This window comes from Pseudomonas sp. Soil_N_39 (genome assembly GCF_057655955.1).
In genome coordinates this window covers 57672-173014 of record NZ_JBDGLI010000009.1, presented here as the reverse complement: position 1 = coordinate 173014, position 115343 = coordinate 57672, and the positions used below count along the sequence as shown (strand labels likewise).

The following is a 115343-nucleotide window of genomic DNA, read 5'->3' as shown; positions in this document are numbered from 1 at the left end:
GGAACAGCAGTGACGGCGTGTACGTGGCGATGTATTCGCTGGATTTGCCCAGCGGCGAATGTTCGGCTGCGGGATGCATGACGGAAACCTGACTGAATAATCAGCGGATTCTACCAGCCTTTGCCGCAGCCTTTGAGTGCTTACTGACTGACTGTCAGGTCGCCCTTCATCCCGGCCTGGTAGTGGCCGGGAATATTGCAGGCAAACTCCAGGCGCGTGGCCTGGCTGAAGGTCCAGGTCAGCTCGGCGGTCTTGCCCGGCTCCACCAACACGCTGTTGGGATCATCGTGGCGCATGCTCGCCTGGTCGTGGCCCATGGCGGCATGATCCATACCCGGCTTCATCGCGGTTGGCAGCAACTGGCCGCTCTGCTGCATCTTGAGCATTTCCTGTTGATGGTCGGCGTGCATGGCCGCGTTGCCCAGGTTGAATTCGTGGAGCAACCGGCCCTTGTTGATCAGCACGAACCGAACCGTCTCGCCGGCCTTGATATCAAGGGCTCCGGGAGCGAACGTCATGTCACCCATTACCACCTCAATGCTACGACTGGCCTTGGCCGCCAGCGCTGGCTGACCAAAATCGAAATGTCCCGGCGACGCCCACAACGGCGCACTGAAAGCCAGCGCGCAAGCAGCCAGGATCAGGCGGTTCCCCATCAACATGTCCATACTCCAATCAGATTCAACGTGTGGGAAACTCTATCGTTGCAGGCCTGCCAGTCGGCTGACAGCTCGATTACAACTTTGTCAGGTTGTGCCACGAGCCCGCCTGCCACGGTATAACGCCCTCGTCCCAACCCTGCCTTGAGCCGCCCATGAAATTGCTGATCGTCGAAGACCAAACCAAAACCGGCCAATACCTGCGCCAAGGCCTGGGCGAAGCCGGGTTCAACGCCGACCTGGTGGCCGACGGCGTCACCGGCCAGCAACTGGCCTTGAGCGGTGAATACGCCTTGCTGATCCTCGACGTGATGTTGCCCGGACGCGATGGCTGGCAGATCCTGCAAGCCGTCCGCGGGGCCGGGCTGGATACTCCGGTGCTGTTCCTCACCGCGCGGGACGCGGTACAGGATCGGGTCCACGGTCTGGAGCTGGGCGCCGATGATTATCTGGTCAAGCCCTTTGCCTTTTCCGAGTTGCTGGCGCGGGTGCGCAGCCTGTTGCGCCGAGGCAGTTCGACGCACCAGGAAACCAGTCTGCAACTGGCCGACTTGCGCCTGGACCTGATCCGCCGCCGTGTCGAACGCAGCGGTCGGCGCATCGACCTCACCGCCAAGGAGTTCGCCTTGCTGGAAATGCTCTTGCGCCGCCAGGGTGAAGTGCTGCCCAAGTCGCTGATCGCCTCCCAGGTCTGGGACATGAACTTCGACAGCGACACCAACGTCATCGAAGTCGCCATCCGGCGATTGCGCATCAAGATCGACGATGAGTTCCCCAATAAGCTCATCCACACCGTGCGGGGCATGGGCTACGTGCTTGAAGAGCACAGCCTGTGAGGGGCCGGTGGTCGCTGAGCAGCCGCCTGGCGCTGCTGTTCGCCGCCTGCACCGCGGTGGTGTCCTTGTTCGCCGGGGTCTTGTTCAGCCGTGGCAGCGAAGCGCATTTCATCGAGCTGGACCAGCAACTGCTCGAAGGCAAGCTGATCGGCCTGCGCCGAGCCCTGCAAGACCTCGACGCCGAGCAGACCCAGCGCCGACTGGAAGATGAACTGAGCCGTCAGGCCGACCTGGCGTTGCGCATCAAGGGCAGCGACGGCGTGCGTTGGTACGACAGTTCGATCCGGATTCCGCCTCAATTGCCGGAGCGTCCTGGCCTGTCGACCCTCAGCGATGCCGACAACGACTACCGAGTGTTGAATGCGCCGCTGTACCCAGGCCGAGCCAATTCGCCGCAGCTGACCCTGTTGCTGGACATCACCCATCACCAGCACTTCCTGCAACGGATGCAACGGCTGATCTGGCTGACCGTCGGCCTCTCGGCCCTGGCCACCGCGCTACTGGGTGCCTGGGCCGCCCGGCGGGCCTTGCGGCCGTTGCGACGCATGGGCGCCATCGCCGGCAACGTCTCAGCCCGCTCCCTCAACGCCCGGCTGCCTGAAGAGCAAATGCCCGCCGAACTGGCGGAATTGGCCCACAGCATCAACGCCATGCTCGGACGCCTCGACGATGCCTTTCAGCGGCTCTCGGCGTTCTCTGCCGACATCGCCCATGAGTTGCGCACGCCGCTGTCGAACCTGCTGACCCACACCCAGGTCACCCTCACCCGCGAACGCTCCCTGGAGGATTACCGCGAGGCGTTGCACAGCAACCTCGAAGAACTGCAATGGATGGCGCAACTGGTCAACGACATGCTGTACCTGGCCAAGGCCGACCATGGCCTGCTGGCGCTCAATCGCGAACCGCTGCAATTGGCCGAGGAAGTGGACGTGCTGCTGGATTTTTTCGCCCCCCTGGCCGAAGACGCCAATGTGCGCCTGAGCCGCGAGGGCGAAAGCCGTATCGAGGGTGACCGCAACATGTTGCGCCGGGCCCTTTCCAACCTGCTGGACAACGCCCTGCGCTTCACCCCCATTGGCGGCGAAGTTCGGGTGCGAATGGTCGATGGGGCTCAAGGGGTGAGCGTAAGTGTGGAAAACAGTGGCGAAGGGATTCCAGCGGACTTGCTGCCGCGCCTGTTCGACCGTTTCTACCGCGCCGACCCGGCCCGCCAGGAAGGCAGCAGCGAACACGCGGGGCTTGGACTGGCCATCACCCGCTCGATCATCCGCGCCCATGGCGGGCAGATTCGTTGCGAGTCGGCCGATGGCTGGACGCGGTTCCTGATCGAATTGCCGAAGGCTAATTAAACCCGACGCAAATCCCTGTGACGAAGAGGCTTATCTGTGGGAGCAAGGCTTGCCCGCGATACAGGCGCCTTGTTTTCCCCGCAGACCGCGTCGTCTGCATCGCGGGCAAGCCTTGCTCCCACAGACATTTCGCTAAATCCCCTCGCCACAAGCAGTCTTCAGCAAGCCCCCTCTGCCACAGAGGTCTGTGCCGTATCAGGAATACCGCAACGCCTGCGCCGGCTCGATCTTCGCCGCACGCCACGCCGGGTACACGGTGGCGAGGAAGCTCAGGATGAACCCGGCCGAGCAGATCAGCACCACGTCGCCACGCTGCAGCTCCGACGGCAGGTTGCTGACGAAGTACACATCGGAACTGAAGATGTGCTGGCCGCTGACCCGTTCCAGCCAGCCCACCAGCGCACTGACGTTCAACGCCGCGATCACCCCTAGCACGCCGCCAATGAGCGTGCCGACGACACCGATCACCGTTCCCTGAACCATGAAGATCGCCATGATCTGCCGTGGCGTGGCGCCGATGGTGCGCAGGATCGCGATGTCCGCGCCCTTGTCGTTCACCACCATGATCAGCGTGGCGATAATGTTGAACGCCGCCACCGCGACGATCATCAGCAACAGCAAGCCAATCATGGTTTTTTCCATTTTCATGGCGCTGAACAGGCTGCCCTGGGTATGGGTCCAGTCGTCAGCCTTGTAATCCGCGCCAAGACCGATGGCGATGTCACCGGAGACCTTCGGCGCCGCGTACAAGTCCTTCACCGCCAGGCGCACGCTTTGCACCTGGTTCGGCTGCCAATGCTGCATCTGCGCAGCGTCGGCCAAGTGGATCAGGGCCATGGAGCCGTCCAGCTCGGCACCGACCTTGAACACACCCACGACGTTCAAGCGCTGCATCCGCGGGGTGATGCCGCCCGGCGCGGTGCTGACTTCCGGCACGATCAACGTCAGTTTGTCACCGACATTCAAACGGAAACGCCGGGCAGTGATTTCGCCGATGACCACGCCAAACTCGCCCGGTTTCAAGGCGTCGAGGCGCCCCTGGACGATATGCTGGGCAACGATGGACACCTTGCCTTCCTGGGCCGGATCGATGCCGCTGATCTGGATCGGCTGCATCGAACCTTTATGGCTCAGCATGCCTTCCATCTCAGTAAACGGCACCGCAGCGGTGACTTCGGGATTCTTCAGCGCCGCGGCGGCCACCGGCTGCCAGTCATCGATCGGGTTGACGCCGACGATGGTGGCGTGGGGCACCATGCCGAGGATGCGCGAGCTCATTTCGCGCTGGAAGCCGTTCATCACCGACAACACCACGATCATCGCCAGCACACCCAGGGCGAGGCCGATCATCGAGGTCATGGAGATGAACGAAACAAAGCGATTGCGGCGCTTGGCGCGGGTATAGCGCGTGCCGATAAAGATCGATAACGGTCTGAACATTCGCGGGGCACCGTATAAAAATAAAAGACCCGGCACGGGTTTCAAGTGCCGGGTTTCGGTCGGTCAGATGGGCGTCAGGCAACCTTCCTGCAAATGCAGGACGCGGTCCATCTGCCGGGCCAGGTTCATGTCGTGAGTCACCACCAGGAACGCCGTGCGCATCGAAGTGCTGAGCTCCAGCATCAAGTCCTGGATACCTTGGGCGGTGTGGGAATCAAGGTTGCCGGTCGGCTCATCGAGCATCACCAGGCCAGGCTTGTTGACCAGGGCCCGGGCAATCGCTACGCGCTGGCGTTCGCCACCGGACAGTTCGGCCGGCTTGTGTTCCAGGCGATGGCCCAGCCCTACCCGCTCCAGCAATGCCGTGGCGCGCTGACGGGCTTCAGGAATCGCCGTGCGACCGATCAACAGCGGCATGCAGACGTTTTCCAGCGCGGTGAACTCGGGCAGCAAATGGTGGAACTGGTAGACGAAGCCCAGGGAACGGTTACGCAGCAGGCCACGGGCCTTTTCGTTCAGTGCCGACAGTTCTTCGCCGGCCAGCCAGACACTGCCGGCGGTCGGCGTATCCAGGCCACCCAGCAGGTTGAGCAAGGTGCTCTTGCCCGACCCGGAGGTGCCGACAATCGCCACGCGCTCGCCAGGGTGCAATTCCAGTTGCAGGCCCGACAACACCACCACCGACTCCGGGCCTTCCTCGTAGGATTTGCCCAGGTTGCGGCAGCTCAAGATTGCTTTTTCACTCATGCCCGACTCACTCATAACGTAACGCCTCCGCAGGCTGGGTGCGCGCGGCACGCCAGGCAGGATACAGGGTGGCGAGGAAACTCAGGACCAACGCAGCGCCGCAGACCATCAACACGTCATCGGCCTGCAACTGCGATGGCAGGTAGTCGATGAAGTACACGTCGGCGTTGAGAAACTTGTGCCCGATCAGGCCTTCGAGGGCGGCGATCGCGGCGCTGACATTCAGTGCGGCGAACATCCCGACCAGGGCCCCCACGAACGTGCCGATCACGCCAATGACCGTGCCCTGGACCATGAAGATCCGCATGATCTGCCCCGGCGTGGCACCGAGGGTGCGCAGGATAGCGATGTCGCCCTTCTTGTCGTTCACCACCATCACCAGCGTGGAAATGATGTTGAACGCCGCCACGGCGACGATCAGTAACAGCAGCAGGCCGATCATGGCTTTTTCCATGCGGATCGCCTGGTAGAGGTTGCCGTGGGTGCGGGTCCAGTCCCGGGCGTAGTAACGGTCTTCGCCGAGCTGCTGGGCGATGGTCCAGGCCACACGCGGAGCCTGGAACAGGTCGTCGAACTTCAGGCGCAGGCCCTGGACCTGATCCGGTTTCCAGCGGTGCAGGCGAGCCAGGTCCTGGAGGTTGGTGACACCCAGGTAGCCGTCCAGCTCGCCAGCGCCGACATGGAAAATGCCGACCACGGTAAAGCGTTTCATGCGCGGGAACATGCCGCCCGGGGTCACGGTGACCTCCGGGGCGACGAAGGTCAGCTTGTCGCCGATGGCAACGCCGAGCTTGGCCGCGGCCTTGTCGCCGATAACGATGCCGAAGCTGCCGGGCGCCAAGTCGTCGAGTTTGCCCTGCTGCATGAAGTTATCGATGATCGATACCTGCCGCTCGAGCCCGGGGTCGATGCCATTGAGCAGCACCTTGGACACCTTGCCGTCGTTGGTCAGCAAGCCCTGCATCTGGATGAATGGCGCCACGGCCAGCACCTGCGGGTTCTGCTTGACCTTGGCGGCCAGGCTCGGCCAATCGCTGATGGCTTCGCCGGTTTCGAGGGTCGCGTGGGGCACCATGCCCAGCACACGGGTGCGCATCTCATGGTCGAAGCCGTTCATCACCGAGAGCACGACGATCATCACGACCACACCAAGGGCCAGTCCGATGATGGACGTCAGGGAAATGAACGATACGAAATGATTGCGACGCTTTGCACGGGTATAACGCGTGCCGATAAATACGAAGAGAGGTCTGAACATGTCGGGGCTTGTTCGGAGGGAAAAGGAACGTCCTTGTGGCGGGGGTCACAAACCAGCTTTACACTCAGACCACCGCCGCTACCATGGGTTCGCCATGTCGACATTAGATGAAGAAGATCGCCGCGAATACTACCGTATCGAGGACACGATCGCACTGGAAATTCGGCCCCTGTCCATTCCTGAAGCTGCTGGCCAGGAAGTGTTGCAGGATGCTTCTCCATTGTTCAATCTGCTCAGCGAACTGCACCTGAGCGAATTCGAGTCACAGCACCTGTTGCGCCAGATCAGTGAGCGCGAACGCAGCATCGCGGCGTACCTCAAGGCGATGAACAAACGCATCGACCTGCTCAGCCAGGTCATTGCCCTGACGGTGCTCGGCGAAATCGGCGAACCGCAGCCGGTGATCATTTCCGAAGGCGGCATCGACTTCCAATACCCCACGCCGATCGCCGTCGGCACCCACTTGTCGATCAAGCTGGTGCTGATGCCCCAGGCCCTCGGCTTGTTGCTGCGGGCGCGGGTGACCCACTGCGACCCCAAGGGCGACGGCTACGACGTGGGCACCGAGTTCGAACGCCCGACCGACGCCCAGCGCCAGTTGCTGGCCCGCTACATCCTGCAGAAACAGGCGCAAGAACGGCGCCTGGCCCGGGAACTGAACGAATCAGGTATCAATAAGGAAGAACCGTGACCCTCATTTATGGCCACCGCGGCGCCAAGGGCGAAGCGCCGGAAAACACCCTGACCGGTTTTCAGGAGTGCCTCAAGCACGGCGTACGCCGTTGCGAGCTGGACCTGCATCTTTCGATGGATGGCGAGTTGATGGTGATCCACGATCCGACCCTCAAGCGCACCACGGACCGTCGCGGCAAGGTGGTGGAACATTCCGCCGCCGAGCTGGTGACCTACGATGCGCGCAAGGGTGGCCCGGGTTGGATCAAGCCGTGCCCGATCCCGCGCTTGGAGGAGCTGTTCGAGAAGTGTGACTTCGAGCATTGGCAACTGGAGGTCAAGAGCGCCTCGCGCACCCGCGCCGCGGCCACGGTGCTGGGCATCCGTGAAATGGCCCAGCGTTTCGGGCTGCTGGACAAGATCACCATCACGTCCAGTTCCCGGGAAGTGCTCAAGGCGGCCCTGGACCTGACCCCGGACATCTCCCGCGGACTGGTGGCCGAATACGCCTGGCTCGACCCGTTGAAGGTCGCCCAGAGTTACGGCTGCGAGATTCTGGCGCTGAACTGGACCCTGTGCACGCCGGAACGTTTGGTCAAGGCCCAGCGCCAGGGGTTGCATGTGTCGGTGTGGACCGTCAACGAGCCCGCGCTGATGCGCAGGCTCGCCGACTTTGGCGCTGACAGCCTGATTACAGACTTTCCCGGTTTGGCCACTGCCACGCTCGAGAACTGCTGAAATCGGTCTCCCCGGCCGGCTCAGGCCACCGGCCGGAGCCGCTCAAAAAAGCCGGTTGAGGCCATCGTAGGCGGCTACCCGATAGGCTTCGGCCATGGTCGGGTAGTTGAACGTGGTGTTGACGAAGTACTTCAACGTGTTCAGTTCGCCCGGCTGGTTCATGATCGCCTGGCCGATGTGCACGATCTCCGACGCCTGGTAGCCGAAGCAGTGCACGCCCAGCACTTCCAGGGTCTCGCGGTGGAACAGGATCTTCAGCATGCCTTGCGGCTCGCCGGCGATCTGCGCCCGCGCCATGCTCTTGAAGAAGGCCTTGCCCACTTCGTACGGCACCTTGGCCTGGGTCAGCTCCTGCTCGTTCTTGCCGATCGAGCTGATCTCCGGAATGGTGTAGATACCGGTCGGCACGTCGTTGACGAAGCGCCAGCTGCCGTTGTCGACAATGCTGCCGGCGGCCGAACGGCCCTGGTCGTGGGCGGCACTGGCCAGGCTCGGCCAGCCGATCACGTCACCGGCACCGTAGATGTTCGGCACGCAGGTGCGGTAGTTCTCGTCGACTTCGATCTGGCCGCGGCTGTTGACCTTCACGCCGATGTTTTCCAGGCCCAGGGTGTCAGTGTTGCCGGTACGGCCGTTGCACCAGAGCAAGGCGTCGGCCTTGATCTTCTTGCCGGATTTGAGGTGCAGGATCACGCCATTGTCGACACCTTCGACGCGGTCGTAGTCTTCGTTGTGGCGCACGGTGATGTTGTTGTTGCTGAAGTGATAGCTCAGGGCCTGGGAGATTTCCGAGTCCAGGAAGCTCAGCAACTGGCCGCGGTTGTCCACCAGTTCCACCAGCACACCCAGGCCGCTGAAGATCGAGGCATATTCGCAACCGATCACCCCAGCGCCGTAGACGATGAGCTTACGCGGGGTGTGACCCAGGCTCAGGATGGTGTCGCTATCGTAGATGCGCGCATGGTTGAAATCGATGTCGGCCGGGCGATACGGGCGCGAACCGGTGGCGATGATGATGTGCTTGGCCACCAGCTTCTCGACCACGCCATTGCCGCAGACCACTTCGACCGTCTGCTCGTCGGCAAAGCTGCCCGTACCGAAGAACACGTCCACACGGTTGCGGGCGTAGTAGCCGGTGCGCGAGGCCACTTGCTTGGAGATGACCTTCTCGGCGCTCTTGAGCACGTCCGGGAAGGAGAACCAGCGCGGCTCGCCGATGGCCCGGAACATCGGGTTGGTGTTGAACTGCATGATCTGCCGGACCGAGTGACGCAAGGCCTTGGACGGGATGGTACCCAAGTGGGTGCAGTTGCCGCCGACCTGCCGACGGCTGTCGACCATCGCCACCTTGCGCCCTGCCTTGGCCGCGTTCATTGCCGCGCCTTCACCCGCCGGGCCGGAACCCAGTACCACCACGTCGTAGTTGTAGACAGCCATGCGTACTCCTCAGAACAGGCCGTGGCGCCTCACTTGGCACCAACGGCTAAATCATGCCGGCCTGCGGCATGAAGGAACAATTTGGGGCCGGTTCACGAGCCCGGCCACAGTCTATAGAAGCGTCAACGCCGCGCACATTACCCCTTGGTCGCGTCGTAGGCTAGTTTTGCCTGCGCTATTTCGCCACAGGTAACCTTTCAGAGCGCTATCATCATTGGGTTTTTCCACCACTGATCCGTTCAAACGCATCGTTGGTACGGGAGACAAAACGATTGCCATCGCGCAACACGAAAAATACCCCGATGCCCTGTTTCTGGGCATAGTCCCAACCCCGTTCAGGCCCGAGAATCAGCAACAGCGTCGACAGTCCATCGGCCATCAACGCCGAAGGATGAATCACCGTGACTGACGCCAGGTTGTGTAGGACCGGCGCACCGGTGCGCGCATCGAAGGCGTGGGAATAACGCACGCCGTCCTGCTCGAAATAACGACGGTAATCACCGGACGTCGAAACCCCGTAGCCATTGACCTCGATGACACGCTCGGCCACTTGCCGGTCATCCCGTGGCTCCTCCAGGGCAATGCGCCAGGCCGAACCATCGGGTTTGCGCCCGACGGCCTTGAGTTCGCCGGTGGCTTCGGCCAGGTAACTGTCGATGCCCAGGGCCTGGAGCCGGGCGGCGATCCGATCAACGGCGTAACCCGCGGCAATACTGTTGAAGTCGACCTCCACTGCGGCATCCTTGCACAACCGGTCGTCGTCGATACGCAGATGACCATGCCCGACGCGCTGGCGCACCAGGGTCAGAGCTTCTGCAGTCGGTACTTTCTCGGCTCGGGACTGGGGACCGAAGCCCCACAGGTTCAGCAGCGGCTCCACCGTCAGGTCAAAGGAGCCATCGCTTTGGGCCGACAACTGCTCGCCCACCCGAATCAATTCCAGGACCGGGCCAGGCATGGGCTGACAGCTGTTGGCCGGCGACGCATTGAAACGCTCAATGTCCGAGTCACTGCGATAGGTCGAGAATTGCCGATCCACTTCGGCAAGGATGTTTTCCACCTCGGCCTGCACCGTTTTCGGATCGGGCCCGGCGGTATGCCTGACGTACTGAATGGAATAATGACTGCCCATGGTCGGACCGTCGAAACGTTCCAGGCTGTCGCCGCTGCCACAACCGGATAACACACCGGCCAGCATCACAAGCCCAACCCATCGTCCAGTTAACAAATCTTCATCTCCCCTCAAAACCGCGCCGGCCATTATGAGCGCCAGCGCACGCAAAAAAACCTGTGGGAGCCAATGGAGTCCTGTGGGGCCATGGAGGTACTGGGAGAGCCATGGGAGTCTGTGGGAGCAAAGCTTGCCGCGATGCAGGCGACACGGTTTAGCTGCAAGACCGCGTCATCGTTAATCGCGAGCAAGCTTTGCTCCCACAGATTCCCAGATTCCCAGATTCCAAGGTTCCAAGGTTCCAAGGTTTCTACAAGGCTCCCACAGGAGTGCAGCGCACTTCATACAAGATTTGCCAGAGTGAGTACCTATCCATGTCTTCCAATACGAGCAACGGCAAGGCGATTTTTCGCGTTGTCAGCGGCAACTTCCTGGAGATGTTCGACTTCATGGTCTATGGCTTCTACGCCACGGCCATCGCCAAGACGTTCTTCCCCGCCGACAGCGCGTTCGCCTCGCTGATGCTGTCCCTGGCCACGTTCGGTGCCGGGTTCCTGATGCGTCCCTTGGGGGCGATTTTTCTCGGTGCCTACATCGACCGCCACGGCCGCCGCAAAGGCTTGATCATCACCCTGGCGCTGATGGCCATGGGCACCATACTGATCGCCTGCGTGCCAGGCTACGCCGTCCTCGGCGTGGCGGCACCCTTGCTGGTACTGCTGGGTCGATTGCTGCAAGGCTTCTCCGCTGGCGTGGAACTGGGCGGCGTGTCGGTTTACCTGGCGGAAATTTCCACGCCGGGGCGCAAGGGTTTCTTTGTCAGTTGGCAATCCGCCAGCCAACAAGCGGCCGTGGTGTTTGCCGGCCTGCTGGGGGTCGGTCTCAATCACTGGCTGAGCCCCCAGGAGATGGGCGACTGGGGCTGGCGCGTACCGTTCCTGGTGGGCTGCATGATTGTCCCGGCCATCTTCATGATCCGTCGCTCGCTGGAAGAAACACCTGAGTTCCAAGCGCGAAAACATCGTCCCAGTCTGTCGGAAATTGTCCGTTCCATCGGTCAGAACTTCGGAATTGTCCTGGCCGGTATGGCGCTGGTGGTGATGACCACCGTGTCGTTCTACCTGATCACCGCCTACACACCGACCTTCGGCAAGGCCGAGTTGAACCTGTCGGACCTGGATGCGCTGCTGGTCACGGTGTGCATCGGCTTGTCGAATTTTTTCTGGCTGCCTGTGATGGGGGCGTTTTCCGACAAGATCGGCCGCAAGCCCCTGCTGCTCGGTGCGACGATCCTGGCGATCCTGACCGCTTATCCGGCGCTGTCCTGGCTGGTGGCGAACCCCAGCTTCAGCCATTTGCTGATCGTTGAGCTGTGGTTGTCGTTCCTGTATGGATCGTACAACGGTGCAATGGTTGTCGCCTTGACGGAAATCATGCCGGTCGAGGTGCGCACCACCGGTTTTTCCCTGGCCTACAGTCTGGCGACAGCGACGTTCGGCGGGTTCACCCCGGCGGCCTGTACTTATCTGATTCATGTGCTGGATAACAAGGCAGCGCCAGGGATCTGGCTCAGTGGTGCGGCGGTGCTGGGGTTGATTGCGACCCTGGTGTTGTTCAAGGGCAATCGGCATGAACTGCGGACGGCGCAGGCCTCGGTGGTCGGCGGCGCCTGATCGATCGCTATCGCGAGCAAGCTCGCTCCCACATTGGACCGCATACATCAGCAGCAACTCGGTCAACTGTGGGAGCGAGCTTGCTCGCGATGAGGCCAGACCAAGCAACACAAAACCCAGACAAAAAAAACGCCCCGACAAGTCGGGGCGTTTTCATCTGCGGCTAAAGCTTAGCGCGGGAACGCAGGCGGGTTTACACCGGCCATGTCTTCCATCACGCGAACCACCTGGCAGCTGTAACCGAATTCGTTGTCGTACCAGACGTACAGGACAACGCGGTTGTCTTGGCTGATGGTGGCTTCAGCATCCACGACACCGGCGTGGCGCGAGCCCACGAAGTCGGTGGACACCACTTCCTGGGAATTGACGAAGTCGATCTGCTTATGCAGCTCGGAGTGCAGCGCCATGTAGCGCAGGTACTCGTTCATCTCTTCACGGGTGGCGGCTTTCTCAAGGTTCAGGTTGAGAATGGCCATCGACACGTTCGGCGTTGGCACGCGGATCGCGTTGCCGGTCAGCTTGCCGGCCAGTTCAGGCAGAGCCTTGGCGGCGGCGGTGGCGGCACCGGTCTCGGTGATGACCATGTTCAGCGCGGCGCTGCGGCCACGGCGATCGCCCTTGTGGAAGTTGTCGATCAGGTTCTGGTCGTTGGTGTACGAGTGAACTGTCTCAACGTGCCCGTTGACGATGCCGAACTTGTCGTTCACAGCCTTGAGCACCGGCACGATGGCGTTGGTGGTGCAAGAGGCGGCGGAGACGATCTTGTCGTCAGCGGTGATTTCGCCGTGGTTGATGCCGTGAACGATGTTCTTCAGCTTGCCCTTGCCAGGCGCGGTCAGGACAACGCGGTCGACACCCGGGCAGGCCAGGTGCTGGCCCAGGCCGTCGGCGTCACGCCATACACCAGTGTTGTCCACCAGCAGCGCATCCTTGATCCCGTACTGGGTGTAGTCCACCTCGGTCGGGTTCTTCGCGTAGATCACCTGGATCAGGTTGCCGTTGGCGGTGATGGTGTTGTTTTCTTCGTCGATGGTGATGGTGCCGTTGAACGAACCATGGACCGAATCGCGACGCAGCAGGCTGGCACGCTTGGTCAGGTCGTTCTCGGCGCCCTTGCGCACCACGATGGCCCGCAGGCGCAGGCCGTCGCCGCCACCGGTTTTTTCGATCAGGATGCGCGCCAGCAGACGGCCGATACGACCGAAGCCGTACAGGACCACGTCAGTGCCTTTGCGAGCCGAAACGTTCTGCTGGCCAACCACATCAGCCATCTCTTCACGCACGAACTGCTCGGCGCTGCGGCCATTGCCTTCGTTGCGGAATTTGAACGCCAACTTGCCCAGGTCCACCGAAGCCGCGCCGAGCTTGAGCTCGCTCATGGCCTTGAGCAGAGGGAATGTTTCGTGGACGGAGAGTTCGCTGTCGTCGGAAGAACGGTGGCGAGCAAAGCGGTGGGCTTTGAGGATCGCGATGACAGACTGGTTGATCAGGCTGCGGCCATAGATCGAGCTCACCACGTTGTTATTGCGGTAGAGCTGACCGATGAGAGGGATCATCGCTTCGGCGAGCGCTTCACGATCAATCCATTCACCAAGACACTGGTCGGGCTTCTGAGTCACGGTAACCTTCCACATGTAGGGGCTGAAAAAAGGGGCTACATTATGCCGCCGAGTCCTCGGCGGAGCAATGCGCGCCCGTCGCGCCGTGGTTTTCCTGCCTGCCAGGGTAGTCTGCGACTGACAGCAGCCCCCTTCCCCCGCTACAATTGTCGACTTTGTCGCAATGCTGGAGCTCAATCTTCCGTGCCCGTTCTGCGTCTTCCGCTTCTCCCTGCCGCGGCAGGTAAACAGCACTGGGGCAACCTGCCCGGTGCCGCCCTGAGCCTGGCCATCGCCGAGGCTGCCAGCGCTGCAAAGCGTTTTACCCTGCTGCTGACCGCCGACAGCCAAAGTGCCGAACGGTTGGAACAGGAACTGAGTTTCTTCGCTCCGGATTTGCCGGTCTTGCATTTCCCGGACTGGGAAACCCTGCCCTACGATCTGTTTTCGCCGCATCAGGACATCATTTCCCAGCGAATTGCCAGCCTTTATCGGCTGCCGGAGCTCAGTCATGGCGTTTTGGTAGTGCCGATCACCACGGCCCTACATCGCCTGGCACCGACCCAATTCCTGCTCGGCAGCAGCCTGGTGCTGGACATCGGCCAGAAGCTCGATGTCGAGCAAATGCGCACCCGCCTCGAGGCCAGTGGCTATCGTTGCGTCGACACGGTGTACGAGCACGGCGAGTTCGCGGTGCGGGGCGCCTTGATCGACCTGTTCCCGATGGGCAGCAAACTGCCGTATCGCATCGACCTGTTCGATGACGAAATCGAGACCCTGCGCACCTTCGACCCGGAAAACCAGCGCTCCATCGACAAAGTGCAGTCGATCCGCCTGTTGCCGGCCAAGGAGTTCCCGCTGCAAAAAGACGCCGTGACCCGCTTCAAGGCACGCTTTCGCGAGCGCTTCGATGTGGATTTCCGGCGCTGCCCGATCTTCCAGGACCTGAGCAGCGGGATCACCCCCGCCGGTATCGAGTACTACCTGCCGCTGTTTTTCGAAGAAACCTCGACCCTGTTCGATTACCTGCCCCAGGACACCCAGGTGTTTTCCCTGCCGGGCATCGAGCAAGCAGCAGAAAATTTCTGGAACGACGTGCGCAACCGCTACGAAGAGCGTCGCGTCGATCCTTCCCGGCCTTTATTGCCGCCGGCCGAACTGTTCCTGCCGGTGGAAGACTGCTTTGCCCGCCTCAAGAGCTGGCCGCGGGTGGTAGCAAGCCAGCAGGACGTGGAAACCGGCGTCGGCCGTGAACGTTTCCCGGCCAAGGCGTTGCCGGACCTGGCCATCGAAGCCAAGGCCACGCAGCCATTGGCGGCACTGGCGGGCTTTCTCGATGCTTTCCCCGGCCGCGTCTTGTTCACCGCCGAATCCGCCGGGCGTCGCGAAGTGCTGCTGGAACTGCTCGAACGCCTGAAGCTGCGACCGAAGACCGTCGACAGCTGGCCGGACTTCGTCGCCGGCAAGGATCGCCTTGCGATCACCATCGCGCCGTTGAACGACGGCCTGGTCCTGGACGACCCGGCCCTGGCACTGGTAGCGGAAAGTCCTTTGTTCGGCCAACGCGTCATGCAGCGTCGCCGTCGCGAGAAACGCGCCGACGCCACCAACGACGCCGTCATCAAGAACCTCACCGAGCTGCGCGAAGGCGCGCCCGTGGTGCACATCGACCACGGTGTAGGCCGCTACCTGGGCCTGGCGACACTGGAAATCGACAACCAGGCCGCCGAGTTCCTGACCCTGGAATACGCCGAGGGCGCCAAGCTCTACGTGCCGGTGGCGAACCTGCACCTGATCGCCCGCTACACCGGCAGCGATGACGCCCTCGCCCCGCTGCATCGCCTGGGCTCGGAAACCTGGCAGAAAGCCAAGCGCAAGGCGGCCGAACAGGTGCGCGACGTGGCCGCCGAACTGCTCGATATCTACGCCCGTCGAGCGGCCCGCGAGGGCTATGCCTTCGCCGATCCGAAAGCCGATTACGAAACCTTCAGCGCCGGCTTCCCGTTCGAAGAAACCGTCGACCAGCAGACCACCATCGAAGCCGTGCGCGCCGACATGCTCGCGCCCAAGCCCATGGATCGGCTGGTGTGTGGCGACGTGGGCTTCGGCAAGACCGAAGTGGCGATGCGCGCCGCGTTCATTGCCGTGCACGGCGGCAAGCAGGTGGCGATCCTGGTTCCGACCACCCTGCTCGCCCAGCAGCACTACAACAGTTTCCGCGACCGCTTCGCTGACTGGCCGGTGACCGTGGAAGTGATGAGCCGCTTCAAATCCACCAAGGAAGTGAACGCCGCCGTAGCCGAGCTGGCCGAGGGCAAGATCGACATCGTCATCGGCACGCACAAGCTGCTGCAGGACGACGTGAAGATCAAGAACCTGGGGCTGGTGATCATCGATGAAGAGCACCGTTTTGGCGTGCGCCAGAAAGAACAGCTCAAGGCCCTGCGCAGCGAGGTCGACATCCTGACCCTGACCGCCACGCCGATTCCGCGCACGCTGAACATGGCGGTGTCAGGCATGCGTGACCTGTCGATCATCGCCACGCCGCCGGCCCGGCGCCTGTCGGTGCGCACCTTTGTCATGGAGCAGAATAAAAGCACGGTCAAGGAAGCCCTGCTGCGTGAGTTGCTGCGTGGCGGCCAGGTCTATTACCTGCACAACGACGTGAAGACCATCGAGAAGTGCGCCGCCGACCTGGCCGAACTGGTGCCGGAAGCGCGCATCGGTATCGGCCACGGGCAGATGCGCGAACGTGAACTCGAACAAGTGATGAGCGACTTCTACCACAAGCGCTTCAACGTGCTGATTGCCTCGACCATCATCGAGACCGGCATCGACGTGCCGAGCGCCAACACCATCATCATCGAGCGCGCCGACAAATTTGGCCTGGCCCAGTTGCACCAGTTGCGCGGCAGGGTCGGTCGTAGCCATCACCAGGCCTATGCCTACCTGTTGACGCCACCGCGCCAGCAGATCACCCCGGATGCGGAAAAACGCCTGGAAGCCATCGCCAATACCCAGGACCTCGGCGCCGGCTTCGTGCTGGCCACCAACGACCTGGAAATCCGTGGCGCCGGCGAGTTGCTCGGCGACGGCCAGAGCGGCCAGATCCAGGCCGTCGGCTTCACCTTGTACATGGAAATGCTCGAACGGGCGGTCAAGTCGATCCGCAAGGGCGAACAGCCGAACCTCGATCAACCCCTGGGCGGCGGGCCGGAAATCAACCTGCGAGTGCCGGCATTGATCCCGGAAGACTACCTGCCGGATGTCCACGCACGGCTGATTCTCTACAAACGCATCGCCTCGGCCAGCGACGAGGAAGGCCTCAAGGACCTGCAAGTGGAAATGATCGACCGCTTCGGCCTGCTGCCGGAACCGACCAAGAACCTGGTGCGCACCACGTTGCTCAAGCTCAAGGCCGAGCAACTGGGCATCAAGAAAGTCGATGGCGGCCCCAACGGCGGTCGGATCGAGTTCGAGGCCCAGACCCCGGTCGACCCGTTGGTGCTGATCAAGTTGATCCAGGGCCAGCCCAAACGCTACAAGTTCGAAGGTGCCACGATGTTCAAATTCATGGTGCCCATGGAACGCGCGGAAGAGCGTTTCAATACCGTAGAAGCGCTGTTCGAGCGCCTCACTCCGACCACTGCTTGAAGGACGCCCCATGCGCCTGTTTCGCTCACTGACCTTGTTGTTGACTCTGGTCGCTCCCTTGGCGTTTGCCGATGACCTGTATCAGGTTGAAATGATTCTGGTGCGCCAGAACGCCGAGCCGGCGATTGTCAGCCGCGCCGCGCCGGAAGACTGGGACGCCGGCGCGCAACGCCTGGGCGCGGACAGCCAGCGCACGCCGGCCCTGGGCAACATCGTCGAGAAACTCACCGCCAGCGGCCAATACACGGTATTGATGCACAAGGCCTGGCAACAGACCCTCGGTGAACAGGGCCGCAAAGTCGCCATCAGCGACGGCGCCGAACAGTTCGGGCAATTCCCCATCGAGGGCACCCTGGAGCTGAAACTGGGCCGTTTCACCGACGTGGATGCCGATTTCTGGATCAACCAGATCGACACCAATGGCCTGGTCACCGCCAGCGAGCGCCTCAAACAGCAGAGCCATACCAAGAATGGCCAACTGAACTTCCTCGACAACGGTCACCTCGGCCTGCTGATCAAGATCACTTCGCTGACTGCGCCCGCACCCCGGCAGGCACCTGAAGTCATTCCGGACTGATTGGCGCGCCTATGCCCTCGCCCCTGAGCAAACCCCTGGCACCTTCCTGGGTCAATCGATTCAAGGAACAGAGCCTGGAGCGCGGGCGCCGTTACGCGCTGGAAAACCGCGTCAGGATCGTCGAGACCGGCGACAGCACCATCACCGCCAGTTGCGAAGGCTCTGGCGGTAACGTCTACCGTCAAACCATTCGCCTTAAAGAGTCAGCCAAGGGCACGCTGATTCTGCTCGAAGCCGCGTGCTCGTGTCCGGTGCGCATCAACTGCAAACACTGCGCGGCGGTATTGCTGCAAGTCCAGGAAACCCTGGCCTACCCGGCCGCCGAAAAAGACGCCCACTTGCTGGAGAAACTCCAGTCGGTGCTGGACAACCGCAGCCCCAAGGCCCCGCCCCAAGTGCTGGTGGACAACGTGCAGCCGGTGCCGCGCCTGTGGCTGGCCAGTATCGAGTTCAGTGCCTTCGAGCCACGCAACGGCAAGATGCAGCGCTACATCCAACACCGCGCCGCCCTGTCCTTCAGCTATCTGGACGAGTACGTCAGCGGCCAGCGCAACACCGACGTGTTGATTCGCCAGGAAACCCAGACGTTGCGGATAAAACGCCACACCGATGTGGAACAGTCCTACCGCGAACAACTACGAATCCTCGGCTTCAAGGTCGCGACCCGACAAAGCAAGGCCCTGCCGGAAAGCGCCGGTGAACTGTACGAAATGGTCAACGACAGTGCCTGGCTGACGTTCACCCTCAACGACCTGCCGAAACTGCGCACCCAGGGCTGGGAATTGCAGATCGACGAGGATTTCGGCTTCGACCTGACGGCGGTGGACGAGTGGTACGCCACGGTCGAGGAAACGCCGGAACGGGACTGGTTCGACCTGGAACTGGGGATCATCGTCAACGGCGAGCGTCTGAGCCTGCTGCCGATCCTGTTGAACCTGATGCGCTCGCACATCGAATTGTTCAACCCGGAACGCCTGGCCAGACGCCGGGACGATGAACTGATTCTGGTCAACCTGCCCAACCGCCCGAACTCGGAGTTCGGCCCGCAGCAAGTGGCCCTGCCCTACGGCCGGCTGAAACCGGTGCTGGCGACCCTGGGCGAGTTCTACCTGCAAGAACCCGGCACCACCAAACTGCGCCTCAACAGCGCGGACGCCTTGCGCCTGAACCCGCTGCAGGACATGCCGCTGACCTGGGAAGGCGGCGAACACATTCGCGGCCTGGCCCAGCGCCTGCGGGACATCAAGGATTACACCACCACCGCGCCGGAAGGCCTGAACGCGACGCTGCGGCCTTATCAACTCGAAGGCTTGAGCTGGATGCAATCGCTCAGGCAGCTGGAAGTCGGCGGCATCCTCGCGGATGACATGGGGCTGGGCAAAACCCTACAGACCCTGGCGCATATTCTCAGCGAAAAAAACGCCGGACGCCTGGACCGACCGTGCATGGTGGTGATGCCCACCAGCCTGATTCCCAACTGGCTCGACGAGGCAGCTCACTTCACGCCGCAACTCAAGGTACTGGCCCTGTATGGCGCCGGGCGCAAAAAGCATTTCGAACGGCTGGGCGAATACGACCTGGTCCTCACCACCTATGCCCTGCTACCCAAGGATGTCGAGCGCCTGGCCGCACAGCCATTGCACGTGCTGATCCTCGACGAAGCCCAGTACATCAAGAATCCCACCAGCAAAGCCGCCCAGGCCGCCCGGGAACTGAACGCCCGCCAGCGGCTGTGCCTGTCCGGCACGCCCCTGGAAAATCACCTGGGCGAGCTGTGGTCATTGTTTCACTTCCTGTTGCCGGGCTGGCTCGGGGACGTCAAGAGCTTCAACCGCGATTACCGCGTACCGATCGAAAAGCGCGGCAGCGATGTACGACTGCAGCACCTCAACGGTCGGATAAAACCTTTCCTGCTGCGCCGGACCAAGGAGCAAGTGGCGACGGAGTTGCCGCCCAAGACCGAAATCATCCATTGGGTCGAGCTCAGCGATGCCCAGCGGGACGTCTACGAAACCATGCGCCTGGCGATGGACAAGAAGGTCCGCGACGAGATCACCCGCAAAGGCGTGGCCCGCAGCCAGATCATCATTCTCGAGGCGCTGCTCAAGCTGCGCCAGGTGTGCTGCGATCTACGTCTGCTCAACGACGCCGCCTTGCCCGCCCGAGGCAGCACGTCGGGCAAGCTCGACAGCCTGATGGAAATGCTCGACGAGCTGTTTGAAGAAGGCCGTCGGGTGCTGCTGTTTTCCCAGTTCACCTCCATGTTGGCGCTGATTGAAGATGAGCTGAAGAAGCGCGGCGTCGAGTACGCGATCCTGACCGGCCAGACCCGGGACCGACGCACGCCCGTCAAGGAATTCCAGAGTGGCAAGCGTCAGATCTTTCTGATCAGCCTGAAGGCCGGGGGTGTAGGCCTGAACCTCACCGAGGCCGACACGGTGATTCACTACGACCCGTGGTGGAACCCGGCCACCGAAAACCAGGCCACCGACCGCGCCTATCGCATCGGCCAGGAAAAACCGGTGTTCGTCTACAAGCTGATTGCCCGAGGCACGGTGGAAGAGAAGATCCAGCTGCTGCAGAAGGAAAAGTCCGACCTCGCAGCCGGCGTGCTGGACGGACGCGTGGCCGGAGATTGGAAATTGCAGAACGACGATATCGAGGCACTGTTCGCGCCGCTGCCGGAAAAGCTGGAAAAGCGCTGACGCTCCTCAATTCTTGTGGGAGCCGAGCTTGCTCGCGATAGCGGTGGTTCAGTTGGCGCAGATGTTGGCTGTACCGCCGTCATCGCGAGCAAGCTCGGCTCCCACAGGGGAGTTGCGGCGCTCACAAAACCTGATGTCCACCACACTTCCACTGTGGGAGCGAGCTTGCTCGCGATAGCGGTGGGCCAGTTGCTGCAAATGTTGACTGTACCGCCGTCATCGCGAGCAAGCTCGCTCCCACAGGGGAGTTGCGGCCACACTGCTCAGCGCTAATCAATCAGTTGGGCAGCCCGCAGCGCGCCGAGCGCCGCCAGCCAGCGAGGGTCCTGGCGGTATTCCGTGCACGCGTAGGCCTGGCCGCGCATGCGAGCGATCCGCGCCGAAGGCTTGACCTTCAGGCGCTGGGCGGCGCTCAAGGCCAACTCCGCGGCGGCGCGGTCGTTGCACACCAGGCCCATGTCACAACCCGCCGTCAAAGCGGCCTCGATACGGCTGGCGGCATCCCCCACCACATGGGCGCCGGCCATCGACAGATCATCACTGAAGATCACGCCATCGAATTGCAACTCACCGCGCAGGATGTCCTGCAACCAGCGTCGGGAAAAGCCGGCTGGATTGGCGTCAACCTGGGGATAAATGACATGGGCCGGCATGACCGCCGCGAGCTGCTTGCTCAGTTTGGCGAACGGCACCAGATCGTTTGCACGAATCTGTTCGAGGCTGCGTTCATCGGTCGGAATCGCTACATGGGAATCGGCTTCGGCCCAGCCATGCCCCGGGAAGTGCTTGCCGGTGGCAGCCATCCCGGCAGCGTTCATGCCGCGGATAAAGGAACCGGCCAGCAACGCCGCGCGCTCGGGGTCGCCCTCGAAGGAACGACTGCCGACGACGGCGCTGCGCTGGTAGTCGAGGTCCAGCACCGGGGCAAAACTCAAGTCGAGACCGACCGCCAACACCTCAGTGGCCATGATCCAGCCGCACTGCTCGGCCAGGTATTCGGCATTCGGGTTGTCGGCGATCGCCCGCATCGCCGGCAACCGTACAAACCCCTGGCGCAGCCGCTGAACACGGCCACCTTCCTGGTCCACGGCCAATAGAAGGTCGGGGCGGATGGCGCGAATCGACGCGCTCAACTCTCGCACTTGCCGCGGATGCTCGATATTGCGGGCAAAGATGATCAGGCCGCCTACCTCAGGCTGGCGCAACAGGTGGCGATCTTCGGCCGTCAGCCAGGTACCGGCGACGTCCACCATCAACGAGCCTTGCAGGCCAGCAGTCATAGCATTTCCTTAATAACGATGAACCCGCGCGGTGGCACAGGCATGACCACACCGCCAGGCCCAAAGCCCGGCAGGTCGCGGTCATGCACTAAAGAATGGAACGGGTTCGAAACGAGAGTCGGCATGGGCGGCTAGCTTAGCGGATGTGGGCAGCCGCGCCCACCCGTGCACTCAAGCCTTGGCCAGCGCCGGCGTCGATTTGCTGCGTGGACGCAGTTGCGCGGCCGCCATGGCCTCATCGGTGACGCCGCTTTCGGCACGCATGCCGGCCGCCAGGAACGGCACCATCAAGCGCATCACCTGCTCAATTGACGTGTTCACGCCAAAATCGGTTTCAGCGATGGCCCGCAACGCCTTGATCCCGGACATGCTGAACGCCGCGGCACCGAGCATGAAGTGCACTCGCCAGAACAACTCGATGGGTGGGATGCGCGGTGCGGCTTCGTTGACCAGCAGCATGTAGCGACGGAAAACCTTGCCGTACATGTCTTCCAGGTAACGCCGCAGGTGACCCTGGCTCTGGCTGAAGGCCAGGCCCAGCAGGCGCATGAAAATGGACAGGTCGTTACCGCTACGGGGCTGCACGACGAGGGCTTGCTCGACCAGGATTTCCAGCAGCTCTTCCAGGGTCGGCTTGACGTCAGGCTTGGCCTGGCGCCGCTCCAGCTCGCGATCGAGACTGAGGCAGAAGGGCCCGAGGAACCGCGAGAAAACCGCCTGGATCAGGGCTTTTTTCGAGCCGAAGTGATAGTTCACCGCCGCCAGGTTCACCCCGGCCTTGCTGGTGATCAGACGCAACGAGGTTTCGGCGAAACCTTTTTCCGCGAACAACTGCTCGGCAGCATCGAGAATGCGTTCAACGGTTTCCGACTGGGCCATGGTTACTCCGCCTGACAAACACTTGTTTGAAACATACGTTTCAGCCTAGGGGTTGTCAAGCCTGCCGGGGCGTTTTGCGAACGCTCGGTCACGTATTTAACCACACCTTTTCACAGGGGGTAGCCCTGCCCTATCCAACAACCCGACCGACCGTCCAGCGGCCTGCGTAAAAAGGAGGATTGCCAAGCGGCGGCCACTGTATATAATCCCAGTCACTGTATAAAAAGACAGAGCGATCAATATGCTAAAGCTGACGCCACGCCAAGCAGAGATTCTGGCCTTCATCAAACGCTGCCTCGAAGACAACGGCTACCCGCCGACCCGTGCGGAAATCGCCCAGGAACTGGGTTTCAAGTCGCCCAACGCGGCTGAAGAACACCTCAAGGCGCTGGCGCGCAAGGGTGCGATCGAAATGACCCCGGGCGCATCCCGCGGCATTCGTATCCCCGGCTTCGAAGCCAAGGCCGACGAAACCACCCTGCCGATCATCGGCCGGGTCGCCGCTGGCGCACCGATCCTCGCCCAGCAGCATGTCGAGGAGTCCTGCAACATCAACCCTTCGTTCTTTCATCCCAGGGCCGATTACCTGCTTCGGGTACACGGCATGAGCATGAAGGACATCGGTATCTTCGACGGTGACCTCCTGGCCGTCCACACCACCCGCGAAGCCCGCAATGGCCAGATCGTGGTGGCGCGAATCGGCGACGAGGTGACCGTCAAGCGTTTCAAGCGCGACGGCAGCAAGGTCTGGCTCATTGCTGAGAACCCGGAGTTCGCCCCCATCGAAGTGAACCTGAAAGATCAGGACCTGGTCATCGAAGGCTTGAGCGTTGGCGTCATTCGCCGCTAAAGGAGGCTTTATGCAGTTCCCACACACACCACAACACACACAACTTCCGCTGTTCGAGGCATTCATGGCCCAACCGCTGGTTCCAGTCCTGAAAGAGGTCATCGAGTCGCCCTGGGGCGTCGAACCCGAGGCTTTCAGCGAACTGTCGTTACGTGGTGCGGCCGGAAACTGCCTGAACCTGCTGGCGCCGATTCTGCGAGAACTCAGCCAGGACCAGGATGCCCGCTGGTTGACGCTGATCGCCCCACCGGCCAGTGTCACCCAGGCCTGGCTGCGGGACGCCGGCCTGAATCGTGAACGCATCCTGTTGCTGCAACCGCGGGGCACCCAAAGCGCCCAACAGTTGACCTGCGAAGCCTTACGCCTGGGCCGTAGCCACACCGTGGTCAGTTGGCTCAATCCGCTGACCGCGACGGCACGGCAACAGTTGATCAGCGCCGCCCGCATCGGGGACGCACAAAGCCTGAATATTCGATTGGGCTAAGACAAACGCGGGGCTTCTCCATGATAGAGAAGCCGGACAGTCACACTATCCAAAAAGCCGACAGACGGGATCAGTGAAGAACCCGCGGCCCCTCTTCCTTGCTGAATTCGCCTTCAACCAGGCGACCTGCCATTTGGACGCCCACGCTCAACATCGCCTTGGCGACTTCGACGTGTTGGCCCTGGAGGAATACCTTGGCATCTTCGGAGAAGTTCAAGGTAACCAGAGAACCCTCGTCCTCGGCCCTGCGCAGCTCGATGCGGCCATCAGGAAGTTCGACAATTTCTAGAAAGGACGTAGGCATAAAAGTCTGTTCTCCACGAAAGGCGAGGATTATATAGTCATCGGCCAGGCTCCGCTCGGGATCTTGACCAAGCGTTATCAACGAACGTAACGGGCCGAGGGGAAACTCAGCACTCGTTCAACCCTTCACGAAAGCGTATCGCCAAGCTCTTGAGGTTCTGGCGCCAGCTCTCCAGCTCCTCCCGACTCAACTCTTGCTCGGGGTCTTGCTCATCCAGATTGACCGCAACGATTAACGGCTGGGTCACGTCCCCCTTGGGCTTGCGAGGGGCCCGTGGCGGCTCGAACAGCGCCGCATGAGCCGCCAAGAGCTTCGCCAGCCAGGTTTCCGGGTTATGCGCCAGTTCGACCATTTCGGCCAACTCTGGAATAGCGATGGTTTCCAGCACTTCGCGGGTCAACAGCAGCTCGGCCCGCGCGGCATTCGCTTGTGGCAGGCGATAAAAACCGGCGATTTCATGGCACAACCCCAACAACGCACCGTACAGGTGAAACAGTGCGGACTCGCGTCCTGCCTGGAGCAGCGCCGGGGAATTCATCGCACGCCCGTCTTCGGCCCTGGTGAGCGCTTCGAGCGACAGACCGGCGAAATATATTTTCTGATTGGTGCGGGTATAGAGTTCGTGGGCCATGGTGGCATCTCCCCAACGAAATGAAAGCTTCACGCAAGTGCGACAGTGTCGTGGATCAACCGAGGCCACTGCAAGCCAAAAACAAAAGGCCACATGAAAACCTATGGGTTGTCATGCGGCCTTTTGTTCAGTCGGGCCCTGTTGGGGACGGCTGCGCCGCCCAGCGGGAGCAAGCTCTCTCGCCACAGGGAAGCTCGCTTGGCCCCGTATTTTCAAACAGACGCCACAATCAGCGCTTGTCTTCGACCGTCCACTTACCGCCGTCGTAGTAGGCTTTCCAACCCGTCGGCTTGCCGTCGACTTCGGTCTGCACGTATTGCTCCTTGGTCTTGCGGCTGTAGCGAATGACCGCCGGGCGCCCTTCCGGATCCTTCTGCGGTGCTTCACAGAGGAAATGGTACTTCGGATCGATTTCGTCCTTGTGCGGCACGATCTCCATCACCAATGGCGCACGGGTCTCACGGTTTTTCGGGAACTGGCTGGCCGCCAGGAACAGGCCGGAGGCACCGTCGCGCAGGATGTAGGTGTCGTTGACCTTCTCGCATTTGAGCTCAGGCATCTTCACCGGGTCCATCTTCGGCGGCGCCGCGTCACCGCTCTTGAGCAGTTTGCGGGTGTTCTTGCAGGTCGGGTTGGTGCAGCCGAAGAACTTGCCGAAACGGCCGGTCTTGAGCTGCATCTCGCTGCCACACTTGTCGCATTCCAGGCTCGGGCCTTCGTAGCCCTTGATGCGATAAGTGCCCTCTTCAATCTCGTAGCCGGCACAGTCCGGGTTGTTACCGCAGATGTGCAGCTTGCGCTTCTCGTCCAGCAGGTAGGCATCCATCGCCGTGCTGCAGATCGGGCAGCGATGCTTGCCACGCAACACCAGGGATTCCGATTCACCCTCGTCGTCCGCGGCGATTTCGTCGCCCGGCACCAGGTTGACCGTCGCCTTGCAGCGCTCCTTGGGTGGCAGGCTGTAGCCCGAGCAACCGAGGAAGACGCCGGTCGAGGCGGTACGGATTTGCATCGGCCGCCCGCAGGTCAGGCACGGAATGTCGGTCATGACCGGCTGGTTGGCGCGCATGCCGCTGTCAGGGCTTTCAGCCACTTCGAGTTTTTTCTTGAAGTCGCCGTAGAACTCGTCGAGAACGTTTTTCCAGTCCCGCTCGCCCTGGGCCACATCGTCGAGGTTCTCTTCCATGCCGGCGGTGAAGCCGTAGTCCATCAGGTTCGAGAAGCTCTCGGACAAACGCTCGGTGACGATATCGCCCATCTTTTCCGAATAGAAACGACGATTGTGCAGCGCCACATAGCCGCGGTCCTGGATGGTGGAAATGATGGCTGCGTAGGTCGAAGGACGACCGATGCCGCGCTTTTCCATTTCCTTGACCAGGCTGGCTTCGGAGTAACGTGCCGGCGGCTTGGTGAAATGCTGGGTCGGATCGAGCTTGATCAGCTTCATCACGTCGCCCTGGGCCATGTCCGGCAGGACGTCGTCATCCCCAGGCTTGGTGATTTGCGGCATGACGCGGGTGTAGCCGTCGAACTTCAGGATGCGGCCCTTGGCGCGCAACTCAAAGTCGCCGGCACCAACGCTGACGGTGGTCGACAGGTATTGCGCCGGCAGCATCTGGCAGGCCAGGAACTGGCGCCAGATCAGCTCGTAGAGACGCTCGGCATCGCGCTCCATGCCCGACAGCTTGCTTGGCTCGGTGTTGGCATCGGACGGACGAATCGCTTCGTGCGCCTCCTGTGCGCCTTCCTTGCTGCTGTAGACGTTCGGCGTGTCCGGCAGGTATTTCTTGCCGAACTCGCTTTCTATATAAGTGCGCGCCATTGCCACGGCATCGACCGAAAGGTTGGTCGAGTCGGTACGCATATAGGTGATGTAGCCGGCTTCGTACAGACGCTGGGCCATCATCATGGTTTTCTTCACGCCAAAGCCCAGACGATTGCTCGCAGCCTGTTGCAGCGTGGAGGTGATGAACGGTGCCGACGGTTTGCTGCTGGTCGGTTTGTCTTCGCGCTTGACGATGCTGTAGCTGGACGCCTTGAGCTTCTCCAGCGCCGCCATGGCCTGGGCTTCGTTGAGCGGCTTGAAGGCTTCGCCCTTCTCGCGGGCCACGTCAAAACGCACGGTCGCGCCCTTGGCAGTGCCGAGGTCCGCGTGGACTTCCCAGTACTCTTCAGGGATGAACGCGCGGATCTCGCGCTCGCGCTCCACCACCAGCTTCACGGCAACCGATTGCACACGCCCGGCCGACAGACCACGGGCGATCTTGGCCCACAGCAGCGGCGAGACCATGTAGCCCACCACGCGGTCGAGGAAGCGACGCGCCTGTTGGGCGTTGACCCGATCGATATCCAGCTCGCCCGGCTGGGAGAAGGCCTCCTGGATGGCCTTCTTGGTGATTTCGTTGAACACCACGCGCTTGTAACGGCTGTCATCCCCACCAATGGCTTCGCGCAGGTGCCAGGCAATGGCTTCCCCTTCGCGGTCCAAGTCCGTCGCGAGATAGATGGTGTCGGCATCCTTGGCGAGCCGACGCAGCTCTTCGATGACCTTTTCCTTGCCCGGGAGGATCTCGTACTTGGCTTTCCAGCCGTGTTCCGGATCGACCCCCATGCGTGAGACCAGCTGCTTGCGCGCCTTTTCTTTCGGCGACAGCGCCGGCGCTTCACCGGCAGCAGCCTTGCCGCGCTTGGCGGCAGGCTCCTTGCTGGCGCTAGCCGAACCGCTGGTGGGCAGGTCTCGGATATGGCCGATACTCGACTTCACCACGTATTGGTTACCCAGATACTTGTTGATGGTCTTGGCCTTAGCCGGGGATTCCACAATGACCAGCGATTTGCCCATGGATCAGAAAATTCCTGAATTCTAAAAAGTGAAAGGCGGTTGGCGCCTGACGCGGCACCGCTATATATAGTGGCTGCAAGGTGAGGTCAAGCGCAGGGTTGCCCGCATGCCGGCCTCAAGGCTTGGAAAAAATGCTCTCCTCGGCCTGCACCAAAGCAAAGCGTGGCACCTGTTCGCCGTCAACCTCGACGGACTCCTGGAACATGCTCAAAGGACGCACCCAAAAGCCGTAATCGCCATACAGGGCTTGATAGAAGACCACTTCTTCTTCGGTCTCGGAATGCCGCGCGATGCTGAATACGCGGTACTGCGGACCTTTGTAATGCTGGTAGAGCCCAGGTTGTATCGGCATGCGTGGCACTCACTCAAATTTTTTCAAAATAAAAACAAAATCTTTTTTTTACTAAACCCGAAAAAACAAAAACCGGGGCACTTGGCCCCGGCTTCCATCAACGCAACGCTTAGACGCGTTCGAAGACAGTGGCGATGCCTTGGCCGAGGCCAATGCACATGGTCGACACACCGAAGGTGCCGCCATTCTGCTTCATGACGTTGAGCAGCGTGCCGGAGATACGCGCACCGGAGCAACCGAACGGGTGACCCAAGGCGATGGCGCCGCCGTGCAGGTTAACCTTCTCGTTCATCTTGTCGAGCACTTTCAAATCTTTCAGCACGGGCAGGGCCTGTGCAGCGAAAGCTTCGTTGAGTTCGAAGAAGTCGATATCGGCAATACCCAGGCCTGCGCGCTTCAAGGCTTTCTGCGTGGCCGGTACTGGACCATAGCCCATGATCGCCGGGTCCACACCCGCCACGGCCATCGAACGAATCACCGCCATCGGCTGGATACCCAGGTCCTGGGCACGCTGGGCCGACATCACGATCATGCACGAGGCACCGTCGGTGATCTGCGACGAAGTACCGGCTGTCACGGTGCCGCCCTTCGGATTAAAGGCCGGCTTGAGGGCCGCCAGACTTTCCAGGGTGGTTTCCGGACGAATGGTTTCGTCGTAGTCGAACAGCTTCAGGAAGCCGTTCTCATCGTAGCCCTGCATCGGGATGATCTCATCCTTGAACTTGCCTTCCACAGTCGCCTTGTGAGCGAGCTGGTGGGAGCGCACGCCAAAGGCGTCCTGCTGTTCGCGGGTGATGCCGTGCATTTTGCCGAGCATTTCCGCGGTCAGGCCCATCATGCCCGAGGCTTTCGCCGCGTACAGCGACATGTGCGGGTTCGGATCGACACCATGCATCATGCTCACGTGGCCCATGTGCTCGACACCACCGACGACGAACACGTCACCGTTGCCAGTCATGATCGCCTGGGCGGCGGTGTGCAGCGCGCTCATGGACGAACCGCACAGGCGGCTGACGGTCTGGCCGGCCGCGGTGTGAGGGATTTGGGTCATCAGCGAGGCCATGCGGGCGATGTTCCAACCCTGCTCCAGGGTCTGGTTCACACAGCCCCAGATCACGTCTTCGACTTCGTTGGGGTCGACCTTGACGTTTCGTTCCAGCAGTTTGCTGATCAGGTGCGCCGACATGTCTTCGGCGCGGGTATTGCGGTGCATGCCGCCCTTGGAGCGGCCCATCGGCGTACGACCGAAGTCGACAATCACGACGTCTCTAGGATTCAAGCTCATAAATGTTCTCTCGCTCTAGTCGTTGGGCGCTTAACCGAAGAAACGCTGGCCGTTCTTGGCCATTTCACGCAGCTTCGCGGTCGGGTGGTACAGCGCGCCCAGATCAGCGTACTGGTCAGCCAGGGCAACGAACTCGGCCACACCGATCGAATCGATGTAGCGCAGCGCACCGCCACGGAATGGAGGGAAACCGATACCGTAGACCAGGCCCATGTCGGCTTCGGCGGCGGTTTCGACAATGCCATCTTCCAGGCAACGCACGGTTTCGAGGCACAGCGGGATCATCATCCAGTTGATGATGTCCTCGTCGGTGACGTCGCGCTGCTCATAGACGATCGGCTTGAGCACTTCCAGCACCGACGAATCGGCGACTTTCTTCTGCTTGCCGCGCTTGTCGGTCTCGTAGGCGTAGAAGCCCTTGCCGTTCTTCTGGCCCAGGCGCTTGGCTTCGTAGAGCACGTCGACAGCTGAACGACGGTCGTCCTTCATGCGGTCCGGGAAGCCTTCAGCCATGACGTCGCGACCGTGGTGGCCGGTGTCGATGCCGACCACGTCCATCAGGTACGCCGGGCCCATCGGCCAGCCGAATTTTTCCATGATCTTGTCGATGCGCACGAAGTCCACACCGGCGCTGACCAGCTTGGCGAAACCGCCGAAGTACGGGAACAGCACGCGGTTGACCAAAAAGCCCGGGCAATCGTTGACGACAATCGGGTTCTTGCCCATTTTCTTGGCGTAGGCGACGGTGGTGGCAACGGCCAGTTCACTGGACTTCTCGCCACGGATCACTTCCACCAGCGGCATCATGTGCACCGGGTTGAAGAAGTGCATGCCGACGAAGTTTTCCGGACGCTTGAGGGCCTTGGCCAGCAGCGAAATGGAGATGGTCGAGGTGTTCGAGGCGAGGATGGTGTCCTCTTTGACCTTGTCTTCGACTTCGGCCAGTACCGCCTGCTTGACCTTCGGGTTCTCGACAACCGCTTCGACCACCAGGTCGACATGGCCGAAATCGCCATAGGACAGGGTCGGACGAATGCCATTGAGCACTTCGGCCATCTTCGCGGCGGTCATGCGACCTTTGTCGACACGACCCACCAGCAGCTTGGCGGCTTCGGCCAGGCCCTGCTCGATCCCGTGCTCGTTGATGTCTTTCATCAGGATCGGCGTGCCTTTGGACGCCGACTGGTAGGCGATGCCGCCGCCCATGATGCCGGCGCCGAGCACGGCGGCCTGCTTCACGTCACGGGCGATTTCGTCGTAGGCCTTGGCCTTTTTCTTCAGTTCCTGGTCGTTGAGGAACAGACCGATCAGGCTTTGCGCGGCCGAGGTCTTCGCCAGTTTGACGAAGCCAGCGGCCTCGACTTCCAAGGCCTTGTCGCGACCGAAGTTCGCGGCTTTCTGGATGGTCTTGATCGCTTCGACCGGCGCCGGGTAGTTCGGGCCTGCTTGACCTGCCACGAAACCCTTGGCGGTTTCGAAGGCCATCATTTGTTCAATAGCGTTGAGCTTGAGCTTTTCCAGCTTCGGCTGGCGCTTGGCCTTGTAGTCGAACTCGCCGCTGATGGCGCGCTTGAGGGTTTCAAGGGCCGCTTCCTGGAGCTTGCCAGGTTCGACCACGGCATCCACGGCACCGACTTTCAGCGCGTCTTCGGCACGGTTTTCCTTGCCAGCGGCAATCCACTCGATGGCGTTGTCCGCACCGATCAGGCGCGGCAGGCGCACGGTGCCACCGAAGCCCGGGTAGATGCCCAGCTTGACTTCCGGCAGGCCGATCTTGGCCGTGGTGGCCATGACGCGGTAATCCGCCGCCAGGCACATTTCCAGGCCGCCACCCAGGGCGATGCCGTTGATGGCCGCGACGGTCGGTACGTTGAGGTCTTCGAAGTCGCTGAAAATACGGTTGGCTTCGAGGTTGCCAGCGATCAGTTCGGCATCGGGCAGCTTGAAGTTATCGACGAATTCGGTGATGTCGGCACCGACGATGAACACGTCCTTGCCGCTGCTGACGATCACACCCTTGATCGAAGCATCTGCCTTGATAGTGTCTACGGCCTGACGCAATTCATTCAGGGTTAGACGGTTGAACTTGTTGACGGACTCACCCTTGAGGTCGAATTTCAGTTCGACGATGCCACTTTCAAGAGCCTTAACCGTGATGGCTTTACCTTCGTAAATCATCAACTGATCTCCACGATATGGAAGCTGAACAGTACACGTTGGACGCTGACCGCAGGTGTGGCACTGACGTTATCGTCGATGCTACGCCAATCCGCCAGGCACACCCGTCAACGCGATAGTCGGGGTCTGTAGGAGCCGTCTGAAAATACAAACGCTCAATTCATACGCCCGTTTGATTTGGGTACGTCACCTTCACGGAATTTCCGACAATTGTCAATCGCCCTAAACACAGGCGTGAACGCGACTTCACGGTCATTTCCGTACCCTACGGATCCGCAACACGGCGCCGCATGAGCAGCCATTCATAGAATCAATCATTAGAAAAATCGCCCTAATTCCAGACAGACCGGATCCAGCCGGCTACGCTGTCGGGAGTGCGATTGAGATTTGCGGAACGAAGGGCGTTGCGAACGCACGCCCTGACACGAGATGGATTACCGGCCTGCCTGGCCAACCCGCCCGATGAGACTGTCGGGCTTTTTTATGCCTGTAGGAGCTGCCGAAGGCTGCGATCTTTTGATCTTTCGCTTGAGATTCAAGTGTCTGGGGAAAGATCGCAGCCTCGCTTCGCTCGACAGCTCCTACGTGGCTAAAGTCGCTCAGGCGAGTGCCTTGAGCGTGCTGGCAATGTCCTGCAAAACAGTGGCTTCGCCCTTTTCACCCCAATACAAGGCGATCATTTGCCCGTCGGCTTCAACTTTGTAGACGTTGGCCGGCAATTTTTCGAAATGATTGAGCAGGGACTCATCCAGACAAACTTCCCGCCACTGATTGACCCAAACGCCCGGCGCAGTTTGCCAGTAGCTCCAACAGGCTGGCTGACTGCCGCGCCGAGGCCGATAGTACTGGGCGCAGGGGTTTGGCGGCTGTTGGCCGAGCCAGTGCGGCCACTCCTGCGGCGCCAGTTGCATGGCCAGGCCCAGGCGTCGCGCTTCCATGCGCAGGGCCATGCGACCACTCTGTACACGGGACGGACGCAACCATGCCAATGGACTTAACACCACCAACAGGATTGACAGCACTATCCAGACCGTCATATTCGTACTCCCCGATTCTGATGAGCCCATTGACCCAGGTCGCCGTCAATGCGCTTGAAACCAGCCATACTTACCGTATCGCAATTCTCTGGAGTGCTCTTCCATGTACTACAAACACGTTCTGGTCGCCGTTGACCTCACTGAAGAATGCGATCCGGTCGTCAAGCGCGCCCTCGCCCTTTGCGAAGGCCGAGACACCCAGCTGTCGCTGGTGCATATCGTCGAACCGATGGCCATGGCCTTCGGCGGCGACGTGCCGATGGACCTTTCCCAGTTGCAGCAGCAGCAATTCGACCAGGCCAAGGAACGCCTTGACCGACTGATCGTGAAATACCCGGCCCTGAAGAAGGAGTTCAGCCACCTGACCTACGGCCAGCCGCGCCAGGAGATCCATCACCTGGCCAAGGAACAGGGTTGCGACCTGATTGTCGTCGGCAGCCATGGTCGCCACGGCCTGGCGCTGCTGCTGGGCTCGACCGCCAACGATGTGCTGCATGGCGCCCCTTGCGATGTGCTGGCGGTGCATCTGGTCAAGCGCGCATAACCCCATTCCCCTGTGGGAGCGAGTCTGTGGGAGTAAAGCTTGCTCGCGATGAAGGCCTCCCGGTCTGTCGAATGACCGCGTTATCGTTCATCGCGAGCAAGCTTTACTCCCACAGGCTGCCCACTACAGGGGAATAGCGTTTCAAGTAAAAATCCCGGCGTTCATTGCTGAAATCCGGGATTTTTCTCAACAGCGGATCAAGCGTCCAGTTCAGCCCAACGCTCGACCAGCGCGTCCAGCTCGGCCTGCAACTGCTCCAGGTGCGCGATGACCTTGGCGGTTTCGGCCGCTGGTCGCTGGTAGAACCCGGTGTCGGCCATTTCGGCCTCGACCGCTGCGATCTGCTGCTCCTTCGCGTCGATATCACCCGGCAACGCTTCCAGCTCGCGCTGCAGCTTGTAGCTGAGTTTCTTCTTCGCCGGGGCCGGGGCTGCTGCGGCGGCAACCGGGGCTGGCTCGGCTTTGACCACCGCCGAGTTCAGGTCAGCCTTGCCGGACTTGCTCTCGGTTACGCCCAGAAGACGCGGCGAGCCTCCCTGGCGCAACCAGTCCTGATAACCACCAACGTATTCACGAACCAGGCCTTCGCCTTCGAACACCAGGGTGCTGGTGACCACGTTGTCAAGGAATGCCCGGTCGTGACTGACCATCAGCACGGTGCCATTGAAGGTCAGCAGCACCTCTTCCAGCAATTCCAGGGTTTCCACGTCCAGGTCGTTGGTCGGTTCGTCGAGCACCAGCAGGTTCGCCGGCTTGCTGAACAACTTGGCCAGCAACAGACGGGCGCGCTCACCACCCGACAGCGCCTTGACCGGCGTACGGGCACGCTGAGGACTGAACAGGAAGTCACCGAGGTAGCTCAACACATGGCGGCTCTGACCATCGATGTCGATGAAATCGCGACCCTCGGCCACGTTGTCGATCACCGTCTTTTCCAAGTCCAACTGATGGCGCAACTGGTCGAAGTAGGCGACATCGATCTTCGTGCCCTCCTCCACCTTGCCATTGGTCGGTACCAGGCCGCCGAGCATCAGCTTGAGCAAGGTGGTCTTGCCGGTGCCGTTGGCGCCCAGCAGGCCGATGCGATCGCCGCGCTGCAGCACCATGGAAAAGTCCTTGATCAGGAACGGACCGCCCGGGTGCGCGAAACTCACGTTCTCAAGCACCATTACCTGCTTACCGGACTTATCAGCGGTATCCAACTGAATGTTGGCCTTGCCAGTGCGCTCGCGACGTTCGCTGCGCTCCATGCGCAAGGCCTTGAGCGCGCGCACACGGCCTTCATTGCGGGTCCGACGCGCCTTGATACCCTGGCGAATCCAGACCTCTTCCTGGGCCAGCTTCTTGTCGAACAACGCGTTGGCGGTTTCTTCCGCCGCCAGCGCCGCTTCCTTGTGCACCAGGAAGCTGGCGTAGTCGCCGTTCCAGTCGATCAGGCCGCCGCGGTCCAGTTCAAGGATGCGCGTCGCCAGGTTTTGCAGGAAGGAACGGTCGTGGGTGATGAACAGCACCGCCCCCTGGAAGTCTTTCAGGGCTTCTTCAAGCCAGGCGATGGCGCCGATGTCCAGGTGGTTGGTTGGCTCGTCGAGCAGCAGCAAGTCCGGCTCGGACACCAGGGCCTGGGCCAGCAGGACGCGGCGACGCCAACCGCCGGACAACTCGGCGAGGGTCTTGTCGGCCGGCAGTTGCAGGCGGCTCAGAGTGCTGTCGACCAGTTGCTGAAGGCGCCAGCCGTCACGGGCCTCAAGGTCGTGCTGCACATGCATCAACTTGTCCAGGTCGGCATCGGTGACGATGTTCTGGCTCAAATGGTGATACTCGGCCAACAGCGCGCCGACACCGTCCAGGCCTTCGGCAACCACGTCGAACACGGTCCGCTCGTCGGCCACCGGCAGTTCCTGGGGCAATTCGCCGATTTTCAGGCCTGGCGCACGCCAGACCGAGCCGTCGTCGGGCTTTTGATCGCCCTTGACCAGCTTCATCATGCTGGACTTGCCAGTGCCGTTGCGGCCGATGATGCACACCCGCTCACCACGGGCGATCTGCCAGGACACCTTGTCCAACAACGGCATAGCGCCGAAAGCAAGGGACACATCGCTGAATTTGAGCAGGGTCATGAGCTTCTCCAAAAACCGGGGGCGCATTCTACCTGAGATGAGGCTTCAAGGGTCCGCCAATTTCGCCACTGAAGCACTCTGCCCAACAAATGTTGCGAACTTGCACCGACAGCCCTGCAAAGCTTTCGCCGGCTGCTGGCAAAAGGCTAAGCTACAGACAGTTACCCTGGGTTAACCCTTGGGCTTGTCATGTTTTTTCTGCCCGGATGTCTCATGCGCAGTCGCCTTTTCAGTGTTTTATCGTGTCTTTTTGTATGTGCCACTGCCGTTCAATCTGCTCAGGCGGTGGATATTTCCACTCAGCGCCAGTATTACAACGAGGCCAAGCGTGCCTTGGCCAAGGGTGATTCCGGCCCTTACTTTCGCTACAGCCAGGCCCTGCGCGATTACCCGCTGGAGCCGTACCTGGCCTACGACGAATTGACCGCTCGCCTCAAGAGCGCCAGCAACGCCGAAATCGAGAAATTCCTCGCCGAGCACGGTGACCTACCCCAGGCCAACTGGATGAAGCTGCGCTGGCTGCGTTGGCTGACCGAGCGCGGCGATTGGGCGACCTTCGTCAAGTATTACGACCCCAAACTCAATTTCACCGAACTGGACTGCCTCAACGCTCAGTACCAGCTTAGCCACGGCCTGAAGGCCGAAGGATACGCCAACACCGAAAAGCTGTGGCTCACCGGCAAGTCCCAGCCCCAGGCGTGCGACGCGTTGTTCGGCCTGTGGGCATCCCAGGGCCAGTTGACCGAGCAGAAACGTTGGGAGCGCGCCAAACTGGCCGCCCAGGCGCGTAATTACCCGCTGGCCAACAGCCTGGTCAGCGGCCTGACCACCCTCGCTCCCCGTGGCCAGTTGCTGGTGGACGTGGCGCAAAAGCCCGAATTGCTCAACCAGCCCTCGCGCTTCAGTCCGGCCGATGAACCGATGTCCGATATCGTCAGCCTCGGCCTGCGTCGCCTGGCCCGCCAGGACCCGGAAAAAGCCATGGCATTGCTGGATGGCTACGCCAGCACCATGCATTTTTCCCGGGATGAAAAAGTCGCGATCGCCCGAGAGATCGGTCTGACCCTGGCCAAGCGCTTCGACAGCCGCGCCCTGGACGTGATGACGAAATACGACCCGGAGTTGCGCGATGACACTGTTTCGGAATGGCGCTTGCGCCTGCTCCTGCGCCTCGCTCGTTGGGACGATGCCTACCAACTGACCCGCCGCCTGCCCGAGTCATTGGCCAGCACCAACCGCTGGCGGTACTGGCAAGCCCGCACGCTGGAGCTGGCGCAGCCGCAGAACCCCGAAGCCCTGACGCTCTACAAGCACCTGGCCCGTGAGCGGGACTTCTATGGCTTCCTGGCCGCCGACCGTTCCCAGTCGCCGTACTCGCTCGTCAACAAGCCGTTGGTGATGAGCCAGGCGCTGATCAATAAGGTTCGCAACACGCCCGGAATACGCCGGGCACTGGAATTTCATGCCCGAGGGGACATCGTCGACGGACGCCGCGAGTGGTATCACGTCAGCCGTCATTTCAACCGGGACGAAATGGTCGCCCAGGCCAAACTGGCCTACGACCTGAAATGGTATTTCCCGGCCATTCGCACCATCAGCCAGGCCAAATACTGGGACGACCTGGACATCCGCTTCCCGATGGCTCACCGCGACACCCTGGTGCGCGAAGCCAAGGTCCGTGGCCTGCATTCAAGCTGGGTGTTCGCCATTACCCGCCAGGAAAGCGCCTTCATGGATGACGCCCGCTCCAGCGTCGGCGCCGCCGGCCTGATGCAACTGATGCCTGGCACCGCCAAGGAAACCGCGCGCAAGTTCAGCATTCCCCTGGCCTCCCCCCAACAAGTGTTGAACCCGGACAAGAACATCCAGTTGGGCGCGGCCTACCTGAGCCAGGTTCATAGTCAGTTCAACGGCAACCGCGTCCTCGCCTCGGCGGCCTACAACGCCGGCCCCGGTCGCGTGCGCCAGTGGCTGCGCGGCGCCGACCACCTGAGTTTCGACGTCTGGGTCGAGAGCATCCCGTTCGACGAAACCCGCCAATACGTGCAGAACGTGTTGTCATACTCGGTGATCTACGGCCAGAAACTCAACTCGCCGCAACCGCTGGTGGATTGGCATGAGCGCTATTTCGATGATCAGTGAGTGAAAAATGCCTATGTGGGAGCAATAACTCCCACTTTTTTTGTGTGCCAAAAAGTCTCAGCGAGGATGCACCAGTGCTTGCTTACCCTGCGAGGTGAGACGATACCGCTGTACGGGACTATCGGGCGATTGGGTTGGTCATTTCGATCAATCCGGCCACCAATGCCGGCTTGAGGTAATTAGCCCGGAAGGTAGCTCTATGAGCCAATCCCAGCTGAACCATCAGCTCGTTGACCTTTAGTGAATTGCCGTTGTGTAGCGCCTGAAGCAGTCTTGCTACTTGGTCGATTACTTGGTCGGTTACTTGGTCGGTAGCCGGCTCGTTACGGATCGCCTCTCCGAGCGCCACACTCAGCGACTGCAACATGAACTCAACAAAAGGTGTCGCCTCAGCCAGCCGGTCGGCAGCCGATAACGCAGCGTAATAAGCATCCTGCTGATCCCGTATGACGGCCTCGACTGGCAGGTAGGCCAGTACAGGTCGCCATCGACTAAGAATCAAGGTTTGCCAAAGACGCCCCATTCGCCCATTACCGTCTGCAAAGGGATGGATGAACTCGAACTCGTAGTGAAAAACACAGCTAATGATTAAAGGATGCCAGTCGCACGTTCCGGCCCACTCCAACAAATCGTCAATCAAATCCCTCACCCGACTGGGCGGCGGCGCCATTTGCACCAGCTGATCACCTCGATAGATGCCCACGCCGGCACGGCGTAACTGCCCAGCATCGTCAATCAAACCGTGCATCAGTAGTTCATGTCCGTTGAGCAGATCGATCCGGCTATCAGGCCGCCAGCCAGGCATGGCTTCGTAGGCGGCAAAGGCATTGCGCACCTCCTGGATTTCACGGGGTAATCCCAGCACTCGTTGCCCGGCCAGAACCGCGGTTACCTGCTCGACACTCAGAGTATTGTTTTCGATCGCCAGGGAAGCATGGATTGTGCGAATCCGATTTCCTCGGCGCAGTTGCGGGGTCTGCTGATTATCACTTACAGCCGAAAGCTGGCCGATCTGCTCGCTGATGTCAGCGATCAATCCCAGCATTCGGGTTGTCAGGGTTAACGGTGGCGTATAACGACTCATACCCTCATCCATGCCAGAGGCTGGCCGACATAATGCCCCAACATGCTGGCATCAGCACTCATCGAACATCCTCAGCCTGCTGATTGAACTGCAACGCCGCCAACCGCGCATACAGGGCATTGCTGGCGACAAGCTCCTGGTGAGTGCCCACGGCAACCACCTTGCCCTGGTCCATCACCGCGATCCGATCGGCGTTTTTCACCGTGGCCAGGCGATGGGCGATCACCAACGTCGTACGGTTTTTCATCAGGCTCGGCAAGGCTTGCTGGATCAGGTGTTCGCTTTGCGCATCGAGGGCGCTGGTGGCTTCGTCGAGCAACAGGATCGGGGCATCCACGAGCAAGGCCCGGGCGATGGCCAGGCGTTGGCGCTGGCCGCCGGATAACCCCAGGCCGCCGTCGCCCAAGTGAGTCTGGTAGCCGTCGGGCATTTTTTCGATGAAGTCATGGGCATAGGCGATCTGCGCGGCCTCGCGCACCTGCTCCGAGGTCGCCTGCGGATTGCCATAGCGAATGTTCTCTTCGACCGTGCCGAAAAACAGCGCCGGGCTTTGTGAAACCAGGGCGAAATGGCGGCGCAGGTCCAGTGGATCGAGCCGGGTCAACGGCACATCGTCGATCAGGATCTGCCCTTGCACGGGATCATAGAAACGCAGCAGCAGGTCGTAGACCGTTGACTTGCCCGCACCGGAAGGTCCGACGAGGGCCAAGGTCTCACCGGCCTTGATACTCAGGTCGAGGCCGTCGACCGCATAACTGTCCGGCCGGGACGGATAGGAAAACCGCACGCCTTCCAGACGCAAATCTCCGCGGACCCGGGCCGGCAAGGTCACGAGACCAGAAGCCGGCGCCTGGATGATGTTTTCCGAACGCAACAGCTCGGCAATGCGCTCCGCCGCGCCGGCCGCTCGTTGCAACTCGCCGATCACTTCGCTCAGGGTGCCGAAGGCACTGCCGACGATCAGGCTGTAGAACACGAACGCCGCCAGCTCGCCACCGGAAATCCGCCCGGCGATCACATCCATGCCACCGACCCAGAGCATCACCCCCACCGCCCCCAGCACCAGCACGATCACCAGGGTGATCAACCAGGCCCGCTGGGCGATGCGCTTGCGAGCGGTGTCGAAGGCCTGCTCCACCGTCACGGAAAAACGGTGTTCGTCCTGGACTTGGTGGTTGTAGGCCTGCACGGTCTTGATCTGGCCGAGGGTTTCGGAGACGTAGCTGCCGACGTCGGCAACGCGGTCCTGGCTCTCGCGCGACAAGCTGCGCACTCGACGACCAAAGATCAGGATCGGCGCCAACACCAGCGGCAGGGCAATCACCACGATGCTGGTCAGTTTGGGATTGGTGATGAACAGCAGCACGATGCCGCCCACCACCATCAAGGCGTTGCGCAAAAACAACGACAGCGACGAACCAATCACCGATTGCAGCAAAGTCGTGTCAGTGGTCAACCGTGACTGGATTTCCGAACTGCGGTTGTTTTCGTAGAAACCCGGGTGCAGATACACCAGATGGTTGAAGACCTGCCGCCGGATATCCGCTACCACCCGCTCGCCGATCCAGGACACCAGGTAAAAACGCGCAAACGTACCGATCGCCAACCCCACCACCAGCACCATGAACAGGCCGATGGACTGATTGAGCAAGTGCGGCGAGCGAGTCATGAAGCCCTGGTCCACCAACAAGCGGATGCCTTGGCCCATGGACAAGGTAATGCCGGCGGTGACAATCAAGGCCAGCAAAGCGCCGGCGACCTGTTTGCGATAAGGGGCGATGAAGCCGCTGGCCAGGCGTATGGCACGGCGATGTCGGGAAGAAAGCATCAAAGGCGTCCGATAATGCAGCAGGAAAAAGGCCAGCTCGCGACGCCGAAACGCAGCGCAACCAAGTTTGAATCGCAATGAGTCAGGTTAAATATGACCACTACGACTAGCGGCTAGATGTTATCGGTCTAAAGTCTGGCTGGAAACGCGACTGTGTTTCTGATTGAGTGGAGGTGTCGCCATGAACCTACAAGGAGTGTCATGGCTCGGTCACCTGGCGACATTAAAGTAGACATACAACCTGATGAGGAGACAGGCCATGTCCTTGCAACACAGCAGCGACGACAAGATTCAAGTAATCCGCACGCAACCGGACCAGTCTCTGGGCTGCTCGTTCATCGATGAACAAGGGCGCGAAGTACCGATCACCGAAGACATGATCCGCAAAGCCTGCAGCGAGCTGGAAAAACGACTGGTCAAGCCTGCCGAACAACAGTGACACAGCCCGTCTCGATTGAACCCGACCTTGATGTCGGGTTTTTTATGCCGGCTGATTTTGCAGGCCCACATGGCCTGGCTATTGTGACAAGAGCTCTTATGCCAAGGCTCTTGTGGCGAGGGAGCTTGCTCCCGCTGGACTGCGCAGCAGGCCCAAAAAGCTGGCGGCTGCTTCGCAGCCGAGCGGGAGCAAGCTCCCTCGCCACAACAGCGCTCCACAATTAAAGGGTGGTGGCGCCCAACGCCGTGACAATCTGTTGCAAGACCGCCGACTGCCCTTCGATACGCACCTTCAAACTGTCGATTTCCCGCCGTGGCGGGTAATGCTTGCGCAAGGCATCGAACGCGCGGCGTTGCTCGTCGACGGTGCCCACCAGGCTACGACGCAAATTCGCGTCGTCGCCACGGGGGTCGTACACGCTCCGGCACAGCGCCGCCAAGGCCCAAGCCGGGTCGGTTTCGGCGTCCAGGGTGATGCCACCCAGCCAGGGCCGAGGCAACAGGTCGCTGAGGCTGACTTCAACCGGCCGCTCCAGGAACGCGCACAAGGCCTGGTAGATCTGGGCCGTGCCACGCTGGCGGCCATCGAGGCTGTAACCGGCAATGTGCGGGGTGGCGATCACGCACAAATCGGCCAGGTCCACATCCACGGTAGGCTCCTGCTCCCAGACATCCAGCACCGCTTGCAGGTCTTCGCGCTCCAGCAACACCTCGCGCAGCGCGGCGTTATCGATCACCGGCCCTCGGGCCGCATTGATCAGCCAAGTCCCGGGCTTGAGCTGGTTCAGGCGCGCTTCGTCGAACAAGTGCCAGGTCGGTTGTTCACCGTCGCGGGTCAACGGGGTGTGCAGGCTGATCACATCGCACTGCTCGATGATCTGCTCCAGGCTCACATAGTCGCCGCCCTCGGCAGCCTGACGCGGCGGGTCGCAGACCTTCACGGTCCAGCCCAGCCCCTTGAGCACCTCGATCAACCGCCCGCCCACCTGGCCCGCGCCAACCACGCCGAAGGTCCGCTGCGCCAGCGCCGCACCTTCTATTTCTGCCAGGGTCATCAGGCTGCCCAGCACATAGTCCACCACGCCGCGGGCATTACAGCCGGGTGCGCTGGCCCAGCGGATCCCCGCCTCGGCAAGATAATCCAGGTCCAGGTGGTCGGTACCGATGGTGCAAGTGCCGACGAAGCGCACCTGGCTGCCTTCCAGCAGGGCCCGATTGACCTGACTGACCGAACGCACCAGCAACACATCGGCGCGCTCGACCATCGTCCGGTCAATCCCTCGGCCCGGTACCCGGCGGATTTCGCCAAATCCTTGGAAAAACGCATCAAGCAAGGGGATGTTTTCGTCGGCGACGATCAGCATGGCAGAGCTCCTTTGGCGGGAGGGGCAGTGTAGGCGTTCCGTTGGGCCTGTGCATTACCCGGAGCGAATGATGTTGTGGCGAGGGATTTATGTGGGAGCAAAGCTTGCTCGCGATGCAGGCGCCTCGGTTCCTCGGGAGACCACATCAGCTTTATCGCGGGCAAGCCTTGCTCCCACAAGTGCTCGAAAACTGAGAAAGCGATTACAAATCCACAACACAGGTTTTTTCCTGACCACTGCGTCAAAGCGTAGAATTCGCCGCCTTGCGCTTAACCTTTTCGGACGCTTGCCCTGTGAATCCTGTCATCGACACCTCCACCGCCCTCTCCCGCCCGGCCCGGGTTCGTCTGGAACTCAAAAACTTGCTGGCCCTGGCCCTACCGATCATGGTCGCGCAACTGGCAACCACCGCCATGGGCTTTGTCGACGCGGTGATGGCCGGTCGGGTCGGCCCACGGGACTTGGCGGCCGTGGCCCTGGGCAACTCGATCTGGGTACCGGTGTTCCTGTTGATGACCGGCACGTTGCTGGCGACCACGCCAAAAGTTGCCCAGCGCTTCGGTGCCGGCACGTTCGACGAGATCGGGCCGCTGGTGCGCCAGGCGCTGTGGCTGGCGCTGGTTGTGGGGTTGATCGCGACACTGGCACTGTTCAGCGCCGAGCCGATCCTGCACATCATGAAAGTCGATCCCGAATTGATCGGCCCGTGCATGGAGTACCTGCGGGGCATCGGCACAGGCCTGCCGGCCGTGGCGCTGTATCACGTGCTGCGCTGCTTCAGCGACGGCCTGGGTCGCACGCGACCGGCGATGGTGCTGGGGTTGTGCGGGCTGGCGCTGAACATTCCGCTCAATTACATCTTCATCTACGGACACTTGGGCGTGCCCGCCATGGGCGGCGTCGGTTGCGGCTGGGCCACGGCGATCGTGATGTGGGTCATGGCCCTGGGCATGGCCGGTTGGGCGCTGTGGGCACCGGTCTATCAATCGAGTCGGTTGTTCAGCCGTTTCGACTGGCCGCAATGGGCGGTCATCAAGCGCCTGCTGGGCATCGGCTTGCCGATTGGCATCGCGGTGTTCGCCGAGTCGAGTATTTTCGCGGTGATCGCCCTGTTGATCGGCAGCCTCGGTGCCACGGTGGTGGCCGGGCACCAGATCGCGCTGAACTTCAGCTCCCTGGTGTTCATGATCCCCTATTCCCTGGGCATGGCCGTCACGGTACGGGTCGGCCAGGCCCTGGGCCGTCGTCAGCCTCGCGAAGCGCGCTTCGCCGCTGGCGTGGGCATGGGCACGGCCCTGGCCTACGCCTGCCTCTCGGCAAGCCTGATGTTCGCGCTGCGCGGGCCTATCGCGGCGATCTATACCGCCGATCCGGTGGTGATCGAAGTGGCGTCGATGCTGATCGTCTACGCGGCATTGTTCCAGTTTTCCGATGCGATCCAGGTCACGGCGGCAGGCGCATTGCGCGGCTACCAGGACACCCGGGTGACGATGATCCTGACCCTGTTCGCCTACTGGGGGATCGGCCTGCCGGTGGGTTACGCCCTGGGCCTGACCGACTGGCTCGGCGCGGCCAGCGGCCCGAGCGGATTGTGGCAAGGCTTGATCGTGGGCTTGAGCTGCGCGGCGCTGATGTTGTCGATCCGTCTGACACGCAGCGCGCGCAAGCAGATCCGCCTCAGCCGCTCGATGGATTAAGCGAGCTTCTTGCGAATCCAGTAGAGGTAGGTGCCCGCCTCTTCCTGCTGGGCCACCAGTTCGTGATCCAGGAACACGCAAAACTTGGGGATATCGCGGCGAGTCGAGGGGTCGGTGGCGATGACTTTCAGCAGGCCGCCGGGGGCCAGGTCACGGATGTGCTGGTGCAGCATCATCACCGGTTCCGGGCAATTGAGGCCCGTGGCATCCAGCGTGCCGTCGACCGGCGTGTCGTTCATTTCACTCATGTTCTACTCCTGAAACTGGCCGGCATTGTCGCGCAATGTCGGGTGAGAGCAAAGCCTGTGGAATCGCAAACATGTGAAAGCCAAACTGTGGAATAGCAGACATGTAAGAGCAAAACTGTGGGAGCAAGGCTTGCCCGCGATGCAGGCACCTCAGTCCCCAGACCGTGTCACCGTTCATCGCGAGCAAGCTTTGCTCCCACGGGGCTTTTTGGTATCGAGCCGCCGCAGGTGGCACGTCACTTCCTCGCGGTCGTGGTACAGCTGCTTGCAACCGATCTCGACCTTGATGCCCCGGGCCTTGAACCCCTCGGCGATGCGTTCGAGCAGGCGTTTGACCTCGGCATAACGCTGTTTCATCGGCAGCTTGAGGTTGACCACGGCTTCGCGGCAATGGCCCTCGCCAATCCACTCTTCCAGCATCGCCGCGTTGCGCGCGGGCTTTTCGACGATGTCGCAGACCATCCAGTCCACCGGCTGCTTGGGCTTGAACGTGAAGCCGTCCGCCATCAGGTGCTGCACCAGACCAGTGTCCATCAGGCTTTCGGCCATCGGGCCGTTGTCGATGGCCGTCACCAACATGCCCCGGTTGACCAGTTGCCAGGTCCAGCCGCCTGGCGCGGCACCGAGGTCCACGCCGGTCATGTCGCTGTGCAGGCGCTCGTCCCACTGGTCCCGGGGGATGAAATGGTGCCAGGCTTCTTCGAGCTTGAGTGTGGAGCGACTCGGCGCTTCCCGGGGAAACTTCAGACGCGGGATGCCCATCGGCCACATCGCCGAATTATCCGCGTCCGCCAGGCCCAGGAACACTTCACGGCCACTCTTGAACGTCAGCAGCAGACGCGGCTTGCGCGGATCGTCCACCAGCTTGCCGGCCCCGCTCAGCGCCTTGCGCAGCGGGCCTTCGAATTTCTTGCAGAAGTTCGACAGTTCCTTGCCGTCGTTGGTATCGACCACTTCCAGCCACAGGCTGCCGCAAGCTGGGAATGCCGTCATGTGAGCCAGGATGACGCTGATACGGTCGGTTTCCGGTAACTCGATGAACGTGCCACGGGCCCACTGGCGCGGAAAAATCAGCTCGGCAAAACGCTGCCCACGCATCAGCCGCTCGGCGCCATCCTCTTCAGTACAGACAAATTCGGCGCAGGCACTGGCCGGTTTGGCCTTGGCGTAGCCGGCCACGTTGAGGCGTGCGGCGTGTTCGGCGATCTCGGAACAGACCTCGCCTTCGAAGCCCGGCCGGCAGTGCATAAAAAGCGTGTTCATTGAAACTCCGTAGCAAAGCCTGTCACGAAAACCGCCGCATGATAGCGGAGTTCGGAACCGCGAACCTTGCAATAGAGTCCAGTGATTAGTCATACGCTCAAAACAGGGCTAGGTTAAAGGCTCTGTCCGTCCCCTCAGTCCGTAGCCGTGCGGACTCAAAGGAGTGATTTCAATGCCGTCCCTCGATAGCCTGAAAACCCTTAAAACACTGCAAGTCGACGCCAGGACCTACCACTACTTCAGCCTGCCGGATGCCGCCCGAAGCCTGGGTGACCTCGACAAACTGCCCATGTCCTTGAAGGTGCTGCTGGAAAACCTGCTGCGCTGGGAAGATGAAAAAACCGTCACCGGCGCCGACCTCAAGGCCCTCGCCGGGTGGCTCAAGGAGCGCCGCTCCGACCGCGAGATTCAATACCGCCCGGCACGGGTGCTGATGCAGGATTTCACCGGCGTCCCCGCCGTGGTCGATCTGGCCGCCATGCGCGCCGCCGTGGAAAAGGCCGGCGGCGATCCCCAGCGGATCAACCCGTTGTCGCCGGTGGACCTGGTAATCGACCATTCGGTGATGGTGGACAAGTTCGCCAGCAGCCAGGCGTTCGAGCAGAACGTGGACATCGAAATGCAGCGCAACGGCGAACGCTATGCCTTCCTGCGTTGGGGCCAGAGCGCCTTCGCCAATTTCAGCGTGGTGCCGCCGGGCACCGGCATCTGCCACCAGGTCAACCTTGAATACCTGGGCCGCACCGTGTGGACCAAAGAAGAGGACGGCCGCACCTACGCCTTCCCTGACACCCTGGTGGGCACCGACTCCCACACCACCATGATCAACGGCCTCGGCGTACTGGGCTGGGGTGTTGGCGGGATCGAAGCGGAAGCGGCGATGCTCGGCCAGCCGGTGTCGATGCTGATTCCCGAGGTCATCGGTTTCAAACTCATCGGCAAGCTGCGCGAAGGCATCACCGCCACCGACCTGGTGCTGACCGTCACGCAGATGCTGCGCAAGAAAGGGGTGGTGGGCAAATTCGTCGAGTTCTATGGCGACGGTCTGGCCGACCTGCCCCTGGCCGACCGCGCCACCATCGCCAACATGGCCCCGGAATACGGCGCCACCTGCGGGTTCTTCCCGGTGGACGACGTGACCTTGGATTACCTGCGCCTGTCCGGGCGTCCGGCAGAAACCGTGAAACTGGTGGAGGCCTATTGCAAGGCCCAGGGCCTGTGGCGCCTGCCCGGCCAGGAACCGGTGTTCACCGATACGCTGGAATTGGACATGGGCAGCGTCGAGGCCAGCCTTGCCGGGCCCAAGCGCCCTCAGGACCGGGTCTCGCTGCCGAATGTCGGCCAGGCTTTCAGCGACTTCCTGGGGTTGCAGGTCAAACCCACCAGCAAAGAAGAAGGTCGCCTGGAAAGTGAAGGCGGCGGTGGCGTCGCGGTGGGCAATGCCGACCAGGTGGGCGAAGCCGAGTACGAATACGAAGGCCACACCCATCGCCTGAAAAACGGCGCGGTGGTGATTGCCGCCATCACCTCGTGCACCAACACCTCCAACCCCAGCGTGATGATGGCCGCCGGGCTGCTGGCGAAAAAAGCCGTGGAAAAAGGCCTGCTCCGCAAGCCTTGGGTCAAGAGTTCCCTGGCGCCTGGCTCCAAGGTGGTCACCGACTACTACAACGCGGCCGGCCTGACCGAGTACCTGGATAAACTCGGTTTCGACTTGGTGGGCTATGGCTGCACCACCTGCATCGGCAACTCCGGGCCGTTGCCGGACCCCATCGAAAAAGCCATCCAGAAAGCCGACCTGACCGTGGCCTCGGTATTGTCGGGCAACCGCAACTTCGAAGGCCGGGTGCATCCACTGGTGAAGACCAACTGGCTGGCCTCGCCGCCGCTGGTGGTTGCCTATGCCCTGGCCGGCACGGTGCGCATCGACATTAGCAGCGAGCCGCTGGGCAACGACCGGGACGGCAAGCCGGTGTACCTGCGGGACATCTGGCCCAGCAGCCAGGAAGTGGCCGCCGCCGTGGCTCAGGTCAACACCAGCATGTTCCACAAGGAATACGCCGCCGTGTTTGCCGGTGACGAGCAATGGCAGGCCATCGAAGTGCCGCAAGCGGCGACTTACGTCTGGCAGGATGACTCGACCTACATCCAGCACCCGCCGTTCTTCGACGACATCGGCGGGCCGCCACCGGCCGTCAGGAACGTCGAGGGCGCCCGGGTCCTGGCCCTGCTGGGAGACTCGGTGACCACCGACCACATCTCCCCGGCCGGCAACATCAAGGCCGACAGCCCGGCCGGTCGCTACCTGCGCGAACAAGGCGTGGAGCCACGGGACTTCAACTCCTATGGCTCCAGACGTGGTAACCACCAGGTGATGATGCGCGGCACCTTCGCCAATATCCGCATTCGCAACGAAATGCTCGACGGCGAGGAAGGCGGCAACACGATCTACATCCCCAGCGGCGAACGCATGCCGATATACGATGCCGCCATGCTGTACCAGGCCACGGGCACGCCCCTGGTGGTGATCGCCGGCCAGGAGTATGGCACCGGGTCGAGCCGGGACTGGGCGGCCAAGGGCACCAACCTGCTGGGGGTCAAAGCGGTGATCGCCGAAAGCTTCGAGCGCATCCATCGCTCCAACCTGGTGGGCATGGGCGTGCTGCCGCTGCAGTTCAAGCTAGACCAGAATCGCAAGCGCCTGAACCTCACAGGCAAGGAAACCTTGGACATCCTGGGACTCAATGACGTCGAACTGACGCCGCGCATGAACCTGCCCCTGGTCATCACCCGGGAGGACGGCAGCCAGGAGCGAATCGAAGTGTTGTGCCGGATCGATACCTTGAATGAAGTGGAGTATTTCAAGGCCGGTGGGATTCTTCATTATGTCTTGCGACAATTGATCGCCGCGTGAAAAGACCGCCTCGATGGCGAATACGAGCCTAGGCAAATACCTGTGGGAGCGAGCTTGCTCGCGATAGCGGTGGATCACTCAACATCAATATTGGCTGGCAAGCCCCTATCGCGAGCAAGCTCGCTCCCACATTATTTAACAGGCGCCGTTTTTGTATGAGCCCGCCTATAATCCCGCCGGCACTCACGCAACCGCGTCAGCCAACTGCTTGCCCCTCCTGCGCATGAATCTGCATGGACACAAATGTGCTCTTTGCGCGACACGGTGGCGTCGAAGACCCGACGGCCGCCCTCGCCCAGAGTTTTCCCGCTAAAAGGATGTTGTATGCCCGCTTTACCCTGGCTCCACCTGGCCCTTCTTTCCACAGGCTACGGCCTGGCGCTGGTCTATGGCCAGTTGACCTGGACCGCGCTCATCTCGGTCGCGCTGCTGCTGTTCGCCGGGTATGCGGTTCGCCAGCAACAAACGCCGGTTGGCCAGTTTCTCGGGCACGCCCTGTTTCTGGTCATGGCACTGGCACTGGCCCTGCACTGGATGCCTGGTTTTTTCAACGGACGGGTAATCGCGCCGCAACGCTTGACCGATGACGCCGTGCCGTTTGCCATGTACCTGAACCAGGACAAGCCGCTGATCGGCTTCTGGCTGTTGCTGGCCTGCCCCTGGATCGTCGGCCGACGCTCATGGCGCCTGTCGGTCCAGGCCACGGCCCTTGGCCTGACGTTGAGCGCCGTGCTGGCCCTCGGCGGGGCCGTGCTGCTGGGCATGATCCAGTGGGCGCCGAAGTGGCCGGATCACGCCGGGGTGTGGATCCTTAATAATCTTTTATTGGTAACGCTCGTGGAGGAAGCGCTGTTTCGTGGCTACATTCAAGGGGGCTTGAGCCGGCGCTTCAAACATTTGGCCCAGGGCGACAACCTGGCGCTGCTCCTGGCCTCGCTGCTGTTCGGCCTGGTGCATGCCGGTGCCGGCTGGCAATGGGTGTTGCTGTCGGGCCTGGCGGGGGCCGGTTACGGCCTGGCGTATCGATTTGGCGGCCTTGGCGCGGCGATTGCCACGCATTTCCTGCTCAACCTGCTTCATTTCGCCCTCTTTACCTACCCGATGCTGGCGTGATAGCGACAGGCAAAAATAACTTCAACTAAAACCTGACAACGCCGACAACCTTTCAAAGCCTTGCGGATCTACACACCATGCGTAACAACCAACCCGTCACACAGCGCGAAAGGACCTTCCCGGCCCAGCAACGATTGATTTCCACCACCGACGCCAAGGGTGTCATCACCTACTGCAACGATGCATTCGTTGAGGTCAGCGGGTATTCGAAGGAAGAATTGATCCGTGCGCCGCACAACCTCGTGCGCCACCCTGATGTCCCATCCGCCGTGTTCGCGCACATGTGGGGCACGCTGAAACAAGGCTTGCCATGGATGGGCATCGTCAAGAATCGCTGCAAGAGCGGTGACCATTACTGGGTCAACGCCTATGTCACACCCGTGTTCGAGGGCAATCAGGTGGTCGGCTACGAATCGGTGCGGGTCAAGCCCTCCGCCGAGCAGATCGCCCGTGCCGAAGCCCTGTATCAACGCATCAACCAGGGCAAGTCCGCGGTTCCGGGCAGCGACAAATGGGTGCCGATCCTGCAGGACTGGCTACCGTTCATCCTGGTCAGCCAACTGGGCTTCGTCGTCGGCGCGTTTCTGAATTCATCCTGGGGCTTTGCCCTGGCCGCCCTGTTGTCCGTGCCCTTGGGGCTGATGGGCCTGCAATGGCAGCAACGCGGGATCAAGCGTCTGCTGCGCCTGGCCGAGCAAACCACCTCCGACCCGCTGATCGCCCGGATGTACACCGACAGCCGTGGCGTCCAGGCACGCCTGGAGATGTCGATCCTCAGCCAGCAAGCGCGCCTGAAAACCTGCCTGACGCGCCTGCAGGACACCGCCGAGCACCTGAACGACCAGGCTCGCCAGTCCAACACCTTGGCCCATGACAGCTCCAGCGGCTTGGAGCGGCAACGGGTGGAAACCGAACAGGTCGCCACGGCCGTCAACCAGATGGCGGCAACCACCCAGGAAGTCGCCAGCCACGTGCAGCGCACTGCCGATGCCACCCAGGAAGCCAATCGCCTGACCAGTCGCGGCCGCGACATCGCCGGGGAAACCCGCGAAGCCATCGAGCGACTGTCGGTGGTGGTCGGTGAGACCGGTCAAACCGTGACCCAGCTGGCCCAGGACAGCGACGAGATCGGTGGTGTAGTCGACGTGATCAAAGGTATCGCCGACCAGACCAACCTGTTGGCCCTCAACGCCGCCATCGAAGCGGCCCGTGCCGGTGAAATGGGTCGTGGCTTTGCCGTGGTGGCCGACGAAGTGCGGCAACTGGCACAACGCACCAGCGAATCCACTGGGCAGATCCACGCCCTGATCGCCAAGCTCCAGCAAACCGCTACCAATGCCGTGCAAACCATGGAAGCCGGCCACCGCCAGGCCGAAGAAGGCGTGGCGCGGGTCATGGAAGCGGACCAGGCGCTGGTGGGGATCAGCGAAGCGGTGGCCCATATCACCGACATGACCACCCAGATCGCCGCCGCCACCGAGGAACAAAGCTCAGTGGCCGAGGAGATCAGCCGCAACATCAGCAACATCTCGGACCTGGCCGACCAGACCTCGGGGCAAGCTCACAGCTCGGCGTTGCTGAGCGAAGAACTGACCCGAACGGCCAATACGCAGTATTCGTTGGTGGAGCGGTTCAACCGCTGACTTCAGTCGGAAAACTAAAACCCGGACAGCGAACGCTTCCGGGTTTTTTATTGCCTGACAGGCCGCTATCGCGAGCAAGCTCGCTCCCACATGGGATGGTCAACGCCGCAAATCCAGTGTGGGAGCGAGCTTGCTCGCGATGAGGCCATGACAGGCACCATCAATCTTGAGACAGGAACCCGGACACCCCCTGCGCCGCCGCCTCCAGATGCTGCTCATGACTGAACCCCGAAGCCTTCAACGGCTTGAGGTCATGATCCCCCGCCACCAACCACAACACCTCGATGCTCGGTGACAAGCTGTAACCCTGCACCGCTTCCCGATTGCCCAACGCATCGCGCTCGCCCTGGACGATCAAGGTTCGGGTCTTCAATGCGGCCAAGTGCTCGACCCGCGGCTTCTCCGGCTTGCCCACCGCATAGAAGGGATAGCCCAGGCACACCAGCGCATCGACGCCCAACTCATCGGCCAGCAAACTCGCCATGCGCCCGCCCATGGACTTGCCGCCAATGGCCAGCCGCCCAGCGACATAAGGCCGCACCGTGGCGTACACCTCACGCCAGCATTCCAGCAGCTTAGGTGCCGGGTTGGGCGGGCGCTTCCCCCCATCCAGACGCCGCTGGGCCATGTAAGGAAACTCGAAACGCAATACGTTGACGCCCCGTGCAGCAAGGCGCGTGGCTATTTCCTCCATGAAACCGCTGTCCATCGGCGCACCGGCACCATGGGCCAGAATCAAGGTCGCAGGCGTGGCGCCCGCGCCCGGCTGCGCGGCCGTCCACAGCCAGCCGTGTTGCGCGACGCACCGCGCCCATTGATCCCCGTCAATACTGGCCTTGTGCTGTTTGTCCATGCTTGCCTCGCTTTTAGTCTGCCTATAACTCCAGGCGAAGAACGCCGCACTGCCTTGCGCAGGCGCTCACTTCGGCTGAACCGTGGATGGGGAACCATGAACACTTCTATCAGTACCGCCTACAACTACAAGGTGGTCCGCCAATTCGCCATTATGACGGTGGTGTGGGGCATCGTCGGCATGGGGCTCGGGGTTTTTCTCGCCGCCCAATTGGTCTGGCCACAACTCAACTTCGATTTGCCCTGGACCAGCTTCGGCCGCCTGCGCCCGCTGCACACCAACGCAGTGATCTTCGCTTTCGGCGGCTGCGCCCTGTTCGCCAGTTCGTTCTACTCGGTGCAACGCACCTGCCAGACCCAGCTGTTTGCGCCGAAAATCGCCGCGTTCTGCTTCTGGGGCTGGCAACTGGTGATCCTGCTGGCGGCCATCAGCCTGCCCCTGGGCTACACCAGTTCCAAGGAATACGCCGAACTGGAATGGCCGATCGACATCCTGATCACCATCGTCTGGGTGGCCTACGCCATCGTGTTCTTCGGCACCGTGGCCAAGCGCAACACCAAGCACATCTACGTCGGTAACTGGTTCTTCGGCGGGTTCATCCTGACCGTGGCGATCCTGCACATCGTCAACAACCTGGAACTGCCGGTGAGTTTCACCAAATCCTACTCGGTGTACGCCGGGGCCACGGATGCGATGGTGCAATGGTGGTACGGGCACAACGCCGTAGGCTTTTTCCTCACCGCAGGTTTCCTGGGGATGATGTACTACTTCGTGCCGAAACAGGCCGAACGTCCGGTGTATTCCTATCGCCTGTCCATCGTCCACTTCTGGGCACTGATCACCCTGTACATCTGGGCCGGCCCGCACCACCTGCACTACACCGCGCTGCCGGACTGGGCGCAGTCCCTGGGCATGGTGATGTCGCTGATCCTGCTGGCACCCAGCTGGGGCGGCATGATCAACGGCATGATGACCCTGTCGGGGGCCTGGCATAAATTGCGCAGCGACCCGATCCTGCGCTTTTTGGTGGTGTCCCTGGCGTTCTACGGCATGTCGACCTTCGAAGGTCCGATGATGGCGATCAAGACCGTCAACGCCCTCTCCCACTACACCGACTGGACCATCGGCCACGTGCATGCCGGCGCGCTCGGCTGGGTGGCGATGATTTCCATCGGGGCGCTGTACCACATGATCCCGAAAGTCTTCGGTCGGCCACAGATGCACAGCATCGGCCTGATCAACGCGCATTTCTGGCTCGCGACCATCGGCACGGTGCTGTACATCGCCTCGATGTGGGTCAACGGTATCGCCCAGGGCCTGATGTGGCGTGCGGTGAACGAGGACGGCACGCTTACCTACTCCTTCGTCGAAACCCTGGTGGCCAGCCACCCAGGCTTCGTCGTGCGGTTGGCGGGCGGGTCGATCTTCCTTCTCGGCATGCTGCTGATGGCCTACAACACCTGGCGCACCGTGCGGGCCTACCAGCCTGCCGAAGCCGCCGCTGCCGCGCAGATGGCCTGAGGAGTCCGCCATGAAACACGAAACAATCGAAAAAAACGTCGGCCTGCTGATGCTGTTGATGGTCCTGGCCGTGAGCATTGGCGGCCTGACCCAGATCGTGCCGCTGTTCTTCCAGGACGTGACCAACAAGCCGGTGGACGGCATGAAGCCCTACACCGCCCTGCAACTGGAGGGCCGCGACATCTACATCCGTGAAGGCTGCGTCGGCTGCCATTCGCAGATGATCCGTCCGTTCCGCGCCGAGACCGAGCGCTACGGCCACTACTCCGTCGCTGGCGAAAGCGTCTGGGACCACCCATTCCTGTGGGGCTCCAAGCGTACCGGGCCGGACCTGGCACGGGTCGGCGCACGCTACTCCGACGACTGGCACCGCGCCCACTTGTACAACCCGCGCAACGTTGTGCCCGAGTCGAAAATGCCGGCCTACCCGTGGTTGGTGGCCCAGGCGGTGGACAGCAGTCACACCGAGGGCAAGCTGCGCGCCATGCGCACCCTCGGCGTGCCGTACACCGACGACGACATCGCCGGCAGCGTGGCCGCGCTCAAGGGCAAGACCGAAATGGACGCGCTGGTGGCCTACCTGCAAGTGCTCGGCACTGCCATCAAGAGCAAGAGGTAAGCCTGATGTTCTTTGAAATGAGCACTGGAATGATCCGTGGCCTGGGCACCGTCGTGGTGTTCATCGCCTTCATCGGCCTGACCCTGTGGGTGTTCAGCAGCAAGCGCGGCCCGGAATTCGCCCAGGCGCGCCTGCTGCCGTTCGCCGACGAACCGCCCGCCGACATCACCCCCCAAGACCCTGCGACAAGGAGTACCCGGCCATGACCACCTTCTGGAGTACGTGGATCTGCGTACTGACCATCGGCAGCCTCATCGGCCTGACCTGGCTGCTGATCGGCACCCGCAAGGGCGAGACCAAGGGCAGCGTCGACCAGACCATGGGCCACAGCTTCGACGGCATCGAGGAATACGATAATCCGCTGCCGCAGTGGTGGTTCCTGTTGTTCGCCGGCACCCTGGTGTTTTCCGTTGGCTACCTGGTTCTCTATCCGGGCCTGGGCAACTGGAAAGGCATCCTGCCCGGCTACGAAAACGGCTGGACCGGCGCCCATGAATGGGAAAAGGAAATGGCCAAGGCCGACGCCCGGTTCGGGCCGATCTTCGCCAAATTCGCCGCCATGCCCGTGGAAGAAGTGGCCAAGGACCCACAGGCCTTGAAGATGGGTGGGCGCCTGTTTGCCTCCAACTGCTCGGTCTGCCATGGCTCGGACGCCAAGGGTGCCTTCGGCTTCCCGAACCTGGCCGACAGCAACTGGCGCTGGGGCGGCGCCGCCGACACCATCAAGGCGACCATCATGGGCGGCCGCATGGCGGCGATGCCAGCCTGGGGTGAAGTGCTGGGGGACGCCGGGGTCAAGAACGTGGCCGCGTATGTACGCCACGACCTGGCCGGCCTGCCGTTGCCGGCGGACAGCGGTGCCGACCTGCAAGCCGGCCAGCAGGCCTTCAACACCACCTGCATCGCCTGCCACGGCGCCAACGGCCAGGGAACCGAAGCCATGGGCGCGCCGAACCTGACGCAACCGGCCGGCTTCATCTACGGCACCAGCCTGGCCCAGTTGCAGCAGACCATTCGCCATGGTCGCCAGGGCCACATGCCGGCGCAGAATGAGTTGTTGGGCAATGACAAGGTGCAACTGCTCGCGGCTTATGTCTACAGCCTGTCCCAGGGTGCGGGCACCGAGCGCCTGCAAGCGGAACACAAAAGCGAATAAATCCTGACCACACGAACCGCCGCATTCATCTGGATGCGGCGGCTCCGTGCCCCTGCGCGACGCATTGTCGCACCCTCCCTTCGTCTTTCTTTCGGTTCCCTGGAATCGGGTCTAAGCTTGCCTCTGCGTGCGCTGGCGACTGCCGGTTTCAGGTCGACCCGACCCGATGCGTTCGACAATCGTTCGACAAAAAGGCCGCAAAGGCAGGTGAATACCGGCTGTTGCGACAGTTGCCTGGCATCACCCGAACGCCGTGTTCGAACACACCCCGTTACAACCGACCTGACCCCCTCGCCTCTTTCCTTCGTTGCGACATTTTGCCGAGGGCCAATTTTGTCCCTACTCGGCACATGGAAAGGCCGCAGAATCAGCTTCGGAAAGCATTGACCCAGGTCATGGCGCGTTGCAATGACCCCCCGCTTTCTCCATACTTGCGACCGATTTTTATCCTAATAAAACACCCAAACCGTGGAACCTTAGAATGAGCACAGCAATCAGTCCGACTGCTTATAACTATAAGGTAGTCCGCCAGTTCGCCATCATGACGGTGGTCTGGGGGATCCTTGGCATGGGGCTCGGTGTCTTCATCGCCTCGCAACTGGTCTGGCCGGAGTTGAACTTCGATCTGCCATGGACGACATTTGGACGCCTGCGCCCGCTGCACACCAACCTGGTGATCTTCGCCTTCGGTGGTTGTGCGTTGTTTGCCACTTCTTACTACGTCGTGCAGCGAACCTGCCAAACGCGACTGATCTCCGACAGCCTCGCCGCCTTCACCTTCTGGGGCTGGCAAGCGGTGATCGTCGGTGCGATCGTGACCTTGCCAATGGGTTTCACTACCACCAAGGAATACGCGGAACTGGAATGGCCCCTGGCTATCCTGCTGGCCATCGTCTGGGTGACCTACGGTTTGGTGTTCTTCGGCACCATCGTCAAGCGCAAGACCAAGCACATCTACGTCGGTAACTGGTTCTACGGTGCTTTCATCGTCGTGACCGCCATGCTGCACATCGTCAACCACGCCTCCCTGCCGGTCAGCTTCTTCAAGTCGTACTCGGCCTACTCGGGCGCGACCGACGCGATGATCCAGTGGTGGTACGGCCACAACGCCGTAGGCTTCTTCCTGACCACCGGCTTTTTGGGGATGATGTACTACTTCGTGCCGAAACAGGCCGAGCGTCCGATCTATTCCTATCGCCTGTCCATCGTCCACTTCTGGGCGCTGATCACCCTGTACATCTGGGCCGGTCCGCACCACCTGCACTACACCGCACTGCCGGATTGGGCACAGTCCCTGGGCATGGCAATGTCGATCATCCTGCTGGCGCCAAGCTGGGGCGGCATGATCAACGGCATGATGACCCTGTCGGGTGCCTGGCATAAACTGCGCACCGACCCGATCCTGCGGTTCCTGGTCGTGTCGTTGGCGTTCTACGGCATGTCGACCTTCGAAGGCCCGATGATGGCCATCAAGACCGTCAACTCCCTGAGCCACTACACCGACTGGACCATCGGCCACGTGCACGCCGGTGCGCTCGGCTGGGTGGCAATGATCTCCATCGGCGCCATCTACCACATGATCCCGAAACTGTTCGGTCGTGCGCAGATGCACAGCACCGGCCTGATCAACGCGCACTTCTGGCTCGCGACCATCGGCACCGTGCTCTACATCGCCTCGATGTGGGTCAACGGCATCACCCAAGGCTTGATGTGGCGTGCGATCAACGACGACGGCACCCTGACCTACTCGTTCGTCGAAGCGCTGCAAGCCAGCCACCCTGGCTTCATCGTACGTGCCCTGGGCGGCGCGTTCTTCGCCAGCGGCATGCTGTTCATGGCCTACAACGTGTACCGCACCGTTCGTGCCTCTGACCCGGCTGAAGCTGAAGCCGCCGCCAAGATCGCCGTAGTTGGAGCTCACTGATGAAGCACGAAGCAGTAGAGAAGAATATCGGCCTGCTGGCCTTCTTCATGGTCATCGCCGTGAGCGTCGGCGGCCTGACCCAGATCGTTCCACTGTTCTTCCAGGACGTGACCAACAAGCCGGTCGAAGGCATGAAGCCGCGTACCGCCCTGGAACTGGAAGGCCGCGACATCTACATCGCCAACGGCTGTGTCGGCTGCCACTCGCAGATGATCCGTCCGTTCCGCGCTGAAACCGAACGCTACGGCCACTACTCCGTTGCCGGTGAAAGCGTCTGGGACCACCCGTTCCTGTGGGGTTCCAAGCGTACCGGTCCGGACCTGGCCCGCGTTGGCGGCCGTTACTCCGACGACTGGCAGCGTGCGCACTTGTACAACCCGCGCAACGTCGTGCCTGAATCGAAAATGCCGGCCTACCCGTTCCTCGTAGAAAACAAGCTCGACGGCAAAGACACCGCCAAGAAAATGGAAGTCCTGCGCGCCTTGGGCGTGCCTTACACCGACGAAGACATCGCCGGTGCCAAGGATGCCGTCAAGGGCAAGACTGAAATGGACGCGCTGGTGGCCTATCTGCAAGGCCTGGGCACCATCATCAAAAGCAAACGGTGATCTGGATGGATATCGGGATGATTCGTGGCCTGGGCACCGTCGTCGTGATGGTGGCCTTTATCGGCCTGGCCTTGTGGGTGTTCAGCCCCAAGCGCAAGTCGGAGTTTGACGACGCGACCTTGCTGCCGTTCGCGGATGATCCCGAAGCCATCAAGCACGTCGAGCAAGCTTCTAGGAGTAACAAAGAATGACTACGTTCTGGAGTCTGTACGTCACAGTCCTCAGTCTGGGTACGATCTTCGCCCTGACCTGGCTGCTGCTGTCGACCCGCAAGGGCCAGCGCAGCGAAGCCACCGAAGAGACGGTTGGCCACTCCTTCGACGGGATCGAGGAGTACGACAACCCGCTGCCGAAATGGTGGTTCATGCTGTTCGTGGGCACCATCGTGTTCGCCCTCGGTTACCTGGTGCTCTACCCTGGCCTGGGCAACTGGAAAGGCCTGCTGCCAGGCTATAACTACCTGGACAACGAAAAGCAGACCGCCTTCGCCAACGGCCAGACCGGCTGGACAGGCGTTCACGAGTGGGAAAAGGAAATGGCACGCTCGGACGCCAAGTTCGGTCCGATCTTCGCCAAGTTCGCCTCCATGCCGATCGAAGAAGTCGCCAAGGACCCGCAAGCCCTGAAGATGGGTGGCCGCCTGTTCGCCTCCAACTGCTCGGTCTGCCACGGTTCCGACGCCAAGGGTGCCTACGGCTTCCCCAACCTGACCGACGCCGACTGGCGCTGGGGCGGTGAGCCGGAAACCATCAAGACCACCATCATGGGCGGCCGTCACGCGGTGATGCCGGGCTGGGCTGCCGTGGTGGGCGAACAAGGCGTGGCCGACGTGGCCGCCTACCTGGTGACCAGCCTGCACGGTCGCAAGCTGCCGGAAGGCGCCAAGGCCGACCCGGCCAACGGCCAGAAACTGTTCGCGGCCAACTGCGTGGCCTGCCACGGTCCTGCCGGCAAGGGCACGCCCGCCATGGGCGCACCTGACCTGACGCACCCGGCCGGTTTCATCTACGGTTCGAGCTTCGCTCAACTGCAGCAGACCATCCGCTACGGTCGCCAGGGCCAGATGCCGGCCCAGGCCGACCTGCAAGGCAACGATAAGGTCCACCTGCTGGCGGCCTATGTCTACAGCCTGTCTCACGGCGAAAAGGCTCCGGCCGCTGACGCCCAGTAAGACAAGCAACTGATACACGAAAGGCCCCGCCAATCCGATTGGCGGGGCCTTTTTGTTACCGGTCGAAAAACCTGGACGAATCGGTTGCGCTTGCCGCCCCTCCATACCAGTAGTAACGTGCCTACATTCGAATTCAAAATGAGGGCGCGCCCATGTCCATCACGACGATCTCCAGCCGCGAATTCAACCACGACACAAGTGGTGCCAAAAAAGCCACCCGTGAAGGGCCAGTAATCATCACCGACCGTGGCAAGCCGGCCCATGTGCTGCTAAGCATTGAGGAGTACCAGAAACTGACCGGCATTGGCGCCAGCATTGTCGAGTTGTTGGTCATGCCCGATGCGCCGGACATCGATTTCGATACCGAGCGCGCCGTCATCACACCCCGCTCGGTGGACCTGTCCTGAATGTTTCTACTCGATACCAACGTCATTTCCGAACTGCGCAAATCCCAGGCAGATAAAAACGTCCAGGCCTGGGCGCGTAGCGTTCCCGCTCCCAGCCTGTACGTCTCGGCGATTACCGTACTGGAACTGGAAACCGGCGTGCTGCGCTTCGAACGCAAGGACCCGATGCAAGGCAGCCGCTTGCGGGCCTGGCTGGATAATCATGTGCTGCCGGCCTTTGCCGGCAGGATCCTGGCCGTGGACCGTGCCGTCGCGCTGCGTTGCGCTCGCCTGCATGTGCCTGGCCGCAGCAATGAAAGCGATGCATTGATTGCCGCTACCGCATTGGTCCATGGATTGACCGTGGTGACCCGCAACGTAAGTGATTTCCAGAGCAGCGGCGTGTCGGTACTCAACCCGTGGTCAGGAGATGAAAAGAACTAGATCTGAAGCTCCAGGTGCGGACCTGTGGCGAGGGGATTTATCCCCGCTGGGCTGCGAAGCAGCCCCCAATAAGCTGATTACATCGGCCTGACACACCGCGTTGGCAGGTTTTAGGACTGCTTCGCAGCCCAGCGGGGATAAATCCCCTCGCCACAAAGACAGACCTGCACCTGACAGAGGCATTTGCCCGCACCTGATGGAGCCTTCAGCGACCAAGTTGGGGGTTGCTCCTGTCTACTGATTTGTCCACAACCCCTCTTTCGTTTTTTCGTCAACGCCATGAACTGTCTATAGTCAATTGATCTGGGTCATGACTTGTTACATCCGCTACACCATTCGGCCCAGACGCCCAACGCGACCAAAGGTCGCACCCTTGAGCCAGAGCGACAGGCGTATCATTGCGCCACTGCAACACCCTTTCTGACCGAGGTCGGCACGTACTGGCCCCGGCACTTTTCCACTGCCGTGGGATGCAATTTGATGAGTAACCAGATTCCGGTACATGACGTTACCCCGCCTGCCAAGGACGCGAACAACAGCGTCGATCTGTATGCCTCTCGGGAAAAAATCTACACCCGCGCCTTCACGGGCCTGTTCCGCAACCTGCGGATGCTTGGCGGAGCGTTCTTGTTCCTGCTGTATTTCGGTACGGTCTGGTTGAACTGGGGCGGCCATCAGGCCGTCTGGTGGAACCTGCCGGAACGCAAGTTCTTCATTTTCGGCGCGACCTTCTGGCCCCAGGATTTCATCCTGCTGTCCGGGATGCTGATCATTGCGGCATTTGGTCTGTTTTTCATCACGGTCTATGCCGGACGGGTGTGGTGTGGCTACACCTGCCCACAAAGCGTGTGGACCTGGATCTTCATGTGGTGCGAAAAAGTCACCGAAGGCGATCGCAACCAGCGCATCAAGCTCGACAAGGCCCCCATGGGCGCCAACAAATTCCTGCGCAAATTCGCCAAGCACAGCCTGTGGCTGCTGATCGGCTTCGTCACCGGCGTGACCTTTGTCGGTTACTTCACGCCGATCCGCGAACTGGTGTTCGAGTTCTTTACCGGCCAGGCCGATGGCTGGTCGTATTTCTGGATCGGCTTCTTCACCCTCGCCACCTACGGCAACGCCGGCTGGCTGCGCGAGCAGGTGTGCATCTACATGTGCCCTTACGCACGCTTCCAAAGCGTGATGTTCGACAAGGACACGTTGATCGTGTCCTACGACCCACGGCGTGGCGAAAGCCGTGGTCCGCGCAAAAAAGGCGTGGATTACAAGGCCCTGGGCCTTGGGGACTGCATCGACTGCACCATGTGCGTCCAGGTCTGCCCGACCGGCATCGACATCCGCGACGGCTTGCAGATCGAGTGCATCGGCTGCGCGGCCTGCATCGATGCCTGCGACAACATCATGGACAAAATGGATTATCCCCGTGGCCTGATCAGCTACACCACCGAACATAACCTCTCGGGGCAGAAAACCCATAAACTGCGCCCGCGCCTGATCGGTTACGCCTTGGTGCTGCTGGTCATGATCAGCTTGCTGGCAGCGGCATTCTTCATGCGTTCGCTGGTGGGTTTCGACGTCAGCAAGGACCGCGTGCTGTACCGCGAAAACGCCGAAGGCCGGATCGAGAACGTCTACAGCCTGAAGATCATGAACAAAGACCAACACGACCATACGTATGTCCTGGAAGCCGTCGGCCTGCCCGACCTCAAGCTGCAAGGTCGCCGGGAAATCAAGGTCGCGGCCGGCGAGATCTATAGCCAGCCGGTTGAACTGTCCAGCGCACCGGAACAACTGCCATCGAGCACCAACGAGGTGACCTTCATCCTCAAGGACGCCGATGACGAAAGCGTACATGTCGAAGCCAAGAGCCGGTTCATCGGCCCACAAACTCGTTGAGAGAAATGAACATGCCTGCAGCAACCGCCACCAGCCCTTGGTACAAGCACCTCTGGCCGTGGATTATCATTGCGATCCTGAGCTGTTCGGTGACACTGAGCCTGACGATGGTGACCATTGCGGTGAAGAACCCGGACAACCTGGTCAACGACAACTATTACGAAGCCGGCAAAGGCATCAACCGCTCGCTGGAGCGCGAACTGCTGGCCCAGACCCTGCAACTGCATGCCAACGTGCAACTGGATGACGTGACCGGCGAAGTGAACCTGCGCCTGAACGGCAACAGCCGCCCCCAGACACTGGAACTGAGCCTGATCTCGCCGACCCAGCCGGAGAAGGACCGCAAGATCATCCTCACCCGCAACGACAGCGAACCGGGTCGCTACGTCGGCCAGTTGACGGACAAGATCGAAGGCCGGCGCTTTGTCGAATTGCTGGGGGTGGAGAACGACAAGACCTGGCGCCTGTTCGAAGAAGAACAGATCAACCACGATCAGGCCATCCTGCTCGGCGATGAACCGCTGCAAGGCGCTGAAGACCTGAAAAAATAGACGACTGCGCTTCGCGCAATCGCGAGCAAGCTCGCTCCCACAGTTGATCGCGGATGGCTATACACCGCCAATCCCCTGTGGGAGCGAGCTTGCTCGCGAAGAGATTTTCAGACGCCCTGAAAGCTGCGATATGTGAATACTCATGACCACTCCACAGCCTTGCTACCACTGCGCCCTGCCCGTCCCCCCTGGCAGTCGCTTCACCGCCATTGTCCTCGGTGAAACCCGCGAGCTGTGCTGCCCGGGCTGCCAGGCGGTGGCCGAAGCCATTGTCGCCGGTGGCCTGGAAAGTTATTACCTGCATCGCAGTGAAGCGTCGGCCAATCCCGAGACCCTGCCCGTCCAGTTGACCGATGAACTGGCGCTGTACGATCGCCCTGATGTGCAGCAGTCGTTCGTGCGCCATGAGGGCGACTTGGCTGAAACCACCCTGTTGATGGAAGGCATCAGTTGCGCCGCCTGCGGCTGGTTGATCGAAAAACAGCTGCGCAGCCTGCCGGCCGTGGCTGAGGCGAGGTTGAACCTGTCCAACCATCGCTTGCATGTGCGTTGGGCCGACGCCCAGTTGCCGCTGAGCACGCTGCTCGCCGAGTTGCGCCAGATCGGCTACGTCGCCCATCCGTACCAAGCCGACCAGGCGGGCGAGCAACTCGCCGCACAAAACCGCCTGGCCCTGCGCCAGTTGGGCGTGGCCGGCCTGTTGTGGTTCCAGGCGATGATGGCGACGATGGCCACCTGGCCGGAATTCAACATCGACCTCAGTCCCGAGATGCACACCATCCTGCGCTGGGTCGCCTTGTTTCTCACCACGCCCATCGTGTTCTACAGCTGCGCGCCATTCTTCAAAGGCGCCATGCGCGACCTGCGCACCCGCCACCTGACCATGGACGTGTCGGTGTCCCTGGCCATTGGCAGCGCCTACGTTGCCGGAATCTGGACGTCGATCACCGGCGTCGGCGAGTTGTACTTCGATGCCGTGGGCATGTTCGCCCTGTTCCTGCTGGCCGGCCGTTACCTGGAACGCCGGGCCCGGGAGCGCACGGCCGCCGCCACCGCCCAACTGGTCAATCTGCTGCCGGCCTCGTGCCTGCGCCTGGCGGCTGACCGCCAGAGTGAACGCATCCTGCTCAGCGAATTGCGCACTGGTGACCGGGTGCTGGTGCATCCCGGGGCGGTCCTGCCGGCTGACGGCAAGATCCTCGAGGGGCAGTCCAGCATCGACGAATCGCTGCTGACCGGCGAGTACCTGCCACAACCTCGACAAGTGGGCGATGCGGTCACCGCGGGCACACTGAATGTCGAAGGCGCCTTGACCGTCGAGGTGCTGGCCCTCGGGCAAGATACCCGTTTGTCCGCCATCGTGCGGCTGCTGGAGCGGGCCCAGGCCGAGAAACCGCGACTGGCGGAAATCGCCGACCGCGCCGCTCAATGGTTCCTGCTGTTCTCCCTGGTCGCGGCGGCGGCCATCGGCCTGTTGTGGTGGCAACTCGATGCCTCGCGGGCTTTCTGGATCGTCCTGGCGATGCTGGTCGCCACCTGCCCCTGCGCATTGTCCCTCGCCACGCCGACCGCCCTCACCGCGGCCACCGGCACCTTGCACAAACTTGGCCTGCTGCTGACACGCGGCCATGTGCTGGAAGGCCTGAACCAGATCGACACGGTTATTTTCGACAAGACCGGAACCCTCACCGAAGGCCGCCTGGCGTTGCGCGCCATTCGGCCGTTGGCGGCCCTCGACAGCGATCAATGCCTGGGGCTGGCCGCGGCCCTGGAAAACCGCTCGGAACACCCCATCGCCCGAGCCTTCGGCCGCGCGCCAATGGCCGCCGAGCAGGTGCACAGCACTCCGGGGCTGGGGCTGGAAGGCCTCGTGGCCGAACAACGCCTGCGCATCGGCCAGCCCGGTTTTGTCTGCGAACTGAGTGGCGCCGCCGTGCCGCAAATGCCGGACGAACCCGGGCAATGGCTGTTGCTGGGCGACGAGATCGGACCATTGGCCTGGTTCGTCCTCGATGACCGCTTGCGCGCCGATGCTCCGGCCCTGCTGGCGGCCTGCAAGGCGCGGGGTTGGCGAACGCTGCTGCTGTCGGGCGATAGCTCACCGATGGTCGCCAGCGTCGCCGCCGAGCTGGGCATCGATGAAGCCCGCGGCGGCCTGCGCCCGGACGATAAACTGGCGGTATTGCAGCAATTGCACCAACAGGGCCGCAAGGTGCTGATGCTCGGCGATGGCGTGAACGACGTGCCCGTGCTGGCGGCGGCCGACATCAGTGTCGCCATGGGCTCGGCCACCGACCTGGCCAAGACCAGCGCCGACGCCGTGCTGCTGTCCAACCGCCTCGACGCCCTGATCCATGCCTTCAACCTGGCCCGGCGCACTCGCCGGGTGATCGTCGAGAACCTGGTGTGGGCAGGGCTGTACAATGGCCTCATGTTGCCGTTCGCCGCCCTCGGCTGGATTACGCCGGTGTGGGCCGCGGTCGGCATGTCCATCAGTTCGTTGACCGTGGTGTTGAATGCCCTGAGGCTAACGCGTCAGCCCAAGGCGCAGGTTTTCGCCGCCACGCCCGATACCCGCCCGCTGCCGGCCTGAGCCGCGCGGGCATGGAGTTCCGACATGCCAGCTCTTTACGTGATGATCCCGGCCGCGCTGCTGATCGTGGCCATCGCCGTGTACATTTTCTTCTGGGCCGTGGACAGCGGCCAGTACGACGACCTCGACGGTCCGGCCCACAGTATTCTGTTCGACGATCAGGACCCGAACCACAAGGCAGCGGTGGACGAAGCCAGTGGCGAGGCCCGCCAGCCGGACGACAAGGCCCCGCCCCATGCTTGACCTGGCGCCACTGCTGGTTTCGGCCGTCATCCTTGGCCTGTTGGGCGGCGGCCACTGCCTGGGCATGTGCGGCGGCCTGATGGGCGCCCTGACCCTGGCGATTCCCAAGGAACAGCGCAGCCGCCGCTTTCGGTTGCTGCTGGCGTACAACCTGGGGCGGATCCTGAGCTATGCCACCGCCGGGTTGCTGATCGGCCTGGCCGGCTGGGCTGTGTCCAACAGCCCGGCCGCGATGATCATGCGGGTGCTGGCCGGCTTGCTGTTGATTGCCATGGGCCTGTACCTGGCGGGCTGGTGGAGCGGCCTGACCCGCATCGAAAGCGTGGGGCGTGGCCTGTGGCGGCACATCCAACCCGTCGCCAACCGCTTGCTGCCGGTGTCGAGTCTGCCCCGGGCCTTGCTGCTCGGCGCCCTGTGGGGCTGGCTGCCGTGCGGGTTGGTCTACAGCACCCTGCTCTGGTCCGCCAGCCAGGGCAATGCTCTGGACAGTGCCTTACTGATGCTCGCCTTCGGCCTGGGCACCTGGCCGGTGCTGCTCGCCACCGGCCTGGCCGCCGAGCGCATCACCGCCCTGCTGCGCAAACGCAGCGTGCGCATGGCCGGTGGGCTGCTGGTGATTGTCTTTGGCGTCTGGACATTGCCAGGGCCGCATCAGCATTGGCTCATGGGGCATTGACCAGCCCTGTGGCGAGGGAGCTTGCTCCCGCTGGCCTGCGAAGCAGGCCTCAACAATCCTCAGGCAGAACGCATCCACAGATATAGCGACTGCTGCGCAGCCGAGCGGGAGCAAGCTCCCTCGCCACGGGTTTGAGCTGTCTGGGCTGACATCATCCTCGACAACTCCCCATGCCCGTTGACACAAATCAAAACGGCCTCGTGCCCAGCCCCCTAGACTCGCCCCATGCCAGCCTACCCGGGGAACACCCGCATGCTCGACGCCATCCGTTGGGACTCAGACCTGATCCGCCGCTACGACCTGGCGGGACCACGCTACACCTCGTACCCGACTGCGGCGCAGTTCGGCGGCCAGGTGGGCACCTTCGACCTGCTCCATGCCCTGCGTGACAGCCGCAAGGCCCGGCGGCCACTGTCGCTGTATGTGCACGTGCCGTTCTGCGCGAACATCTGCTACTACTGCGCCTGCAACAAGGTCATCACCAAGGACCGTGGCCGCGCCCACGCCTATCTGCAACGCCTGGAACAGGAGATCCAGCTGATCGGCTGTCACCTGGACCCCACCCAGCGCGTGGAGCAGCTGCACTTTGGCGGCGGCACCCCGACGTTCCTCAGCCACGACGAGCTGCGCCAACTGATGGCCTCGCTGCGCCAGCACTTCAATCTGCTGGGCGACGATTCCGGCGACTACGGCATCGAGATCGATCCCCGGGAGGCCGACTGGTCGACCATGGGGCTATTGCGTGAACTGGGCTTCAATCGGGTCAGCATCGGCCTGCAAGACCTCGACCCGGCGGTGCAGCGTGCCGTCAATCGCCCGCAAAGCCTGGAAGAAACCCGCGCCGTGGTCGAGGCTGCCCGGACCTTGCAATTCCGTTCGATCAACATCGACCTGATCTATGGACTGCCCAAGCAGACCCCGGACACCTTCGCCCGCACCGTCGAGGAAGTCATCCACCTGCAACCGGACCGGCTCTCGGTGTTCAACTACGCCCACCTGCCGGAACGCTTCATGCCCCAGCGGCGCATCAACAGCCAGGACTTGCCGAACCCGGAGCAAAAACTGGCGATGCTACAAGACACCATCGAACAGCTAACCTGCGCCGGCTACCGCTACGTGGGCATGGACCACTTCGCCCTGCCCGACGACGAGCTGGCCATCGCCCAGGAAGAGGCCACGTTGCAGCGCAACTTCCAGGGCTACACCACCCATGGGCATTGCGACCTGATCGGCCTCGGCGTGTCGGCCATCAGCCAGATCGGCGATGTGTACTGCCAGAACAGCAGCGACCTGAACCATTACCAGAACACCCTCGCCAACGGGCAATTGGCGACCAGTCGCGGCCTGATCTGCAATACCGACGATCGGTTGCGACGCGCGGTGATCCAGCAGTTGATCTGTCACTTTCATCTGGCCTTCGCCGAGATCGAGCAACGCTTCAATATCGATTTCCGCGGTTACTTCGCCCCGCTTTGGCCGCAATTGCGGGCGATGGCCGAGGATGGGCTGATCAAATTGGATGACACCCACATCCAGGTATCGCCCGCTGGTCGCTTGCTGGTGCGATCGGTGTGTATGGTGTTCGACGCCTATTTGGAACAACATAATCGGCAGCGTTTCTCCCGCGTTATCTGAGCGCGACAATTTGACGAGGAAAGCGCGCTAGTCGGAGTGCCTGCACTGGGGTACCCTTACGTCTTATGTGTGTTTTCCCACAAGGATTGAAGAAATGTCCGAGCCAGTCAAACTGCGCGCCCACAACCAGGCCCACTGCAAGGATTGCAGCCTGGCGCCTCTGTGCCTGCCACTTTCATTGAATCTGGAGGACATGGAGGCGCTGGACGAAATCGTTAAACGGGGCCGTCCGTTGAAAAAAGGTGAATTTCTGTTTCGCCAGGGTGACACCTTCGATTCCGTCTATGCGGTGCGCTCGGGCGCCTTGAAAACCTTTAACCTGAGCGACGGCGGCGAAGAACAGCTCACCGGTTTCCACCTGCCCAGCGAACTGGTGGGCCTGTCGGGCATGGACACCGAGACCCATCCGGTCTCGGCCCAGGCGCTGGAAACCACCTCGGTGTGCGAAATTCCTTTTGATCGCCTGGACGAGCTGGCCATCCAGTTGCCGCAACTGCGTCGCCAGTTGATGCGGGTCATGAGCCGGGAAATCCGTGACGATCAGCAGATGATGCTGCTGCTCTCGAAAAAAACCGCCGACGAGCGCATCGCCACGTTCCTGGTCAACCTCTCGGCGCGCTTCCGCGCCCGCGGGTTCTCGGCCAACCAGTTCCGCCTGAGCATGTCGCGCAACGAAATCGGCAATTACCTGGGCCTGGCGGTGGAAACCGTGTCCCGGGTGTTCACCCGTTTCCAGCAGAACGAGTTGATTGCCGCCGAAGGCAAGGAAATTCACATCCTCGACCCGATCCAGCTTTGCGCCCTGGCCGGCGGCTCGATCGAAGGCTGATGGACGAGCGCGGCTGAGGGATTGGCCTCGCCGCGCTATACTGCGCCGTTTGCAGCCCTGCCAGGACACTTCCACGATGGTCTTTGACTCCTTCGACATCAAATCCCTGATCCGTCCCGTGATCGACTTCCCCAAACCCGGCGTGATCTTTCGCGACATTACCCCCCTGTTCCAATCCCCGACCGCCCTGCGCCTGGTCATGGACAGTTTCGCCCACCGCTATGTCGAGGCCGAGTTCACTCACATTGGCGCGATGGATGCCCGGGGCTTTCTGATCGGCTCGATCCTGGCCTATCAGTTGAACAAGCCGCTGATCCTGTTTCGCAAGCAAGGCAAGCTGCCGGCCGACGTGCTGGCCGAGGGTTACCAGACCGAATACGGCGAAGCCTTCCTTGAAGTGCATGCCGACAGCCTGTGCGAGGGGGATTCGGTGGTGATGTTCGATGACCTGATCGCCACCGGGGGCACGCTGATCGCCGCCGCCAACCTGATCCGCCGCATGGGCGCCAAGGTCCACGAGGCCGCAGCGATCATTGACTTGCCGGAACTGCTCGGCTCCCAGCGTCTGGAAGACATGGGGATTGCGACGTTCTGCCTGACGCAGTTTTCGCTCAGCGAAAAATAATTACCGAGTGAGTAACCCTGTGGGAGCGAGCTTGCTCGCGATAGCGGTGTGTCAGCAAACATAGATATCGGCTGATCTACCGCCATCGCGAGCAAGCTCGCTCCCACAGGGGATTGTGTTGCTGCTGTTACAAAGCGATCGGCTTGCGCCCCGCAAACGAATGCGCCAACGTCCCGCCATCTACCAGTTCAAGCTCCCCACCCAGCGGCACGCCGTGGGCGATGCGGGAGGCGATCAGGCCTTTGTTGTTCAACAACTGGGCGATGTAATGGGCAGTGGCTTCGCCTTCGACCGTCGGATTCGTGGCGAGGATGACTTCCGTAAACGTGCCCGCCTCTTCGATCCGCACGATCAGCTGTGGAATGCCGATGGCTTCAGGCCCCAAGCCGTCGAGCGGGGACAAATGGCCCTTGAGCACGAAATAACGGCCACGAAAACCAGTCTGTTCCACCGCATACACATCCATCGGCCCCTCCACCACGCAGAGCAAGGTGTCGTCCCGACGCGGGTCGGCACATTGCGGGCAGAGGTCGTCTTCGGTGAGGGTGCGGCATAAGCGGCAATGCCCCACGCCTTCCATGGCCTGGCTCAAGGCCTGGGCCAGGCGCGAACCGCCGCTGCGATCACGCTCAAGCAATTGCAACGCCATGCGCTGGGCAGTTTTCTGACCCACACCCGGCAACGTTCGCAGGGCATCGATCAGTTGGCGAATCAAAGGGCTGAAGCTCATGGAGGAAATGTCCGACATAACAACGAGACGCGGTTTATACCCGCGCCTCCGATTAGCGTCAAATACTCAATCCTGCGCGACCCGCACCACCAACTTGCCGAAGTTGCGTCCTTCCAACAGGCCGATAAACGCCTGTGGCGCATTTTCCAGGCCATCGACCACGTCCTCGCGGAACTTGACCTTGCCATCGCGCACCCAAGGGGCCATGGCACTGATGAACTCCGGCTGACGGTCACCGTAGTCATCAAACACAATAAACCCCTGAATCCGCACGCGCTTGGTCAGCAAGGTGCGCTGCAGTTGCGGCAAGCGATCCGGGCCGCTCGGCGCCTGATGCTCGTTGTAGGACGCGATCAGGCCACAGAGCGGGATCCGTGCCTTGGCGTTGAGCAACGGCACGACGGCATCGAAGACCTTGCCGCCGACGTTTTCGTAATAGATATCGATGCCCTTGTCACAGGCCCGCGCCAGTTCCTCGGCAAAATTTTCGCTCTTGTGATCGACACAGGCATCAAAACCCAGCTCGTCGACCACGTACTTGCATTTTTCGCTGCCGCCCGCGACGCCGACCACACGCAGGCCCTTGATCTTCGCCACCTGGCCGACCACCGAGCCCACGGCACCCGAGGCGGCCGCGACCACCAGGGTTTCCCCGGCCTTGGGCTGGCCAATGTCCATCAGTCCCATGTAAGCGGTCATGCCCGGCATGCCCAGTACACCCAAAGCCATCGACGGGCTGGGCAACCCCGAGGGGATGGGCATCACGTTGCGCCCGTCGCTGATGCTGTGGCTCTGCCAACCCGTGGCGCCCACCACCAGATCACCCTCCTGGAATTTCGGGTGCGTCGAACGTTCCACGCGGCTGACAGCGCCGCCGGTCATCACTTCATCGATTTCCACCGGAGCGGCGTAGGAAGGGCCTTCACTCATGCGCCCGCGCATGTAGGGGTCCAGGGACAGGAACAGCGTCTTGAGCAGGATCTGCCCTTGTGCCAGGTCCGGCAGGGTCACGTGCTCCAGGCGGAAATTGTCCGGGGTCGGGGCGCCGTGGGGGCGAGAGGCCAGGACGATGCGCTGGCTGGTGGTCGATGCTTGTGACATGAAAGCGTCTCCTTGATCGTTGAGTGGCACGTATAGGGAGCAGACCATTATCGGGGGCGCGGCGTTCGATGTTTGTTCAGTCGCACCGTGGTGGCTGCATCGCGAGCAAGCTCGCTCCCACAGGGAAGCCGTGGTGGACATGGATTTTGTTATCGCCCTGAAACACTGTGGGAGCGAGCTTGCTCGCGATGGCAACTTCATTGCCTCCACTTATCTGGAGCAGAAACAAAAATGCCAGGCGCGATGCCTGGCATTGTGTGTAGCCCATCCCGACCGGGATGGCGAATCAGAACGGCAGTTTCATGCCCGGCGGCAACTGCATGCCAGCGGTCATGCCGGACATCTTGTCCTGGCTGTTGGCTTCGATCTTGCGCACCGCGTCATTGACGGCGGCGGCGAAGAGGGCTTCGAGCATTTCCTTATCATCTTCGCTCAGGCCTTCGACCACGCTTGGGTCGATGCTGACGCGCTTGATGTCGTGGCGACCGGTCATGACCACGGTCACCATGTCGCCGCCGGATTTGCCGGTGACTTCGGCGTTGGCCAGTTCTTCCTGCATCTTGGCCATTTTTTCCTGCATCTGCTGCGCCTGCTTCATCAGGCCGGCCATGCCACCTTTCATCATGGGAATCACCTCGAAAGTACTTGGATAAACAACGCGCCCGACCCGTTCGGCCCGGCGCCTTCAGTTATGAGCCCTGGGTGACCGGGGCTTCGACAGGTTCGATAGTATCGTGACGGACCACGGCGCCGAACTGTTGCATCATCTGCTGGATGAATGGATCACTGTGGATCGACTCCTCGGCTTCACGCTGACGGTCGGCACGGCGACGGGACGCGGCCTGGGCCGGGGTCTCCTGCTCGGGCTTGATCAGCTCGATGGTCAGCGTCAGGGTGCGCTGGTGGTACTGGTTCAGCGCATCGTTGAGGCGACGTTGCTGGGTCGCGTTGAACAGTGCGCTGTGGGCCGGGTCCAGGTGCAACAGCCAGTGGTCGCCTTCCACGGCCATCAGCGTGCAGTTGGCCGCGATGCTGCCAGTCATGCCGCTGATCGGCAGTTTAGGGAACAGTTCCAGCCATTGCAGGGCCAGCCCGGTGGCCGGCATCGCCGCCGGTTCCGGCTCGGGCTCCGGGGCCGGCTCAGCGGCGTGCTCGCTGGCCAGGTCGTCCAGGTAGCTGTAGGCCGAATCCATGTCCGGCTCGATGTAATCCTCGTCCAGCGGCGGCTCGTCGTCCAGGTCGATGCCTGGCGTGGCGACATCGACGTCGGCCACCGTCGGCTCGGGCACGGGTGCGGCGACCCACTCAGGCGCATCGGGCACCACGCTGTCGGGCGTCGGCAGCGGCATCGGCGGCAACTCGGGCTGCTCGGCGACCGTTTCCAGCACGGGCTCGACGACCGGCTGCTGGACCACTTCCGGCTCGACCGGGTCATTCCAAGGCAGGTCGACGACTTCTTCAGCGACGGGTTCGGGCAACGCCTCGACGACCGGCTCGGGTTCCGGCTCAGGCGCCGCGACCACAGGTACTGGCGCCGGAATCGGTTGGGGTACAGGTGCCACCGCTGCCGGCACCGAAGCCACTGCCGGCGCAACGACGGGCGCGGCAGCCACTGGCTTGGCGGAATCAGCTGTGGCCTGGCTGATCCCCACTGGCTTTAGCGTTTGCCTCGGGGCGTCCGCCGTGTCGGCTGGCCGGAACGCCAGCATGCGCAGCAGAACCATTTCGAAGCCGCCTCGCGGATCCGGCGCCAGGGGCAGGTCGCGACGGCCGATCAGGCCCATCTGGTAATAGAACTGTACGTCTTCGGCCGGCAGTGCCTGGGCCAAGGCCAGTACGCGATCACGGTCGCCATGGCCGTTGTCGACGCCGTCAGGCAGGGCCTGGGCGATGGCGACACGGTGCAGCACGTTGAGGATTTCCGAAAGCACGCCATTCCAGTCCGGCCCCTGCTCGGCCAGGTGACGCACCGCCTCGAGCAGCGCCTTCGCGTCGCCTTCGATCAGCGCATGCAAGACGTCATAGACCTGGCCGTGGTCGAGGGTTCCAAGCATGGCCCGGACATCGGCGGCCATGACCTTGCCTTCACCGAAAGCGATGGCCTGGTCGGTCAGGCTCATGGCGTCGCGCATCGAACCATCGGCGGCGCGGCCCAGCAGCCACAGGGCATCGTCTTCGAACGGCACGTTCTCGACGCCCAGTACATGGGTCAGGTGCTCGACCACCCGTTCCGGCGTCATGTTCTTGAGGGAGAACTGCAGGCACCGCGACAGAATCGTTGCAGGAAGTTTCTGGGGGTCGGTGGTCGCCAGGATGAACTTGACGTAGGGCGGCGGTTCTTCGAGGGTCTTGAGCAGCGCATTGAAGGAATGGCTGGAAAGCATGTGCACTTCGTCGATCAAGTAGACCTTGAAGCGCCCGCGGCTCGGGGCGTACTGCACGTTATCGAGCAGTTCACGGGTGTCTTCGACCTTGGTGCGGCTGGCGGCGTCGATCTCGATCAGGTCGACGAAGCGGCCCTCGTCGATTTCCCGGCAGACCGAACACTCGCCACAAGGTGTCGAAGTGATACCGGCTTCACAGTTCAGGCACTTGGCAATGATCCGCGCGATGGTGGTCTTGCCCACGCCCCGGGTACCGGTGAACAGGTAGGCATGGTGCAGCCGCTGGCTGTCCAAGGCATTGATCAGAGCCTTGAGCACATGGGTCTGGCCGACCATTTCGCGGAACGAGCGCGGACGCCATTTACGTGCAAGAACCTGATAACTCATCGAAAACCGTCGCAACGAAGGAACATAAGCGGCTAATGCTAGCGGAGCAGGGGCGAAATTGCATCCGGTGTGCTCGTCTAATCTGACTAAGCTTGGACTTGGGACTCGGTTGTCGACACGGTTTTGTACAGTCAGGAGAGTTTATGCGCTCAGCCATGGGGGCTTTGCTGTTGTTGGGTACCGGTTGTTTTGCCGAGGAAGGCCCCTTGCGTTTCGCCATTACCGACGGTTGGGCAATGCCCCTGGTGCAGATCGAACGAGGTCGCCCGACCCAGGGCATCATTCCCGACATCATGATCAGCCTGGCGACCCAGGTAGGCAGGCCGGCGCAATTCCACGTCCTGTCCCGCGCCCGGCTCGATGGCGCCATGAAACACGGCGAAATCGACATGCGTTGCTACGTCAGCCCCGACTGGGTGAAGGACAGTGGCGATTACCTGTGGAGCATCCCGTTGTTTTTCCAGCGTGACCTGATCGTTGCCACGGCCAGCCCCCCTGTGGCGGTAACACTGGCCACGTTGCCGGAACAACCCATCGGCACGGTGCTCGGCTATACCTACCCAACCTTGCAACCCTTGTTCGACCGCAACCAACTGCACCGCGACGACGCCCGCAGCCAGGAACAAGTGCTGGCGAAACTGCTGGCCGGGCGTTATCGCTATGGGATCAGTAATCAGTGGGCGCTGGACTGGTTCAATCAGCGCCATACCGAAGATCGACAACTTCATGAAGTGGCTGTGCTTCAGGAACAGCAGTTGAGCTGTTACGTGCGCGACGATCCAAACATTCCAGCACAACGCATCCTGAGGACCTTGCTGAACATGAAAACATCCGGGGAAATCGACGCGATCATCCAGCTTTACACCGGCCGCAGTGAAGCATCGCGGGCCAGGAGCGAGACGCCCTCGCCCTGATCGACTGGCCGTTGCTGCCATTGCGACGGCGGGATAAATCCCTGCACCCAGGCCGGTATCTGTTCGGGCGGCATGGGCCGGGCGATGAAATAACCTTGTGCCACCTCGCAGCCCAGGCTCAGCAACAGTTGGCCATGCTCCAGGCTGTCCAACCCCTCGGCGACCACCTCGCGACCAAACGCCCGGGCCAAGCCGATCACCGCCTCGGTCAGCGCCAGGTCGTCACGGTCATCGAGAATGTCGCGCACGAAGGTCTTGTCGATCTTGATGGTTTGCGTACGCAGGTGCTTGAGGTCGTTGAGCGAGCAGTAGCCGGTGCCAAAACCGCCCAGGGAAAACCCCACGCCCAACGCCTGGCAGGCCTGGAGACAGGCGCTGACGTGGGCAAGGTTCTCCACGGCGACGGATTCGACAATCTGCAGATCCAACAGGCGTGGCGGCACAGCCGGATGCTGCTCCAATACCTGCCGCAGCCGCTCGACAAAATCCGCCCGCTGGAAATGCCGCGCCGAGATATTGATGCTCACCGGCCAGCCCTGCCCCGCTTGCTGCCATTGCTGCAACTGGGTCAAGACCTGTTCCATGACCCACTCGCCAATCTCGACGATCAGGTCCGTTTCCTCCACCAGAGGCAGGAACTCCCGAGGCGGCACCAGGCCACGTTGCGGATGCTTCCAGCGCAGCAGTGCCTCCAGCCCGACCACGGTGCCATGACGCATATTGACCTTGGGCTGGAAATGCAGCCGCAACTCGTTATCGGCCAGTGCCTGGCGGACCCGTTCGACAGTCTGGTAAGTGGCCCGTACCTCCTTGTCCCGGGACACATCGAACAAGTGGAAACGATTGCGACCGCTTTGTTTGACCACGTACATCGCCTGGTCGGCGTGACGCAACAAGGTCTCGGCGTCTTCGTTGTCCCATGGGAACAGCGTGACGCCAATACTGGCGAAAACCTTGATGTCCTTGCCGTCAATGGCATACGGCATGGAGACGGCGATCAACACCCGGTTCAACGCGGCATGCAACTCTTCCATCCCACGCACATGGCGCAGCACCAGTACGAACTCGTCCCCGCCCAGCCGCGCCACCACGTCCTCGCCACGCACGATGCTGCGCAGGCGCCTGGCGACCTCCACCAACAGTCGATCACCGCTGGCGTGACCATAGCCGTCATTGACTGCCTTGAAGCCATCGAGGTCGAGCATGCACACCGCCAAGGGCAGGTTTTCCGCACGGGAAAACTCCAGGGCCTGGTCCAGCAAATCCGACAGATAAGTACGATTGGGCAGCCCGGTCAGCACATCGTGACCAACCCGCCATTGTAATGAATGCAGCAAGCGACGCTTTTCGCTGACGTCGAAGCGAATCGCCAGGTAGCGCTCGATTTGGCCTGTCTCGTCGTCGATCACCGGCACCAGGGTGGTGTCGACCCAGTGCAGCGTACCGTCCTTGGCCCGGTTGCAGATTTCCCCTTTCCAGACCTGGCCCAGGGCAATGGTGCGCCACATGGCGCTGAAGAACTCGCCAGGGTGCTGGCCGGAATTGAGCAGGCGATGGTTCGCACCCAGCAACTCATCGCGCCGGTAACCAAAAAGGCTGCAAAATTGATCATTGACGTAGGTGATGCGCCCGCTCAGATCGGTCTCGGAAAAAATCGCGGCGGCGTCAACGGCCCTGCGGTACTTCTTATCCATCGAAGCAGTCATCCATGAGTCAGGCTCATTTGTCGCGCGCGGTTGCACCGCCTTCAAGACAGGCGAAAATCAACTAGGCTCAAACACTCTGAGAGAAACTGGAGCGCGGGCCCTGGCGGCGCCAAGGGAGGGCTCAGCCCTTGCCTTGTATCGTGGCAAGAACACAAGGCCCGGTCCCTGCACATACCTCGGCTTCGAAAAGCAGGTCACCAAATACCCGTGCCAAAGGCCGATTCTACGAAACACATCACATTTTGCAAAGCAAGGTGATGGATCACGCGGTTGCCTAATGCGAAAATCTATCGTTAAGTTCTTGATTCTAAATGGGAATTAAGCGATGCAAATTTCAAGTTTGGGTCCAGCCATCAGACGCTACCGCAAAGTAGCGGGGCTTACTCAGGCTGAACTTGGCGAAAAAACCGGTTTTGACCCTAAAACCATCAGCCGCTTCGAAACCGGCACCTACACCCCCAGCATCGAAGCCTTGTTCCTGCTTGCCAACGTGCTGGATGTGCAGATGAAGGCCTTTTTTGCCGACATGGCCGATGAGGACGAACAGCGGGCGTACCTGTTTGGTGTCATACATAAAGCCACCCCGAAGGACCTGGGAAAGCTGATCGCAGCGGTCGACCAGGCCTTGTCCAAGCCTTGATGCAGTGAAAGAGAAACCTGGCCTGTCGATACGAGACAGGCTGGGCTTCTCTTTGCTCGCTCGCCCAATCCCGAGGGTGACGCAAGACACAATGTCACGTTGACATCGCTTGCCACGAACCTCGACTATCAACGCGTTGATTCCTGCGTCCCCATGACGCCTACGACTCGTCGACACAATAAAATCCCAGGGAACACTGTGCATAAACTTTCGATCATTCTTGCCTCGATACTCGCCACCGGCTGTACCGCCAAATACGCGCAACAAGAGGTATTTCCCAACCCGGGAAAACTTGATCGGCAAATGCCCGTCACCATCGCCACACCGATCGACGGCCGCTACGAAACAACGCCCTACCCTGCCTCCGGCGATATGACAGCTGCCGCTGTCAAAACAGCCTTCTCTTATTACACCAACCGTGTGACGGTCATGGGCTCGTGTCGTGAATTGAGCTGCCTGAGACAGAGCAACCCTTCGGGCTACTACGTCATCCCGGAAATCCTGCATTGGGAAGAACGCGCCACGGAATGGTCGGGCCTCCCCGACAAGATTGAGGTGAAGCTCGCCATTTATGGCCCGACTGGCTCACAGCCGCTGGGGTCTGCGATCTTGTCCGGTAAAAGCAAATGGGCGACTTTCGGCGGGGATCATCCGCAGGATCTTTTACAAGAGCCGATTGCTGAGTACGTGAAGGCTCAGTACTGACGACAGGCCGCGGTCCTGTCGATGCACAGGGCCGGCCTCCTTGTTGAGGTTGACACTCGGTTGCCCTGTCTGGCCAAAGACCGGACAGCAGAACGCACCGATCGGTACCGATCAGCAAAACAACAAGAAATTTTGAATTGGCAAACCTTGCGAATGAAGGCCTGGGCGTTATGGAGGCAACCCCACCAGCCACACCCCGGCACACAATGTTCCCGCTGTGGCTGCTTCCTTCCGGATCTGACCAGGTTCACGGGTAATCGTTGCGGGGGGACCGATGGGGTCACCATAACGACGCCCACCTGACGGCGAGCCGCGCCATTGTACCTATCTGGCAAGAAGTTACAACCGTTCGTGCCGGATAAAAAAACTGAAGAGGTTCAAGCACTTGCTGTGGGAACCCAGCTTGCCTGTGATGGCGCCGACACATTCGGCATGGGTTCTGGCTGACCAGCCGCTATCGCGAGCAAGCTCGCTCCCACAGGGGATCTGAAGCGAACACTGGATCTGTGAACACTAGAGACCCCATGTGAGAGCCGAGCTTGTTCGCAATGACGGAGGCTCATTCATCGATTCACCGCCATCGCGAGCAGGCTCGCTCCCACAGGGAACCTGTAGTGAAGTTGTAACAGACTGAACCTTTCAACCAACGACTAATGACTAACTACGACCTTAAATCATGGTTGATATTAAATAATCGGTCACGACGAAGTATTACAAACTACCACTGGACAGAACGCCCCAAACTCACCACTGGAAGCTTGCGCCCGAACTTGAACATTAAAATAGACCGGCCGGGCGCCGCCACTGACGCCTATTTCATGTCGGTACCAACCGCGCCCGTCCGGTTTCACTTGGGTTGCAGGAACAAACTGCGGCTGCCCAGTTGCCACCGCAGTGACTTTAAACGTATGAGCCGCTATCTGATCGGGCCGAGCATTATCCGAGATTTGCCAAGCCAATATAATGCTGTATTTGCTTTGTCCGGCCTGGGCAAGCCGCCGAGGCGCATTGGGAATGGTTGTCGCTTTATCCACGTCATCATGTTTCATAGTATTTTCCTTAATAAATATAGCCATCATCCATGGCGGCCTTAGGGTAAAGGAAAACTTGAATATGAAACTACTATCAAAACAAATAGCATTACTTTAACTTGGCCCAGCGCCCTTATCGAGAATCGACGATGTAATCTGGCGAACAAACACCTGCTAGTTACATCAGCACCTCATCCGCCCGACCACCCTCCTCCTGGATCACCAGATGGATGAAATGCAGCTTGGTGATCACCGCCGCGGGTACGACGAACGGATAGAAATCCGGTTGGCCCATGCTGCGGGACAATTCGTTGAGCATGCCGGCCAGCTCGATCCAGGCGTTGACGAACGAGAGGAACGCCGCACCGCCTGTGTGCTCGGCGTCGTACAAGGTTTCGGGCGGGAACGGTTGGTAGTCGAAATCCATCTCCCGGGCACTCATGCCGAAGCCCAAGGCGGTGTCCACCGCGTCCATCATGTGCAGGTAATGGGCCCAGGTTTCCGCCCAGTCCTCCCACGGGTGCATGGTGGCATAGGCGCTGACGTAGCGGGTTTGCCAATCCAGCGGCGCGCCTTGCTGGTAGTGCCGCTCCAGGGCTTCGGCGTAGCTGGCGCGCTCGTCACCGAACAGTTCGCGAAAAGCCTCGAGCCAGTGGCTGTTGGCAATCAGCCGGTCCCAATAGTAATGCCCCACCTCATGACGAAAATGCCCGAGCAAGGTGCGATACGGCTCGCGCATCTGCTGGCGCACGTATTCACGATGGGCGTCGTCCGCCTCTTTGATGTCGAGGGTGATCAGCCCGCTGGCATGGCCGGTCATTGGCGATTTGCCGTCGGGGTCGACGCCGATGAAGTCGAAAGCCAGGCCGATAGTTTCGTCGACGGTTTTCGGGATGACCGGCAAGCCGAAGGTAATCAGCTGCGCGACCAGCCGACGCTTGGCGGTCTCGACCTTGCGCCAACGCTCAGGGTTTTCCGGAATCGACAGGTCGGGGATGGTGCGATTCAGGCTGCAGGCGATGCACAGGGTATCGCGCCCATTGTCCGGCAGCAGCCAATTGCAGGCAGCCGGGGTGTCGAGGTTGGCGCAACGGCGGAACAGCCCGGCGTGCGGATCGGCATCCAGCGTCCAGGTGTCGGGCTGCTCACCGGGTTGCAAGGACGACAGGCGACTCTGCTCGGGTTGATACCCCAGGGCCGCCAGGCAGGCCAGGCATTGGCTGTTGCGAAAGAACAACGACTGGCCGCAGCGGCACGACCAGACCTTGCTGTTACGTGACCGATCGCCCAGGAACGGCGCGGCGATGCGTGAGCTCAGTTGTTCGAAGAAGCGGTACATGGCGATCTCTCCCTGGAGCCTGCAAGACTAGATCACCTTACGTTCATGATCGTTCCAAAGCGCTGCGTCATAGCGCCGATCAACCGTGGCGAGGGAGCTTGCTCCCGCTCGGCGGCGCAGCCGTCGCAAAACCGGCCAATGCGGTCCACCAGGAGGATTGGGTCGCCCCGATTGGGGCGGCTGCGCCACCCAGCGGGAGCAAGCTCCCTCGCCACAAAAAGCCGAGCACCCTCAGAGTGCGACGCCATGCCCTGTCAGGAAATCGACAAAGGCTTGTTCATCCAGCACCTTGAGCCCCAGCTCATTGGCCTTGGTCAGTTTCGAACCCGCCCCCGGCCCGGCCACCACACAATGGGTTTTCGCCGACACGGAACCGGCGACCTTCGCCCCCAGGCTCTCCAGCTTGTCCTTGGCAACGTCGCGACTCATCAGCTCCAGCGAACCGGTCAGCACCCAGGTGTGCCCTGCTTCGGGCAAGCCTTCGACGACTTTCCTCTCGCTTTGCCAATGCATACCGAAATCGCGCAACTGTTGTTCCGCTGCTTCGGCCTGCTGACGGTTGGCAGCAATGGCGAAAAACTCGCGTACGGCGTTGGCCTGCTTTTCCGGCAGCGCCTGGCGCATGTCCAGCCAGTCGGCGCTCATCACCCCTTCGAGGGAGCCGAACTTGTCCGCCAGTTTCTGCGCCCCGCCCGGTCCGACCGAAGGAATGTGCAGCTTGTCGAGAAAGCCGCCCAAGGTAGTGCTGGCGGAGAACTCGGCGCCCAACTCGCCCTGATCCTGGATCTCGAGACCGTGACGCAGCAGGTCCTTGATCACCTGGCGATTGTGCGGGTCTTCGAAGAAGCTGTGGATCTCGTGGGCGACTTCCAGGCCGACGTCAGGCAAGTACGTGAGCACCTGGGGCAACGCCGCCTGCACGCGCTCCAGCGAACCGAGGGAGCGGGCCAGGACCTTGGCGGTCTCCTCGCCCACGTCCGGGATGCCAAGGGCATAGATGAAACGCGCCAGGCTCGGTTTTTTGCTGTCGACGATGGCGGCCAGCAGGTTCTTGCTCGACAGTTCGGCGAAACCTTCCAGGTCGACCACCTGTTCGAAGGTCAGGGCATACAGATCGGCAGGCGAACCCACCAACCCCTCATCCACCAGTTGCTCGACGCTCTTCTCGCCCAGGCCTTCGATGTCCATGGCCCGACGCGAGACGAAATGGATAATCGCCTGCTTGAGCTGCGCGCCACAGGCCAGGCGACCAACGCAGCGGTACACCGCACCTTCGCTGACGGTTTCACGGCCCTTGCTGCGTTTGATCAATTGCGTGCGCTCGACGTGGGAGCCGCAGACCGGGCATTGCTGGGGTACTTCCACCGGGCGGGCGTTTTCCGGGCGGCGCTCGGTGACGACCTGCACCACCTGCGGGATCACATCCCCGGCGCGACGGATGATCACCGTGTCGCCGATCATCACGCCCAGGCGCGCCACTTCGTCCATGTTGTGCAAGGTGGCGTTGGCCACGGTCACGCCAGCGACTTTTACCGGTTTGAGACGGGCCACAGGGGTCACCGCCCCCGTGCGGCCGACCTGGAACTCGACGTCGAGCAACTCGGTGAGTTCTTCAGTGGCGGGAAACTTGTGGGCGATGGCCCAACGCGGTTCCCGAGCGCGGAAACCGAGCTCGCGCTGCGAGGCGATGCTGTTGACCTTGAACACCACACCGTCGATCTCGTAGGGCAGCGCGTTGCGTCGCTCGCCGATGTCACGGTAGTAATCCAGGCATTCATCGATGCCGTGGGCCAGCTTCAACTCACGGCTGATGGGCATGCCCCAGGCCTTGAGTTGCTTGAGATTGCCGATATGGGTGTCGGCGATGTCCGACGTCACCTGGCCGATGCCGTAGCAACAGAACTCCAGGGGACGGTTGGCCGTGATCCTGGAATCGAGCTGACGCAGGCTGCCGGCCGCCGCGTTGCGCGGGTTGGCAAACGTCTTGCCGCCCACCTCCAACTGCGTGGCGTTGAGACGCTCGAAGCCGGCCTTGGACATGTACACCTCGCCGCGCACTTCCAGCAGCGGTGGCCAACCAGTGCCTTGCAACTTGAGGGGAATGTTGCGCACGGTGCGCACATTGACGCTGATGTCCTCGCCCGTGGTGCCGTCACCGCGGGTGGCACCACGCACCAGCATGCCGTCCTGATACAACAGGCTGACCGCCAGGCCATCGAGCTTCGGCTCGCAGCTGTATTCCACCGCCGCGCCACCACCCAGCAAATCGCCCATGGGCAGGTCGAGACCTTCCGTCACCCGGCGGTCGAATTCACGCATGGTGGTTTCATCGAAGGCGTTGCCCAGGCTGAGCATCGGGATCTCATGGCGCACCTGGCTGAACGCCGACAGCGCCACGCTGCCGACCCGCTGGGTCGGGGAATCGCTGGTGACCAGTTCCGGGTGCTGCTCTTCCAGGGCCTTGAGCTCGTGGAACAGACGGTCGTACTCGGCGTCCGGGATGCTCGGTTCATCGAGGACGTGGTAACGGTAGTTGTGCTGGTCCAGCTCGGTGCGCAGCTGTTGGATGCGGGATTCGACGGCATTCATGGGGTGTTCTCTCATAAAGCAAAAGAGCAGCCTGGGCTGCTCATTTTTTCAAGACTTTTTTGGGGGGGCTTCGCCCCCAGCGGGAGCAAGCTCCCTCGCCACAAAAAGCCCTAGCCATAAAGACTCTGGCGACTTTAGCGCTTCTGCGTCAGTGCCCGGCGCTCGAATTCGACGATGCGCTGGCGGTAATGCTCGATGGTCTGGGCGGTCAGCACGCTGCGCTGGTCATCCTTCAGTTCGCCATTGAGCTCCTGGGACAGCTTGCGAGCCGCGGCCACCATCACGTCGAAGGCCTGTTTGGGATGACGCGGGCCAGGCAGGCCGAGGAAGAAGCTCACCGCCGGCGTGCTGAAATGATCGATGTCGTCCAGATCGAACACACCGGGCTTGACCGCGTTGGCCATGGAGAACAGCACCTCGCCGTTGCCGGCCATGCTTTCGTGACGGTGAAAAATGTCCATCTCGCCGAAACGCAGGCCGCTTTCGAGGATGTTCTGCAGCAACGCCGGGCCCTTGAAGCCGGCCGGGTCGCGGCAGATGACGCTGATCACCAGCACTTCTTCAGCCTGGGCCTGGTCCTTGTCGACGCTCGGGGTCTTGCTCTCGTCCGGGAAGTCGCCGTCGCGACTGCTGAAGCTCGGCCCGCCATCCAAGTCGAGGTTCAGGTTCAAATCACCCTGGGACGGCTCGCTGTTGCGCTTGCCGCGCTTGGAACCTGTCTCCCGTGGCTCACGGGCAGGCGCGCTCATCGACGGCAAGTCGTGTTCATCCAGCTGCGGCTCCTTGTGGGTGTCCAGCACCCGCGGCGGGCCCAGCAGTTCGGCGCTGTCATCCTCATCGGGCAGGTTCGACAGGCTGCGATCCAGGCGAAACTTCAGTTTCCCCTTGCCGCCGCGCATGCGACGCCAGCCGTCGAAAAGAATACCGGCAATGACAATGATGCCGATGACGATCAGCCACTCGCGCAGACCGATTTCCATGTAATCCCGTGCCTCTATAAAAATGCTGAAAAATAAGGGGCTTAGCTATTTGCAAACCGCTTTAAAACGTGGCGCCAACTCTATGTTCTGAATGGCGTTTTGCCCACGCATACGAAAAATTGACATTAAACTAGCACGACCAAAGATAACTTTACACCGTCTGTCGCATAGGCTTGTGCCCAATCTGTGAATTGAACATCAGCCACCAGGGTAAAAAATACCTACAGCGTTCGAAGCAGAAGCCCTACAACCGGTTCTTCAGGCATCCACCAGAGCCATGGCCTCCTCCACATCCACCGCCACCAGTCGCGAACAGCCCGGCTCGTGCATGGTCACCCCCATCAACTGATCGGCCATTTCCATGGCGATCTTGTTGTGGGTGATGTAGATGAACTGCACCGTTTCAGACATCTCCTTCACCAGCCGTGCGTAACGGCCTACGTTGGCGTCGTCCAATGGCGCGTCGACTTCGTCGAGCATGCAGAACGGCGCCGGGTTCAATTTGAAAATGGCAAAGACCAGGGCCAGCGCTGTCAGCGCCTTTTCGCCGCCGGAGAGCAAATGGATGGTGCTGTTCTTCTTGCCAGGAGGACGCGCCATGATTGTCACCCCTGTATCGAGTAAATCTTCGCCCGTCAGTTCCAAGTAGGCGCTGCCACCACCGAAAACTTTTGGAAAAAGTGCCTGCAAACCGCCGTTGATCTGATCAAAGGTATCCTTGAAGCGGTTGCGGGTTTCCTTGTCGATCTTGCGGATGACGTTTTCCAGGGTCTCCAGCGCTTCCACCAGATCATCGTTCTGGGCGTCCAGGTAGCGCTTGCGCTCGGACTGCTGCTGGTACTCGTCGATGGCCGCCAGGTTGATTGCCCCCAGGCGCTGGATGCGCTGGGCAATGCGTTCCAGTTCTTCCTCGGCATCCTTCTCGTTCGCTCCGGCCACCAGCGTGGCGAGCACGCCATCGAGGTCGTAGCCGTCTTCCAGCAACTGGTCCTGCAAGGCTTTGCGCCGCACCGTCAGGGCTTGCCACTCCATGCGTTGCTGTTCCATCTGGCCGCGGATCAGTTGGGATTGCTGCTCGGCCTGGCTGCGGCGCTTTTCGGCGTCGCGCAGTTCGCGGTCGGCGTCCTCCAAGGCGATCTGCGCGGTCTTGAGTTCTTCGTCGACGCTCATGCGCTTGTCGAGCAACTCCTCGAGCTTGAGACGCAGCTCTTCCAGCGGCGCCTCGCCCTCCTCCAGATTGAGGCTTAACTGCTCGCGTTTTTCGGTCAGGCGCTCGGACTGCATTTCCAGCCGTTCCAAGGCCTGGCGCGTGGAATCGTGCTGGGCCTTGAGCGAGCCCAGGCGCACCGCCAACTGATGGGCATGGTCCTTGTGCTGGCGCGCTTCCTGGCGCACCCGGTCCAGGCGCTCACGCAAGCTGTCACGCTGGGCCAGCAGCAACTCGCGCTGCTCGGTGTCCAGCGCCATGGCATCGAGGGCTTCTTGCAGTTGCAAGCGCGCCTCGCCGATCTGTTCGTGCTCCAGCGCCCGCTGCTCGCCCAGTTCGGCGATCTCTTCATCGAGGCGGGTGCGGCGCAGCGCCAGTTGTTCAACCTTGGCCTTGCCGGCCGACAACTGCGCCTTGAGCTCGCCTTGCTGGCGCGCTTCATCCTGCAACAGCCGCCGCAGGTGCTCGCGGCCGTTCTCCTGCTGACGCTGTTGCGCCCGCAGGTTTTGCAATTCGGTTTCCAGGGCTTCGACGCTGGCCTCACGCTCTTCGCGCTCGGCGCCCAGGCGCTGAATTTCCTGGCCGCGGGCGAGCATGCCGCTTTCGGCTTCGCTGGCCCGGCGCACCCGCAGGAAATGCCGGCCAACCCAATACCCGTCACGACTGATCAGGCTTTCGCCGGCCGCCAATTGCCCACGCAGGGCCAAGGCCTGTTCAAGGCTGTCCACCGGTTTGACCTGCCCGAGCCAGGGCGACAGGTCGACCTGGGCCTCGACCTTGTCCAGCAAGCTGCCGGGGATTCGCACGCCGTCGCCGGCCGGGCTGAGCAGACGCAGATCGCCCTGGGTGAAGCCCGACAGGTCGAAGCCGCCGAAGTCATCCACCAGCACCGCTTGCAGGTCGGCCCCCAGCACGGTTTCCACCGCCAGCTCCCAACCGGCATCGACCTTCAGGCCCTCGGCCAGTCGCGGACGCTCGGCCAAGTGCTGGTCGCGCAGCCATTCGGCGGCGCCAGTGCCCGGATCCAGCGCCGCTTGCTGCAAGGCCTCCAGCGAAGCCAGGCGCCCATTGAGCCGCTGCAACTCACCCTGGCCCTGCTGCTGGTTCTGCAAGGCCAATTGCAAGGCCTGGCGCAGTTGCTCAAGGCGTTCGACTTGGGCGTCTTCGCTGGCCTGCAGGTCTTCGAGGGTGGCTTCGCTGGTCGCCAGCTGCTCGCTCAGTTCCAGGATCGCGGCGTCTTCCGGGTCAGCCGCGAGCAACGCGCGTTCTTCGGACAAGCGGCGCTGACGTTCGGCCAGGCGCTCCATGCTGCTTTCCAACTGCTGGATGCGCGACTGCTGGACTTCAGCCTGACGCCGCGGCTCGGCCGAGGTCAGGTTGAAACTATCCCACTGCTCTTGCCAGCCATGCATGGTCAGTTCGGCTTCTTCCAAGGCCGCGGCAGCCTCTTCGGCGGCGGCGCTGGTGATTTCCTGCTCCGGCGTCAGCCTGTCCAGCTCTTCGCCGAGGGTCAACAGCAGGGTGCGGTCGTGGCCCAGGTGGGATTCGGTTTCCAGGCGCGCCCGCTCGGCTTCCTTCAAATCATCCTGCAACTGCCGCAGCCGTTGCTGCCCATGCTGGATGCTCTGCTCGACCCGGGCGATGTCACCCCCCACGGAATAGAAGCGCCCTTGCACCAGATTGAAGCGCTCGGACAGATCATGGTGGCCGTCGCGCAGGCGCTCGATGGCGGCGTCTGCATTACGCTGCTCGGCCACCAGGGCTTCGAAGCTGACTTCCTGGTTGCCGATGATCGCCTCACGCTGGCCGACCTGCTCGTTCAACGCCTGCCAGCGCAGGGCCGACAGTTGGGCCTTGAGCTGGCGCTCCTCGCCCTTGTATTCCTGGTACTTTTTCGCGGCCTCGGCCTGACGGTGCAGACGTTCAAGCTGGCGTTCGAGTTCTTCGCGCAGATCGGTCAGGCGTGCCAGGTTTTCGTGAGTGCGACGAATGCGGTTTTCGGTCTCGCGCCGTCGCTCCTTGTATTTGGAAATACCGGCGGCTTCTTCGATGAAATTGCGCAGGTCTTCGGGCTTGGCTTCGATCAGCTTGGAGATCATGCCCTGTTCGATGATCGAGTAGCTGCGCGGGCCCAGGCCGGTGCCGAGGAAAATGTCGGTGATGTCGCGACGCCGGCACTTGGTACCGTTGAGGAAATAGCTGTTCTGGCTGTCGCGGGTCACTTTGCGACGAATGGAGATTTCCGCATAGGCCGCGTATTCGCCCACCAGGGTGCCGTCGGAGTTATCGAACACCAGCTCGATGCTCGCCTGGCTCACCGGCTTGCGACTGGTGGAGCCGTTGAAGATGACGTCGGTCATCGACTCGCCGCGCAGGTTCTTGGCCGAACTTTCGCCCATCACCCAGCGCACGGCGTCGATGATGTTCGACTTGCCGCAACCATTGGGCCCGACCACCGCCGCCATGTTACTGGGGAAGTTCACCGTGGTCGGGTCGACGAAGGATTTGAACCCCGCCAACTTGATGCACTTGAGCCGCACGTCAGGCCGCCGTCAGGGCAGCAACCACCAGATCGCAACTGCGCTGGGCGTAAGCCGTGAGCACGATGCGGATCTGCGGCAAATCACGGGCCAGCACGGCGGCGAGCAGGCGCTGGAACAGGTCGAGGAATTCGCTCATTTCCGCCTTGCGCTGCTCCAGGGCCAGGAAATAGGCGCGGCTCATGGCCGGTTGCAGGTTCTCGACGGTTTCCTGCAGGTACGGGTTGTTGGCAAACGGATAGGCGGCGCGCATCACGCTGAAGCTTTCATCGACGAAAGTGCGAATGTCCTGGCGTGCGTAGGCGTCCTTGAGACGCTGCTGGATCGCCACGAACGGCGCCATGTCGGCCTGTTCTTTCCAACCATGGGCCACGGCGTTGCCCAGCAGGATGTACAGCTCGCTCATCAACGCGCAGAGGCTGCGCACCTTGTGCTCGGTGAGTTCGGTGACGTGGGCGCCACGGCGCGGCAGGATCGCGATCAAATGGCGTCGCTCCAGGATCAGCAAGGCCTCGCGGACCGAGCCGCGGCTGACGTTGAGCGCCAGCGTGACCTTCTGCTCCTGGATGCGCTCTCCCGGTTTCATTTCGCCGCGAATGATGCGTTCGGCGAGGTGATGGGCGATTTGCTCGGCGAGGCTGTCCGGGGCCTTGAACGTCATGGTTGTCCTTCAAACTCTTCGATTTGCACAAGCGGCGCAGTGTAGCGCACTCAATACGTCATGGCGCAGGGCCTGTAGCGGGTTTTTGGCACGATTCAAGCAAAAAAGTTTGAGCCTTCACCTTGAAACCAAACCTGTGGAAGAACCTGTGGGAGCGAGCTTGCTCGCGATAGCGGTCTGTCAGCTTGCATCCATACTGAATGTACCGCCGTCATCGCGAGCAAGCTCTGCTCCAACAGGGTTCTACAGTGTCCATAGATGGTTGTTTATCGACTAGACGGATTTTCTTGACCCTTAAGTCAGAAAATCGTTGACCGAAAAGTCAGACCTGATAAATTCAGGCTCACGTCGATACAACAATAATGAGTCTGCGAGGCCTTCCGTGATCCAGTTTTTACTCAACCAGGAACTCCGTAGCGAGCACGCCCTGGACCCGAACCTGACCGTGCTCAACTATTTGCGCGAACACGTTGGTAAACCAGGCACCAAGGAAGGCTGCGCTAGTGGCGACTGTGGTGCGTGCACCGTGGTGGTGGGCGAATTAGAAACGGACGCGAATGGCCGCGAACGCATTCGCTACCGCAGCCTCAATTCGTGCCTGACCTTCGTCTCGTCCCTGCACGGCAAGCAACTGATCAGCGTCGAAGACCTCAAGCACCAGGGCCAATTGCACAGCGTCCAGCAAGCCATGGTCGATTGCCACGGTTCGCAGTGCGGCTTCTGCACACCGGGCTTCGTCATGTCGCTGTTCGCCCTGCAAAAAAACAGCGAACGACCCGACGCCCACCAGGCCCACGAAGCCCTGGCCGGCAACCTGTGCCGTTGCACCGGCTATCGGCCGATCCTGGCCGCCGCCGAGCAGGCCTGCTGTGACAAGCCAGCGGACCAGTTCGACGCCCGCGAGGCCGAGACCATCGCCCGCCTCAAAGCCATCGCCCCGACCGAGACTGGCGAGCTCAACAGCGGCGACAAACGCTGCCTGGTGCCACTGACCGTGGCCGACCTGGCCGACCTCTACGACGCTTATCCCCAGGCGCGCCTGTTGGCCGGCGGCACCGACCTGGCCCTGGAAGTCACCCAGTTCCACCGCACCCTGCCGGTGATGATCTACGTGGGCAACGTCGCCGAACTCAAGCGTGTCGAACGCTTTGACGATCGCCTGGAGATCGGCGCCGCCACGGCGCTGTCCGATTGCTACGGGGCCCTGAAAGCCGAATACCCGGACTTTGGCGAATTGCTGCAACGCTTTGCCTCGCTGCAAATCCGCAACCAGGGCACCCTGGGCGGCAACATCGGCAATGCCTCGCCGATTGGCGACTCGCCGCCCCTGCTGATCGCCCTCGGTGCGCAGATTGTGCTGTGCAAGGGCCAGACCCGTCGCACCCTGGCCCTGGAAGACTATTTCATCGACTACCGGGTCACCGCCCGCCAGGAAAGCGAATTCATCGAAAAAGTCATCGTGCCCCGGGCCAGTGCCGAACAGGCGTTCCGCGCCTACAAGGTGTCCAAGCGTCTGGACGATGATATTTCCGCGGTGTGCGCGGCGTTCAACCTGCGCATCGACAACGGCGTGGTCCGCGATGCCCGCGTGGCCTTCGGCGGCATGGCCGCCACACCGAAACGCGCCAAGCATTGTGAAGCCGTCTTGATCGGTGCGCCGTGGACCGACAGCACCGTCGAACGCGCCTGTATCGCCCTGGCCGAGGACTTCACACCGCTGTCGGATTTCCGCGCCAGCAAGGAATACCGTCTGCTCAGTGCCCGCAACCTGTTGCGCAAATACTTCATCGAACTGCAAACGCCGCACATCGAGACTCGGGTGACCGCTTATGTCTAACCATCACGCCGTAGAGAAGACCCAAGCCGAACTGGCCGAACTGTTCGCCCGCGACCTCACCACTGGCGTGGGCCGCAGCGTCAAGCATGACAGCGCCGCCAAGCATGTGTCCGGCGAGGCGCAGTACATCGATGACCGCCTGGAATTCCCGAACCAGTTGCACGTCTATGCCCGGCTTTCGGACCGCGCCCACGCCCGGATCATCCGCATCGATACCGCGCTCTGCTACGCCTTCGAAGGCGTGCGCATCGCCATTACCCATGCAGACATCCCGGGGCTGAAGGACATCGGCCCGCTGTTGCCCGGCGACCCGCTGCTGGCCATCGATGATGTGCAGTTCGTCGGCCAACCGGTGCTGGCCGTCGCCGCCAAGGATCTTGAGACGGCACGCAAGGCGGCCATGGCCGCAATCATCGAATACGAAGACCTGGAACCGGTGCTGGACGTGGTTGAGGCCTTGCGCAAGCGGCATTTCGTGCTCGACAGCCACACCCACCAGCGCGGCGATTCGACCACAGCGCTGGCAAGCGCCGAACATCGCATTCAAGGCTCGCTGCACATCGGCGGCCAGGAGCATTTTTACCTGGAAACCCAGATTTCCTCGGTGATGCCCACCGAAGACGGCGGCATGATCGTCTACTGCTCGACCCAGAACCCCACCGAAGTGCAGAAACTGGTGGCCGAGGTGCTGGGCGTGTCGATGAACAAGGTCGTGGTGGACATGCGCCGCATGGGCGGCGGCTTTGGCGGCAAGGAAACCCAGGCCGCCAGCCCCGCGTGCCTGTGTGCGGTCATCGCACACCTCACTGGTCAGCCAACCAAGATGCGCCTGCCCCGCGTGGAAGACATGCTGATGACCGGCAAGCGCCATCCCTTCTACATCGAATACGACGTGGGTTTCGACAGCACCGGACGCCTGCAAGGCATCGCCTTGGAACTGGCCGGCAACTGCGGTTGCTCGCCGGACTTGTCGGCCTCGATTGTCGACCGGGCGATGTTCCACGCCGACAACGCCTATTACCTGGGCAATGCGACCATCAACGGCCACCGCTGCAAGACCAACACCGCGTCTAACACCGCTTACCGGGGTTTCGGCGGCCCCCAAGGCATGGTCGCCATCGAAGAGGTGATGGATGCCATTGCCCGGCATCTGGGGCTCGATCCGCTGGCAGTGCGCAAGGCCAACTATTACGGCAAGACCGAACGCAACGTCACCCATTACTACCAGACCGTCGAGCACAACATGCTCGAGGAAATGACCGCCGAGCTTGAACAAAGTAGCCAGTACACCGAGCGCCGTGAAGCGATCCGTCGCTACAACGCAGGCAGCCCGATCCTGAAAAAAGGCCTGGCGCTGACACCGGTGAAATTCGGCATTTCGTTCACCGCCAGCTTCCTCAACCAGGCCGGCGCCTTGATCCATGTCTACACCGACGGCAGCATCCACCTCAACCACGGCGGCACCGAAATGGGCCAGGGCCTGAACACCAAGGTCGCTCAGGTGGTGGCCGAGGTGTTCCAGGTGGAAATGGACCGCGTGCAGATCACCGCGACCAACACCGACAAGGTGCCGAATACCTCGCCCACCGCGGCCTCCAGCGGCGCCGACCTGAACGGCAAGGCGGCACAGAATGCCGCCGAAACCATCAAGCGGCGCCTGGTGGAGTTCGCTGCGCGGCAGTACAAGGTCAGCGAAGAAGACGTGGAATTCCACAACGGCCATGTGCGGGTGCGCGATCACATCCTGACGTTCGAGGCCCTGGTTCAGCAGGCGTATTTCGCCCAGGTCTCGCTGTCGAGCACCGGCTTCTACAAGACCCCGAAAATCTACTACGACCGCAGCCAGGCCCGTGGCCGGCCGTTCTATTACTACGCCTATGGCGCGGCCTGTGCCGAGGTGATCGTCGACACCCTCACCGGCGAGTACAAGATGCTGCGCACCGACATCCTCCACGACGTCGGTGCCTCGCTGAACCCGGCCATCGACATCGGCCAGGTCGAGGGCGGCTTCATCCAGGGCATGGGCTGGCTGACCATGGAAGAGCTGGTGTGGAACGACAAGGGCAAGCTGATGACCAACGGTCCGGCCAGCTACAAGATCCCCGCCGTAGCCGACATGCCCCTGGATCTGCGGGTCAAGCTGGTGGAAAACCGCAAGAACCCCGAAGACACCGTGTTTCACTCCAAGGCCGTGGGCGAACCGCCGTTCATGCTCGGCATCGCCGCGTGGTGCGCCATCAAGGACGCCGTGGCGAGCCTGGGGGATTACCGGCACCAACCGAACATCGATGCGCCAGCGACACCGGAGCGGGTGTTGTGGGGGTGTGAGCAGATGCGGGGGCTAAAAGCGCTCAAGGCCGAGAAGGCTGAAGCCGAAGTGGCTTCGCTCTAGACCGCGGCGCGGCCATCGCGAGCAAGCTCGCTCCCACAGGGGATTTGTGAATACCGACCCAATGCGGGAGCGAGCTTGCTCGCGATGAGGCCCGAACAGACAACAGAGATGTCGAGGTGAATATGTACAACTGGATCAGCGCCCTCGCCGACCTGCAAACCCGCGGCGAACCCTGCGTGCTGGTGACGATTATCGAAGAGCTCGGCTCCACCCCGCGCAACGCCGGTTCGAAGATGGTCATCAGCGCCAGCCAGACATTCGACACCATCGGTGGCGGGCACCTGGAATACAAGGCCATGGAAATCGCCCGGAACATGCTTGCCAGCGGCCAGCAGAACACCCATCTGGAGCGCTTCAGCCTCGGTGCGAGCCTGGGCCAGTGCTGCGGCGGCGTCACCGTGTTGCTGTTTGAACCCATGGGCCAGGTCCAGGCGCAGATCGCCGTGTTCGGCGCCGGCCATGTCGGCCGCGCCCTGGTGCCGCTGCTGGCGAGCCTGCCCTGCAAGGTGCGCTGGATCGACTCGCGGGAAGCGGAGTTCCCCGAACACCTGCCCCACGGCGTGCACAAGATCGTCACCGAAGAGCCACTGGATGAAGTCGACGAATTGCCCGCCGGCAGCTACTGCATCGTCATGACCCACAACCACCAGCTCGACCTGGAACTGAGCGCCGCGATCCTCAAGCGCAACGACTTCGCCTACTTCGGCGTGATCGGCTCGAAAACCAAGCGGGTCAAGTTCGAACATCGCCTGCGCGATCGTGGTTTCGACAGCAGCACCTTGCAACGCATGCGTTGCCCGATGGGCATCGGCGAAGTCAAAGGCAAGCTGCCTGTGGAAATCGCCATCTCCATCGCCGGCGAAATCATCGCCACCTATAACGCCGATTTCGGCCAGCACACCGTGCGCGCCGAACCGATTGCCAAGCTGCTGCCGGCTTCGCGCCGCAGCCAGGCGAACCGTTGAACACTCGTTGAGAACTCCCATGCCCCTGACACGCAAAGCCTACCGCGCCGCCCTGCTCCACAGCCTCGCCGACCCGGCCGAAGTCGGTATCGAGGCGTCCTATGAATATTTCGAAGACGGTTTGCTGGTGGTGGAAAACGGCCAGATCAGCGCCATCGGCCACGCCCACGACCTGCTGCCCACCCTGGCGGCGGATATCGAAATCGCCCACTACCCGGACGCGCTGATCACGCCGGGTTTGATCGACACCCACATCCACCTGCCGCAAACCGGCATGGTCGGCGCCTATGGCGAGCAATTGCTGGACTGGCTCAACACCTACACCTTCCCCTGCGAGAGCCAGTTCGCCGACAAGGCCCATGCCGAGGCGGTGGCGGATATTTTCGTCAAGGAACTGCTGCGCAACGGCACCACCACCGCGCTGGTGTTCGGCAGCGTGCATCCGCAGTCGGTGAATGCGTTTTTCGAAGTGGCCCAGAAGCTCGACCTGCGGATGATCGCCGGCAAGGTGATGATGGACCGCAACGCCCCGGACTACCTGACCGACACTGCCGAATCCAGCTACACCGAGAGCAAGGCGCTGATCGAGCGCTGGCACGGCAAGGGCCGGCTGCACTACGCCGTGACCCCGCGTTTCGCCCCCACCAGCACCCCGGAACAACTGGCCCTGGCCGGTCAGTTGCTGGGGGAATACCCCGACTTGTACATGCAGACTCACATCAGTGAGAACCTGCAAGAAGTGCAGTGGGTCAAGGAACTGTTCCCGGAGCGCAAGGGCTACCTGGACGTCTACGATCACTACCAACTGCTCGGCGAGCGCTCGGTGTTCGCCCACGGCGTGCACCTGTGCGATGACGAATGCGCGCGCCTGGCCGAGACCGGTTCGGCCATTGCCTTCTGCCCGACCTCGAACTTTTTCCTTGGCAGCGGCCTGTTCAACCTGCCGATGGCCGAGAAGCACAAGGTGAACGTAGGACTGGGCACAGACGTGGGTGGCGGCACCAGTTTTTCGCTGCTGCAAACCCTGAACGAAGCCTACAAGGTGATGCAGCTGCAGGGCGCACGGCTGAGCCCGTTCAAGTCGCTGTACCTGGCCACCCTCGGCGGCGCCCGGGCCCTGCGCCTGGAGGACAAGATCGGGACGTTGCAGCCGGGGACGGACGCGGATTTCCTGATATTGGACTACAACGCCACGCCGCTATTGAGCTATCGCCTCAAGCAGGCCAAGGACATTGCCGAGCGGTTGTTCGTGTTGATGACGCTGGGGGATGATCGGACGGTGGCGCAGACTTATGCGGCGGGTCGGTTGGTGCATCAGCGCTAGATTTCAGCGTCTGTTGGATTGCCATCGCGAGCAAGCTCGCTCCCACAGTGGATTTGTGTCGTTCACATACCCCTTGTGGGAGCGAGCTTGCTCGCGATTGGCGGCACGACTGATTCAACCCATCAAAGCTTGGCCGTCGACCGCCCCGGTTTCTTGCTCTGCAACAAATGCGAGAACACCGCGTGCAAGTCATCCGACGCGCTTTCTTCGTCGAGGTTGAGCTTGCTGTCGATGTGGTCCATGTGATGCATCATCAGGTCCACCGCCAATGTCGCATCGCGCGCCTCGATGGCGTCGATCAACTGCGTGTGTTCGTCGTAGGAACAGTGGGACCGGTTGCCGCTTTCGTACTGGGCGATGATCAGCGACGTCTGGGACACGAGGCTGCGCTGGAAACTGATCAGCGGGGCGTTCTTCGCCGCTTCGGCCAGCTTGAGGTGGAACTCGCCCGACAGACGGATGCCGGCACCGCGGTCACCGCGGGAAAAACTGTCGCGCTCGTCGCTGACCATCTGCCGCAGCTCAGCCAGTTGTTCGGCGGTAGCGTGCTGCACCGCCAACTCGGTGATCGCCCTCTCCACCAGGCGCCGGGCCATGAACACCTGGCGGGCCTCTTCGACACTCGGGCTCGCCACCACGGCACCGCGATTGGGCCGCAGCAACACCACGCCTTCGTGGGCCAGGCGTGACAACGCCCGGCGGATGATCGTGCGGCTGACCCCGAAAATTTCCCCCAGCGCCTCTTCGCTCAACTTGGTACCGGGCGCCAGGCGTTGTTCGAGGATGGCCTCGAAGATATGCGCATAGACAATATCGTCCTGGGTTCCGCTGCGGCCGGCTTTACCAGCTCGCGGTTGTTTCTTGAGGGGCTGCAACTGTTCGTTCATGGGCACTCGAGTCGGGAGAACTGCGGCGAATTGACCGTGACTGTAATACGGCACAGCGGGTCGCTGGCAAGTATCGCGTAAAAAACAGCTCGATTGTACACAACCTCTGATGGCAACACGACTGTACGGCTGTTTGCGGGCATGGCTGTATTGCAATCGCTCACAGGGTTGAGTTTAGGCTTAAACCCACAATTCTGTGACACCTGTGGGAGCAAGGCTTGCCCGCGATAAAGCTGACGTAATGCCTTGGAATCGAGGCGTTCTCATCGCGGGCAAGCCTTGCTCCCACAGACGCATAACCTACAACAAGGAACACCGCCCACCATGACCGAAGTCACGACCACACCACTTCGTCCATTGGCCGACACCTCGCCTTCGGCCATCGTCGCCGGGTTCATCGCCATGATGACCGGCTACACCAGCTCCCTGGTGCTGATGTTCCAGGCCGGACAGGCGGCAGGGCTCACCAGCGGGCAGATTTCCTCGTGGATCTGGGCGATTTCCATCGGCATGGCGGTATGCACCATCGGGCTGTCGCTGCGCTATCGCACGCCGATCACCATCGCCTGGTCGACACCCGGCGCGGCGCTGCTGATCACCAGCCTGGGCGGTGTGAGTTACGGCGAGGCCATCGGCGCCTATATCACCTGTGCAGTCCTGGTGACGATCTGCGGCCTGACCGGCAGTTTCGAGCGTTTGGTCAAGCGCATTCCGGCCTCGCTGGCGGCGGCGTTGCTGGCGGGCATCCTGTTCAAGATCGGCAGCGAGATCTTCGTCGCCACCCAGCATCGCACCGGCCTGGTGCTGGGGATGTTTTTCACCTACCTGATCGTCAAGCGCCTGTCGCCGCGCTACGCGGTATTGGCGGCACTCTTGATCGGTACGGCGCTGTCGGGCCTGCTGGGGCTGTTGGACTTCAGCGGCTTTGCCCTGGAAGTCGCGACGCCGGTCTGGACCACGCCGCACTTTTCCCTGGCGGCCACCATCAGCATCGGCATCCCGCTGTTCGTGGTGGCGATGACCTCTCAGAACATGCCTGGCATCGCCGTGTTGCGGGCCGACGGTTACACCGTGCCGGCCTCGCCGCTGATCACCAGCACCGGCATCGCCTCGCTGCTGCTGGCGCCGTTCGGCTCCCATGGCATCAACCTGGCGGCCATCAGCGCGGCCATCTGCACCGGCCCCCACGCCCACGAAGATCGCAACAAACGCTACACGGCGGCGGTCTGGTGCGGGATTTTCTACGGGATCGCCGGGGTGTTCGGCGCGACGCTGGCGGCGTTGTTCGCGGCGCTGCCCAAGGAACTGGTGCTGTCCATCGCCGCGCTGGCGCTGTTCGGCTCGATCATCAATGGGTTGAGCATCGCCATGAGCGAAGTGAAGGAACGGGAAGCGGCGCTGATCACCTTCATGGTCACGGCGTCGGGGATGACGCTGTTCTCCATCGGTTCGGCGTTCTGGGGGATTGTGGCGGGGGTGTTGACCTTGCTCATCCTGAACTGGCGCAACGCCTGACAGCTTTTAAGAGCATCGCGAGCAAGCTCGCTCCCACAGGGAATTTGTGTCGTTCACATCACCACTGTGGGAGCGAGCTTGCTCGCGATGGCGACCTGAAGGACAACACCTACCCAACAGACAGGCACAAAAAAACCGGCGCCCAAACGGGCTGCCGGTTTTTGAACATCAAGCGACCGGATTGATCGGCTTTTCCGGGTACCAGACGTCCATCAGCGGGCTGACTTCCACGCTGGTCAGCTCAGGACGCGCCTTGAGCCAGGCTTCAACGGCAGCACGCTGCTCTTCGGTGACCGAGCCACGCTTCTGCAGGCAAACCAGACCGTAGTCGTCGCCGCCGACGTAGCCCAGGCCATTGGCTTCCATGGCTTCTTTCAGGAAAGCGTCGAGGAAAGCGTCAATAGCCTCATCGGCCAGATCTTCTTTGAAATCCAGGTTCAGTTCGAAACCCAGCTCTTGAAATTCATCCACGCACAGTTTTTTGCGCAGACGCTGGGAACGGTTAGTCGCCATTGGAACAATCCTCATAAGTAATAACGGCCGGCACTTTACCAGTTTGGCTCGTCGATTGCCCGACTGATCGGGGCGTATCGGCCTACCGTCGGTAAAAAATAGCAGCCGAAGGGCTCAGGCACGGCCCAAGCCGTTGCGGCTTGGGGCATAATGCCGACACTTTCATGACCGTTGAGGACGTTCATTTTCATGTCCTCGTTTTTTCCCCCTCGCCCGTAGGGTTCTATTTCAAATGATCAAATCTTTGCGTCCACTGCTTCTGGCCAGCCTTCTTCTTCCCCTGGCCCTCCCTGTCACCGCCCACGCCGCCACGATCAACACTGCCCTGTCGCCCAACGTGCAAAAGGCCCTCAAGGCCAGCAAGCTGCAGAACGACGCCCTGTCCCTGGTGATGGTGCCGCTCAATGGTCCCGGCACCCCGACCTTGTACAACGCCGACGTCTCGGTCAACCCCGCTTCCACGATGAAACTGGTGACCACCTACGCGGCCCTGGAAATGCTCGGCCCCAATCACCAGTGGAAAACCGAGTTCTACACCGACGGCACCCTCAGCGGCGGGATCCTCAACGGCAACCTATACCTCAAGGGCGGCGGCGATCCCAAGCTGAACATGGAAAAACTCTGGTTGCTGATGCGCGACCTGCGGGCCAACGGCGTGCAGCAGATCACCGGCGACCTGGTCCTGGACCGCAGTTTCTTCATCCAGCCGCAACTGCCCGAATTCAACGACGACGGCAACGACGAAAACAAGCCATTCCTGGTCAAGCCCGACTCGTTGCTGGTCAACCTCAAGGCCCTGCGCTTCGTCGCCCGCAACGACGGCGGCCGGGTCCTGGTGTCGGTGGAACCGCCGATTGCCAGCATCCGCATCGAAAATCAGGTCAAGGCGGTCAATTCCAAACAATGCGCCGGCGGCGTGCGCTACAACCCGGTGCCACAGGCGGACGGCAGCGTGACGGTGACCGTCGGCGGCCAGCTCGGTGACGGTTGCAGCTCCCAGACCTACCTGTCGCTGCTGGACCATGCCACCTACACCGCTGGCGCCGTGCGGGCGATCTGGAAGGAACTGGGCGGCAGCATCCAGGGCAAGGACCGCCTGGCCGCTACCCCGAGCAACGCCAAGGTGCTGGCCCGGGCATTCTCTCCGGACCTGGCGGAGATCATCCGCGACATCAACAAATACAGTAACAACACCATGGCCCAGCAACTGTTCCTGAGCCTCGGCGCGCAGTTCCGTAACGAAGCCGACGGCGATGACGCCAAGGCCGCGCAACGGGTGGTGCGCCAGTGGCTGGCCAAGAAAGGCATCACCGCACCGCACTTGGTAATGGAGAACGGCTCCGGCCTGTCCCGCGCCGAGCGGGTCAGCGCCCGGGAAATGGCCGCGATGCTGCAAGCCGCCTGGCGCAGCCCGTATTCGGCGGAGTTCATCAGTTCGATGCCAATTGCCGGCACCGACGGCACCATGCGCAGGCGCCTGAAGACCACCGCCATGGCCGGCGAGGCCCACGTCAAGACCGGGACCCTGAACACCGTCCGCGCCATCGCCGGCTACAGCCGCGACATCAATGGCAACACCTGGGCGGTGGTGGCGATCCTCAACGATCCGAAGCCATGGGGCGCTTCGTCAGTGCTGGACCAGGTGTTGCTGGACCTGTACCGCCAGCCGAAACTGCCACAGACGGCTTCGGTGCTCTGACCCCCGACTCACCACAGATTCAGTGGTGATCAGAGGTACAAATGTGGGAGCGAGCCTGCTCGCGATGCGGTCGGTCAGCAAACATCGATGCTGAATGACATACCGCTATCGCGAGCAAGCTCGCTCCCACAGTGGATCTGTGTCGAACACGAATGTTGGGCCCACTGAAGATCAAGTGTGGGAGCGAGCTTGCTCGCGATTCGGTCGGTCAGTTGATGGGGATGTGGCTGGCCTGACGCTATCGCGAGCAAGCTCGCTCCCACAGGGGATTTGTGTCGAGCACAGATTTTTTGCCCACTGAAGATCAACTGTGGGAGCGGGCTTGCTCGCGAAGGCGGCGTGTCAGCCAATGCAATGCTTGAATGTTACACCGCATTCGCGAGCAAGCCCGCTCCCACACCTTTCGCCCCCAGACCCGGCCAAAATGGCTAACCCAACTGCGTCTCGACCCGGTCCCGCCCGGCCTGCTTGGCCGCGTACACGCCTGAATCGGCCCTGAGCAGCAGCGCATCGGCGCCCTCCCCGGCACGCCAAGTGGCGATGCCGAAGCTGGCGGTGACAACGCCCACATCGTCGATGGGCGCAGCCCGCAAGCCTTCCCACAGCTCCAGCGCCAGAGAGTAGGCGCTGTCACTGTCAGTGTCCGGACACAGCACCACGAACTCTTCCCCACCCAACCGACAGAACACATCGGTGCGGCGCAACCGTTGGGCGATGCGCTGGCAGACCGCCTGCAACACCCGGTCGCCCACCGCATGGCCGTGCTGGTCGTTGATGCGCTTGAAGTGGTCGATGTCGAGCATGATGACCGCCAGCCCCCCCGAACCGCGCTCAACCCGGACCATCTCCGAGGTCAGCCGCTCCTGGAAATAACGACGGTTGCGAATGCCGGTCAAAGCGTCGGTCACGGACAAGGCCCGTAGTTCTTCTTCCACCCGTTTCAAGTCGGAAATATCCGAGATGTAGCCGTGCCACAACACCCCACCGCCGGGCAACTCCTCGGGTGTGGCCTCGCCGCGCACCCAGCGCAGGCCGCGTAAAGGCAATTGCACCCGGTACTCTTCCCGCCACGGGCTCAAGGTATGGGCCGAAGCACGAATCGAAGCACGGACGCGGGTGCTGTCCAACGGGTGAATACGCGAGAAAATAGCCTCGGCGTTCTGCACCAGTACGTCGGGTTCCAGCTCATAGATGTCACGAATACCGTCGCTGGCATAGATCACGCTGAAGCGATCATTGAAATCCATCTTGAACTGGTAAATCCCCCCGGGCACGTGGGCGCTGAGCTTTTTCAGCAACAGATCACGGGCCGCCAGCGCTTCGTGAACGCGCTTGCGTTCGGTGATGTCGATGCAGATCGCCAGGTGCCCGACCCACAACCCCTGGTCATCGAGCATCGGTGTAGCCAGCATGTTCACGGTCAGATGGCTACCATCGCGACGCACCAGCGTCCATTCCCGCGCCTGTTGTCCACCCTGTTCGCCGCCCTCGAGCAACATCGCGTGGCAGGTGGGAATCGGTTTGCCAAAACGCGCGCCAAGCTGGGCGGCCCGAGCCTGGAGTTCGCGCGGCACATGCAAGCTCTCCAGGGTCATGCTTTGCAGCACCTCGCAACTCGGGTAGCCGAGCATCTGTTCGGCGCCGACGTTGAAGGTGGTGATGACCCCGCGCAGGTCCGTGGCGATGATCGCGACCTGGGTCGCGGCATCCAGCACGCCGCGCAATTGGCCATGAGTACCGCGCAGCTCCTGCTCCCGGGCGCGCAGTTCACGGGTGCGTTGCTCGACCAGTTTCAAGGCCCGCTGCCGCTGGCTGACCAGCACATAGAGCAAGGCGCTGAGCAGCAGGCTGAGCAAGCCGCCGAGTATCACCAGGCTGGTGACCGAAGAATGATTGGTCGACAGGAATACCCGGCTGGGCCGTAACTCCACCCGATAGTCGTGATCGGCCAGACGTAACAGGCGGGTCGCCGACAAATCGCTCTGGCCCGGCTGGTTGCGGGATTCGAACAGCGTCTGCGCACCGTTTTCGGCAGACAGGTCCACGACCCGCATCGACAGATTGTCGTGACTGGACGCCGGCAGTCCGTCGCCCACCAGTTGCGACATACTGATAGCCGCCACCACGTAGCCGAACGGTTCATTGGCCGATTCCCTGATGACTGGCGCGACCAGCAATATTCCGTGGGTAGACACCGGGTCGCCGTCCATCAAGTCCAGCGGTTGCGAGGCCACCAGCCCGCCGCGCTGGCGAGCCCGCTGGAGGGTGGCACGGCGCAAGGGTTCGGAAAGCAGATCCAGGCCCAGCGGTGCACCGTAGGGAGTCCGGCTCTGGATGTAGAGCACCGGAACGTACTCGTCCCGTTCGGCGGCCTGCCGCAGGCCACCGTTGCCATCCGCCTCGCGGATCGCAAATTGAGCGGCTCCTTCGGCCTGCACCTGCTGTTCGAACGCTTGCCGTTCGTCGCGAAGTACCCTGGGCGCCCAGACGAAGGCCCGGGTACGGCGCAACAGCGCGTCGGCGTAGCCACGGAATTCTTGGTTGGAAACGTCTTCGGAGTTGGCAAAGAAGCGCCCGAGGCTGCCGAGGAGTAGCTCCTCGTCCTGGAATTGTTCCTCGATGCGGCTGAAGCGTTCCTCAACGTGCAACTCGAAGCGCTGGCGCAATTGCTGATTGAACAGGTTCGTCATCGCCCAGCTCAACACGCCGGTCAGGAAGGTACCGGCCAGCAGCACCAGCGAAGCCACCAGCCAGGCCGACACATCTTCGCTGATAAAGCCCAGGATTCTGGGGCGCACCTGATGCAATGCCATAAACACAACCCGCAAAGGGACCAGGCATAGATACAACCCTGGACACAGCCTAAGTTATAGCTATTCGCCATCACTTTAGCCAGCCCCAAACGAGGCTAGAAGCCCTGAATTACAAGGCTTCGTGGATCCAATCAGGCCCAGTCAACGCGCCATGATTTTCCAGGCACGGTGGATCTTGCCGTTGCGGGCGAAATCCGGATCAATCGTCTTGGCGGTGATTTCTTCCACCGCATAGCGCTCGCCGAGGTTGTCCTCGAGTTGGAACTTGCGGAAGTTGTTGGAGAAATACAGCACACCGCCCGGGGCCAGGCGCGCCATGGCCAGGTCCAGCAACTGCACGTGATCGCGCTGCACGTCAAACACGCCTTCCATGCGCTTGGAGTTGGAGAAGGTCGGCGGGTCGATGAAGATCAGGTCGTACTCGTCACGACTGGCTTCCAGCCATGCCATCACGTCACCCTGCTCCAGGCGGTTCTTGTCGGAAAAACCATTGAGCGACAAGTTGCGTCGCGCCCAGTCCAGGTAGGTTTTCGACAAGTCGACACTGGTGGTGCTCCGGGCACCGCCCTTGGCCGCGTGGACGCTGGCGGTCGCCGTGTAGCAGAACAGGTTGAGGAACCGCTTGCCGGCTGCCTCTTTCTGGATCCGCAGGCGCATCGGCCGATGATCGAGAAACAGCCCGGTGTCCAGGTAGTCGGTGAGGTTGACCAACAGCTTCACGCCGCCTTCGTTGACCTCGGTGAACTTGCCCTGGGCGCTCTGGCGCTCGTACTGCTTGGTGCCGCTCTGACGCTCGCGACGCTTGATCACCACCCGGCTCTTGTCGACGTTCAGCGCCTGGGGAATCGCCGCCAGGGCGTCGAACAAACGGGCCGAGGCCTTTTCCGGGTCGATGGATTTCGGCGCGACGTATTCCTGGACGTGAACCCAGTCGTGGTACAGGTCGATGGCCATGGAGTATTCCGGCATGTCAGCATCGTAGACCCGGTAGCAGTCCACACCTTCACGCTTGGCCCATTTACTCAGCAACTTGAGGTTCTTTTGCAGGCGATTGGCGAACATCTGCCCGCCTTCGCTCAACCGCGCCTGCTCGACCACCGGGGCCGGCGCCGGCGCCGGTTTGATCGGGTTACCGTTCTTGTTGTACTGGCGCTCTTGCGGTACTTCGGGGGCTTGATCATAGGCGGCCTGTTCGCGCTCGGCCTGGCGTTGCTCCGGAGTACGTCGCTCGCCAGTGACGAACTGGTCCGGCAGGACCTTGATCAGCAACAACTTGCACGGCAAGGCGCCGTTCCAGAACGAATACTGCTTGTGACTGCGAATCCCCATGCGCTTGCCCAGGTCCGGCGCACCGGTAAACACCGCCGCCTCCCAGTTCAGGCACGCCTGGCGCAGGCGCTCGCCCAGGTTCTGGTAGAGATAAAGCAGGCTGGCTTCGTCGCCCAGACGCTCGCCGTACGGCGGGTTGCAGATCACCAGGCCTTTCTGGTTCTGATCCGGACGCGGTTCGAAGGTGGCAACTTCGCCCTGATAAATCTTGATCCACTCGCTCAGGCCCGCCCGCTCGACGTTGTTGCGGCCCGGTTGGATGAGCCGTGGGTCGGCTTCGTAGCCGCGAATCCACAACGGCGGCTTGGCCAGCCCGGCGGCGGCGCGTTCGCTGGCCTCTTCGTGGAGCTTCTTCCACAACGCCGGCACGTGGCCGAGCCAGGCGGTGAAGCCCCACTGCTGGCGACGCAGGTTCGGCGCCATGTCGGCGGCGATCATGCCGGCTTCCACCAGGAACGTGCCGACACCGCACATTGGGTCGGCCAGCGCCCCGCCTTCAGCGGCAATGCGCGGCCAACCGGCGCGGATCAGGATCGCGGCGGCGAGGTTTTCCTTCAGCGGCGCGGCGCCTTGCTGCAGGCGATAACCGCGCTGGTGCAGGCTGTGGCCGGAAAGGTCGAGGGAGAGGATCGCTTCGCCACGGTCCAGGCGCAGGTGGATGCGCAGGTCCGGATTGAGCTTGTCGATGGACGGCCGCTCGCCCGATGGCGTGCGCAGCTTGTCGACGATGGCATCCTTGACCTTCAAGGCGCCGAAGTGGGTGTTGTCGATGCCCGAACCATGACCGCTGAACTCCACTGCCAAGGTGCCATCGGCCAGCATATGGTCTTGCCAGTCGACATCCAGCACACCGTGGTACAGGTCTTCGGCATCCTTCATCGGGAAGCGCTTGAGCACCAGCAACACGCGGTTGGCCAGGCGCGACCACAGGCACAGGCGATAAGCCGTTTCCATGTCGGCCATGCCGCGCACGGCCGAGGTGTGCTCGCGCGCCTCTTCAAGGCCAAGCCCGACGGCTTCCTCGATCAGCAGGCCTTCGAGGCCCTTGGGGCAGGTGAGGAAGAGTTCGAAACGATCGGACATGGGGTTTCCAGAGCCTTTGGCTAAGTGGACCGGGCAACGCATTGCCGGGCCGGGTTCAGTCAGGTGCTTTTCTCAAGAGCACCCGCGTGGCACGAATGTGTGCCGTGCCGCCCTCGCCGCTCAGGTTAAAGGAGCTTTGATGCGAAGGCAGGTAAAAAATTCTGTGCAACAAATTGTGAAAACTCGACCCTTTCGTCGAATAGTACCTGAGTGCAACAGGGGGACATTCTCATTCAAGGAAAGGCCGTCCCCTTTGGCGCAGGGCCGATCATACAGGGGTCTTGCTCAAAAGCGGTCAATGAACATGAAGTTACTTATCGCCCTAACATCTTTATTGTTACGTGCTTATGACAAAACGATCATTCCATCCCTGTGACGCTTTGGTTAGAACTCAACACAGGTTGACGTCGCAACGGCGTCAACACCTCGGCTCGTCACGCCGGCAACGAGCCACCAACGGCAGAATGATTCTGCCCCGGCCTCGATAGAGGTCGACGCTAAGTAACAGTCAACAAGTGAGGGCAACACCCTATGAGAAGACTTAAGCGTGATCCGTTGGAAAGAGCATTTTTACGTGGTTACCAATATGGCGTTGGTGGTAAATCCCGTGAGCTTTGCCCCTTTACTCTACCGTCGGTACGTCAAGCCTGGATCAATGGCTGGCGAGAAGGACGCGGCGACAACTGGGACGGTATGACCGGCACTGCGGGTATCCATAGACTCAACGAACTTCACGCCGTCGGCTGACACAGGGCTTAATACTCAAGAACTCGACAATTTGAAACCCATATCGATTTAACCACGCACGTCCCATCCGGGCGGCGGGCTACGGCCCAGGGGGCTCCTTCGAGGAGCCCTTTTTAATGCCTGGGTTATTAACTTGAGTTGCAACATGTTGTGGCGAGGCCCTGTGGGAGCAAGGCTTGCCCGCGATGAAGACAACGCGGTCTGTCTGGAACCGAGGCGACCTTATCGCGAGCAAGCTTTGCTCCCACAGAAAACCTGCTCGCCACAATAGAGCCGAGCACTCCTGAATCAACCCAACGCCGCAATCGCATCCACCGACTCACGAATCAACGCCGGCCCCTTGTAGATGAAGCCCGAGTAAACCTGCACCAGGCTCGCCCCGGCGGTGATCTTCTCGGCGGCATGCCTGCCTTCGGTAATCCCGCCCGCCGCGATGATCGGCAAGCGCCCCGCCAACTCAGCGGCCAGCACCTTCACGGTGTGGGTGCTCTTGTCACGCACGGGCGCGCCAGACAAACCGCCCGCCTCGTCACCGTGCTCCAGCCCTTCGACGCCTTCGCGCCCCAGGGTCGTGTTGGTGGCGATCACCGCGTCCATGCCCGTCTCGATCAGGGCCTGGGCCACCTGGCTGGTCTCTTCGTCGGTCATGTCCGGGGCGATCTTGATCGCCAGTGGCACATGCCGACCATGGGTCAAAGCCAGTTCCGCACGACGCCGGGCCAGGTCGGCCAGCAGTTGCTTGAGGGAATCACCGAATTGCAGGCTGCGCAGCCCCGGGGTGTTGGGAGAGCTGACGTTGACGGTCACGTAGCTGGCGTGGGCGTAGACCTTGTCCAGGCAGATCAGGTAGTCGTCGACGGCGCGCTCCACCGGCGTGTCGAAGTTCTTGCCGATGTTGATGCCGAGCACGCCCTTGTATTTGGCCGCGGCCACACGGGCCAGCAGGTGATCAACGCCCAGGTTGTTGAAGCCCATGCGGTTGATGATCGCCTCGGCTTGCGGCAGGCGGAAGAGCCGTGGCTTGGGGTTGCCCGGCTGCGGGCGCGGGGTGACGGTGCCGATTTCCACGAAACCGAAACCCAACTGGGCGAAGCCGTCGATGGCCGCGCCATTCTTGTCCAGGCCCGCCGCCAGCCCGACCGGGTTGGGAAACTCCAGGCCCATGACCGTCACCGGCAATTTCGCCGGCGCCTTGCACAGCAAACCGTTGAGGCCGAGGCGTCCGCCCGCGCCGATCAAGTCCAGGGACAGGTCGTGGGAAGTTTCCGGGGAGAGTTTGAACAGCAGTTCACGGGCCAGGGTGTACATGGGCGGCTTTGACTCGGGCGACGAAATGAGGCGGCGATTATAGCCGGGCAACGGCGGCTCAAGCGAGGCGCCCGCACAAAACGATAGCGCTGGCATATGCCTTGCACCCTTTTGGTCATCAGCGCCCATGCCAGCGACGGAATGAGTGCCACACTGTTTTAAGGGACAACGGCGTCGTCGTCCGGTCTCCTGAGCCCGGACACGGCGCTTTTTTATGCGGAAGGTGATACCGATGAATGAAGTTCCAGCCAACCCCCTGGCCTGGGTCAATGGCAGCGATGCCCCGGAAAAGAGCGCGGTCAACCTCGGTTTCATGGCCTTGAGCGACTGCGCCCCGGTGGTCGTGGCCGCCACCCAGGGCTTCGCCCAGCCCTACGGCCTGACCCTGAACCTCAAGCGCCAGGCGTCCTGGGCCAACCTGCGGGACAAGCTGGTCAGCGGTGAAATCGATGCCGCCCACAGCCTGTATGGCCTGGTCTACGCCGTGCACTTGGGCATTGGCGGGGTCGCACCGACCGACATGGCCGTGCTGATGGGGCTGAACCAGAACGGCCAGAGCATCAACCTGTCCCATGGCCTGCAGGCCCAAGGCGTGACCAGTCCTGAAGCACTGGAACGGCACGTGCACCAAACTCGCCCGAAACTGACCTTCGCCCAGACCTTCCCCACCGGCACCCACGCCATGTGGCTCTATTACTGGCTTGCAGCCCAGGGCATCCACCCCTTGTCGGACGTCGACAGCGTGGTGGTACCGCCGCCGCAAATGATCGCGCACCTGCAAGCCGGGCGCATCGATGGGTTTTGCGTCGGCGAGCCTTGGTGCGCCAGCGCGGTGAAGCAAAACCTCGGTTTTACCTTGGCGACTACCCAGACCATCTGGCCCGACCACCCGGAAAAAGTCCTGGGCTGCACCCGGGCGTTCGTCGAGCAATACCCCAATACCGCCCGGGCCTTGGTGATGGCGATCCTCGAAGCCAGCCGCTTCATCGAACAAAGCAGCGAAAACCGTCGCAGCACCGCGCAACTATTGAGTGCACCGGAATACCTCGATGCCCCACTGGACTGCATCGAGCCGCGCCTGCTGGGGATCTATGCCGACGGCTTGGGCAACAGCTGGCAGGATCCCCACGCGATGCGCTTTCATGGCGGCGGCGAAGTGAACCTGCCGTACCTGTCCGACGGCATGTGGTTCATGACCCAGTTCCGTCGCTGGGGCCTGCTGCGTGAAGACCCGGATTACCTGGCCGTGGCCCGGGACGTCCAGCAGCTCAAGCTGTACCGTGAAGCCTGCGCTGCACTCGACATCGCGTCTCCGGACCAGGACATGCGCAGCAGCCAACTGATCGACGGCACCACCTGGGACGGCTCGGACCCGGCCGGGTACGCCCGCAGCTTCAAACTGCACGCCTTGAGCGATGCGGCTCCCCTTCTCGCCAGCCGCTGACAGGAGCCACGACCATGCTGCGTATCCTGCTGATCAACGACACCGCGAAAAAAGTCGGCCGCCTCAAGGCTGCCCTGATTGAGGCCGGCTTCGAAGTGATCGACGAATCCGGCCTGACCATCGACCTGCCGGCGCGCGTCGAAACGGTGCGTCCGGACGTGATCCTGATCGATACCGAGTCACCCGGACGCGATGTGATGGAACAAGTGGTGCTGGTCAGCCGCGACCAGCCACGACCGATCGTCATGTTTACCGACGAGCACGACCCCAATGTGATGCGCCAGGCGATCAAGTCGGGCGTCAGTGCCTACATCGTCGAAGGCATCCACGCTGCGCGCCTGCAACCGATCCTCGACGTGGCCATGGCCCGCTTCGAAAGCGACCAGGCCCTGCGTGCCCAACTCCTGGCCCGGGACCAGCAACTGGCCGAACGCAAGCGCATCGAACTGGCCAAGGGCATGCTGATGAAGATGAAGGAGTGCAACGAAGAACAGGCCTACACCCTGATGCGCCGCCAGGCCATGAGCCGCCAGCAGAAGCTGATCCAGGTGGCGGAGCAGATCATTGCCATGAACGAGTTGCTCGGCTGAAAGCCTTGTAGCGCCTGGCCTGACGCCATCGCGAGCAAGCTCGCTCCCACAGGTCCTGTAGCCACTGGAGTTCCAATGTAGGAGCGGGCTTGCTCGCGAAAGCGGCTTTCCATTCAACATTGATGTCGACTGACCGGACGCCTTCGCGAGCAAGCCCGCTCCCACAGGTATTGTGCCCACTGAAGATCCATTGTGGGAGCGAGCTTGCTCGCGATAGCCCTCACGCCAATCCCTCCTGTTGGCACAGATCTCGCTTAAGCAATCCCACAGGTAACCAACGGCGGTTGCCCCACCTACGACAAAGACGTCGCACACCCACCTTGCCTCTCTGGCAATCCGGGTTGCGGCGTTTTTTTGTTTTGGCTCTTCGGAGCCGGTGGTGCGACCACAGACGGCGCACTGCTTCTGAGCACTGACTCATTTCTCGAGACTTTTACAGCTGAGGTGCGCGATGAATTCAAGCTTCTGGAAATCCGGCCACACCCCGACACTGTTCGCGGCCTTCCTCTATTTCGACCTGAGTTTCATGGTCTGGTACCTGCTCGGTCCACTGGCGGTGCAGATCTCCGCCGACCTGCACCTGACCACCCAGCAACGCGGCCTGATGGTCGCGACGCCGATCCTGGCCGGTGCCGTACTGCGTCTGTTCATGGGCTTGCTGGCCGATCGCATCTCGCCGAAAACCGCCGGCATGGTCGGCCAGGTGATTGTGATCGGTGCGTTGTTTTGCGCCTGGAAACTGGGCATCCACAGCTACGAACAAGCCCTGCTGCTCGGCCTGTTCCTGGGCGTGGCCGGCGCTTCGTTCGCCGTGGCCCTGCCGCTGGCTTCCCAGTGGTATCCGCCACAACACCAGGGCAAGGCCATGGGCATCGCTGGCGCCGGTAACTCGGGCACCGTGCTCGCGGCGTTGATCGCTCCGGTCATGGCCGTAGCCTTCGGCTGGACCAACGTGTTCGGCTTCGCGCTGATCCCGCTGGTGTTGACCCTGGTCCTCTTCGCCTGGCTGGCCAAGAACGCTCCCGAGCGGCCGAAAGCCAAATCCATGGCCGACTACCTCAAGGCCCTGGGCGACCGTGACAGCTGGTGGTTCATGTTCTTCTACAGCGTGACCTTCGGCGGTTTCATCGGCCTGGCCAGCGCCCTGCCCGGCTACTTCAACGACCAATACGGCCTGAGCCCCGTCACCGCCGGCTACTACACCGCCGCCTGCGTCTTCGGTGGCAGTCTGATGCGTCCGTTGGGTGGCGCCCTGGCGGACCGTTTCGGCGGCATCCGCACCTTGCTGGGCATGTACACCGTTGCTGCGGTCTGCATCGCCGCGGTGGGCTTCAACCTGCCGAGTTCCTATGCGGCCCTGGCCCTGTTCGTTTGCACCATGCTCGGTTTGGGTGCGGGCAACGGCGCGGTGTTCCAACTGGTGCCACAACGCTTCCGTCGCGAAATCGGCGTGATGACCGGGCTGATCGGCATGGCCGGCGGCATCGGCGGCTTCGCCCTGGCGGCGGGCATGGGCGCGATCAAACAAAGCACCGGCAGCTATCAACTGGCCCTGTGGTTGTTCGCCAGCCTCGGTGTCCTGGCCTGGTTCGGCCTGCACGGTGTCAAGCGTCGCTGGAGAACCACTTGGGGTTCGGCAGCCGTCACCGCTGCTCGGGTATAACCTGCAACCATGAGCCTGCAATTGAGCTTCGCCGAAGCCAGTGCCATCGGCCCGCGGGAGGAAAACCAGGACGCCCTGCGCCTGGTCACCCCCGCCCCGGCCCTGGCCGCCAGCAAGGGTTACCTGTTCGCCATCGCCGATGGCGTGAGCCAATGCGCCGATGGTGGGCTGGCCGCCCGTTCGACCTTGCAGGCCCTGGCCCTGGACTACTATTCCACGCCGCAAACCTGGGGCGTGGCCCAGGCGCTGGACCGCTTGTTACTGGCGCAGAATCGCTGGCTGCAGGCCAACGGTGGCGGGCAACCGCTGCTCACCACCGTCAGCGCCCTGGTCCTGCGAGGCCGGCGCTTCACCCTGGCCCACGTGGGTGATTGCCGGGTCTATCGCTGGCACGCCGATCACTTGCAACGGGTCAGCGAAGATCACGTCTGGGAACAGCAAGGCATGCAGCATGTGCTCAAGCGGGCCCTGGGACTGGATCAACACCTGATTCTCGACTTTCTCGACGGTGAACTGCGCACCGACGAAACGTTCGTGTTGCTCAGCGATGGCGTCTGGGCCGTCCTGGGGGACACGGCCATCGCCGGCATCCTTCGCGACCAACCGGACCTGGACCTCGCGGCCCAGACGCTGGTCAACGCCGCGCACCTGGCCGGCAGCCAGGACAATGCCAGCGCGTTGTTGGTGCGGGTCGATGCCCTGGGCGAAGCCAGCATCGGCGATGCCTTGATCCAACTGCAGCAATGGCCCCTGCCCCCCATGCTGAAACCGGGCCAGGTGTTCGAGGGCTGGCAAGTCGAAGGCCTGCTTGGCCAGAGCCAGCAATCGTTGCTCTACCGGGTACATGACGGCCAGGGCCAACCCTGGTTGCTGAAAACCTTGCCCGTGCAGCTACGGGACGACAGCCGGGCTGGACAGGCCTTGCTCTCGGAGGAATGGTTTCTCAAGCGCGTCGCCGGGCGGCAGTTTCCCGAGGTCCATGGCGTTCCCCAGCGTCAGCATTTGTACTATGTGATGCGCGAGTATCCGGGCGCGACCCTGGCCGAGCTGTTCAACCAGGCCGGGCCATTGCCCCTGGCCCAATGGCAGGACCTGGCGCAACGGCTGATGCGGGCGGTGGGCCTGTTGCATCGAAGGCAGATCTATCACCGCGACATCAAGCCGGAAAACCTGCACCTGGGTGACGACGGGGAGTTGCGCTTGCTGGATTTCGGCCTGGCCTACTGCCCGGGCCTGTCCGAGGACCAGGCCAACGTCTTGCCCGGTACGCCCAGCTACATTGCCCCGGAAGCCTTCGGCGGCACCGCACCCACGGCGCAACAGGATTTGTATGCCGTCGGCGTGACCTTGTATTTCCTGCTGACCGGGCACTATCCCTACGGCGAAATCGAAGCCTTCCAGCGCCCGCGCTTTGGCGTGCCGGTCAGTGCCAACCGCTATCGGCCGGACCTGGCTGAATGGCTTGGGCAAAGCCTGGAACGCGCCATCGCGGCGGACCCGGGCCAGCGCTTTGAAACCGCCGAGGAATGGCTGTTGCTGCTGGAACAGGGCGAGCGCCGCAGCTTGAGCGTAAGGCCCAGGCCGTTGCTGGAAAGGGAGCCGCTGAAGGTCTGGCGGACGTTGGCACTGGTGTCGTTGGTGGTGAATGTTGTGTTGTTGTTTCTGATGTTTCACAGCTGAAATCCGGTCGTCCCCATCGCGAGCAAGCTTTGCTCCCACAAGGGACCTGCTGTCACAGGGCATTTGCTGCCACAAGGGATCTGCTGTGGGAGCAAAGCTTGCTCGCGATGGCGGCCTGCCTGCCACTAAAAAGCTATCGGCCCCACGCTCCATTACCGGGCAACACGCTTTGATTCGGTGCAATAAACCCCACCCCAATCCGCTCAATCAGCTCGCTGCTCAATAAATCCGCACCTTAGAGCCAGTTGGCACAACCACTGCATAACCTCTCTCACCATACATAAAGCAACGCCTCCAACGATGAAGGCGGTGCTTCCCGAGAGAACGGGACCAGGACAAAGGCGTCCTCGCTAGCTTGCTAGCGGGACGCCTTTTTTTGTTTTCGTAAAAATTGCCGAGCCAGTCCGATCGCCGTGATGAAACGGACATGAGCTTGCGGAGAACCCTGATGAAAAAACTCAAACTGGTGATGATCGGCAACGGCATGGCCGGGGTTCGAACCCTCGAGGAACTGCTCAAGCTGAGCAACGAGCTGTACGACATCACGGTGTTCGGCGCCGAGCCCCACACCAACTACAACCGCATCCTGCTCTCGCCGGTGCTGGCCGGTGAGCAGACGTTCGAAGAGATCGTGCTCAACGACCTGAGCTGGTACCTGGACAACAACATCAAGCTGCTGCTCAACCGCAAAGTGGTGGAGATCGACCGGATCAAGCGCCGGGTCATCGCCGAAGACGGTAGCGAAGCCGAATACGACCGCCTGCTCATCGCCACCGGCTCCACGCCCTTCATCCTGCCGATCCCCGGCAACAGCCTGGACGGCGTGATCGGCTACCGCGACATCGCCGACACCCAGGCGATGATCGACACCGCCAAGACCCACAAGCACGCCGTGGTCATCGGTGGCGGCCTGTTGGGCCTGGAAGCGGCCAACGGCTTGAAGCTGCGGGGCATGGACGTGACCGTGGTGCACCTGGGCGAATGGCTGCTGGAACGGCAACTGGACAAGACCAGCGGCCAACTGCTGCAAACCGCCCTGGAAAACCGCGGCCTGAAATTCCGCCTCAGCGAACAGACCCAGGCCTTGCACGATGCCGGCAATGGCCGGGTCGGGTCGGTCCAGTTCAAGAACGGCGACATCATCCCCGCCGACCTGGTGGTGATGGCCGCCGGCATCCGCCCCAACACCGAACTGGCGGAAAAATCCGGCATCCCGTGCAACCGCGGGATCCTGGTCAACGACACCATGCAAACCTACGACCCACGCATCTACGCCATCGGTGAATGCGCCAGCCACCGCGGCACCGCCTACGGCCTGGTGGCACCGCTGTTCGAACAAGCCAAAGTCTGCGCCAACCACCTCGCGCAACTGGGCTTCGCCACTTACAAGGGTTCGGTCACGTCGACCAAGTTGAAAGTCACCGGCATCGACCTGTTCTCCGCCGGCGACTTCATGGGCGGCGAAGGCACCGAGACCATCACCCTGTCCGACCCCATCGGCGGCGTCTACAAAAAACTGGTGATCAAGGATGACGTGCTGGTCGGTGCCTGTCTGTACGGCGATACCGCGGACGGCGGCTGGTATTTCCGCCAGATCCGTGAGAACCACGGCATCAGCGAGATCCGCGATCACCTGATGTTCGGTGAGAATGCACTCGGCGACGTAGGCCACCAGGGCCAGGACAAAGCCATGAGCATGGCCGACAGCGCCGAAGTCTGCGGCTGCAATGGCGTGTGCAAGGGCACCATCGTCAAGGCGATCCAGGAACACGGGCTGTTCAGCGTCGATGACGTGAAAAAACACACCAAGGCCGCCAGTTCCTGCGGTTCCTGCGCCGGCCTGGTGGAACAGATCCTGATCAACACCGTCGGCGGTGCGGCGGACGTCAAGCCGAAAAGCGAAAAAGCCATCTGCGGTTGCAGCGACCTCAACCACGGCCAGATCCGCCAGGCGATCCGCGACCAGCACCTGCTGACCATCGCTGGCGCCATGAGTTACCTGAACTGGCGCACCCCCAACGGCTGCGCCACCTGCCGCCCGGCATTGAACTACTACCTGATTTCCACCTGGCCCGGCGAAGCCCACGACGACCCGCAGTCACGCCTGATCAACGAACGCGCCCACGCCAACATCCAGAAAGACGGCACCTACTCCGTGGTTCCGCGGATGTGGGGCGGCGTGACCAACCCATCGGAACTGCGGCGCATCGCCGACGTGGCCGACAAGTACAACGTGCCCATGGTCAAGGTCACCGGGGGCCAGCGCATCGATTTGCTGGGGATCAAAAAGCAGGACCTGCCCGGCGTGTGGAAAGACCTCGACATGCCTTCCGGCCACGCCTATGGCAAGTCCATTCGCACCGTGAAGACCTGCGTGGGCAGCGAGTTCTGCCGCTTCGGCACGCAGAACTCCACCCAACTGGGCATCGAGCTGGAACACGACCTGTTCAACATGTGGTCGCCCCACAAAGTGAAGCTGGCCGTCTCCGGTTGCCCACGCAACTGTTCGGAAGCCGGGATCAAGGACGTCGGCATTATCGGCGTCGATTCCGGCTGGGAGATGTACATCGGTGGCAACGGCGGGATCAAGACCGAGGTCGCCGAGTTTTTCGTCAAGCTCAAGACCGCCGAAGAGGTGCGTGAATACAACGGCGCCTTCCTGCAGCTCTACCGTGAGGAAGCCTTCTACCTCGAACGCACCGTGCATTACATGCAGCGGGTTGGCATGGAGCACATCAAGAAAGCCGTGCTGGAAGACCCCGAACGACGCAAGGCCCTCCACGAACGCCTGAAGTTTTCCCTGTCGCTGGAACAGGACCCTTGGAAGCAACGCCTGGAACAGCCTCAGTTGAAGAAAGAGTTCGAGGCCATCCCCGTGAAGAACCTGGAGGTGCCGGCATGAACTGGTTGGATATCTGCGCACTGGAAGAGATCAACATCCTCGGTTCGCGCATCATCAATGGCCCCAAAGGCGATATCGCGATATTCCGCACCAGCGACGATGAAGTGTTCGCACTGGATGACCGTTGCCCGCACAAGGGCGGCCCGTTGTCCCAAGGGTTGGTCTACGGCAAGCGCGTGGCCTGCCCGCTGCACAACTGGCAGATCGACCTGGAAAGCGGCCAGGCCCAGGCCCCCGACGTGGGCTGCGCCCATCATCATTCGGCCCGGGTCGAGAACGGCCGGGTGCAACTAGCCCTGCGGGATGCAAGCTGATGAACCGCCAGATCACTGCCTCCACCTGCTGTTATTGCGGGGTCGGTTGCGGCGCCCTGATCGAGCATGACGGCGAGCGCATCCTCGGCGTCAGCGGCGATCCCGCCCATCCGGCCAACTTCGGCAAACTGTGCAGCAAGGGTTCCACCCTGCACCTGACCGGCGACCTGACCGCTCGCGCCCTGTACCCGGAACTGCGCCTGGGCAAAGGCCTGGCCCGGGCCCGTACCGACTGGGACAGCGCCCTGGATCACGCCGCCAGCGTCTTCGCCGAGACCATCGCCGAGCACGGCCCGGACAGCGTGGCGTTCTACATCTCCGGCCAGTTGCTGACCGAGGACTACTACGCCTTCAACAAACTCGCCCGGGCGTTGGTGGGCACCAACAACATCGACAGCAATTCCCGGCTGTGCATGTCCTCCGCCGTGGTGGGCTACAAACGCAGCCTCGGCGCCGACGCCCCACCCTGCAGCTACGAAGACCTGGAACTGAGCGACTGCGTGATGATCGTCGGCAGTAACATGGCCTACGCCCATCCCATCCTCTTTCGCCGCCTCGAAGAGGCCAAATCCCGCCGACCACAGATGAAAATCATCGTCATCGACCCCCGGCGTACCGACACCTGCGACCTGGCGGACCTGCACTTGGCGATCCTGCCCGGCA

Annotated in this window: 91 protein-coding genes, 1 other RNA gene and 1 pseudogene (2 of these 93 cut by a window edge); 52 read left to right on the top strand and 41 right to left on the bottom strand. The window is 61.7% G+C overall.

Going from position 1 to position 115343, the window contains the following annotated elements; translation table 11 throughout:
• Together queF and copI are read right to left on the bottom strand one after the other, a co-directional pair.
• Nucleotides 1–79 carry the start of an NADPH-dependent 7-cyano-7-deazaguanine reductase QueF gene (queF, locus tag AC3A5O_RS15335; protein ID WP_122567957.1) on the bottom strand. 752 nt of this gene lie to the left of the window's left edge, so only the first 79 of its 831 coding nucleotides appear in the window; the start codon lies at nt 77–79; its stop codon lies off the left edge, out of view.
• A 61-nt stretch (nt 80–140) separates the two neighbouring features.
• On the bottom strand, nt 141–662 hold the full coding sequence (copI, locus tag AC3A5O_RS15330) for a copper-resistant cuproprotein CopI (protein WP_122567956.1): 522 nt from the start codon (nt 660–662) through the stop codon (nt 141–143).
• A gap of 152 nt (nt 663–814) precedes the next feature.
• Between copI and AC3A5O_RS15325 the strand changes: the two genes are divergently transcribed.
• Both AC3A5O_RS15325 and AC3A5O_RS15320 read left to right on the top strand, forming a co-directional pair.
• A complete protein-coding gene (locus tag AC3A5O_RS15325) occupies nt 815–1495 on the top strand; it encodes a heavy metal response regulator transcription factor (protein WP_122567955.1) in 681 nt (226 codons plus the stop codon).
• A complete protein-coding gene (locus AC3A5O_RS15320) occupies nt 1492–2844 on the top strand; it encodes a heavy metal sensor histidine kinase (RefSeq protein ID WP_487753379.1) in 1353 nt (450 codons plus the stop codon). The genes AC3A5O_RS15325 and AC3A5O_RS15320 overlap by 4 nt, the downstream gene beginning before the upstream one ends.
• A gap of 195 nt (nt 2845–3039) precedes the next feature.
• Here AC3A5O_RS15320 and AC3A5O_RS15315 read toward each other — a convergent pair whose 3' ends face one another.
• The 3 genes from AC3A5O_RS15315 to AC3A5O_RS15305 all read right to left on the bottom strand — a co-directional run bounded on the left by AC3A5O_RS15315 (nt 3040) and on the right by AC3A5O_RS15305 (nt 6289).
• Nucleotides 3040–4284, bottom strand: a complete 1245-nt coding sequence (locus tag AC3A5O_RS15315) for a lipoprotein-releasing ABC transporter permease subunit (RefSeq protein WP_305470375.1) — start codon at nt 4282–4284, stop codon at nt 3040–3042.
• Nucleotides 4285–4347: 63 nt separating this feature from the next.
• Nucleotides 4348–5031 (bottom strand): lipoprotein-releasing ABC transporter ATP-binding protein LolD, encoded by a 684-nt coding sequence (gene lolD, locus AC3A5O_RS15310; protein ID WP_162843734.1) that lies wholly within the window; start codon nt 5029–5031, stop codon nt 4348–4350.
• Between the two features lie 7 nt (nt 5032–5038).
• Nucleotides 5039–6289 (bottom strand): lipoprotein-releasing ABC transporter permease subunit, encoded by a 1251-nt coding sequence (locus AC3A5O_RS15305; RefSeq protein ID WP_122567952.1) that lies wholly within the window; start codon nt 6287–6289, stop codon nt 5039–5041.
• A 94-nt stretch (nt 6290–6383) separates the two neighbouring features.
• On the opposite strand from AC3A5O_RS15305, the gene AC3A5O_RS15300 reads away from it, so the two are divergent.
• Nucleotides 6384–6980: a PilZ domain-containing protein gene (locus AC3A5O_RS15300; RefSeq protein WP_053120743.1), complete on the top strand. Its 597-nt coding sequence runs from the start codon at nt 6384–6386 to the stop codon at nt 6978–6980.
• Nucleotides 6977–7699, top strand: coding sequence for a glycerophosphodiester phosphodiesterase (locus AC3A5O_RS15295; protein WP_116831868.1), 723 nt, complete (start codon nt 6977–6979; stop codon nt 7697–7699). Before AC3A5O_RS15300 ends, AC3A5O_RS15295 begins: the two co-directional genes overlap by 4 nt.
• 42 nt (nt 7700–7741) lie before the next feature.
• Here the strand turns inward: AC3A5O_RS15295 and sthA are convergent, their stop codons facing one another.
• Nucleotides 7742–9136 (bottom strand): Si-specific NAD(P)(+) transhydrogenase, encoded by a 1395-nt coding sequence (sthA, locus tag AC3A5O_RS15290; RefSeq protein WP_003183399.1) that lies wholly within the window; start codon nt 9134–9136, stop codon nt 7742–7744.
• Between the two features lie 211 nt (nt 9137–9347).
• Complete coding sequence (locus AC3A5O_RS15285) at nt 9348–10334, bottom strand: FAD:protein FMN transferase (protein ID WP_305492423.1); 987 nt, start codon at nt 10332–10334, stop codon at nt 9348–9350.
• A gap of 347 nt (nt 10335–10681) precedes the next feature.
• Here AC3A5O_RS15285 and tcuC point away from each other — a divergent pair, with 347 nt between their 5' ends.
• Nucleotides 10682–11980, top strand: coding sequence for an MFS transporter (tcuC, locus tag AC3A5O_RS15280; protein WP_122567949.1), 1299 nt, complete (start codon nt 10682–10684; stop codon nt 11978–11980).
• 170 nt (nt 11981–12150) lie between these two features.
• Here tcuC and AC3A5O_RS15275 read toward each other — a convergent pair whose 3' ends face one another.
• Nucleotides 12151–13614: a glyceraldehyde-3-phosphate dehydrogenase gene (locus AC3A5O_RS15275; RefSeq protein WP_122567948.1), complete on the bottom strand. Its 1464-nt coding sequence runs from the start codon at nt 13612–13614 to the stop codon at nt 12151–12153.
• A 168-nt stretch (nt 13615–13782) separates the two neighbouring features.
• On the opposite strand from AC3A5O_RS15275, the gene mfd reads away from it, so the two are divergent.
• Genes mfd through AC3A5O_RS15260 form a run of 3 tightly spaced genes read left to right on the top strand, consistent with a single transcriptional unit; the run spans nt 13783 to nt 20514 of the window.
• A complete protein-coding gene (gene mfd, locus AC3A5O_RS15270) occupies nt 13783–17232 on the top strand; it encodes a transcription-repair coupling factor (RefSeq protein ID WP_305470372.1) in 3450 nt (1149 codons plus the stop codon).
• Between the two features lie 10 nt (nt 17233–17242).
• Nucleotides 17243–17809, top strand: a complete 567-nt coding sequence (locus AC3A5O_RS15265; RefSeq protein WP_354336750.1) for a CsiV family protein — start codon at nt 17243–17245, stop codon at nt 17807–17809.
• An 11-nt stretch (nt 17810–17820) separates the two neighbouring features.
• Nucleotides 17821–20514 (top strand): SNF2-related protein, encoded by a 2694-nt coding sequence (locus AC3A5O_RS15260; RefSeq protein ID WP_487753378.1) that lies wholly within the window; start codon nt 17821–17823, stop codon nt 20512–20514.
• Between the two features lie 269 nt (nt 20515–20783).
• On the opposite strand, the gene nagZ is transcribed toward AC3A5O_RS15260, so the two are convergent.
• Both nagZ and AC3A5O_RS15250 read right to left on the bottom strand, forming a co-directional pair.
• Nucleotides 20784–21782, bottom strand: coding sequence for a beta-N-acetylhexosaminidase (nagZ, locus tag AC3A5O_RS15255; protein WP_305492422.1), 999 nt, complete (start codon nt 21780–21782; stop codon nt 20784–20786).
• A gap of 183 nt (nt 21783–21965) precedes the next feature.
• Nucleotides 21966–22673, bottom strand: coding sequence for a TetR/AcrR family transcriptional regulator (locus AC3A5O_RS15250; RefSeq protein WP_013692622.1), 708 nt, complete (start codon nt 22671–22673; stop codon nt 21966–21968).
• A gap of 241 nt (nt 22674–22914) precedes the next feature.
• Here AC3A5O_RS15250 and lexA point away from each other — a divergent pair, with 241 nt between their 5' ends.
• Together lexA and sulA are read left to right on the top strand one after the other, a co-directional pair.
• A complete protein-coding gene (gene lexA, locus AC3A5O_RS15245) occupies nt 22915–23523 on the top strand; it encodes a transcriptional repressor LexA (protein WP_003199651.1) in 609 nt (202 codons plus the stop codon).
• A 10-nt stretch (nt 23524–23533) separates the two neighbouring features.
• Nucleotides 23534–24007, top strand: coding sequence for an SOS-induced cell division inhibitor SulA (gene sulA / locus AC3A5O_RS15240; protein WP_122567943.1), 474 nt, complete (start codon nt 23534–23536; stop codon nt 24005–24007).
• Nucleotides 24008–24077: 70 nt separating this feature from the next.
• On the opposite strand, the gene AC3A5O_RS15235 is transcribed toward sulA, so the two are convergent.
• From AC3A5O_RS15235 to AC3A5O_RS15205, 7 genes are all read right to left on the bottom strand, one after another.
• Nucleotides 24078–24311, bottom strand: coding sequence for a hypothetical protein (locus AC3A5O_RS15235; protein ID WP_122568400.1), 234 nt, complete (start codon nt 24309–24311; stop codon nt 24078–24080).
• A gap of 106 nt (nt 24312–24417) precedes the next feature.
• Complete coding sequence (locus AC3A5O_RS15230; RefSeq protein WP_122567942.1) at nt 24418–24942, bottom strand: DUF6586 family protein; 525 nt, start codon at nt 24940–24942, stop codon at nt 24418–24420.
• 229 nt (nt 24943–25171) lie between these two features.
• A complete protein-coding gene (gene topA, locus AC3A5O_RS15225; protein WP_122567941.1) occupies nt 25172–27784 on the bottom strand; it encodes a type I DNA topoisomerase in 2613 nt (870 codons plus the stop codon).
• A gap of 115 nt (nt 27785–27899) precedes the next feature.
• Nucleotides 27900–28136: a DUF1653 domain-containing protein gene (locus AC3A5O_RS15220; protein WP_025212748.1), complete on the bottom strand. Its 237-nt coding sequence runs from the start codon at nt 28134–28136 to the stop codon at nt 27900–27902.
• A 109-nt stretch (nt 28137–28245) separates the two neighbouring features.
• On the bottom strand, nt 28246–29421 hold the full coding sequence (gene fadA / locus AC3A5O_RS15215) for an acetyl-CoA C-acyltransferase FadA (protein WP_024618393.1): 1176 nt from the start codon (nt 29419–29421) through the stop codon (nt 28246–28248).
• A gap of 30 nt (nt 29422–29451) precedes the next feature.
• Nucleotides 29452–31599, bottom strand: coding sequence for a fatty acid oxidation complex subunit alpha FadB (gene fadB / locus AC3A5O_RS15210; protein ID WP_305470370.1), 2148 nt, complete (start codon nt 31597–31599; stop codon nt 29452–29454).
• A gap of 599 nt (nt 31600–32198) precedes the next feature.
• A complete protein-coding gene (locus AC3A5O_RS15205) occupies nt 32199–32636 on the bottom strand; it encodes a hypothetical protein (RefSeq protein ID WP_122567939.1) in 438 nt (145 codons plus the stop codon).
• 103 nt (nt 32637–32739) lie between these two features.
• Between AC3A5O_RS15205 and AC3A5O_RS15200 the strand changes: the two genes are divergently transcribed.
• Nucleotides 32740–33180 (top strand): universal stress protein, encoded by a 441-nt coding sequence (locus AC3A5O_RS15200; protein ID WP_122567938.1) that lies wholly within the window; start codon nt 32740–32742, stop codon nt 33178–33180.
• A gap of 197 nt (nt 33181–33377) precedes the next feature.
• Here AC3A5O_RS15200 and AC3A5O_RS15195 read toward each other — a convergent pair whose 3' ends face one another.
• The gene (locus AC3A5O_RS15195; protein WP_305470369.1) at nt 33378–35297 is read right to left on the bottom strand and encodes an ATP-binding cassette domain-containing protein; all 1920 of its coding nucleotides are present in this window, start codon (nt 35295–35297) and stop codon (nt 33378–33380) included.
• A gap of 213 nt (nt 35298–35510) precedes the next feature.
• On the opposite strand from AC3A5O_RS15195, the gene AC3A5O_RS15190 reads away from it, so the two are divergent.
• A complete protein-coding gene (locus tag AC3A5O_RS15190; RefSeq protein ID WP_122567936.1) occupies nt 35511–37439 on the top strand; it encodes a transglycosylase SLT domain-containing protein in 1929 nt (642 codons plus the stop codon).
• Between the two features lie 57 nt (nt 37440–37496).
• On the opposite strand, the pseudogene AC3A5O_RS15185 reads toward AC3A5O_RS15190, so the two are convergent.
• Nucleotides 37497–38523: pseudogene (locus AC3A5O_RS15185) on the bottom strand (Fic family protein).
• 58 nt (nt 38524–38581) lie between these two features.
• Complete coding sequence (locus AC3A5O_RS15180; RefSeq protein ID WP_305470367.1) at nt 38582–40351, bottom strand: ABC transporter transmembrane domain-containing protein; 1770 nt, start codon at nt 40349–40351, stop codon at nt 38582–38584.
• Between the two features lie 259 nt (nt 40352–40610).
• Here AC3A5O_RS15180 and AC3A5O_RS15175 point away from each other — a divergent pair, with 259 nt between their 5' ends.
• Nucleotides 40611–40790 (top strand): PA1571 family protein, encoded by a 180-nt coding sequence (locus AC3A5O_RS15175; protein WP_122567934.1) that lies wholly within the window; start codon nt 40611–40613, stop codon nt 40788–40790.
• 220 nt (nt 40791–41010) lie between these two features.
• On the opposite strand, the gene pdxB is transcribed toward AC3A5O_RS15175, so the two are convergent.
• Nucleotides 41011–42153, bottom strand: a complete 1143-nt coding sequence (pdxB, locus tag AC3A5O_RS15170; RefSeq protein WP_305470366.1) for a 4-phosphoerythronate dehydrogenase PdxB — start codon at nt 42151–42153, stop codon at nt 41011–41013.
• Nucleotides 42154–42446: 293 nt separating this feature from the next.
• Here pdxB and AC3A5O_RS15165 point away from each other — a divergent pair, with 293 nt between their 5' ends.
• A complete protein-coding gene (locus tag AC3A5O_RS15165) occupies nt 42447–43850 on the top strand; it encodes an MATE family efflux transporter (RefSeq protein WP_305470365.1) in 1404 nt (467 codons plus the stop codon).
• Here the strand turns inward: AC3A5O_RS15165 and tusA are convergent.
• Nucleotides 43847–44098, bottom strand: coding sequence for a sulfurtransferase TusA (gene tusA, locus AC3A5O_RS15160; RefSeq protein WP_003183455.1), 252 nt, complete (start codon nt 44096–44098; stop codon nt 43847–43849). The genes AC3A5O_RS15165 and tusA overlap by 4 nt on opposite strands.
• A 174-nt stretch (nt 44099–44272) precedes the next feature.
• The gene (gene rlmM / locus AC3A5O_RS15155) at nt 44273–45361 is read right to left on the bottom strand and encodes a 23S rRNA (cytidine(2498)-2'-O)-methyltransferase RlmM (protein WP_305470364.1); all 1089 of its coding nucleotides are present in this window, start codon (nt 45359–45361) and stop codon (nt 44273–44275) included.
• A gap of 172 nt (nt 45362–45533) precedes the next feature.
• Between rlmM and acnA the strand changes: the two genes are divergently transcribed.
• The 3 genes from acnA to AC3A5O_RS15140 all read left to right on the top strand — a co-directional run bounded on the left by acnA (nt 45534) and on the right by AC3A5O_RS15140 (nt 51031).
• Entirely contained in the window at nt 45534–48275 is a 2742-nt protein-coding gene (gene acnA, locus AC3A5O_RS15150; RefSeq protein WP_122567930.1) for an aconitate hydratase AcnA, read from the top strand.
• 324 nt (nt 48276–48599) lie between these two features.
• The gene (locus AC3A5O_RS15145; protein WP_305470363.1) at nt 48600–49388 is read left to right on the top strand and encodes a CPBP family intramembrane glutamic endopeptidase; all 789 of its coding nucleotides are present in this window, start codon (nt 48600–48602) and stop codon (nt 49386–49388) included.
• Between the two features lie 77 nt (nt 49389–49465).
• Nucleotides 49466–51031 (top strand): methyl-accepting chemotaxis protein, encoded by a 1566-nt coding sequence (locus AC3A5O_RS15140; RefSeq protein WP_122567927.1) that lies wholly within the window; start codon nt 49466–49468, stop codon nt 51029–51031.
• A gap of 160 nt (nt 51032–51191) precedes the next feature.
• Here AC3A5O_RS15140 and AC3A5O_RS15135 read toward each other — a convergent pair whose 3' ends face one another.
• The gene (locus AC3A5O_RS15135; protein WP_122567926.1) at nt 51192–51884 is read right to left on the bottom strand and encodes an alpha/beta family hydrolase; all 693 of its coding nucleotides are present in this window, start codon (nt 51882–51884) and stop codon (nt 51192–51194) included.
• A gap of 96 nt (nt 51885–51980) precedes the next feature.
• On the opposite strand from AC3A5O_RS15135, the gene ccoN (AC3A5O_RS15130) reads away from it, so the two are divergent.
• The 18 genes from ccoN (AC3A5O_RS15130) (at nt 51981) to AC3A5O_RS15045 (ending at nt 68761) form a co-directional block, all read left to right on the top strand.
• Nucleotides 51981–53405, top strand: a complete 1425-nt coding sequence (gene ccoN, locus AC3A5O_RS15130) for a cytochrome-c oxidase, cbb3-type subunit I (RefSeq protein WP_003199614.1) — start codon at nt 51981–51983, stop codon at nt 53403–53405.
• Nucleotides 53406–53415: 10 nt separating this feature from the next.
• Nucleotides 53416–54024 (top strand): cytochrome-c oxidase, cbb3-type subunit II, encoded by a 609-nt coding sequence (gene ccoO / locus AC3A5O_RS15125; RefSeq protein WP_122567925.1) that lies wholly within the window; start codon nt 53416–53418, stop codon nt 54022–54024.
• A 5-nt stretch (nt 54025–54029) separates the two neighbouring features.
• Entirely contained in the window at nt 54030–54230 is a 201-nt protein-coding gene (locus AC3A5O_RS15120) for a cbb3-type cytochrome oxidase subunit 3 (protein ID WP_060743060.1), read from the top strand.
• Nucleotides 54227–55180: a cytochrome-c oxidase, cbb3-type subunit III gene (gene ccoP / locus AC3A5O_RS15115; protein ID WP_122567924.1), complete on the top strand. Its 954-nt coding sequence runs from the start codon at nt 54227–54229 to the stop codon at nt 55178–55180. Before AC3A5O_RS15120 ends, ccoP (AC3A5O_RS15115) begins: the two co-directional genes overlap by 4 nt.
• Nucleotides 55181–55661: 481 nt before the next feature.
• A complete protein-coding gene (gene ccoN, locus AC3A5O_RS15110; protein WP_053120682.1) occupies nt 55662–57104 on the top strand; it encodes a cytochrome-c oxidase, cbb3-type subunit I in 1443 nt (480 codons plus the stop codon).
• Nucleotides 57104–57712, top strand: coding sequence for a cytochrome-c oxidase, cbb3-type subunit II (gene ccoO / locus AC3A5O_RS15105; RefSeq protein ID WP_122567923.1), 609 nt, complete (start codon nt 57104–57106; stop codon nt 57710–57712). Before ccoN (AC3A5O_RS15110) ends, ccoO (AC3A5O_RS15105) begins: the two co-directional genes overlap by 1 nt.
• A 5-nt stretch (nt 57713–57717) precedes the next feature.
• On the top strand, nt 57718–57903 hold the full coding sequence (locus tag AC3A5O_RS15100; protein WP_003183474.1) for a CcoQ/FixQ family Cbb3-type cytochrome c oxidase assembly chaperone: 186 nt from the start codon (nt 57718–57720) through the stop codon (nt 57901–57903).
• The gene (ccoP, locus tag AC3A5O_RS15095) at nt 57900–58883 is read left to right on the top strand and encodes a cytochrome-c oxidase, cbb3-type subunit III (protein ID WP_305470362.1); all 984 of its coding nucleotides are present in this window, start codon (nt 57900–57902) and stop codon (nt 58881–58883) included. Before AC3A5O_RS15100 ends, ccoP (AC3A5O_RS15095) begins: the two co-directional genes overlap by 4 nt.
• Nucleotides 58884–59035: 152 nt before the next feature.
• Nucleotides 59036–59290, top strand: a complete 255-nt coding sequence (locus AC3A5O_RS15090) for a type II toxin-antitoxin system Phd/YefM family antitoxin (RefSeq protein WP_122567922.1) — start codon at nt 59036–59038, stop codon at nt 59288–59290.
• Entirely contained in the window at nt 59291–59713 is a 423-nt protein-coding gene (locus tag AC3A5O_RS15085) for a PIN domain-containing protein (protein WP_487753377.1), read from the top strand. It begins immediately after the preceding gene.
• A 480-nt stretch (nt 59714–60193) separates the two neighbouring features.
• On the top strand, nt 60194–61609 hold the full coding sequence (gene ccoG / locus AC3A5O_RS15080) for a cytochrome c oxidase accessory protein CcoG (protein ID WP_122567919.1): 1416 nt from the start codon (nt 60194–60196) through the stop codon (nt 61607–61609).
• Nucleotides 61610–61620: 11 nt separating this feature from the next.
• Complete coding sequence (locus tag AC3A5O_RS15075; protein WP_122568399.1) at nt 61621–62160, top strand: FixH family protein; 540 nt, start codon at nt 61621–61623, stop codon at nt 62158–62160.
• Between the two features lie 142 nt (nt 62161–62302).
• Nucleotides 62303–64753: a heavy metal translocating P-type ATPase gene (locus AC3A5O_RS15070; protein ID WP_487753376.1), complete on the top strand. Its 2451-nt coding sequence runs from the start codon at nt 62303–62305 to the stop codon at nt 64751–64753.
• 24 nt (nt 64754–64777) lie between these two features.
• The gene (gene ccoS, locus AC3A5O_RS15065; RefSeq protein ID WP_122567917.1) at nt 64778–64996 is read left to right on the top strand and encodes a cbb3-type cytochrome oxidase assembly protein CcoS; all 219 of its coding nucleotides are present in this window, start codon (nt 64778–64780) and stop codon (nt 64994–64996) included.
• Nucleotides 64989–65672 (top strand): sulfite exporter TauE/SafE family protein, encoded by a 684-nt coding sequence (locus tag AC3A5O_RS15060; protein WP_305470359.1) that lies wholly within the window; start codon nt 64989–64991, stop codon nt 65670–65672. The genes ccoS and AC3A5O_RS15060 overlap by 8 nt, the downstream gene beginning before the upstream one ends.
• A gap of 252 nt (nt 65673–65924) precedes the next feature.
• Nucleotides 65925–67307 carry an oxygen-independent coproporphyrinogen III oxidase gene (gene hemN / locus AC3A5O_RS15055; RefSeq protein ID WP_487753427.1) on the top strand — a complete coding sequence of 461 codons (1383 nt, stop codon included), beginning with the start codon at nt 65925–65927 and terminating at the stop codon, nt 67305–67307.
• Between the two features lie 94 nt (nt 67308–67401).
• The gene (gene fnr / locus AC3A5O_RS15050) at nt 67402–68136 is read left to right on the top strand and encodes a fumarate/nitrate reduction transcriptional regulator Fnr (RefSeq protein ID WP_122567916.1); all 735 of its coding nucleotides are present in this window, start codon (nt 67402–67404) and stop codon (nt 68134–68136) included.
• Between the two features lie 76 nt (nt 68137–68212).
• Nucleotides 68213–68761: an adenine phosphoribosyltransferase gene (locus AC3A5O_RS15045; RefSeq protein ID WP_122567915.1), complete on the top strand. Its 549-nt coding sequence runs from the start codon at nt 68213–68215 to the stop codon at nt 68759–68761.
• 127 nt (nt 68762–68888) lie between these two features.
• On the opposite strand, the gene recR is transcribed toward AC3A5O_RS15045, so the two are convergent.
• The 4 genes from recR to dnaX form a co-directional block, all read right to left on the bottom strand.
• Complete coding sequence (recR, locus tag AC3A5O_RS15040; RefSeq protein ID WP_487753375.1) at nt 68889–69491, bottom strand: recombination mediator RecR; 603 nt, start codon at nt 69489–69491, stop codon at nt 68889–68891.
• A gap of 66 nt (nt 69492–69557) precedes the next feature.
• Nucleotides 69558–70592, bottom strand: a complete 1035-nt coding sequence (locus AC3A5O_RS15035) for an NADP-dependent oxidoreductase (protein WP_122567914.1) — start codon at nt 70590–70592, stop codon at nt 69558–69560.
• Nucleotides 70593–70878: 286 nt separating this feature from the next.
• Complete coding sequence (locus AC3A5O_RS15030) at nt 70879–71217, bottom strand: YbaB/EbfC family nucleoid-associated protein (protein WP_003183512.1); 339 nt, start codon at nt 71215–71217, stop codon at nt 70879–70881.
• A 64-nt stretch (nt 71218–71281) separates the two neighbouring features.
• Nucleotides 71282–73363, bottom strand: coding sequence for a DNA polymerase III subunit gamma/tau (gene dnaX, locus AC3A5O_RS15025; RefSeq protein ID WP_122567913.1), 2082 nt, complete (start codon nt 73361–73363; stop codon nt 71282–71284).
• Between the two features lie 143 nt (nt 73364–73506).
• Between dnaX and AC3A5O_RS15020 the strand changes: the two genes are divergently transcribed.
• The gene (locus tag AC3A5O_RS15020; RefSeq protein WP_305470357.1) at nt 73507–74277 is read left to right on the top strand and encodes a substrate-binding periplasmic protein; all 771 of its coding nucleotides are present in this window, start codon (nt 73507–73509) and stop codon (nt 74275–74277) included.
• Here the strand turns inward: AC3A5O_RS15020 and AC3A5O_RS15015 are convergent.
• Nucleotides 74223–75971, bottom strand: a complete 1749-nt coding sequence (locus AC3A5O_RS15015; protein WP_487753374.1) for a putative bifunctional diguanylate cyclase/phosphodiesterase — start codon at nt 75969–75971, stop codon at nt 74223–74225. The genes AC3A5O_RS15020 and AC3A5O_RS15015 overlap by 55 nt on opposite strands.
• A 337-nt stretch (nt 75972–76308) precedes the next feature.
• On the opposite strand from AC3A5O_RS15015, the gene AC3A5O_RS15010 reads away from it, so the two are divergent.
• On the top strand, nt 76309–76623 hold the full coding sequence (locus AC3A5O_RS15010) for a helix-turn-helix domain-containing protein (protein WP_122567910.1): 315 nt from the start codon (nt 76309–76311) through the stop codon (nt 76621–76623).
• A 198-nt stretch (nt 76624–76821) separates the two neighbouring features.
• Nucleotides 76822–77328: a DUF4823 domain-containing protein gene (locus tag AC3A5O_RS15005; protein ID WP_122567909.1), complete on the top strand. Its 507-nt coding sequence runs from the start codon at nt 76822–76824 to the stop codon at nt 77326–77328.
• Between the two features lie 180 nt (nt 77329–77508).
• Here AC3A5O_RS15005 and ffs read toward each other — a convergent pair.
• The 7 genes from ffs to AC3A5O_RS14970 form a co-directional block, all read right to left on the bottom strand.
• Nucleotides 77509–77605, bottom strand: an RNA gene (gene ffs / locus AC3A5O_RS15000) — signal recognition particle sRNA small type.
• 421 nt (nt 77606–78026) lie between these two features.
• The gene (locus AC3A5O_RS14995; RefSeq protein WP_487753373.1) at nt 78027–78377 is read right to left on the bottom strand and encodes a hypothetical protein; all 351 of its coding nucleotides are present in this window, start codon (nt 78375–78377) and stop codon (nt 78027–78029) included.
• Nucleotides 78378–78537: 160 nt separating this feature from the next.
• The gene (locus AC3A5O_RS14990) at nt 78538–79698 is read right to left on the bottom strand and encodes a zinc-binding metallopeptidase family protein (RefSeq protein ID WP_122567908.1); all 1161 of its coding nucleotides are present in this window, start codon (nt 79696–79698) and stop codon (nt 78538–78540) included.
• A gap of 231 nt (nt 79699–79929) precedes the next feature.
• Nucleotides 79930–82287 (bottom strand): NAD-dependent DNA ligase LigA, encoded by a 2358-nt coding sequence (gene ligA / locus AC3A5O_RS14985; RefSeq protein ID WP_305483069.1) that lies wholly within the window; start codon nt 82285–82287, stop codon nt 79930–79932.
• Nucleotides 82288–82421: 134 nt separating this feature from the next.
• Nucleotides 82422–83267 carry a cell division protein ZipA gene (gene zipA, locus AC3A5O_RS14980; RefSeq protein WP_122567906.1) on the bottom strand — a complete coding sequence of 282 codons (846 nt, stop codon included), beginning with the start codon at nt 83265–83267 and terminating at the stop codon, nt 82422–82424.
• Nucleotides 83268–83525: 258 nt separating this feature from the next.
• Complete coding sequence (gene smc, locus AC3A5O_RS14975) at nt 83526–87014, bottom strand: chromosome segregation protein SMC (protein WP_460079400.1); 3489 nt, start codon at nt 87012–87014, stop codon at nt 83526–83528.
• A gap of 1 nt (nt 87015) precedes the next feature.
• A complete protein-coding gene (locus AC3A5O_RS14970) occupies nt 87016–87675 on the bottom strand; it encodes a GntR family transcriptional regulator (RefSeq protein WP_122567904.1) in 660 nt (219 codons plus the stop codon).
• 382 nt (nt 87676–88057) lie between these two features.
• Here AC3A5O_RS14970 and xdhA point away from each other — a divergent pair, with 382 nt between their 5' ends.
• From xdhA to guaD, 4 genes are all read left to right on the top strand, one after another.
• Complete coding sequence (gene xdhA, locus AC3A5O_RS14965) at nt 88058–89512, top strand: xanthine dehydrogenase small subunit (protein ID WP_487753372.1); 1455 nt, start codon at nt 88058–88060, stop codon at nt 89510–89512.
• Nucleotides 89505–91904, top strand: a complete 2400-nt coding sequence (xdhB, locus tag AC3A5O_RS14960; protein ID WP_487753371.1) for a xanthine dehydrogenase molybdopterin binding subunit — start codon at nt 89505–89507, stop codon at nt 91902–91904. The genes xdhA and xdhB overlap by 8 nt, the downstream gene beginning before the upstream one ends.
• 122 nt (nt 91905–92026) lie before the next feature.
• A complete protein-coding gene (xdhC, locus tag AC3A5O_RS14955) occupies nt 92027–92869 on the top strand; it encodes a xanthine dehydrogenase accessory protein XdhC (protein ID WP_487753370.1) in 843 nt (280 codons plus the stop codon).
• 19 nt (nt 92870–92888) lie between these two features.
• Nucleotides 92889–94193, top strand: coding sequence for a guanine deaminase (gene guaD / locus AC3A5O_RS14950; RefSeq protein WP_487753369.1), 1305 nt, complete (start codon nt 92889–92891; stop codon nt 94191–94193).
• Between the two features lie 122 nt (nt 94194–94315).
• Here guaD and AC3A5O_RS14945 read toward each other — a convergent pair whose 3' ends face one another.
• A complete protein-coding gene (locus tag AC3A5O_RS14945; RefSeq protein ID WP_003183531.1) occupies nt 94316–95080 on the bottom strand; it encodes a GntR family transcriptional regulator in 765 nt (254 codons plus the stop codon).
• A 324-nt stretch (nt 95081–95404) separates the two neighbouring features.
• Between AC3A5O_RS14945 and AC3A5O_RS14940 the strand changes: the two genes are divergently transcribed.
• The gene (locus tag AC3A5O_RS14940) at nt 95405–96595 is read left to right on the top strand and encodes a benzoate/H(+) symporter BenE family transporter (protein WP_122567898.1); all 1191 of its coding nucleotides are present in this window, start codon (nt 95405–95407) and stop codon (nt 96593–96595) included.
• Between the two features lie 168 nt (nt 96596–96763).
• Here AC3A5O_RS14940 and AC3A5O_RS14935 read toward each other — a convergent pair whose 3' ends face one another.
• Entirely contained in the window at nt 96764–97108 is a 345-nt protein-coding gene (locus AC3A5O_RS14935; protein WP_072407906.1) for a YggL family protein, read from the bottom strand.
• Nucleotides 97109–97340: 232 nt separating this feature from the next.
• Here AC3A5O_RS14935 and dacB point away from each other — a divergent pair, with 232 nt between their 5' ends.
• The gene (gene dacB / locus AC3A5O_RS14930; RefSeq protein ID WP_305470351.1) at nt 97341–98807 is read left to right on the top strand and encodes a D-alanyl-D-alanine carboxypeptidase/D-alanyl-D-alanine endopeptidase; all 1467 of its coding nucleotides are present in this window, start codon (nt 97341–97343) and stop codon (nt 98805–98807) included.
• Between the two features lie 428 nt (nt 98808–99235).
• Here the strand turns inward: dacB and AC3A5O_RS14925 are convergent, their stop codons facing one another.
• Both AC3A5O_RS14925 and rlmKL read right to left on the bottom strand, forming a co-directional pair.
• Entirely contained in the window at nt 99236–101620 is a 2385-nt protein-coding gene (locus tag AC3A5O_RS14925) for a sensor domain-containing diguanylate cyclase (RefSeq protein ID WP_487753368.1), read from the bottom strand.
• A 141-nt stretch (nt 101621–101761) separates the two neighbouring features.
• Nucleotides 101762–104032 (bottom strand): bifunctional 23S rRNA (guanine(2069)-N(7))-methyltransferase RlmK/23S rRNA (guanine(2445)-N(2))-methyltransferase RlmL, encoded by a 2271-nt coding sequence (rlmKL, locus tag AC3A5O_RS14920; RefSeq protein WP_122567895.1) that lies wholly within the window; start codon nt 104030–104032, stop codon nt 101762–101764.
• 531 nt (nt 104033–104563) lie between these two features.
• On the opposite strand from rlmKL, the gene rmf reads away from it, so the two are divergent.
• Nucleotides 104564–104779, top strand: coding sequence for a ribosome modulation factor (gene rmf, locus AC3A5O_RS14915; RefSeq protein WP_003223300.1), 216 nt, complete (start codon nt 104564–104566; stop codon nt 104777–104779).
• A gap of 288 nt (nt 104780–105067) precedes the next feature.
• On the opposite strand, the gene AC3A5O_RS14910 is transcribed toward rmf, so the two are convergent.
• Complete coding sequence (locus tag AC3A5O_RS14910; protein WP_487753367.1) at nt 105068–106087, bottom strand: quinone-dependent dihydroorotate dehydrogenase; 1020 nt, start codon at nt 106085–106087, stop codon at nt 105068–105070.
• A 232-nt stretch (nt 106088–106319) separates the two neighbouring features.
• Between AC3A5O_RS14910 and AC3A5O_RS14905 the strand changes: the two genes are divergently transcribed.
• The 7 genes from AC3A5O_RS14905 to AC3A5O_RS14875 form a co-directional block, all read left to right on the top strand.
• Nucleotides 106320–107531: a CmpA/NrtA family ABC transporter substrate-binding protein gene (locus AC3A5O_RS14905; protein WP_122567893.1), complete on the top strand. Its 1212-nt coding sequence runs from the start codon at nt 106320–106322 to the stop codon at nt 107529–107531.
• A 14-nt stretch (nt 107532–107545) separates the two neighbouring features.
• Nucleotides 107546–108121: an ANTAR domain-containing response regulator gene (locus tag AC3A5O_RS14900; RefSeq protein WP_003199539.1), complete on the top strand. Its 576-nt coding sequence runs from the start codon at nt 107546–107548 to the stop codon at nt 108119–108121.
• Nucleotides 108122–108572: 451 nt separating this feature from the next.
• Nucleotides 108573–109784, top strand: a complete 1212-nt coding sequence (locus AC3A5O_RS14895) for a nitrate/nitrite transporter (protein ID WP_025212688.1) — start codon at nt 108573–108575, stop codon at nt 109782–109784.
• Nucleotides 109785–109793: 9 nt separating this feature from the next.
• Nucleotides 109794–111464 carry a bifunctional protein-serine/threonine kinase/phosphatase gene (locus AC3A5O_RS14890; protein WP_122567892.1) on the top strand — a complete coding sequence of 557 codons (1671 nt, stop codon included), beginning with the start codon at nt 109794–109796 and terminating at the stop codon, nt 111462–111464.
• A 448-nt stretch (nt 111465–111912) separates the two neighbouring features.
• A complete protein-coding gene (gene nirB / locus AC3A5O_RS14885; RefSeq protein ID WP_487753366.1) occupies nt 111913–114366 on the top strand; it encodes a nitrite reductase large subunit NirB in 2454 nt (817 codons plus the stop codon).
• A complete protein-coding gene (gene nirD / locus AC3A5O_RS14880) occupies nt 114363–114680 on the top strand; it encodes a nitrite reductase small subunit NirD (RefSeq protein WP_018605256.1) in 318 nt (105 codons plus the stop codon). The genes nirB and nirD overlap by 4 nt, the downstream gene beginning before the upstream one ends.
• Nucleotides 114680–115343, top strand: the beginning of a protein-coding gene (locus AC3A5O_RS14875) for a nitrate reductase (protein ID WP_487753365.1). The gene runs 2054 nt beyond the window's last position; the window shows 664 of its 2718 coding nt (coding positions 1–664); it begins with the start codon at nt 114680–114682; the stop codon falls past the right edge of the window. The genes nirD and AC3A5O_RS14875 overlap by 1 nt, the downstream gene beginning before the upstream one ends.

What these genes read in the sequence shown, in the direction of transcription:
- ccoO (WP_122567923.1), top strand. Translation starts at nt 57,104, where the DNA reads ATGAAGCACGAAGCAGTAGAGAAGAATATCGGCCTGCTGGCCTTCTTC.
- nirB (WP_487753366.1), top strand. Translation starts at nt 111,913, where the DNA reads ATGAAAAAACTCAAACTGGTGATGATCGGCAACGGCATGGCCGGGGTT.
- lexA (WP_003199651.1), top strand. Translation starts at nt 22,915, where the DNA reads ATGCTAAAGCTGACGCCACGCCAAGCAGAGATTCTGGCCTTCATCAAA.
- AC3A5O_RS14990 (WP_122567908.1), bottom strand. Translation starts at nt 79,698, where the DNA reads ATGTACCGCTTCTTCGAACAACTGAGCTCACGCATCGCCGCGCCGTTC.
- hemN (WP_487753427.1), top strand. Translation starts at nt 65,925, where the DNA reads ATGCTCGACGCCATCCGTTGGGACTCAGACCTGATCCGCCGCTACGAC.
- AC3A5O_RS15195 (WP_305470369.1), bottom strand. Translation starts at nt 35,297, where the DNA reads ATGACCCTGCTCAAATTCAGCGATGTGTCCCTTGCTTTCGGCGCTATG.
- AC3A5O_RS14935 (WP_072407906.1), bottom strand. Translation starts at nt 97,108, where the DNA reads ATGGCGACTAACCGTTCCCAGCGTCTGCGCAAAAAACTGTGCGTGGAT.
- AC3A5O_RS15285 (WP_305492423.1), bottom strand. Translation starts at nt 10,334, where the DNA reads ATGCTGGCCGGTGTGTTATCCGGTTGTGGCAGCGGCGACAGCCTGGAA.
- AC3A5O_RS15060 (WP_305470359.1), top strand. Translation starts at nt 64,989, where the DNA reads ATGCTTGACCTGGCGCCACTGCTGGTTTCGGCCGTCATCCTTGGCCTG.
- AC3A5O_RS15100 (WP_003183474.1), top strand. Translation starts at nt 57,718, where the DNA reads ATGGATATCGGGATGATTCGTGGCCTGGGCACCGTCGTCGTGATGGTG.
- xdhB (WP_487753371.1), top strand. Translation starts at nt 89,505, where the DNA reads ATGTCTAACCATCACGCCGTAGAGAAGACCCAAGCCGAACTGGCCGAA.
- AC3A5O_RS15120 (WP_060743060.1), top strand. Translation starts at nt 54,030, where the DNA reads ATGTTCTTTGAAATGAGCACTGGAATGATCCGTGGCCTGGGCACCGTC.
- sthA (WP_003183399.1), bottom strand. Translation starts at nt 9,136, where the DNA reads ATGGCTGTCTACAACTACGACGTGGTGGTACTGGGTTCCGGCCCGGCG.
- AC3A5O_RS15315 (WP_305470375.1), bottom strand. Translation starts at nt 4,284, where the DNA reads ATGTTCAGACCGTTATCGATCTTTATCGGCACGCGCTATACCCGCGCC.
- zipA (WP_122567906.1), bottom strand. Translation starts at nt 83,267, where the DNA reads ATGGAAATCGGTCTGCGCGAGTGGCTGATCGTCATCGGCATCATTGTC.
- copI (WP_122567956.1), bottom strand. Translation starts at nt 662, where the DNA reads ATGTTGATGGGGAACCGCCTGATCCTGGCTGCTTGCGCGCTGGCTTTC.
- AC3A5O_RS15135 (WP_122567926.1), bottom strand. Translation starts at nt 51,884, where the DNA reads ATGGACAAACAGCACAAGGCCAGTATTGACGGGGATCAATGGGCGCGG.
- AC3A5O_RS15305 (WP_122567952.1), bottom strand. Translation starts at nt 6,289, where the DNA reads ATGTTCAGACCTCTCTTCGTATTTATCGGCACGCGTTATACCCGTGCA.
- AC3A5O_RS15010 (WP_122567910.1), top strand. Translation starts at nt 76,309, where the DNA reads ATGCAAATTTCAAGTTTGGGTCCAGCCATCAGACGCTACCGCAAAGTA.
- AC3A5O_RS14900 (WP_003199539.1), top strand. Translation starts at nt 107,546, where the DNA reads ATGCTGCGTATCCTGCTGATCAACGACACCGCGAAAAAAGTCGGCCGC.
- AC3A5O_RS14895 (WP_025212688.1), top strand. Translation starts at nt 108,573, where the DNA reads ATGAATTCAAGCTTCTGGAAATCCGGCCACACCCCGACACTGTTCGCG.
- rmf (WP_003223300.1), top strand. Translation starts at nt 104,564, where the DNA reads ATGAGAAGACTTAAGCGTGATCCGTTGGAAAGAGCATTTTTACGTGGT.
- nirD (WP_018605256.1), top strand. Translation starts at nt 114,363, where the DNA reads ATGAACTGGTTGGATATCTGCGCACTGGAAGAGATCAACATCCTCGGT.
- fadA (WP_024618393.1), bottom strand. Translation starts at nt 29,421, where the DNA reads ATGAGCTTGAATCCTAGAGACGTCGTGATTGTCGACTTCGGTCGTACG.
- ccoO (WP_122567925.1), top strand. Translation starts at nt 53,416, where the DNA reads ATGAAACACGAAACAATCGAAAAAAACGTCGGCCTGCTGATGCTGTTG.
- AC3A5O_RS15275 (WP_122567948.1), bottom strand. Translation starts at nt 13,614, where the DNA reads ATGTGGAAGGTTACCGTGACTCAGAAGCCCGACCAGTGTCTTGGTGAA.
- AC3A5O_RS14995 (WP_487753373.1), bottom strand. Translation starts at nt 78,377, where the DNA reads ATGAAACATGATGACGTGGATAAAGCGACAACCATTCCCAATGCGCCT.
- AC3A5O_RS15045 (WP_122567915.1), top strand. Translation starts at nt 68,213, where the DNA reads ATGGTCTTTGACTCCTTCGACATCAAATCCCTGATCCGTCCCGTGATC.
- fnr (WP_122567916.1), top strand. Translation starts at nt 67,402, where the DNA reads ATGTCCGAGCCAGTCAAACTGCGCGCCCACAACCAGGCCCACTGCAAG.
- pdxB (WP_305470366.1), bottom strand. Translation starts at nt 42,153, where the DNA reads ATGCTGATCGTCGCCGACGAAAACATCCCCTTGCTTGATGCGTTTTTC.
- ligA (WP_305483069.1), bottom strand. Translation starts at nt 82,287, where the DNA reads ATGAATGCCGTCGAATCCCGCATCCAACAGCTGCGCACCGAGCTGGAC.
- tcuC (WP_122567949.1), top strand. Translation starts at nt 10,682, where the DNA reads ATGTCTTCCAATACGAGCAACGGCAAGGCGATTTTTCGCGTTGTCAGC.
- tusA (WP_003183455.1), bottom strand. Translation starts at nt 44,098, where the DNA reads ATGAGTGAAATGAACGACACGCCGGTCGACGGCACGCTGGATGCCACG.
- acnA (WP_122567930.1), top strand. Translation starts at nt 45,534, where the DNA reads ATGCCGTCCCTCGATAGCCTGAAAACCCTTAAAACACTGCAAGTCGAC.
- AC3A5O_RS15250 (WP_013692622.1), bottom strand. Translation starts at nt 22,673, where the DNA reads ATGGCCCAGTCGGAAACCGTTGAACGCATTCTCGATGCTGCCGAGCAG.
- sulA (WP_122567943.1), top strand. Translation starts at nt 23,534, where the DNA reads ATGCAGTTCCCACACACACCACAACACACACAACTTCCGCTGTTCGAG.
- AC3A5O_RS15070 (WP_487753376.1), top strand. Translation starts at nt 62,303, where the DNA reads ATGACCACTCCACAGCCTTGCTACCACTGCGCCCTGCCCGTCCCCCCT.
- fadB (WP_305470370.1), bottom strand. Translation starts at nt 31,599, where the DNA reads ATGATTTACGAAGGTAAAGCCATCACGGTTAAGGCTCTTGAAAGTGGC.
- recR (WP_487753375.1), bottom strand. Translation starts at nt 69,491, where the DNA reads ATGAGCTTCAGCCCTTTGATTCGCCAACTGATCGATGCCCTGCGAACG.
- AC3A5O_RS15090 (WP_122567922.1), top strand. Translation starts at nt 59,036, where the DNA reads ATGTCCATCACGACGATCTCCAGCCGCGAATTCAACCACGACACAAGT.
- AC3A5O_RS14970 (WP_122567904.1), bottom strand. Translation starts at nt 87,675, where the DNA reads ATGACGTTCAAGGCCCCGGACAGCCTCGCCGAGCAAATCGCCCATCAC.
- topA (WP_122567941.1), bottom strand. Translation starts at nt 27,784, where the DNA reads ATGGGCAAATCGCTGGTCATTGTGGAATCCCCGGCTAAGGCCAAGACC.
- ccoS (WP_122567917.1), top strand. Translation starts at nt 64,778, where the DNA reads ATGCCAGCTCTTTACGTGATGATCCCGGCCGCGCTGCTGATCGTGGCC.
- AC3A5O_RS15145 (WP_305470363.1), top strand. Translation starts at nt 48,600, where the DNA reads ATGCCCGCTTTACCCTGGCTCCACCTGGCCCTTCTTTCCACAGGCTAC.
- AC3A5O_RS15075 (WP_122568399.1), top strand. Translation starts at nt 61,621, where the DNA reads ATGCCTGCAGCAACCGCCACCAGCCCTTGGTACAAGCACCTCTGGCCG.
- AC3A5O_RS15220 (WP_025212748.1), bottom strand. Translation starts at nt 28,136, where the DNA reads ATGCCGATACAACCTGGGCTCTACCAGCATTACAAAGGTCCGCAGTAC.
- AC3A5O_RS14945 (WP_003183531.1), bottom strand. Translation starts at nt 95,080, where the DNA reads ATGAACGAACAGTTGCAGCCCCTCAAGAAACAACCGCGAGCTGGTAAA.
- AC3A5O_RS15180 (WP_305470367.1), bottom strand. Translation starts at nt 40,351, where the DNA reads ATGCTTTCTTCCCGACATCGCCGTGCCATACGCCTGGCCAGCGGCTTC.
- AC3A5O_RS15030 (WP_003183512.1), bottom strand. Translation starts at nt 71,217, where the DNA reads ATGATGAAAGGTGGCATGGCCGGCCTGATGAAGCAGGCGCAGCAGATG.
- rlmM (WP_305470364.1), bottom strand. Translation starts at nt 45,361, where the DNA reads ATGAACACGCTTTTTATGCACTGCCGGCCGGGCTTCGAAGGCGAGGTC.
- dacB (WP_305470351.1), top strand. Translation starts at nt 97,341, where the DNA reads ATGATCAAATCTTTGCGTCCACTGCTTCTGGCCAGCCTTCTTCTTCCC.
- AC3A5O_RS14890 (WP_122567892.1), top strand. Translation starts at nt 109,794, where the DNA reads ATGAGCCTGCAATTGAGCTTCGCCGAAGCCAGTGCCATCGGCCCGCGG.
- rlmKL (WP_122567895.1), bottom strand. Translation starts at nt 104,032, where the DNA reads ATGTCCGATCGTTTCGAACTCTTCCTCACCTGCCCCAAGGGCCTCGAA.
- AC3A5O_RS15230 (WP_122567942.1), bottom strand. Translation starts at nt 24,942, where the DNA reads ATGGCCCACGAACTCTATACCCGCACCAATCAGAAAATATATTTCGCC.
- ccoP (WP_122567924.1), top strand. Translation starts at nt 54,227, where the DNA reads ATGACCACCTTCTGGAGTACGTGGATCTGCGTACTGACCATCGGCAGC.
- xdhC (WP_487753370.1), top strand. Translation starts at nt 92,027, where the DNA reads ATGTACAACTGGATCAGCGCCCTCGCCGACCTGCAAACCCGCGGCGAA.
- AC3A5O_RS15015 (WP_487753374.1), bottom strand. Translation starts at nt 75,971, where the DNA reads ATGGATAAGAAGTACCGCAGGGCCGTTGACGCCGCCGCGATTTTTTCC.
- ccoN (WP_003199614.1), top strand. Translation starts at nt 51,981, where the DNA reads ATGAACACTTCTATCAGTACCGCCTACAACTACAAGGTGGTCCGCCAA.
- AC3A5O_RS14910 (WP_487753367.1), bottom strand. Translation starts at nt 106,087, where the DNA reads ATGTACACCCTGGCCCGTGAACTGCTGTTCAAACTCTCCCCGGAAACT.
- AC3A5O_RS14940 (WP_122567898.1), top strand. Translation starts at nt 95,405, where the DNA reads ATGACCGAAGTCACGACCACACCACTTCGTCCATTGGCCGACACCTCG.
- AC3A5O_RS15190 (WP_122567936.1), top strand. Translation starts at nt 35,511, where the DNA reads ATGCGCAGTCGCCTTTTCAGTGTTTTATCGTGTCTTTTTGTATGTGCC.
- ccoG (WP_122567919.1), top strand. Translation starts at nt 60,194, where the DNA reads ATGAGTAACCAGATTCCGGTACATGACGTTACCCCGCCTGCCAAGGAC.
- lolD (WP_162843734.1), bottom strand. Translation starts at nt 5,031, where the DNA reads ATGAGTGAAAAAGCAATCTTGAGCTGCCGCAACCTGGGCAAATCCTAC.
- AC3A5O_RS14925 (WP_487753368.1), bottom strand. Translation starts at nt 101,620, where the DNA reads ATGGCATTGCATCAGGTGCGCCCCAGAATCCTGGGCTTTATCAGCGAA.
- AC3A5O_RS15325 (WP_122567955.1), top strand. Translation starts at nt 815, where the DNA reads ATGAAATTGCTGATCGTCGAAGACCAAACCAAAACCGGCCAATACCTG.
- AC3A5O_RS14905 (WP_122567893.1), top strand. Translation starts at nt 106,320, where the DNA reads ATGAATGAAGTTCCAGCCAACCCCCTGGCCTGGGTCAATGGCAGCGAT.
- AC3A5O_RS15085 (WP_487753377.1), top strand. Translation starts at nt 59,291, where the DNA reads ATGTTTCTACTCGATACCAACGTCATTTCCGAACTGCGCAAATCCCAG.
- AC3A5O_RS15035 (WP_122567914.1), bottom strand. Translation starts at nt 70,592, where the DNA reads ATGTCACAAGCATCGACCACCAGCCAGCGCATCGTCCTGGCCTCTCGC.
- AC3A5O_RS15265 (WP_354336750.1), top strand. Translation starts at nt 17,243, where the DNA reads ATGCGCCTGTTTCGCTCACTGACCTTGTTGTTGACTCTGGTCGCTCCC.
- AC3A5O_RS15200 (WP_122567938.1), top strand. Translation starts at nt 32,740, where the DNA reads ATGTACTACAAACACGTTCTGGTCGCCGTTGACCTCACTGAAGAATGC.
- AC3A5O_RS15300 (WP_053120743.1), top strand. Translation starts at nt 6,384, where the DNA reads ATGTCGACATTAGATGAAGAAGATCGCCGCGAATACTACCGTATCGAG.
- ccoN (WP_053120682.1), top strand. Translation starts at nt 55,662, where the DNA reads ATGAGCACAGCAATCAGTCCGACTGCTTATAACTATAAGGTAGTCCGC.
- ccoP (WP_305470362.1), top strand. Translation starts at nt 57,900, where the DNA reads ATGACTACGTTCTGGAGTCTGTACGTCACAGTCCTCAGTCTGGGTACG.
- AC3A5O_RS15140 (WP_122567927.1), top strand. Translation starts at nt 49,466, where the DNA reads ATGCGTAACAACCAACCCGTCACACAGCGCGAAAGGACCTTCCCGGCC.
- guaD (WP_487753369.1), top strand. Translation starts at nt 92,889, where the DNA reads ATGCCCCTGACACGCAAAGCCTACCGCGCCGCCCTGCTCCACAGCCTC.
- AC3A5O_RS15235 (WP_122568400.1), bottom strand. Translation starts at nt 24,311, where the DNA reads ATGCCTACGTCCTTTCTAGAAATTGTCGAACTTCCTGATGGCCGCATC.
- AC3A5O_RS15175 (WP_122567934.1), top strand. Translation starts at nt 40,611, where the DNA reads ATGTCCTTGCAACACAGCAGCGACGACAAGATTCAAGTAATCCGCACG.
- AC3A5O_RS15260 (WP_487753378.1), top strand. Translation starts at nt 17,821, where the DNA reads ATGCCCTCGCCCCTGAGCAAACCCCTGGCACCTTCCTGGGTCAATCGA.
- AC3A5O_RS15205 (WP_122567939.1), bottom strand. Translation starts at nt 32,636, where the DNA reads ATGACGGTCTGGATAGTGCTGTCAATCCTGTTGGTGGTGTTAAGTCCA.
- AC3A5O_RS15020 (WP_305470357.1), top strand. Translation starts at nt 73,507, where the DNA reads ATGCGCTCAGCCATGGGGGCTTTGCTGTTGTTGGGTACCGGTTGTTTT.
- dnaX (WP_122567913.1), bottom strand. Translation starts at nt 73,363, where the DNA reads ATGAGTTATCAGGTTCTTGCACGTAAATGGCGTCCGCGCTCGTTCCGC.